The following is a 115,343-nucleotide window of genomic DNA, read 5'->3' as shown; positions in this document are numbered from 1 at the left end:
CAATTGAATTAAGCAATTTACTAATTCAGGTAGTTTTAAAACTAAAGATAATCTTTCAGATTTAGAAAAACAATTAATTCAAGCAAATAAAGAATTAAAACAGTTACGAATGGAAATTGATATTTTAAAGCAAGCAGCACTAATAATAGGCAGAAAGTAGAGATTATTGCAAATAATAAATCTAAATATAAAATTCGCACAATGTGTCATTTTTTAAAACTCTCTAAATCAACATATTATTTTAATTTAAAGAAAAAAAATAAAATTCAAAATAATATTTATGAACAAGCTGTTATTAGTGCTTTTAAAGAAAATAAAGAAGTTTATGGTACTAGAAGATTAAAAGTCATACTAGCAAACCAAGAAATTTATTTATCACGCAGAAAAATTAAAGAAATTATGAATAAGCATAATTTAATATCAAAATACACTAAATTATCATTCAAAAATTATCATAATAAAGTCAATGATAGTCAAATAACCAATCTTGTTAATAGAAACTTTAATAATAGAATTAAAAATGAAGTTATTGTTAGTGATTTAACTTATGTTCAAGTTAATGGTAAATGAAACTATATTTGCCTATTAATCGACCTATTTAACCGCGAAATTATTGGACATAGGTTGGAGTTAAAAAAGATGCATCATTAGTATATCAAGCATTTATGCAATCAAATCACTGTTTAAAAGATATTGAAATATTTCATACTGATCGCTGTAATGAATTCAATAATAAAACTATTGATAAACTTTTATTAGCTTTCAACATAACTCGATCTTTAAGCAAAAAAGGATGTCCTTATGACAATGCTGTTGCTGAAGCAACTTTTAAAACTTTCAAAATTGAATTTATTAATGATAAAAATTTTACATCATTAATCCAATTAAAATTAGAATTATTTGATTACATCAATTGATATAACAACATAAGAATTCACAGTACTCTAAACTACCTAACTCCAATTAGTTATCAATGGATGGGTTACACTTTATTGGACACTAATTACATAGACAAGTGAACAAATTAGTTAAAAGAAAGGAATTATAATTATGGTCACTATTAACTCATATTCAGATGAATTTAAAAAACAAATAGTAGCTTTATATCAAAGTGGCAAATCAGTATCTTGCCTTGTTAAAGAATACAATGTTACAAGAGCAGCTACTTACAATTGAATTAAGCAATTTACTAATTCAGGTAGTTTTAAAACTAAAGATAATCTTTCAGATTTAGAAAAACAATTAATTCAAGCAAATAAAGAATTAAAACAGTTACGAATGGAAATTGATATTTTAAAGCAAGCAGCACTAATAATAGGCAGAAAGTAGAGATTATTGCAAATAATAAATCTAAATATAAAATTCGCACAATGTGTCATTTTTTAAAACTCTCTAAATCAACATATTATTTTAATTTAAAGAAAAAAAATAAAATTCAAAATAATATTTATGAACAAGCTGTTATTAGTGCTTTTAAAGAAAATAAAGAAGTTTATGGTACTAGAAGATTAAAAGTCATACTAGCAAACCAAGAAATTTATTTATCACGCAGAAAAATTAAAGAAATTATGAATAAGCATAATTTAATATCAAAATACACTAAATTATCATTCAAAAATTATCATAATAAAGTCAATGATAGTCAAATAACCAATCTTGTTAATAGAAACTTTAATAATAGAATTAAAAATGAAGTTATTGTTAGTGATTTAACTTATGTTCAAGTTAATGGTAAATGAAACTATATTTGCCTATTAATCGACCTATTTAACCGCGAAATTATTGGACATAGTGTTGGAGTTAAAAAAGATGCATCATTAGTATATCAAGCATTTATGCAATCAAATCACTGTTTAAAAGATATTGAAATATTTCATACTGATCGCGGTAATGAATTCAATAATAAAACTATTGATAAACTTTTATTAGCTTTCAACATAACTCGATCTTTAAGCAAAAAAGGATGTCCTTATGACAATGCTGTTGCTGAAGCAACTTTTAAAACTTTCAAAATTGAATTTATTAATGATAAAAATTTTACATCATTAATCCAATTAAAATTAGAATTATTTGATTACATCAATTGATATAACAACATAAGAATTCACAGTACTCTAAAATACCTAACTCCAGTTAGTTATCAAAAACAAATGTCTACCAAAAAATAGTCCTAAAAAGGGTTGCCATTCCATCAAAAACAAATGTCTACCAAAAAATAGTCCTAAAAAGGGTTGCCATTCCAATTTATCTAATAGATACTGATGGTCATATTTATAAATGCTTAGCTAATGAAATGGAATTTAAACGTATATTAGGATGACCAGGCATGCCATGTACTTTATTATTTGATAAAAATAATAATACTTATGCTTGATTTAAAAACGGAATTTATAAGTGTTTAACTAATGAAATGGAATTTAAACAAATGACAGGATTAGCAAGATCTATTACAAATGTAAAATTTGATGATAAAGATAATATTTATGTATTAGCTAAAAAAAATTATCCTTATAAATGCTTAGCTAATGAAATGAATTTTAAAGAAATTTGTAATAAACAAACATTCAATGATGAAAATCAATTTCAAGTAACGTATCGTTTTGCTGCTCACGATTGAATAATTATAAAAATTAGTTATGATATTTTTTTGAATATGGAACAAATATATAATGATGAAAATCAAAGTAATTTTCAAAAATTATTTTATAACATTATTATTGATTTTACTAAAAAAGATGAGACTGGGTTTGCTGGTGGTATTTTAGAATCAGATTATACTACAGCAATTTCAATAATAATTGAACATTTTGAAGAAATTAATCAATTTTTTAAAACTTTATCACAAGGTCAAGGTATAAAAATTATTACAAATAGAATTGGATCATGAGATAAAAATGATAATATGGGAATATTTAATCAGTAAAACCTAATTATAATTAAGTAATATTTAGTTTTTATTTTGATATTTTTTTCTAAAATTAAATTGTAAAAAAATATTAATTTAAAATTCGTGGTTTAGATTGAAAAGTATTACTAATACCATTATTACTACTATTACTATCAATAGTATTATTTATAATTGGCTTAATACGCATATCAAATATAGTAATAGCAACATTTTTAATACTAATAAAAAATTGCTTTAAAAAATCTAATTGTTCAAATGTAAAATTTAGTTCTTGATTACTAATCAAATCATTAATTTTTTTAATATCATAATTATTTTCATAATACACAGCAAAATTATCACATTGATTTTGTTTGATCAACATAAAAAAAGAATCAATAGTATTATTATCCAACTCTTCAATTGGTAATGCTTTTAAAATTTTAGGTTCAGTATCATTATAAGTTGTTGTTACTTTATATAAAATTTTTAAATCATTATCAATTTTATATTTTTCTAATTTATAATTTTTTAATTGATTGTTATCATTAACATAATATGATTTGTTTGCCATTTGATTACCACCTTTAAATAAAATAAATCCTTTTTCAATTTAAATAAATGAAAAGAGATTTAAGAAATCAAGTATTAGTTCTTATTTAATTTTACAACTAAATTATTTAGAAATAAAGTAAATCTATAATAAAATAATATATTTTATTATAGATTTAAATTTAATTTATATTAATTAGAAAATTTATTATTTGCCTGGAGTTCCAACAGCCATTTTTTGTGCAAGAATAACACTATCAAAATGTAACTGTAAAAATGCGGGTTCACCATCATTAAAAGTTTTTATTTCTTCTGTGCCGGTAGGTGAACTAAAAAAATGAGTTGTAAAAGATGTATTTAATACTTTAAGTAAAGACTCAAACTTTGTTTTGTTTAATTCATCAGTAAACTCTAATTTAAAACCAGAAGTTGGCTGATCGACCTTGAATCCTTGATCAGCAGTTAGTTTTAAATCATTTAAAGGTTCTTTTATAATATTACTTGTTATTACCTTTGAAACATTTAAATTTGCTGCCTTTATATTAATATTATAAGATTTAACAAGCTTAGCAGCAGTTTTGCTACTCATAATATCAATTTGACAAATACCATCCGCTACTTTAAAGTCAGTTGTGTCAGCAACTGATATTTCACCTGGAGCAGCAGTTTTAATTGTTACAATTAAATTGGTAATAGCATCAACATCGGGTTCTGAATAATCATTATCTTGATTACCAGATGTAAATCCCAATTCCCTTAAAAAGGTTGCAGAATCAGTATTTTTTGCTTTCCATTTACCATCAGTAGAACCTTCAACTAATAACTTTTCTTTAAACAACTTATCTTTAATAAGATTAGTAGAGTCAGCAGTGATAATACAAGTTCCAAGATTATCAAAATTTATTACTTCATCAATTATACTTGTATTTTCATCACTATATCATCCTAATAATTCTGCATATTTGCCATTTAATTGCGGATTATTAGGAATATTTGAACCATTATTACCGCATGCAACAACTGAAGGAGTTGCTTCTGCTGTTAATGCAAGGGCACCCATTAATCTTAATATATTTTTCATATTCACATATACCTCCAATAATATTATTTAAACTTATTATAATAACTATAAATTAACAACTTAGTTACTTTTTTCCAAATATAATATCATATAATAAGTTATCCAATATTTATATGTTTATAATGTTTAAAAATATGAAAAAAATAAACATTTTGTAAAATAAAATACTCCTTTTAAATTAAAAGGAGTATTAATATTATTTTTATTTTATAAAATTATGCAAGTGTTAATTCAGTTTTTGCTTCAAAAGTAACATCACCAGTTTTATAAGTTATTTCTAATTTATCACCAGCAGCTCAAGCATCAAAATAAGCAGTAATTGTTCCTAAATTTGCCCCAATTTTTAAAGCAGTTAGAGTATTTAAAGCAGTAAACTGTTTTACTTGATCTGATTCTCCTTTAATTTGTATTGGTTCTCCTGGTTTTTTTGCAGTTTCTGGAATTGTAGTATCATCTACAAACATAATTTTTTGATTTGTAGTAACATCAGTATCTACTATTTTAATTTCAGCAGCTATTGTAGTAAGAGCAGCAGCAATAACACCTTTTGTTTTATCAGCTTTTAACTTAATACCATAAACATCACCAAGTGCCTCTTCACCTTTTTTAAATTGGAAATTAAAAGTACCACCAGTAATAGCATAATCTTTACCATCATCCATTTTAGCTAATTCTGGTTTAAAATCAGTAACTGCACCAGTAATTTTATCTAATTCTTCTTTATTAAATTTTCCATCTGTAGCTGTTTGTTTTAATTTACCAGTAAGAAAATCAGCACATGCTTGATTAGCAGCTTTATTATCTTCTCCTAATAATGCACTAGCTTTAATTGGTGTTTTTAAAGCATCAACAGTTCAAGTAACATTATCCTTGACAGTTGTATCAAATGAAGCTGCTTGTACACCTTCTCCTTTATCATCTGTTAACCCTAATTGTTTTGATACTTCTACGTTCATGGCTACACCAGCTTTATCACCACAAGCAACAACTGAAGTAGTAGCTGCTGTTGTTAATGTTAATGCACCCATTAATCTTAATATATTTTTCATATTCATATATAGTACCTCCAATAATATGACTTTTGAACTACAAATACAATAACCACAATTTAGAATTACTTCTAAACATAATATTGAAATGAATCCAATTAACATTATACATCATATTTTACTTTCTACCATCAATATACTTTATAATAATATAAAAAAATATTCATTATTAACACCTTTAATATTACTATAAAAATTTGTCAAAAATAATAAATACTAAAAATGTATTAGTTATAATAACTAATACATTTTTAAACTTTTTTTATTCTTCATCTTCACGCCATTCGCCTTCTGACATCAATAATTCTTTACGTACATTTTTAGCAATTATATAATTAGGGTTTTTATCATCACCATTAATTAAAACATTACGTACTAAATAATTTTCAATTTCATTTTGTAGATTTTTTGCAACAAAAGGTCAATCATCTTTCACTCTAAATTCGCTATCCAATTCTTCTTGTAATTTAGGATTTGTAAGTGCTCTTTTTCTTTGCATTGGTTTATAATAAGCAAAGTATCAAATTAGAGCAAATGCAATGCTAGCAATTAAATAAACTAATTGTAAAACATTATAAGTTATATCAGATATTCCTTTTGTAGTATCAGTTCCACCTTTACCAATAAGATTTGCTCCTGAAATTAAACCATTGATTAAAGATCTTAATCATTCTTCAAATTGTCAAACTAAGAAAAGTGTTGCTGCAAGTCAAATAATAATTTCAAAAATATTTTTTTTCAATTTCTTTTCTATAGACAGTTTAATTGCAATGGAAAGTACAAAAACATAAATAATAACCATAATAATACCGGCTTCAGCAGTTAATGTTCCATAATTAACAATCGAACTTAAAACTAATTGTCCATCCTTATAAACAGGATGTAACGTATCAACTATTACTCCAATAATATCAGGTAAAATTAATCATACAAAAGCTGAAGAAAAAGTAATAATTAAATTTAATCTAGAAGCTTTAAACGGAATGTTATCTTTTGATAATTCTTTATATTTAGGTGAAATATACCCTTCAACAGATAATGGTTCTAAAATAGCACCACTATATAAAGCATTTTGCATTCCAGCATTAGACTTTAATGAAATAGTACAAATTAACATTACAAGGATACCAATTATTCCTAATCATTGTGCATGAGCTTTATCACCTAAAATTTTAAAAATACTTAAGTTGGGATTATCTGAAAAATTGCCAGCAACAGCACCAATCATAAGAATTGTTACTGCCATATAAAAAATAGTAGATAAAATCATAACAATAACTAATGAACGACTAATATTTTTTTTAGGATTTCTAACATTTTTACCAATTGTTGAATAGGTTTCAAATCCTAAAAAGAAAAAGAAACACATGGCAAAAGCTTGTGAAAAGTTATTGGCAGTTAATTGTTGATGAGAAGTAGTCATATCTCAATTTGAAGTTCCTGCCATCACAAATAATATAATAGTTGCTATGATTAATAAAAAAGTTGTTCCTCATTTTAAATAACTAGAAATATTCACAAATTTTTTAAATGCAGCCATTCCTAAAAATAATACACAAGAAGCTAAACCATAAATTAGAATTCCAATCAAATCTAATCCTAAATGTTGTCATACTCCTCAATTAGCATATAAAAAAGAAGATGGATCAGTAAAGTTAATTCTAATCATTGATACAATTTGTGAACTAACTATAACAGGTAAAGTAGCATACTGTAAAAAAGAAATTAATCAACCTCAGAAGCGACCATAACTACTTCTAACATAAATATAAGCAGCACCATTATTACCCGGATGTACTCTTGAAAGTCTTGAAAAAGCTCAAGCACAAGTTCCTGCAATTAATCCTTCTACTAAAAAAATTCAAATCATATGAGAACCTAAATTTAAACTATCTTTATTAATTAAAATTGCAAAGTTAGCAGTAAAAGTAATTCCAACAGTATAATTAAAACCAAACCAGACTAATTCTGATAAAGTTAATTTATGATTTGTCCTTTCTTTTTTCTTAAAAAGTTTTAACATAATATTCTCCTTTCAATTATAATAATTATATACCTTTAAAGTGATTTCATTAATTAATAAAATAGTCAATAAAATCAAAAAAATAAAAAAATATATGTAATTTATAATAACTAATTTTATTTTAAAATACTACTAATATTTAATTAAATTTTCAAATAATACTAATAAAAAAATAACATTTTTTTAAAAACTATTATTATAATAGTGTTACTTAAATAAAAATACTACTTTTTTAATAAGTTATTTTAAAAAATAAGCTTAAACATCTTTTATTCTACATGATAAATAGTGTATTATATAATAATACTTTTAAAAAAATAAAGAAGGAGGTATTAATCATATATGGGAATTACCAAAAAGAAAAAATTTCGTTTATTTCCATTTAAAATGCCAACAGCAATTACAGTCTTATTCTTTATTATTGCTCTAATTATCATTATTTCTTGGATTCCAGGAACAACAGGTAAATGATTAGAAGATGAATCAAAGCCTGTAAGCACCGATAACCCTTGACAAGACGGTGGGCCATTAGGTATCATGGACTTATTTTTGGCTCCAATTAAAGGTTTCATTGGTAGCAGTGATATTATTGTTTTTGTTTTAGTAATTGGTGGATATATTGGCATAGTTATGAAATCAGGTGTACTAGATGCAGGAATTGGTCGTTTAGTTAAACGTCTAAACGGAAAAGAAATTTGAATTATTCCTTCAATTATGACTATCCTATCGATTGGTGGAACAGTTGAAGGAATGTGTGAAGAAACTATTCCTTACTATTTAATTATTATTCCAGCAATGTTAGCTGCTGGTTTTGATGTTGTTACAGCTGTATTAATGATTTTATTGGGTGCTGGTGTTGGTGTTATGTTTTCAACACTTAATCCCTTTGCTATTGCTACAGCTTCACAAGCTAGTGGTTTAAATCCTGGTGATGGAATCATCTGACGTTTAATTTGTTGATTTTTAGCAACTATCGGTACTATTGCTTTTGTTATGTGATATGCAATCCGTGTTAAACGTAATCCTGAAAAATCAGTTGTTTTTCACTTACATAGCGAGCATCATGAAGAATTTATTAATAAAGAAGAAATACCTGAATTTACTAAACGTCGTAAAATTATTTTAGCACTATTTGGATTAACATTTTTAATTATGGTGCTTTGTATTATTCCATGAGGTAAAATTACAGGAACAACTATTTTTGATGATTTTCACAATACATTAATTAAATATTTTCCATATTTCACAAGTCAAATTAATGCATTTGGTGACTGAAACATTGAAATGTTAGCTTTCTTATTTTTCTTTGTTTCAATTATCATTGCAGCAATTGATTGAAAAGGCGAAGAACAATATGTTCGTAATTTTATTAGTGGTTCTTCAGAATTATTAGGTGTTGCTTTAATAATTGCTGTTGCTGGTGGAATTGGCTGATCATTACAACATTCAGGAATGCAACATGTTGTTGTTGGACAATTGCAAAGTATTGATAAATTACCAAGATTTGCTATTGTTATTATTGGTTTTTTTGCTTTTCTTTTGATTGCCTTTGTTATTCCTTCAACATCAGGATTTGCAAAAGCCGTTTTCCCTATTGTTTCAAAAATAGTAATTCCTTTAGGATTAGGTTCAGGAATGATTACTACTTTTGTTATGGCTAGTGGTTGAATTAATTTATTTGCACCAAGTGCAGGTGTAATGATGGCAGGACTTGCCATTGCTAAAGTTCCCCTAACAAGTTTTTATCGAGCAATTTGACCATATACTATTGGTATTACTGTCTTTGCCTTAATAATGTTAAGTATTGGAACTTTATTACCTCAATCAATATTTTAGTAGAATTTAAAGCACTATGTCAATTAAAACTTTTCTCTAATTAGAGAAAAGTTTTTTTATTTTTTATTTCATTTTTATAAAATTAAACAGTATTTGGGAAAACATTCACTTTCACGATTTGTTTGCGTTTGTTCATTATTTAGTAGACTTAATTGATCATCTGCTAATTCTGAAATTTCTACAACTTCATCTTCTGGTAAAAAAATTTGTTCTAATATTTTATTAATATTATTTCAATCATTTACAAAATTTTCACTCATTTTACTGTCTTTAATTATTTTTCCAGTAGCAGGATCATATTCTGTTGATTGACAAGAATTTAACAACATTTCTTCAACAAAAGCAGAAACTTTATAAATAATTAATAATTTTTGGTTAATATTATCATCACTTTTTTCTTTCTGTAATTGCTGTTTATACTTACTTAATTCATCTCATAATGATTTAATATTTTCCTTTTTTGCTGCTATTTTTCTAAAAATTTCTATAATTTCTTTATAATCAAATTTTATCTCAGATAGTAAAGATTTTAAATTCATATTTTTCCCCTTTCAAAATAAAAAACCTACTTGCTTAAAACTTAAACAATAGGTCAAAAACTTATATTTTTTTATTTATAGAAATATTATACTTTATTATTTTTATTTTTTTCAGATATTACTTTATAACAATAAATACTAATATAATTTTAATTTTTAATATAATAAAAATATATTAAAAATTAAAATTATAAGTGTTTTTTTATTTAATTTTACTATTAATAATTTACAAATAAACTCTTAAAGGTTTAAAAAAACAATAAAATTTTTTTTATGTATTATAATAGTGTTAGTGAGTTATTTAAAATAATATGTTTTACATAAGATTATTGAAGATAATTTCTCACATCTATTCTAGATTTAACTGAGGAGGTTAAGAGAAAAATGAGGAATATGAGAACATTATTAAAGTTATTAGGTGCTAGTGTCATAACAACAGTACCAGTAACTACTGTTATAGCTTGTGGTAACAACAAAGAAGATCAGGTAAAAATATTACTAGATCAAGTATCAATAAATTTAGGTTTAACAAATGATGAAGGAAACGGTTTAAAAACTATTAGACTTAATTGAGAAAAAGATACATCCTTTTTCTGAATTGATAATTCCGATATTTTGGTTACTAAATTATTAGAAAAAGAGGCAACTACTGGTCAAGCCAAAGCTAAAGATAAAGACAGTTTCTATTTTTTAAAATCTGTTTTACAACAGAAATTAACATCAGGAACAACACCTGAAGATGGTACTTTTGATGCAGCGGAAGTTGCTAAAATTAAAAATAAAATATCTAATATAAAAGTTTCTACTAGTAAATTTGTAGAACCAAATGATGATGAAAAACTTGTAGTTGGTGATGGGACATATAATTTACAATTCTTTAAAGAAGATGGTAAAACAAATTTAGGGGATAAATATACAGTAAAAGTAATGACTGGAACTGATGCTTTATTTAATATTTTTGCAAGTGATAGTCCTGCTAAGTTAAGTTATAATGAATTTGTTTATGAAGGAAGTTCTATTGAGTATTTCCAAGCGGGTTATAAATTAGAAGAAACTGTTAATAAATGATTAAAAGATAAAACAGAAGTACCATTAATAAGCAAAAGCAGAACTGAAAAAGCTATTAAATTTAATAACTTTGAACAATTGGTTGGTTGAAAAGCAAAATTTAATGTTATAAATTTTGAAAGAACAGGAATACCTCGTCCAAATAATTTAACAGACGGAGATGAACTAACACTTTCTATTGCTTTAGTAAAAAACCAAGAAACTATTTCTTTAAAGTCAACAATAATAATAAGAATAAACAATTAATAGTAAAATAATAATGATATGATTAGCATAAAATTATTATTCAACTTTTCTAAAATATATTAATTAAGGTAATACTAGTCTAGTATTACCTTATTTTTTACTTCAAAATAATATATATTATTTTAATTCTTCGCTATTAATTTTCATTGCTGAGATTTGTTTTAATTGAAATTGTTCATGCACTACTGCTTCAAATTCTAAAACAACACCTACTTTAAACTTAAGAAAAGCATCATTAACATATTTTTTATTATTAAAAATTAAAACTGCCAATTGTTCAAAAGCATAATTTAAAATTTTATCAGAATTTGGTTCTAAAGAAAGATAACAAAATATTTGTTCATTCCTTAAATATTGCGATATCTCAAAACTATTATTTAATTTATCTAATTGTTTTCATAAACATGGTGTTAAAATAATTTTAGCAATACCATTATCACTATACTTAATACCATCTCTTTCGTAAGAAAAACCATTATTAAAAATAATGGTATTCATTCCTAATTCTTTATAATTAATAGTATATTCGGTTATTAACTCTGCAAAAATATTCTCATTACCTACTCAATCAGCGCTAAATTCTAGATTTTTATTAACAGTAATAATAAGAGCATTTGTTATTTTTTTACTTCATTGTAAAAATAGTTCTCATTGTTCAAGAATAACAAAAACTATTTCATCAATCAAAGTATATGGCATTGAAGATTCTTCTGCTAAAGCTGAAATTTTAGAAACAATATTACTACTTAAAAAATTAGATAATAATCTTACCTTATCACTTATTTGTAAATTTTTATTTTTCTTGTAAATTTTAATAATATGTTTACATGTACTTTTTTTCAAAACTAATTTAGCAGTACCGCGACGTTGATTTGAAAAATATACAAATGTTAGTAAATTATAACCGAATTTCTTTGTCATTATAATTCCCCTGACTATCTTAAATTATAAATTAAAAACTATTTTACTTTAAATTAATATAGTTTAATTATAACAGAACTAGAAAATTTAATAAACATATAAGTTTATTTCAAAAAAATTAAATTAAAAATCTCAATAAGATTTGTCCATAATTATGAAGAAAAGCAATAATAAAAAATAAATAGTATTATTTCATATTTTTAGATATAATTATTTTAATTTAATAAATGTATATATCTAATATAGCTATTTTTCTATATTAGGATTTTTATTAAATTAAATATCCAAATAAAAAAGGAAAAATAAAATGTTAAAAAAAATATATAAAGAAATATTTTCAACTATGTTAGTAATTGATAATAAAGATAATAAATTTTGTTTTAAAATAAATATAATTAAAACTTCTAATAAAATTAGACAAAAATACAATATTAAAAAAGAAATAATCAATGACTTATTATTACCATATAAAAATGTTACTAGTTATTCTACTGAATTATTTCCACTACACTATTTATTAGAAAATATTAGCAAAGACATTATTAACAATAATGCCTTTCAAAAAATATTAAATAAAAATATAATAAATAAAATAGAAAAAATCTATAAAAAATATCAAGATTTTGACCATGACTTTCAAAAAAAGATTCTTTTATTTAGAAGTTGCCTATAATATTAAAACACCTACAAGCCAATTAGAAAAGAATTTACAAAAACATGGCCTTCAATCATTTAAAAATATTTTAATAAATCAAGGAACTAAACCAATTAAAGAAATTTTTAATATTCAAAATAATAAATTATTAGCAACAGATATAAATAAATTAGATAATAACTTATTACCAATAAATAATTGTAATAATAAAAGTTTCTCTATTATATAATCCCACTATATTTTTTAACGGGCGCACAACTAATACGATGAATATCACAAATACCATAATTTTGTAATGCTATCTGATGATTTTTTGTATAATACCCTTTATGATTTTTAAACCCATAATTAGGATATTTAGTATCATAATTAATCATAATTTTATCTCTTACTACTTTAGCAATAATCGAAGCGCTAGCAATATTAAGTGATTTTTGATCACCTTTAACTATTGCTTCAACTTTTCCTAGAAAATTAGGAAATTGTGGTTTTTCAAAATCAACTAAACACACATCAGGTACTATTTTTAATTTATTAAATGCTTCTATCATTGCTAAAATACTAGTCTGCTTAGGATTATGAATATTAACAAATTGATGACTTTTAATACTAACAGCAACTGTTAGTGCATTATCAATTATAATTTGATACATTGCTATTCGTTGTTTTGTTGATAATTGTTTTGAATCTTTAATTAAAGGATGATTAAAGTTTGGTTTAAGAATAACGCTTGCAACAACAATTGGTCCTGCAATAGCTCCCCTTCCCACTTCATCAAAACCAGCAATTAATGTTCCTGATGAATAATTATCAATTTCGTATCGTAAACTACTTTTCATGTTTTAAAATCTTAGGTGGTATTTCAAATGAAATTAATCCTAATTTCCCTACTTGTAAATCATTAATAAATAAATTCATGGCACGATGAGTATTATCTTCATCATTAGCCAATTTTAAATGATATTTTTGTGCTAATTTCTTAAAATAAAGAAATAATGTTTCATCATTAATATTTTTAATTTCAAAATTAATATTATAATATTTTACTAATCTTTCATAATAATTCTCAAGTAAAAAGGTTAAAGCAAAATTAGCCATTTCTTCTAAAAATAAATGTTTAACAGGAATTGCTTTAATTAAAGCTAAAATCATTACTACTTTTTGATCATTCATTTTTGGTGGTAAAATACCAGGACTATCTAACAAATCAATCGTTGGATTTAATTTAATTCATTGTTGACCTCTAGTAACACCAGGTATATTAGCAGTTTGTGTTACTTTACGTTGTAATAAATTATTGATAAATGTTGATTTCCCCGTATTTGGTAATCCCATAATTAATACCTTAATTTTTGGATTAACAATACCTTTTGCCAATTGTTTTTTCATTTGTGGCTCCATTAATTTAGTAATTAAATTTAATAACTGCGGTTTCATTTTTGTAATTAATGATTTTGCCAATAAAACAGAAAAACCTTGACTTTCAAAAAAATTAACTCATTCTTTAGTAAAATTATCATCTGCTAAATCAACTTTGTTAAGAACAATAATTCTTATTTTTTTCTCTAATAAACGATCTAATAAAGTACTTTTTGTTGCTAATGGTGCTCGTGCATCTAAAACTTCAATTGCAACATCAATAATTGGTAACTTAGTTTCAATTGCTTTAATGGCTTTCATCATATGACCAGGGAATCAATGAATTTGATTATGGGTACTTTCATTAGGCATTTTTTTTAACTCCTTTAATACATTTTATTATTATTTTATATCAATTTAGAAAACCACCATTGATTTTAATAACGGTGGTTTAATTATTATTTAACAGGTTTTACTGTTTTAATTTCTTTAATTCTAGCAGCTTTACCGCTTAATTTACGTAAGTAGAAAATACGTGCTCTTCTTACTTTACCCTTACGAATAACATTAATTTTATCAATTAATGGTGAATGTAAAGCAAATGTTTTTTCGACACCTTTACCACCAACAGTTTTACGAACAATAACATTTTGCGTAATTCCTGAACCTTTGCGAGCAATAACTACCCCTTCAAACATTTGAATACGTTCTTTTTTTTCTTCTTTAATTTTAGAAAATACTTGGATTGTATCTCCAGATTTAAAATTAGGAAGATTATGATTTAGTTGACTTTCACTAACTAATTTAATAATTGCATTTTGCATGTTTTATTTCTCCTTTCGTTTATTTTTTTTAAGTGAAGATTTATATTCTTCAATTATTATTTTATCTTTTGCAGATAATTGATATTTTTCAAATAAATCAATTCTTTTTTTATAAGTATTAATTAATGCTTGTTGATGACGATATTCTGCTATCTTTTCATGGTGACCACCAATTATAACCTCTGGAACTTTCATACCTAATACTTCTTCTGGTCTTGTATATGTTGGATAATCCAATAATGAATTATTAAAAGAATCATTAAGATGAGATTGATGTTGAATAACATTAGGAATTAACCTAGTAATACAATCAATAATAACCATTGCTGGTAATTCACCACCAGTTAATACATAATCACCAATTGAAATCTCTTCATCAATATAAGACATAATGCGTTCATCAATACCTTCGTAATGACCACAAACTAAAATATAATTAATATTTTTTTGACTATATTTATAAGCTAATTGTTGATTTCATTGTTGACCTTGTGGACTAAGTAAAATTGTTTTAGCCTCAGGATATTTAAGTTTTACGCTATTAATAGCATTAATTACTGGCATTGCTTGTAAAACCATACCATTGCCACCACCATAAGGAGCATCATCAACTTGTTGGTGTTTATTATTAGCAAAATTTCTAATATCAATAATATCAATGCTAATTTGTTTTTTAGTAATAGCTCGTTTGATAATTGATGTTTGCATAAAATCATTAAAAGCATTGGGAAATAAAGTTATAATTGTGAATTGGTTTTTAGTCATTATTAATTAATCCTTCAATAATATTAAAATAAACTTTTTGTTCTTCTTTATTAATTTTATTAATAAATACTTTATTATTAGGAATAAAAAAGGTTTTTTTATTAGTCATTTTTATTTCTCATAAACCTTGATGATTATTATCTAAGAAAGCAATAACTTTTCCTAAAAAAGCATTATTATTAGCATCAAATGCTTCATAATTTAGAATATCTTCATAAAATCAAGGTAAGTTGTCATTAATTATTTCTTCAGTATTAATAACTAAATTTTTATTTTTCATACCTTCTACTAACTCAATAGTATTATAATTTTCAAATGTTAATAATAAAAACTGCTTATGATTTCTTACTCTTGAAATAATTAAAGGTGTTAGTTGTTTAGTTTCTTCTAAATAAACTGTTGTTTTTTCTTTTCATGAAAATTTATTACCATAATAATTACATAAAACCTTAACTTCACCAATAAGACCATGAGTATTAACAATAGTACCTAATTCTAAATATTTCATCTTAAAACTCATTAATTACTAATTTAATAGTATTATTTTCTAAATATGCTTTACTTTCAATAATTGTTGATAATGCACGAATAGTATTTCCTTTTTTACCAATCAATACTGATATTAATGATTTTGGTACCATTAATATTAAATCATAGTGATTTTTTTCTACTAATTCGCGAATCTCAACTTCACAAATTTTATCAAGTAAAATTGGTTCAATTAAATGTTCTAACAATGTTACATACATATTAATTAATCACTTGTAGCATATTTTAATATTAAGTAGCAGGTGCTTCTTCTTTTTTAATAGAATTAGTAGTAGCAGTTTTTTTATTTTTTACAGTAACTTTTTTTGTTATTTTTTTAGGTTTGCTACTTTTTCTCTCTTGTCTTAAATTATGAAATTTAGTCATAATTCCTTCTGTTGATAATAAACTACGAACAGTTTCTGTTGGTTGAGCACCATTTGATAAAAATTTTAATGCTTTTACTTCATCGATAGTTACTTGTTTTTCTTTGCTTGTTGGATTATAAGTACCTAATTTATCAATATATCTACCATTAAGTTTTGTTCTTGCATCAATCGCAACAATTCTGTAACTAGGTTGCACTGATTTACTTTTTCCTGTTGGTATTAAGCGTAATTTAACCATAAATTACCTCCTTCTATTAATTTGTGGCAAATAAACCTTTTTAATAATATCTTATTCACATAATGATGTCAAGTTAAAATACTTAACAGATAAAAAGATTTAGGAGATTGTCAAAAATCAGGAATAAATTAAATTTATATAGTCTTATTATATTTTAGACAAGAAATAATTTGGATTTTTATGAAATTGTATTTAAATAATATAATTTTTTTAAATAAATTGCAACAAAAATATGGAATGGCAACCCTTTTTAGGACTATTTTTTGGTAGACATTTGTTTTTGATAACTAATTGGAGTTAGGTAGTTTAGAGTACTGTGAATTCTTATGTTGTTATATCAATTGATGTAATCAAATAATTCTAATTTTAATTGGATTAATGATGTAAAATTTTTATCATTAATAAATTCAATTTTGAAAGTTTTAAAAGTTGCTTCAGCAACAGCATTGTCATAAGGACATCCTTTTTTGCTTAAAGATCGAGTTATGTTGAAAGCTAATAAAAGTTTATCAATAGTTTTATTATTGAATTCATTACCGCGATCAGTATGAAATATTTCAATATCTTTTAAACAGTGATTTGATTGCATAAATGCTTGATATACTAATGATGCATCTTTTTTAACTCCAACACTATGTCCAATAATTTCGCGGTTAAATAGGTCGATTAATAGGCAAATATAGTTTCATTTACCATTAACTTGAACATAAGTTAAATCACTAACAATAACTTCATTTTTAATTCTATTATTAAAGTTTCTATTAACAAGATTGGTTATTTGACTATCATTGACTTTATTATGATAATTTTTGAATGATAATTTAGTGTATTTTGATATTAAATTATGCTTATTCATAATTTCTTTAATTTTTCTGCGTGATAAATAAATTTCTTGGTTTGCTAGTATGACTTTTAATCTTCTAGTACCATAAACTTCTTTATTTTCTTTAAAAGCACTAATAACAGCTTGTTCATAAATATTATTTTGAATTTTATTTTTTTTCTTTAAATTAAAATAATATGTTGATTTAGAGAGTTTTAAAAAATGACACATTGTGCGAATTTTATATTTAGATTTATTATTTGCAATAATCTCTACTTTCTGCCTATTATTAGTGCTGCTTGCTTTAAAATATCAATTTCCATTCGTAACTGTTTTAATTCTTTATTTGCTTGAATTAATTGTTTTTCTAAATCTGAAAGATTATCTTTAGTTTTAAAACTACCTGAATTAGTAAATTGCTTAATTCAATTGTAAGTAGCTGCTCTTGTAACATTGTATTCTTTAACAAGGCAAGATACTGATTTGCCACTTTGATATAAAGCTACTATTTGTTTTTTAAATTCATCTGAATATGAGTTAATAGTGACCATAATTATAATTCCTTTCTTTTAACTAATTTGTTCACTTGTCTATGTAATTAGTGTCCAATAAAGTGTAACCCATCCATTAATTACATACTCAAATTCTATTATAAAAAATAAGCAATATATATTTAAAATTAAAATATCATATTGCTTATTTTTTATAATAAAGTTCACTGTATAAATAAAATTTTTTTAAAATAATCTATTGTTAGAAAAAAATATTAAAGCAATAAATTCTATTTTTATTATATTAATAATTTAAAATATTTTTACTTATAATATCAACTATCTGTTTAGCAACTTCCACTTTTGAACCAATCAAATTATAATTATTATTTTTAAAATAAAAATTAATTTCTGTTTCATTTTTACCCATAACACTAATATTATTAATACAAATACCATCGCAATTTTTAATTTTCATTTTTTCGATACCAAGATTTTTATCATTAACTTCTTGAGCAGCAAAACCAATTAAAACTTGTTGTGCTTTCTGCTTACCTAAAAATGCCAATACATCAATATTAGCAATCAGTGATAAAGACAAATTTTCATTCTTATTTTTAATTATTTTATTAGGAATATATTTACTTACTTTATAATCATTTAAAGCAGCAGCACATATTACAATATCAGCATTATCAAAGTTTTCTTTCATTGCTAAGAACATTTTTTCATTAGTATTCGCTTTAATAATAGTTAGGTTTTTTTGCGATTTAATTTCAAAATCACAATCACCTGCAACTAATACTACTTTAGCGTTAGTTTTAAGAAAAGCATCTACTAATGCTTTACCCATTTTTCCTGAAGAATTATTAGTAATATAACGAATTGGATCAATATAAGTTCTAGTGCGACCAATATTAATTAAAATTTTTTTATCAGATAAATCAATATTTTTTTTAAAAAAATCTTTAATTATTGCTAATGCATTATCTGGACTTTTAACCCGTCCATCACCAATCATCTTACAGGCTAACATTCCTGAATCTGGAGGAATAATAGTAATATTTTCAAAATTAGATAATTCTAATAAATTTTTTTGAAAACTTTGATTGTGATACATATTATGATTCATTGCTGGAAATAATATCTTTTCTGCTTTGGAAGCTAAAAATACTGATAATGCTAAACTATCAGCAATTGCTAAATTTGCTTTACTAATAAAACTCATAGTAGCAGGATAAACAACAATTAAATTTGTTTTAATCGCTAAATTAGTATGAGTAATTAAATCTACTTTAACATATGATTCTTGTTCAAACATTTCAGAATAATAAGAAAATGTTTTATCTTCTAGAAAATGTAAAGAACTTTTAGTACAAATAATATCAACTAAAAATTCTTTTTTTAATTGTTTTAATAAAATTAAGGCTTTGTTTGCTGCAATACTACCAGTAATTATTAAAGTAATATGTTTCATTATTTTCTCCTATCATATCATTAAACATAAAATAAACAAACAAAACCTATCTTCAAAATATGATAGCATTGAAAATAGGTTTTTATTATTAAAAATTTATTTTTACTTTTTATCAAGTATAACTGAAACTCGTGTTTTATTTTTTTTAAAAATAGTATACTTAACAATTCCTGATTTTAAAGCAAATAAGGTATCATCATCACCACGTCCTACATTTTCACCAGGGTGAATTTTAGTTCCACGTTGACGATAAATAATTGTTCCCTCTTTTAAACTTTGTCCATCACCAATTTTAGCACCTAAACGTTTAGAATGTGAATCACGACCATTACGAGTTGAACCCACTCCTTTTTTTGAAGCAAATAATTGTAAATTTAATTTATAAAACATAATTACACCTCCTTTATGTTAATATATTTTGGATATTGTTCTTTAATAGTTTTTAATTGTCAAAGCATTGTTTTTAAAATGATTTGACTATTATTAGTGAAACTAGCAACTTTAAGTTTAACTAATCCAGCAGTATTATTAATTACTTGAACTTGATTATTATCAAGTTCATGAAGTGCATTTAATGTACCAATAACAATGGCTGAAATCCCTGCACAAACAATATCATTTCCAATTTTTGAAAAATTAGCATGACCAGTAATTATAACTTCTACAATGTTACTATTTTGGTAATTATAAGTAACTTTAACCATAATTTAATATTACCTTAAATTATTTTTTATTATTTTCATCATCTCCTTTAACAACTTTAACAGTCATATTTTTATGATCAAAAATAGTTTTTAAATTACCTTCACTAACAACAGTTTTAGTGTTATCTGGTTCTGTAATATTATCCTTAACAACTGATTTAGTTTTAACAACTTTTTCTTTTGTAAGTTCTTTTTTTACTTTACTAACTACTGATTTTGGCTCTTTAATAATAGGAGTTACTACTTCAGAAATTACTTCTTTTTTTACTTCATCTTTAATTACTGGTTTTGATTGTTCAGTCTTCTTATCAACAAGACTTTTACCACCAAGTAAGATATCAGTAATTAATACCTTTGTATATGGCTGACGGTGTCCATACATTGTTTTTGAATTTTTCTTAGGTTTATATTTAAACACTCGAATCTTTTTTGATTTATCTTGTTTAATAATCTCACCATGAACTTCAGCACCTTTTAGGAAAGGTTTACCGAATTGTTGATCAATCATCAATATTTTGTCAAAAATAATCTTATCTTTAGCTTTGCCAACAATTTTTTCAACAAAAATCTCTTGACCATAGGAAACGTTAATTTGTTTTCCTCCTGTTTGAATAACTACAAACATTTTTCTTATTACCTCCAGTTTAGACTCGCCTTATAGGTGGAATAAATCACTTGTTAACCTAAAGTAGAGCGGTTGAAACTGCATAAACAGTCTTAAATATTATAAAGTATTTTTTATTAAAAGCAATACAAAATTTAGTAATTATACACATAATTTAAATATAAAAATTACTAAAAAAGAAAAATAAAAAAATATATCTTTAATATTTAATATTTAATGTAACTATAATTATATCTACACTAAATTATGTAATTAATATTTTTTTATAATTATTATTAAAATTATGATATTATTTTTCTAAACTTAATATAAGTTTTTAACTCATTACTTGTTAAAAAGTAAATGAGTTTTTTTATTTTTAGAAAGGAAGATTAAAAGAGATGGCTAAAGATAAAAATATCATTAATGAAACAATTGATTATTTACCGTTGTTTGGTGCTGGATTAGGAGCAATTGACGGTCTTTCATGAACAAATCCAGTGCCTGTTACCAACATTGCGATTGGTGCTGCAGCCGGAGGAATAGCAGGTTATCAAATTAAAAAAGCTGTAAAAAATAAAGATAAAAATAAAACTAAAGTTGGAACATCATTAATTTGTGGTGCTGGTGCTGGTGTATTAAATGCAGTATTAAATCCAGAAGCATCATTAATGAATACATTAAAGGCAACTGCTGGTGGTATTGTAATTGCTAAAGGTGGTAAATATATTGTTGATAAAGGCAGTAGTTATGTAAAATCTAGACCAGAATATCAAATATTGAAACAAGGATATAAAATTAATAAAAAAGTAAATAAGATTCAAGATTTTTCTTCAATAAAAAAAGAAGCAAATTCACTAAATTCACAAAAAAAATCTTCAACAAATCAATATAAATTAAAACTAATGTAAACTGATCAATAGTAAATTAAAACATTAAAAAATTATTTAGGAATGAAAATAAAATTGATATTCAATTTAACTCATTCCTTTTTAAGTATTGAAATTCAAACAAAAAAAACAATATAATAACACTTTGGAGTGGTGAAAGATGAAAAGAAAATTAAGTTATAAAAAAATGCTAGCAACAGTTGGTGTATTAACTGTTGTATTACCAATGTCTTTAAGTATTGCATCATGTGCAATAAAAGAAAAACAAAAAAATAATGATCAAAAAATAGTAAATGCAATTAATCAAACTAATTATTCACTTGATAATATTATAATTAATTGGAATGGCAACCCTTTTTAGGACTATTTTTTGGTAGACATTTGTTTTTGATAACTAACTGGAGTTAGGTAGTTTAGAGTACTGTGAATTCTTATGTTGTTATATCAATTGATGTAATCAAATAATTCTAATTTTAATTGGATTAATGATGTAAAATTTTTATCATTAATAAATTCAATTTTGAAAGTTTTAAAAGTTGCTTCAGCAACAGCATTGTCATAAGGACATCCTTTTTTGCTTAAAGATCGAGTTATGTTGAAAGCTAATAAAAGTTTATCAATAGTTTTATTATTGAATTCATTACCGCGATCAGTATGAAATATTTCAATATCTTTTAAACAGTGATTTGATTGCATAAATGCTTGATATACTAATGATGCATCTTTTTTAACTCCAACACTATGTCCAATAATTTCGCGGTTAAATAGGTCGATTAATAGGCAAATATAGTTTCATTTACCATTAACTTGAACATAAGTTAAATCACTAACAATAACTTCATTTTTAATTCTATTATTAAAGTTTCTATTAACAAGATTGGTTATTTGACTATCATTGACTTTATTATGATAATTTTTGAATGATAATTTAGTGTATTTTGATATTAAATTATGCTTATTCATAATTTCTTTAATTTTTCTGCGTGATAAATAAATTTCTTGGTTTGCTAGTATGACTTTTAATCTTCTAGTACCATAAACTTCTTTATTTTCTTTAAAAGCACTAATAACAGCTTGTTCATAAATATTATTTTGAATTTTATTTTTTTTCTTTAAATTAAAATAATATGTTGATTTAGAGAGTTTTAAAAAATGACACATTGTGCGAATTTTATATTTAGATTTATTATTTGCAATAATCTCTACTTTCTGCCTATTATTAGTGCTGCTTGCTTTAAAATATCAATTTCCATTCGTAACTGTTTTAATTCTTTATTTGCTTGAATTAATTGTTTTTCTAAATCTGAAAGATTATCTTTAGTTTTAAAACTACCTGAATTAGTAAATTGCTTAATTCAATTGTAAGTAGCTGCTCTTGTAACATTGTATTCTTTAACAAGGCAAGATACTGATTTGCCACTTTGATATAAAGCTACTATTTGTTTTTTAAATTCATCTGAATATGAGTTAATAGTGACCATAATTATAATTCCTTTCTTTTAACTAATTTGTTCACTTGTCTATGTAATTAGTGTCCAATAAAGTGTAACCCATCCATATTTTAAATATTGGAACTATTTACTATGACAATAGAAATAAAAAATTTAGTGGTGGAGGTAATTCCTATCCTGAACGTGGAAAAATTAATTTAATTGGTGATATACAAGAAATATATCAATATCAAGGAATAGATACACCAACTGAATTTATAACAGAAGAAAGTACTGAACATGATTATTACACAAAACTAGAAACTAATAATTTATTAGATAAAAAGCAAAATATCAATGATGATGCTTTACAAAAAGTTTCTAAACAAATAGTTCCTGCAATTAATGAAATCAATAATAAAATTCCTAATTTATCTGATTATTATAAAAAAGAAGAAGTAGATAAAAAATTAGAAGATGTAAAATCACAATTTCCTATTGCATTTCAAATAAATGCTATTAGTGCAGAAATTCCTAATTTAGAAACTACTGATAAAACTATTGCCGGTGCTATTAATGAATTAAAAGAAAAAATAAAAGATAAAAAATTTTCAAATGATTATTTTAAATATAATACTGAAACAAATGAAATTGCATTAAATGATGAAGAAAATTCATTACTTTGTAAAGATTTATTAGAAAATAATGAATATAAATTATTAAAAACTCAAAATAAAAAATTATTACAAGCAATTAATGAAATATTAGAAAAACAACCACAACCCAGTCCAAGTGGTTCAAATTGAAAAGAAGTAGGTAAAGTCGTAGTAGATAAAAATAATATTACACATATAGAATATATATTTAAAGATAAAACACATTATAGAATATATTATAGTTTTGGTGATTATACTAGTAAAGAAAATAATAAAAATTATAGTTGACAAATAATTAATTTTTATTATCAATTAGATACAAATGTTTTAAAAAGTAGTTTATGAATATCAAATAATAATGTTAATGCGGATACTGAAATTAATATTTATAATAATAGAATAATGCGGGGTATGGGTAGAGATTATATTTTTAAAAAATTAGAAGAATTACAGGAATAATATTATGTTTTTTAAAATTATAAAAATTATTTTAGGTTTAATAGGAGTAATTTTATCATCAGCAACAGCAGGTTTAATTATATTTATTATTATAAAAATTGTATTAAAAATTAATCAAATATTTTAAAAAAAGGTGGTGAATATTATGTTAAGTCTATTTAAAAGAAAAGAAAAAAGTAATATTAGTGATAATCAAAATGAAAAAGTAAAATTTTTAACTAATAAAAATAAAAGTACTCATGCTTCAATTTTAAATTATTTTGGTTTTAATGATTTTAACCATGAAACTTATTTCACTGATTTTGTAGCAGAAAATAATGCTAATTTATATAATGCTCCATTAGATATTAATAATGAAACTATTAAACAATATTTAATTCAACAAGAATTTTACAGAAAAAATTGAAATTCAATTTTTAAATTAAGTAAATTAGGAATTAGTGCTTATTTAATTTATATTGCTAATGATGACTTATATTTTCAAGTAGTAGATATACAACAAAGAGTTTATGATATTACTGGTAAATTAATTGAATGTACTATTTTTTATGATAGTTATGAACAAAATGCACAAATGGTAAGATTATTTGAAGTTTATACATTAAATAATGAACAAATAACTATTAATCGTGCAATTTATAGTATTAGTGATAATAAAAAACAATTTCCATTAGATTTTAAATCATTCATTAATAACCCTAATTTAGCACAAGAACAAACACTAAATATTAACTATATACCAATAGCAATTATGAGAAATAAAGCAAATGAGCTAGCAGATTGTAATAAAGTAATGGATAAAATTAAAGCATTAGATGTTATTTATGAACAAATTGTTTTAGATACTATTTTAAACTCACCTAAATTTATATTTAGTCAAACTTATGGCAATGTTCAATCTTTAATAGAAGACGCAGTAAGAACATTAGTTACTAAAAATTACATATTTAAAAGCGGTGGAGATAATAATGAACAAAACGAAAATATCAATATGACAAATAGTAATTTTAAAGGTAAAAATTTAACTGATATATATGATTGAAATGTTAATGAAATATTTAAACGTTGTGGTATTCATATACCAAGTCAAAAGAAATCAGCACAACAATCAGTTCCCGAAAGTACAGCAGTAAATATTTCAACTATTAATTATATTGAACAAAAATTATGACAATTTAATATTGATATTCTTAAATTTATTCAAATATTAGTAAGTGTAGATAAAGATTTATTAAATAGTAAAACATTTAATATTAATGATGATCAAGAAATTAATAATTTAACAGTTAAATTAAAATTATTTAATCCCGAAAATAACCAATTAATAGGAGAGAACAATGGAAAACAACAACAAACCACAAACGAAATTTCCACAGAAACAAACTAAACTTAATCAAGCAGAAGTAGAAAATGATTATTTAATTGATAACATTCCTTATGACTTTACTAATATGATGCGTGGTGCTACTAGTGACCCAGATATTAATAGAGCATATGATGAATTTAAAAAAAGAACGATATATATTTATGAAATTGAACGTTTATTTAAAAATAATGAAAATAATAGTTTAAAATTTTCAGCAAATACTATTAAAATAGGTTTTATTGATATTGATAAAGTATTAAAAACTACTGCTGTTGAAACATCTGATTTTACTATGCAATTAAATCAAAGAGCAAGTACTAATATTAATGATAATACAATTGAATATAGTATGACTGATATTAAAAATTTAATATTTCAAGAAATAAATTTATTAAATCAATTTAAGTTATGTGCAGTTAGTATAAATGAACCTTTAACTGAAAATAATATTGATAATTTATATATAATTAATAATTATTCACAACCTTATCAAAATCCAAAAACTAGAAGTACTAAAAGTATAACTATTATTAAAATTAAAGATTTTAAAACAAGAGATGGTTATCCAATCATTATTAAATTACAAAAACCATTAGATAAAGATACAAAAGTTACTGGTTTAAAAATTAAAGCCCCTAGAAGCATGATTTTTGGCAATATAAAGGTACTTGGTGAAGTTGACAATATGGAAGTATACCCAAAGTTATTTGTTAAAAATAAGATAGCATTTCCGCTGTTATCAATGCCTATTGAAACTCAACCAAAAGTTAGAATTTTACAACAATGATTTAGTGAGCAAATATTACCTTGAAATTTAGCAAAACAATTTATCGGACAAGAAAAATCAGTTTTAGATTTAATTAAAATTAGTAGTGGTTCTGTAACAAGAAGAGAAGTTATTAATAATGCAAGAATAACTCATGCTTGATTAGGATATGAGTTTAGTAATGTTTTAGGTGGTAAATGACCATTAAAAAGTCAAAAAGAATTAAAGGATAAAGAAGTTTGAGATTTTGTAGGTGAAAGTCAATTTTATAGTTATATTGCAACTAATAATAAATTTAATGATATTGAAATTGAAATTAAAGATGCACCAACTATTGATAGCTTACAACAATTATTATTAGATATGCTAAGTTATACCTATAATTATAATCGTAATTTTGATGGCGCAGATTATGATGATAAAAATGAAATAGCAAAATTACGTGATAAATTCTCAGGTCAAAAACCTGATGAAGTTATTACTAATTTATTTAGAAAATGAGAACTTGATTATCCAAATTACATAAATTTGCAACAAGTTAAAATATTTAAACAAGTATTTATTATGTTATCAAAGTATATTTATTCAACATTATCAATAAATAAAGGTCTAAATGATGATAATAAAATTTTATTACCTTATTATTTTGAATTAAAATCAAATCCTATACATTCTAATAAGGATAATAGTTGAAAATATAAAGATGTAAAAGTAATACTAAAATCTGAATATTTTGATTTTACAGATATGAATAATATTAAATTAAAAAATAATGATATTAGTCAAAATGAATTATTTAAACTTGATGATAATCAATTTAATTGATTATCTATTACAAATGAATTAGAAAGCAATAATATTCCGTCATTAATTCCAGCAGATTGAACATTAGGAAATGGCGAATATGGAAAATACTTTACAAGAGTAATTATTAGTAACAATAAAATTGAGAATGCTTTAAATTTATATGGTTCAAATAAATCTCAATTATTTTCTAAATTAGAATTTTATGAAGAGATATTACAAATTGATAATAAAAATGAATTTGAATTGCAAATTAAAAATCCAATTAATAATTTAAATCGGATTGAAATTAGTGGAATATTTGGTGCTGGTAATTATTATTTAATTTTAATAACTGACAAACAAGAAATAAACTTAACTAATATTAATTTATTTGACAAATATAATGAAAATATTTCTTATATTAATTTAGAAATTTAAATGTTATTTATTAAAATAACCATATGGATAATTGCCATCTCATGGTATATCTATTCTTTCAATAGTATCTCCACCATTATAAAATTTTGTTTTTTTAGGATTATCAGCAAAGTATATTTTAAATTCACTTTTTATAGAAACTGAAATACCATGAATGTCAGACATTCATATTTTCTGAACACCCATTATAGGTTTTTTATATGAATTTAAATAATATTTAAGTCCACTAAGATTATGGGTAAGCACCTCCCATGATTAATCCTATTGTTCCAGTTGTAGCACCAGTTAGTGCTAATGCTAATGTTATTTTACTTAAATTTGCTTTTATTCATGTTTTCATATTAAATTACTCCTTTTTTCCTTGATTTTACTTATAAACTGTACTATTTTTGATTATTTTTACAAGTACGTTTTTAAACGCAAAATAACGCCTAAATAAAAGGCGTTTATTTTGTGATACCTATACTATTAATGATATTGTAGTTGTTTATTATATGGCAAATGTGAAGATGCTTTTTTTCACAGTAGCATTATTTTTACCCCTAATTACATTTTTATATGGATACAATGCATAAAATAATCCATCATACGGGTCTTGATACATATTTTTATCAGGAATGTTAGTTTTGGTTTGGTCATAACGTAATTCTTCTAAACATTGAGTAGTCTTTGGTAAATCATCTTTATTTGCATAAAAGTTTCCATAACTCATAATGTTTCTCATTCAAACTACTCTATTAGTTAATCCTGCTTCTTGATTTAAATTTGAAGCATGTTTAATAGCAGTTTGTGTGATTAAAATAGTATTATGTTCATCTATTAATTTTTGATTTAATCAATCAATGGCAGTTCGTGCTTTATCATCATAAAAATAAATTGCTTGTTCAAAATTTTCAAAATTATCAATTAATCCTAAAATTTCATTAACATAAGCATTAATTTTTTCATTTTCATTTATAAAATCATTTGGAGTAACTACTAATTCACAAATAATATAAGCATCATAATAACCAGTATTATTATATTCTTTAAAACCCACTACTATAAATACAGTATGGTCTTTATGACCAGTTGCTCAATCCACACCAACTGAATAAAAATCAAATTTATACATATCTTTTTTTGAATTATAAAATTCTTTTAAATCATATGGTTGTCAGCACTTTACAGTTTTTTGAAATGGGAAAATTGTTGCATCACTATCTAAAAATTCAAAACCATAAAAAACAGTATTAAATTCATCAGGATTACTTTTTTTCATTTCTAATAATGTTCTTTTTTGAATATCTGGTAATTTATTTCAAAATGGTTGAATAGTAAATCTTAAAACAAATAAACCTAAACCACTAAACATATCTTGATTTTCATAATAAATTTTGCCATTTTTTTTAAGATTTTCCATCACTTTATCATTTAATGGTAAAAATGGCGTACAGTATTTTAAATAAAATGGATGATATTTATCATAAGGATTACATGTAAAAGTAATAAAGAAACTTTTATAAAAATAGCGAGTAATTTTTTTTCCAAAATTAGGACTATATATATTTTTATCAATAAACGTTCAACTTCATTCTTTAATAGGTTCTTTTGATACTTTAATACGATTACTTCTAAACATAGAGTTTTGTAAACGTTCATATCGATATGTTAATTGCTTTTCTGTTAGTGTTTCTTTTTCTTCTGCCATAATAATTTCATCTGTTCTTGAACCTAAAAAACTTGAACCACCGGCTTCTTTTCCAAAAATCTTATTACCATTAGCATAACCAATAAAGTCAATTTGTTGATTATTAGGAAAAATAATACATCCACCATCCTTAGTTATTTTTCATTTAATACCATGTGGATTATTAGGTAATAAATTAATATTATATGTATCTAATAAAACTTGACAAACATTCATTAAAGCACCAATTGTAGTTTCACTATGAGTATTTTCATATCTTCTTACTTCTTGAACACTACTATCACTAAAATTACAACATATAAATAAATCAAATGCTAAACAATTTCAAGTTTTTCTTGTTCCACGTGCTGTTGGTACAAAACGATAAAAACAATTGGTAGTAAAATATTCTGCTCATTCATCACCAACAAATTCTTTAAAAATATCCCAACTAAAACCATAATTATTATCACTAAAATTAAGATTATATTTTTTATTTAATTGTACATAACTAGTGATAAAAGCCATATTTACTCCTTATTTTTAAAAAAAATTAAACTTAAATTATTAACAAATAAAATTTTGAAAGGAACATTAAAAATGTTTATATTACCATTTGTAAATCATTTTGATTGAGACAAACACAATTTTAATCAAGATGAATTAAATTTACAACAAACAGAAGAATTATTTAAAAAAATAGATGATTATTTATGAAATGCATGTGATAAATCTGTATATAAGTCATATAGATTTAGAAAAAGAAAATTAAAAACAAAAAAAGGTTTATTAACTTATAAACGACGTATTTGTACATATTATAACCCAAAAACACAAAAAATGGAATTTCTTTCATTGTTAGATAATTATCTTGGTGTTAAAAAATATAGTAAACTTGCACCTAATGTTATTAAACAAATTTTGAAATATTTTGCAGATGGTAAAAAGTATCATGATGTTTGTGATACTTTTATTGAAGGTTTAATAAGTAATAGTACAGTTTGTAGAACATATAAAAAGTTTCAATTACCAAAAGCCAATATCCTCAAAATACCATTACAACCATATCAAAATTTATATGTAAATATTGATGATGGACATAGAAAATTTAAGTTTAATGAAAAACATAATACTAAAAATTGTAAAAAATGTTCAATGAGATTATTAGTATTTTGTACTGGTAAAAAGAAGAATGGAAAATTAATTAATAAAAGAGCTGTATGTAAAATTAGAGTATCAAAAACAGAAATTGGTGCTGAAAAAACTGCCAAATTAATTGAAAAATATGGTAATTTATTTTTTGAAAATTTTGACCAAGCAAATTTAATAGTTTGTGGAGATAGTGCAAAATGAATTAGAAAAACTGCTACAATTTTAAATGCTAAATTTATTTTAGATAAATTCCATGCTTTTCATGTTTTATTTCTTGGCATAATGGCTGGAAGAAGAAAAAATAAAATTGCTAAATTACACTATCAAAATGCAATAAATTTATTTTCCAAAGGTCAATATTATGAATTAATTGATTTTTTACAATCATTGACTTTACAATATAAAAAATTAAAAGTTGGTTATTTTGTTAATGCAAAAGATGGCGTATTAAATCAAGCATTAGTTGAAAATATTGGTTGCTTTACTGAAACTAATATTAAACAAATTTTAAAGCATATGATTGGTGATAGAACTTATAACATTGATATGTATACCAAAATGGTTAATTTTAAATGTTATCAAATAAATACAGCAATACAATTATTATAAATTAACCATTTCAATTTAAAGATAACTAAAAATAAAATAAAACTTATTAAAGTAAAATTTAATAAGAATTTTTGAGTTATAAAAGTAAGTATTATTGTTGACTAATATTTTACAAGTGTTAAGATTAACATACAATTGCATATTGATTCTCGTCTAATCTTATAATTTAAAGACAAGTTTGAATATTATTGACAACATCGGTACGCTCCCAAAAATTTTAATAATAATTTATTTTCATTAAATAAAATTATAAATGAAAAAAATGAAGAAATTAATAATAATGACTTTAAAAAAATAGGACTTATTAATGCAAAAATTAATTATAATTATGGAAAAATTAAAAATTAATTTGTTGATTTAAAAATCAGTGTAAAATATTCAGATAAACAAATTGTTGATGCTATTAGTGAAACTACATATACAGTTAATATAACAATGAAAGATAGTTTAGAATCTATCAATAAAAAAATTAATAAATCTGAATTTATTAAAAATGAAATAAAAAATAATGATATTAAAAATGTTTTTAAATTCGAAGATTTTAAATTTAATAAAATTACTAATAATGAAGAAGATTTAAAACAAGAAGATTTAGATAAATGAGGTATAATTAATGCTAAAATCATTTTTAATTATGGAGAAATTAAAAATAAAGAAACTTTATTAATAATTAATATTAATGCTTCTTCTGAAAAAATTGTTGATGCTATTAATGAAACAAAATATACAAAAAAAGTTAATTTTCAAAGTTCATTAATGGAATTAAAGGATTCAATTAATGCTGAATTTATTAAAAATTCATTAATTTCTGAAATTAAAAATTCTTTTAAAAATAATTTATTTTCATTAAACAAAATTACTAATAATAAAGAAATTGATTTAAAAGATGAAGACTTCACAGTTAGTGGTTCTATTAATGCAAAAATTAATTATAATTATGATTCATTTAAAAATTTAACTACTAATCTAACAATTATCATAGGTGAAGGTCAAATTTCTAATAAATATGAATTAAATGATGGAAAAATAAATAAATTTCTTCAAATCTCAGATAGTATAATATTTGCTGCAACAGAGAACGGAAATATTTGAGAGATTGATTTTACTAATAATACAAAAATCAATAAATATCAATTAAATGAAGAACGTATAAATAGTTTAATTAAAGCATCAAATGGTAAAGTATATGTTGGTACAATAACAAATACAATTTGAGAAATTGATTTAGAAACTGAAACTGCAGAAAAGAAATTCATTGGATTTGGTGATAAGTATGATTCTAAAACTTTAATTGAAGGTTCAAAAGATAAGTTATATGTTGGTACTGGTATTGGTAATGTTTATGAATTAGATATTAATACTGGTAATACTAAAAAATATCGTTTTGACGATTGAGGTGATGTAAATGCCCTAGTTAAAATTGCAGAAAATAAAATATACGCTGGCACTAGTGAAGGGAAATTATGAGAAATTGATTTAGAAACTAAAACCCATAAATTAAAATATGATTTTAAAAATAAAAGTAATATTATTTTTGATATTAAAGCACTATCTGATACTGAATTAATATTAGCAACAGAAGACAAAATTTATCAGTATGATTTAATCAAAAATGAAATAACAGAAAAAATTAATTTGAAAGATGGTAAAATTTTTTCTTTATCAATAGAAGATTTAAATAACAAAATATATGCTACCACTGATAATAATAATGTTTATGAACTTGATTCAAGCTTTAGTCAAGTAAAAAACAAATATGAATTAAATGCTTCAGTATATTCATCATTAATAGTTGATAAAAAACTATTTGCTGGAACAATTACAAATGTATGAGAATTAGATATTGAATAATTTTTATACAGTAAATAAAAAACATATATTTAAAAAGGTGCGTAACATATATTACGCGCCTTTTTTTCGTTTTATTTTTTTAGATTTATATCACTTATTATAACTTAATATATGATTTTTTTTGTTTTTTTCTTAATAATAATAATAAAATAATACTCGTTAAAAAAATACCAATAACAGCACCAGCGATTGAAATAATAAAACGTATTAAAATTTGTTGAGGAGTTAAAAAGTATCCTGACAAATAAAATAATGATAAAACAAAAGCAAATGGAATACTATATGTAAATTGATCTAATTGATGTAATTTTAACTTATATGTAATAAAGGTTATAATAAAAGTGAATATAATTAAACTTAAACTAGAAAGTACCATTATTCAAAAAGGCAATTTAAAAGTAAAATCAGTACTAGTAGTAAAAAAAAGAATAATTCCTGGAATTAATACTTGTATTATTAAATAACCAACACTTAGAAAAAACTTAGTTCTTGGAAATGTATTTTCACTATTATTTTCAAAATTAACTTCTTGGTTTTTATTTTCCATACTTATCCTCTTCTATAATATAATTCTTTACAATTTTAACATGCTTTTATCAATAATTAAATAAGATTTATATTTATTAAATAACACTTATTTTAATACAAAAATTTAAAATAAAAATAAAAATGAGGCTTTTTAATAATCTGTGTATCTTTGTTTGAGGCTTTTTAATAATCTGTGTATCTTTGTTTTACAAAGTTACTAATTTAGATTAATTCTGTCTTCAAATTTTATCATAAAATGAGCAATTGCTGTATTTCAATTTTGAATAGGCAATGTTCATTTTTTTGTTATATTTTCAATTGCCAAGTAAAATATTTTGAAAACTGCCATATCATTAGGAAAAACTTTTTTATTTCTGATGATTTTTCGTAATTGACTATTAACAGATTCAATAGCATTTGTAGTATAAATCACTCTTTTGATTTCTACTGGATAACTAATAAAAACCATTAAATTATCTCAATTTTTATATCAAGATTTAGTAATTTGAGGATATTGTTTATTTCATTTACTTTCAAACGATTCTAAAGCTTGCATTGCTTGTTCTTCACTACATGCACTATAAATTGGTTTTAAATCTGCAACTAGACCTTTTCGATGTTTGTATGAAACATATTTTAAACTATTTCTAATTTGATGAACAATGCATAATTGATGTTCTGTTTTAGGATAAACTGATTGTATTGCTTCTGACATGCCTGTTAAATTATCACTACAAGCAATAAGAATATCATTTAAGCCACGATTTTTCATTTCTGTGAAATTAGATAATCAAAACTTAGAACCTTCATTTTCACTAATTCATAATCCTAAAACATCTTTTTTGCCTTCTAAATCAACTCCTAATGCTATATAAACTGATTTATTAATAATCATTTTATCTTGTCGTACTTTCACTACTATGCAATCAAAATAAACAATCGGATAGACACTTTCTAATGGTCGATTTTGTCATGCTTTAACATCATCAATAACATCATCAGTAATTTGACTAATAACACTTTCACTAATATCAGCACCATGATATAACTCTTGCAACTGCATTCTAATGTCAGATAATGTCATTCCTTTTGCATACAAGGAAAGAACTTGTTGATCAAAACCATCAAATCTTCTTTGCCTTTTAGGAACTATTACAGGAGTAAAATTACTATTGCGATCTCTTGGTACATCAATTTCAATTTTACCTTGTTGAGTTATTAATTTTTTTGAACTTGTACCATTACGAGCATTTTCAGTAGTACTATGTTGATTTTTTTCATATCCTAAATAATTTTGCATTTCAGAATTCAACATTTTTTCAACTAATCTTTTTGTTGATTCTTTATATAAACCGCTAGGTTTAAAAACTGTTGTTAAATCTTCAGTATTTTCTAGTAATAAATCTACTGCTTTTGATATTGGATCATTATTATTAAAGTTATCTTTTTTAGCCATCTGTAACTCACTCTTTCTAGTCATTTAATTATATTTACTAGAATTAATTAAACATAGTTATTTTTGTAAGTTACACAGATTACTAAACATTTCCATAAAAATAGTTTTCCACAATTTAATGAAATTAAAAATTACCTATCCTATAAATTAATTGATTTTTTTGATTTAGTTTTTGTTTTATTTTGTAAATCTGTATTAGAATTTATTGCGTGTTTTTGTGCTTCTTCTAAATCTTGTTTTTGTCCTTTTTTCTTTTCATCAAATTTTTTTGCTGCTACTTTTCCTTTTATAATAGCTACATGACTACCTTTAACAACTGCATAAGTAACACCACCAGCAACAGCAGCTCCTGCAACAATAATGCCGGCAGGTGGAGATACAAAAAAAGTTGTAACCAAAACACCACCAGCACCAATAATAGTACCTCTAACAGCACCTTCAGTAATACCTTCATAACCCCCCTTAACAAGTCCTTTAGTAGATGCAGAAATAATTTTTAATGTTTTTGCTGCTGTTGAATGTTTTGTTTTAAATTTTTTTCAGTATTTGTATTTTTTCTTAGTCATTTCTGGATGATAATTACTATCAACTAATATAAAATTAGTTTCATCTTTTTGTCTTTCATCTAAATCTGCAATTGCCTTTTCTACTTCTAATCAAGTCATTATTAACTTCTCCTTTTTTAAAAAAATAAAAAAAACTCATTTACTTTTGAATAAGTAATGAATTTAAAACTTATATTAAGTTTTAAAAAAATAATATCATATTTTCTATATTTAGTATCGAAAATTTAATTATTTTTATCAATATTACATAAATTTTTATACTATCTATATGATTAAAATTTAATAAACTATATCTATAATGACTAGGCTTACTTCAATTAACCACTTACTTTTTAATTTTTATTCTTCTTAATATTGCTATAACTACTGGAATAGCAATAATAACTAATAAAAAAGTACTACCAATAATTATAATATTTCAATTATTAATTAAAGTTGTTGTCTTTGGTTTTATTTCTGCTAAAGCAAAAGGGTTATTTTTATTTTTTTCATCATGTTTAACATTAGCATATAAATGAGTAATTAAATCGTGCTCATAAAATAATAATCAATAATGTAATTGACCTGGATTTAGTACATCAATTGCACAATCTATATTAGTAGTTTCTTGTAAATACTGATTAAATTCAATACCAGATTGACTATTAGCAAAATTAGTAAAACCAGAAAACTTAGTTGATAAAGGATTAATATTATAAATATTTAAATATTGTCTTGAAGAATTATCAACTTTATCATTTACTATTCTTTGTAATAAATAAATAGTATGATCTTCAGATTGATATGTTTTTAATGGTTGATTTGAAATAGGTGTTACCTTTTCTTCTTGCGGAACAAGATTATCATCAACACGCTGATATGTTCATTTATCTTCACTAACATTAGCAGTAATAACAGCTTCTGATTTAATTTGACTAAAAGCAATCATTTGTAAATTACTATTTTTTTCATCATTAATAAAATATTGATGAATTAATGAAGATTTATCTTCTTTTTCATTAATAACTTGAATGTCTGGCATAGAACTATTAATAGTAAGTGTTTCTTGTCTTAAAACAGTACTACCATCACTATCATTTCATTTAACATTATATATAGTAGGCTTATTTTTACTATAATCTTGGTTTAAAATAGCATAGTCAAAAGTTTTATTACTATTAGTTTTAACAATTTTTTTTATTTCTCTGTTTTCATTATTAATAGAAATTTCTAATCCTAATTTTTTAAAAGGAGGATGCACATAAAAAACAAACATTTCATTACTAAAACTATCCTTAGTATTTGCAAATGGTCCAATTGGAAATATTTTAGCACGCGTTTCAAAATTAGATTTTTGAAAATTAGTAGTTGGTTGTAAATTATATGGAACTTCCATTAAAGTATTAATGTCACTTGCTTCATATATTGTTGCAAAAAGTCCTGCATCAATACTTTCTTTAATTGTTTGATGATATTGTAAAATTAAATTATTACTTTTTTCATTGAAAGTATGACCAAAAACACCTGCAGTAAGAAAACCTTCTGCATTTTTAAAATAACTACTATTATCATTAATAATATTTTTTAATTGACTATAACCTTGATCATTAATAATATCATTGGTTTCAATATTACTATGTGTTCAATCATTATTAATAATTTGATCATAACTATCAAAATTAACATTTAATGGTGTATTTTTAACATTATTATATAAATATTGTGAATCATTATTTCAAGATTTAATACTATTAACTAAGTTACGATTTGATGACTTAACAGTAATATGAAAGCCGCTAACTTTACTATTACTAGTTTGATGATTTTTATTATTAAAACTAATACTTAATACTGAGGTTACTAATAAACTGCTAGCACTAAGTAATAAAATTAATTTTTGTTTAAATTGTTTCATAATATTTCCTTATAAATTTAATATTTAAAAGTTATTAAATTACTATTATTTATTTTTATCTAGCAATTATGTAATTAGTATATCAATTCTTTTAAAAATATGATATATATTATTTACACGAGAAATATATATTTAAGATCTAAAATACCTACAAGATCTATCACAAATATTAATATTATATTAAGTTTCTTTAATTGAAAATACTTATCCCTAAGTCAATTAAATATAAAATTAGCAGTTACTACTTGAAACTGCTAATTTTATTTGTTAGTATATTAATATGATTAGCAATCAAGTAATTATAGTGCTAAAAAGAGGAGTGACATTATGCAATTAAATGAAATCCCTAACTATAGTAATGATCCTAAAATTCTTGATAAATTCGCTCGTAATCTAATTGTACAAGCTAAAACAGGAAAAATGGATCCTATTATTGGACGTGATGAAGATATTCGTAAAGTAGAAGAAATACTCTCACGAAAAACTAAAAACAACCCCGTCTTAATCGGTTTACCTGGTATTGGTAAAACTGCTATTATTGAAGGTTTAGCCCAACGTATTGTTCGTGGTGATGTTCCTAGTAACTTAAAAGATAAAATTATTTATGAACTAGATATGGGAGCACTAATTGCTGGCGCTAAATTCCAAGGTGAGTTTGAAGAACGATTAAAAGCGGTTATTAACCAAATTAAAAATTCTAATGGAAAAATTATTTTATTTATTGATGAACTACATTTAATTGTTGGTGCTGGTAGAACACAAGGTTCAATGGATGCTTCTAATTTACTAAAACCAATGTTAGCGCGTGGTGAGCTACGTTGTATTGGTGCCACAACGCTTGACGAATATCGTCAATACATTGAAAAAGATGCAGCCCTTGAACGAAGATTTCGTAAGATGATTATTAAAGAACCAACAACAGAAGATACAACTGCTATCTTACGTGGTTTAAAAGAACGTTTTGAAGCTTATCATGGTGTAAAAATTCATGATAGTGCATTACGAGAAGCTGTTTATCTATCTAATAAATATATTAATGATCGTTACTTACCTGATAAAGCAATTGACTTAATTGATGAAGCTTGTGCTAGTATTAAAACTGAAATTGCTTCGGTTCCTAGTGATTTAGATGATATAAGAAGAAAAGTCTTACAATTAAAAATTGAACAAGCAGCCTTAAGCAAAGAAAAAGATGAAAACTCGCAAACAAGACTAATTGAAGTCGATAAACAATTAAAAACTAAAAAAAATACTTTACAACAATTAGAAGATAAATGAATCAAAGAAAAGTCAGCATTAGACCATATTACTAGTTTAAAAAATAAATTAGAAAATGCTAAATCAGAACTAGAATTGTATCAATTATCAGGTAATTTTACAAAAGCTGGTGAACTACAATATAGTATTATTCCCAACTTAGAAAAAGAACTTAAAGATAGTGAAAATATAAAAAAAGATAATCCTTTACTACGCGAAGATGTTACTAGTGAAGATATTGCAAAAGTTGTTGCAAAATGAACCGGCATTCCTGTTACTCGTTTATTAGCAACCGAAAAAGAAAAATTATTAAAATTACCCTTAACTTTAAATACAAGAATTAAAGGTCAAAGTAATGCCCTACAGTTGGTAAGCGATGCTTTAATTAGAGCTCGTGCTGGTATTAAAGATCCCAATCGTCCAATTGGTTCATTTATTTTCTTGGGTCCAACAGGTGTTGGAAAAACTGAAGTTGCCAGAACCTTAGCTGATATTTTATTTGATAGCGAAAAAAATATGGTTCGTATTGATATGTCAGAATTTATGGAAAAACACGCAGTTAGCAAATTACTAGGTTCACCTCCTGGCTATGTTGGTTATGAAAATGGTGGACAATTAACCGAAAAAGTAAGAAGAAATCCTTACAGTATCATTCTTTTTGATGAAATCGAAAAAGCCCATCCTGAAGTATTAAATATTTTATTACAAATTCTTGATGAAGGTAGAATTACAGACAGTCACGGTCTCTTAATTGACTTTAAAAACACAATAATTATTATGACTTCAAATCTTGGTTCACAAGAACTATTAAGTGGTAAAGATAACAGTAAAGAACAAGCATTAAATATCTTAAAAAAATCATTTCGACCAGAATTTATTAATCGAATTGATGAAATTATTATTTTCAATCCATTAAGTAAAAAAGTAATAACAGAAATTATTATTAAAGAATTAGATACTTTATTATTACGATTAAGACAAGAAAAAAATTTACAATTATCTTATGAATCAGAAGTAGTTAATAAAATACTAAAAGATGCTTATGATGAAGAATATGGCGCACGACCGATTAAACGCTATATTCAACACTATATTGAAACTATTATCGCACAAGCTATTATTAAAGAAGAACTAATACCCCACAAACGAATGGTAATTACTATCAATAAAGATAATATGTTTATTCTCAGTAAAAAAATAAAATTCAATTAAGTCTTGATATTATTACACTCTCAGTTATAATTATATAAGTATTGGCATTCAATGTTAATGAATGCTAAAAAAGGTGGTGAACAATGTTAAGTAACAGACAATCACAAATTTTAAAAATCATTGTTGAAAAATATATTAAAACAGGATTACCAATTGGTAGCAAAACTATTTTAGAAAATAATAACAATATTAATTTTTCTAGTGCTACTATTCGTAATGAATGTGTTGAATTAGAAACATTAGGATTATTAGAAAAAGCACATAGTTCTAGTGGTCGTATTCCTTCAACAAAAGGTTATCGCTATTATGTTGATAATTTAATGAATATGGGTGAACACCAAGAACTAGAAATCTTGAAGAAAAAAATAGCAGAAGTATTTAATAACCGTAACTTAGTAATTACCGAAGTATTAAATAAAACTAGTAGTATTTTAAGTGAAATGACTAATTTGATTAGTATTGTTACTGGTCCTAATCTTAATGAAGATACTTTAAAGAAAATTGAATTAATACCGATTAGTAATGATAATGCTTTAACAATTTGTATTACTAGTAATGGTCATGTTCAAAACAAAATGTTTAATATTCAAGAAACATCATTAGCCGATTTATCAATTGCTATTGATATTTTTAACACCAGATTAATTGGTACTAAAATTAGTGAAATTAGTGAGAAAGTAAATTTATTAAAACCAATTCTTGAACAACAAGTACAAAAATCAGAATATATTATTCAAGGATTTGTTAACACTTTAATTAATTTCTCACGACCACTATCAACAACACATGGTGTTCAATATATGTTAGAAAATCCTGAATTTAATGATATTAATAAGGTTAAAACAATTATTAAATTCATTGAATCACAATCACCATGAATGTATTTTGATGAATTAAATAATAATCAACTACAAATTAAAATTGGTGAAGAACTGGGCAATGAAAATAACGATATGGCAATGATTACTACTACTTTTAAAATTCATGATGGTGAACAAGGACAAATTGCAATTGTTGGACCAAAACGTTTAGAATATGAAAAACTAACCGAAATTCTAAATTGGATTAATCAAACATTGATTAAAAACTTTAAATAGAAATGAGATGATAAAATGACAAAAGCTAAAAAAGATAACATTGATAACGTATCAGCAACAGAAACTAAAGATACAACTATTTCAACTCCTGTTACTGAAACACCAGTAAGTGTCGAAGAAGAAAAAATATCATTAAATAAAGAAATCGAATTAGAAACAAAAATTAAAGAATTAACAACAGAACTTAATAAAATTAATTCACAGCAAAAGCAATTAATGCTAGCTACTAGATTAAATACCATTAAAGAATTAGAAATTCAAAATAAAGAACACATTAAATATGCTAACCAAAAAATTATTAAAGATTTAGTTCATACTTTATTAAATTTCCAACGAGCACTAAACTTTAAAAATGATAATGCAGCAGTTCAAAATTTCCTAGTTGGTTTTAAATTTATCTATGAAGAATTAATTAAAGCACTTGGTAAAGAAGGTTTAAAAGAAATTACTGCTAAAGTTGGAGATCAATTTAATTCTCACCAACATGAGGCAGTAGAAATTATTAATGATAATAAAAACAATGCTTATCAAAATGTAAAAAATAATACTATTGTTGAAGTTATAGCTAATGGTTATGAATTGCATAATCGTGTCATTAGCACTACTAAAGTTAAAGTTTTTCAAACTAAAGAAGAAAAAACAGAAACAAAGAAAAATTAAGGAGTGAAAATATTATGTCTACAAATAAAACAACAAATAAAGAAATCATTTTAGGAATCGATCTAGGAACAACTAATTCATGTGTTGCCGTAATGGAAGGTGATAAGCCAAAAGTTATTGAAAATGCCGAAGGTGGAAGAACAACACCATCAGTTGTTGCTTACAAAGATGGTCAAATTATGGTTGGTGAAGTTGCTAAACGTCAAGCTATTACTGATCCAGATAATACTGTTAGTTCAATTAAAAGAATTATGGGAACTAAAGAAACAGTTAAAGCCGCTACTAAAAAACGTAAACCAGAAGAAGTGTCTGCAGAAATTTTACGCACTATTAAAACCTTTGCTGAATCAAAACTAGGTAAAAAAATATCAAAAGCAGTTATTACTGTTCCTGCTTACTTTAACAATGAACAACGTGAAGCTACTAAAAATGCAGGAATTATTGCGGGATTAAAAGTAGAAAGAATTATTAACGAACCAACTGCTGCTGCCATTGCTTATGGTTTAGATAAACAAGATAAAGATCACAAAATTTTAGTATTTGACTTAGGTGGTGGAACATTTGACGTTTCAGTTCTAGAATTAGCGGGTGGAACATTTGAAGTATTATCAACTAGTGGTGATAACAAACTTGGTGGTGATGACTTTGATGACTTAATTGTTCAACATTTAGTTAGTGAATTCAAAAAAAGTAATGGTGTTGACTTATCAAAAGATAAAATGGCAATGCAACGTTTAAAAGATGCTGCTGAAAAAGCGAAAAAAGACTTATCAGGAGTAGTACAAGCTGATATTTCATTACCGTTTATTTCAATGAATGCCTCAGGTCCATTACATTTAAATGAAAAATTAACACGTGCCAAATTTAATGAACTAACAAAATCACTAGTTGAAAGAACTATTGCTCCTGTTCGTGATGCCTTAAAAGAAGCTAAATTAAGCAAAAATGAAATTGATGAAGTTATTTTAGTTGGTGGTTCAACAAGAATCCCAGCTGTGCAAGAAGTTATTAAAAACGAAATTGGTAAAGAACCACATCGTGGTGTTAACCCTGATGAAGTAGTAGCTTTAGGTGCTGCTATTCAAGGAGGAGTATTATCGGGTGATGTTACTGACGTTTTACTATTAGATGTAACTCCTTTATCATTAGGTATTGAAACTTTAGGAGGAGTAATGACACCATTAATTTCTCGTAATACTACTGTTCCTACTAAAAAGTCACAAGTATTTTCAACTGCTGAAGACAATCAACCCGCTGTTGATATTAGTGTTTTACAAGGAGAACGTCCACTAGCTAAAGATAATCATTCACTAGGTCGTTTCCAATTAAGTGGCATCGAACCAGCACCAAGAGGTGTTCCACAAATTGAAGTTACTTTTGATATAGATGTTAATGGTATTGTATCTGTTAGTGCTAAAGATCTAAAAACTAATAAAGAACAAAAAATTACTATCAGCAATAGTGGTACTTTAAGTAAAGACGAAATTGAAAAAATGGTACAAGATGCTGAAAAGAATCGTGAAAACGATGAAAAACATAAAGAAGAAATTGAATTATCTAATCAAGCACAAGCCTATATTTATGATATTGATAAAATGACTGCTGAAGTTACTAAATCAGCAAAAGAAGGTGAAGCAGAAAATCCACAAATTGCTGAAATGAAAAAACTACGTGATGACTTACAAAAATCACTAGATGAAAAAAAATATGATGATTTAAAAGAAAAACTAGAACAATTAAAACAAGCGTTTGCTGCTGCACAACAATTTATGAACCAACAAAAACAAGAACCAACAGATCATATTAAAAAAGATGATAATAAAAGTGATGATGTTATTGATGTTGACGCAACAACTAAATAAAATAATTAGAGGTGGACAAAATGGCAAGTAAAAAACGTGATTATTATGAAATTCTAGGAGTTTCACGTAATGCTACTCCAGATGAAATTAAGAAAGCGTTTCGTACGCTTGCAAAAAAATATCATCCTGATTCACCAAGTGGTGGTGATGAAGCTCGATTTAAAGAAATAAGTGAAGCTTATCAAGTTTTATCTGATACTAATGAAAGAGCAAAATATGATCAATTTGGTCATGATATGCCTGGAGTTGGCAGTTCTTCTGGTTTCGGTGGTTTCGGTGACTTTAGTTCAGCATTTGGTGACTTATTTGGTGACTTATTTGGTGGTAATAGAAGACAACAACAACGCTATAATGGTAAAACACCAGGTGATAATATCCTAACAAAAGTTGAAATTAGTTATCGTGATGTATTCTTTGGCAAAAAAATGACCATTAGTATTAACATTGATGTTGCTTGTAAGGATTGTAAAGAAACTGGTGCTAGAACTCCTAATGATATTAGTACATGTGATAAATGTAAAGGTAAAGGAATTCTTGAATATGTTCAACAATCACCATTAGGTATGTTTAGACATCAAGGTGTTTGCAACCAATGTCAAGGACTTGGTAAAATTATTCGTCAAAAATGTTTAAAATGCAAAGGACATCGCTATTATATTGAAAATCAAAAATTAGAATTTGATATTCCTCGCAGTATTTTTGATGGTCAACAAATTAGAATTAAAGGTAAAGGTAAAATTGGTCATAATGGTGGCACTCAAGGCGATTTATTTGTTGGTATTAATATTAAGCGACACGCTTTCTTAGATCGTCAAGGTAGTGATATGTATATTAAATTACCAGTATCTTACTTAGATATTATTTTGGGAAATATTATTATGATTCCTACCTTTGAAGGAATAATTAAACATAAATTAACATTAGGACTACAATACGGTGACAAAATTACTTTAAAAAATCAAGGATTCTATTACCCTAATAGTAGTAAACGTGGTGATTTACATGTTATTCTTGATATACAAATGCCTAATAAAGTTACTAAAACAGAGCAAGAAAAATTATGAAATATTAATAACGAAACTAAATTTGATCCAAATGAAGATTTTGTTAATAGTGCAATAAAAAGAATTTAATAAATTAATATATAAAAAATAAGAACATATGTTCTTATTTTTTATATATTAATTTTTTCACTTTATTAATTGGACCTTTTTTACCAATATAACACATTACACAACTAGTTTCATTTAAATATTTGTAATAATCTTCATTAGAGTGGAACCTTTGTCATTGTTTTACTTCTCATATTGGTATGTCGGTAATATTAATTACTACAACATTAAAATACAACGGACTTAATAATCATAATAAATGATATAAATAATTTATATCACTATTAATATTTTTAAATAATAAATCACAAATAAACAATGCTGTCATCATATATCAAAACCCAATTTCTGCTAAATAATTAGGGTGACGACAATCTTTTCATAAACCATAATTAATAAAAAATAAATCATGTTTTTTCTTTAAGGAAAATCTAAACTTTTGTCAATCTGCAATTGTCTCAATAACTAAAAATAAAATAGCAAGCATAATAAAAATAAGTAAGTAATTATTAAATGTACTATTAAAATAAACAATATCAAGACTTAATGCAAAAACCGTAGGAATACTAATCATAAAAACTGAAATTCCTTGTAAAATTGAAAAAATACTAAATTTTCAAAAATTAATAATAATTTTATCAAACCGATATTCAACCTTATGTTTAATAATTTTTAATAATAAAAAACTACTTAATCTTAGAACTCAAATATTATAAAGAACAAACAACGAAATTTGGACAGGACTAAAATTTTGCTTTCAAGCAACAATGATCACACTTAAACAAATAAAACTTAAACAATAAATAATTTCAGTTAAAATAGCAGTTTTAAAAATAAAAGCTATCATAAAGAAAATAAAATTAATAGTTAATGATATTAAAAATATTCAAAGTATAATATAAAAATCCATAATAAATACCCCTTAAATTATATTAAATATATTTCAATTATAACAACTAATGAAATAAGTTTAATAACTTAGATTTAAATTTTAATTTTGTACAAAAATATATTTAAATTATATATTTAAAATATATAATTTAAATATAAACTTACATAATATAAGTTTATAATTAACTTTAGTTTTAAAGTAATTGAATTTTTAATTTTAAAATAAAGGGGAATTAAAATTATGCCATCAATAACTGAAATAGTTAATATATATTACACACAAGATTTGTTAAAAGAAAGAGAAAAAAATAAAAATATTAAAAAAGAAAAAGTACCTGACAAATTAGATGTTAATAAAATAAATTCTAATGATACACAAAATAAACAAACATTAACAAACAAAGATAATAATTATTGCAGTATTTCATAATTTGTTATTAATACAAATATACAAAAATAGTTAATTGCATTTATTTTTAAAAACACTAAAATGTAGTTAACTTCTTAAATTTAAGAAGTTATTGGAAAAACAAAAAGGGGGTTTTCATAATGAAAACATTAATAAAAACATTAAGTATTTTAACACTTGCAACAACCACAGGAAATTTAACGGGTTTCTTAAACTCAACTATACAAAAAAATAATATTACAACTAACTATATTCAAAGTAAAACTCAACAAGATACAATTTATATTGACAAAGATGGCAAACAAATAACAACTAGTGAAAGAGACTTATCAAAGATAAATAGTAAAGAAATTATTCAAATTGGATTTTTTAAAAATATATTAGGAGAAATTCAAGCTGTTAGAATGCCAAGAACAATTGAAAAAGTACCTGACAAATTGCCACCAGAAATAACATCTTTAAAAAATATGTTTACAGGTACAACCTTATTCAATCAAGACCTTTCAACATGAGATACTTCCAATATAACAAATATGAATTTTACATTTAATGGAGCCACTTCATTTAATAGCAATATTACTAATTGAAATGTTTCTAATGTAAAAAGTACTTTTGTTATGTTTGCAAATGCAACTTCATTCAATCAAGACCTTTCAACATGAAATGTATCTAATATAAACCGTTTTAGTCTTATGTTTTATGGTGCAACCTCATTCAATCAAAACCTTTCAAACTGAAATACTTCTAATGCAGTATATATGAATTTTATGTTTTATGGTGCTAAATTATTCGATCAAGACCTTTCAACATGAAATGTAAAAAAAGTAAGAGAACATAGTAACTTTGCAAATTATTCAAAAATTACTAATCCTAATAAATTACCAAAATTTAAAAATAATATTATAACAATATATTAATTAATATATTACTAATTTTGCTTGCCTTGTATATTAATACTTAAAGTGTTAAAATTAAGATGGATAGAAAATATTTCCTAGTTTTGGATTAATATTATCATTCCTAAAATTTATAGAAACTATTATTAATCCAAAATATCCTTTTAATTTATCACATATATAAAGAAGGTGTTTAAAATGAAAAATTTAATTACTGCCCTAAGTGTTTTAACACTTGGTACAACTGTAGGAAATTTAAGTAGTAACTTAAAGACTAATCAAAAAACAGAAGCTGTTAATACTATTTTAAACCAAGATATAAAAAAAGTAAGTAATGTTGATTTATCTAATATTACTGCTGAAAATAACGTTTGAAAATATCTAACAAAAAATAACGTAGCAACATATGTGGGTGGCGGAAACTATTATCAATATTATTTTTATTACCATGTTATTGGATTAAATCATGATACATTACATAAATTAAATAATGCGATTGGTTCGGGAATAGGAGCAGTTTCTGCTGTCCTAGGTGTTGCCTTACCAGCATTAGCTCCAATAATTGGTGCAGTTGCAGCAATATTAATTGCACAATGATACATATGACAAATTACTGACTATGATAATGGTAATGGAGTTGTTATTGATATGATTGGTTTAACACCAACATGAATCGTTAATGTTTCATCACAATAAAAAATAATAATACTTAAATTTATTAAAAACAGACCCGTGAAATAGGTCTGTTTTTAAAATTTCTTTAAATCTTTTCTATAACGTGTTATTAAATTACCAATAGCCGATTTATCTGATGCAATTAGGGTTATATCTTGACTATCTACTTTTAAATTATCATTGTATTGTCTTAAATGCCACTGTATTACTCAATATAATCTTTTATAATATATTCTACTTTCACCAATTTTTAAATAATAATCGACAGCATCTTTATTTTTCATTATTTTAATTTCTTCATCAGAAAAAAATATTGTTGGTTTTAATGAAGAATTTGTTATTTTATTAACTTTGATTTCATTTTGAATATATTTTAAAAAATTAGTAATTCTTTTTTTACTTTTATCTTCAAAGTTTATCCAATGATACAAATCAAATAAATTATATAAAATATTTACTAATATATTTTTTTCAAATACAATACTATCTATTTTGCTTTTTATTAACTCAAAAAGATTATTTTCATTTTGTGAATTAACTATATAATGAATTAATAAATTAAAAGTGCAAGTAATTTTAGTATTAAATCGATACATATATGTAACTCCTGTACCAATTGACGGACTTTCAATATTTAACGATTTTATAACTAAATCATTAAAATAATTATCAATATTATCTATTTTTATTTTTGAAAAAAATATCTCTTCAAAATATGGATGGGTTACACTTTATTGGACACTAATTACATAGACAAGTGAACAAATTAGTTAAAAGAAAGGAATTATAATTATGGTCACTATTAACTCATATTCAGATGAATTTAAAAAACAAATAGTAGCTTTATATCAAAGTGGCAAATCAGTATCTTGCCTTGTTAAAGAATACAATGTTACAAGAGCAGCTACTTACAATTGAATTAAGCAATTTACTAATTCAGGTAGTTTTAAAACTAAAGATAATCTTTCAGATTTAGAAAAACAATTAATTCAAGCAAATAAAGAATTAAAACAGTTACGAATGGAAATTGATATTTTAAAGCAAGCAGCACTAATAATAGGCAGAAAGTAGAGATTATTGCAAATAATAAATCTAAATATAAAATTCGCACAATGTGTCATTTTTTAAAACTCTCTAAATCAACATATTATTTTAATTTAAAGAAAAAAAATAAAATTCAAAATAATATTTATGAACAAACTGTTATTATTGCTTTTAAAGAAAATAAAGAAGTTTATGGTACTAGAAGATTAAAAGTCATACTAGCAAACCAAGAAATTTATTTATCACGCAGAAAAATTAAAGAAATTATGAATAAGCATAATTTAATATCAAAATACACTAAATTATCATTCAAAAATTATCATAATAAAGTCAATGATAGTCAAATAACCAATCTTGTTAATAGAAACTTTAATAATAGAATGAGGCTTTTTAATAATCTGTGTATCTTTGTTTTACAAAGTTACTAATTTAGATTAATTCTGTCTTCAAATTTTATCATAAAATGAGCAATTGCTGTATTTCAATTTTGAATAGGCAATGTTCATTTTTTTGTTATATTTTCAATTGCCAAGTAAAATATTTTGAAAACTGCCATATCATTAGGAAAAACTTTTTTATTTCTGATGATTTTTCGTAATTGACTATTAACAGATTCAATAGCATTTGTAGTATAAATCACTCTTTTGATTTCTACTGGATAACTAATAAAAACCATTAAATTATCTCAATTTTTATATCAAGATTTAGTAATTTGAGGATATTGTTTATTTCATTTACTTTCAAACGATTCTAAAGCTTGCATTGCTTGTTCTTCACTACATGCACTATAAATTGGTTTTAAATCTGCAACTAGACCTTTTCGATGTTTGTATGAAACATATTTTAAACTATTTCTAATTTGATGAACAATGCATAATTGATGTTCTGTTTTAGGATAAACTGATTGTATTGCTTCTGACATGCCTGTTAAATTATCACTACAAGCAATAAGAATATCATTTAAGCCACGATTTTTCATTTCTGTGAAATTAGATAATCAAAACTTAGAACCTTCATTTTCACTAATTCATAATCCTAAAACATCTTTTTTGCCTTCTAAATCAACTCCTAATGCTATATAAACTGATTTGTTAATAATCCGTTTATCTTGTCGTACTTTAACTACTATACAATCAAAATAAACAATAGGATAAATACTTTCTAATGGTCGATTTTGTCATGCTTTAACATCATCAATAACATCATCAGTAATTTGACTAATAACACTTTCACTAATATCAGCACCATGATATAACTCTTGCAACTGCATTCTAATGTCAGATAATGTCATTCCTTTTGCATACAAGGAAAGAACTTGTTGATCAAAACCATCAAATCTTCTTTGCCTTTTAGGAACTATTACAGGAGTAAAATTACTATTGCGATCTCTTGGTACATCAATTTCAATTTTACCTTGTTGAGTTATTAATTTTTTTGAACTTGTACCATTACTAGCATTTTCAGTAGTACTATGTTGATTTTTTTCATATCCTAAATAATTTTGCATTTCAGAATTCAACATTTTTTCAACTAATCTTTTTGTTAATTCTTTATATAAACCGCCAGATTTAAAAACTGTTGTTAAATCTTCAGTATTTTCTAGTAATAAATCTACTGCTTTTGATATTGGATCATTATTATTAAAGTTATCTTTTTTAGCCATCTGTAACTCACTCTTTCTAGTCATTTAATTATATTTACTAGAATTAATTAAACATAGTTATTTTTGTAAGTTACACAGATTACTAAACATTTCCGATATAAAAATTGAGATAATTTAATGGTTTTTATTAGTTATCCAGTAGAAATCAAAAGAGTGATTTATACTACAAATGCTATTGAATCTGTTAATAGTCAATTACGAAAAATCATCAGAAATAAAAAAGTTTTTCCTAATGATATGGCAGTTTTCAAAATATTTTACTTGGCAATTGAAAATATAACAAAAAAATGAACATTGCCTATTCAAAATTGAAATACAGCAATTGCTCATTTTATGATAAAATTTGAAGACAGAATTAATCTAAATTAGTAACTTTGTAAAACAAAGATACACAGATTATTAAAAAGCCTCCCTAAAAATAATATTGTTTTCTTTTCAATTATTTTTGAACTAATAAACTTAATGTTTTCTTCTACATTTTTGTCTAAACAATCTTTTGAATCTGCCATTTAATTTTGCATCTTTCTATTATAAATTAATTTAAATTTAACATAAAAAAGTAGTTATTACTACCTTTTTAATTAAACAACATAATTAACATTTTTCACTGATTTATCGCTTTCAATAATTTTTTTAGCATCTGCTAATTTAATGGCTACCATTTTCGTAATTCCTTGATTTTGCATAGTTGTCCCATATAATACATCACAATTTTCCATTGTGCCTGGACGATGAGTAACAATAATAAATTGCGTATATTGTGAAAAACTACGAACATATCTAGCAAAACGTTCTAAATTAGCTGGATCCAATGGCGCTTCAACCTCATCTAATATTGTCAATGGCAATGGCTTGACTTTTAAAATAGCAAATAATACTGCTAATGCAACTAATGATTTTTCACCACCTGATAATAAGTTTAAATTACTAATTCTTTTACCAGGAGGATTAGCAAGCACTTCCACACCTGTATTTAAAATATCATCAGGTGATGTATATCGTAAACTACAAGTTCCTCCACCAAATAAAGTTTGAAATGTTTCGGGCAATACCATATTAATATCTTTTATTGTTTCATCAAATTGCGTTACCATAACATTATCCATTTCATCAATAGCTGTTAACAACGATTGTGATGCTAATTGCAATTCATCATGTTTAGTTTTTAAACGTAAATAACGTTCATTTTCATTTTCAAATTCTTCAATAGCATTAATATTTACAAATCCTAAATCTTCAATCTCACTACGTAATTGTTGTACCAAATTACGTGCTTGTTGTTCATCTGCTAATGGTTCACTATAATGTTCTCTAGCATATTCATAAGTTAAATTATAAGTTTCAACTAAACGTCTTAAATGTTGTTCTACTTTTGACTCCATTTTTACTTGCTCAAGTTTTTGATTATTTAATTTATCACTAGTCATAAAATGTTCTTGATTTAAACTATATAATTCATTTTCTAAAGTTTGCATTTGTTCTAATAATTGATGTTTCTGTTTACGAATTAATTGTAATTGACTTTTTATTGTCGCTTGATCATATTTAGAATTTTCATATTGAATAAAAATATCATTTAATTGATTTGTAGTATCAATATCTAATTTTTTACCAGTCAATGTTTGATATTGAGTAGTTAATAATTGTGATTGATTAGTGATATCACTAATTTCACTAATCAATTTATTTATTGTTAAAGTAATTGTCAACTTTTGACCTTGATAATCATTTAATTCGCTTTCAATACTTGTTCTTTGGACATTTATATTAACTAATTGTTGTTCTAATGATTTAATTTCTTCTTTTAATTCAGAAACTATTAACTTTTCTTTAAAAACATTAATACTATTTTGATGTTGATAACCTCCAACAATAGCACCTCCAGCTTTAATTAATTGACCATCTAAAGTTACACATTGATATTTAGCAGCAATTAATTGTGAAATAACTCTTGCGCTTTCTAAGTCTTCACAAATAATAGTACGACCTAAAAGAAAATTAATAATCGGCTGAATTCTATTATCAACTGCTATAACTAAATGATGAGCAAAACTTAAATAACCCGATTTGCTATTAACAATAATTTCATCTTCTTTAGTCGCTGTTCGAACTTGAATTGAATTTAAAGGTAAAAAAGTGGCAATTCCCGCTTTATTTTGTTTTAAAAATTCAACAGCCTTGGTTGCATCTTTGTTAGTCGCCGTAACAATGTTTTTTAAAGTATTACCCAATACTTTAACAATCGCTTCACTATAAAGATCGGGCACCGAAATTAAATCACTCACTACTCCAATGATGCCATATAGTTTATCTTTATTATTTAAAATTGTTTGAACACCCAAATATTTTTGATTTTGTCGTTGTTGATAATTAATTACCGATTCTAATTGTGCTTTTTTTTCGCCTAAACCACGATGAATATTATTTTGTCCTAAAATTAAATCTTGATGTTGAACATTTAGTTCTTCAAATAAATTATTAATTTTATCAAAATTTTCTTGTTCTTTTTTTTGTAAAAAAGTTTTTTGTTCAATAATAGTAAGCAAAGCTTCAATTTCATTTTTTAATTTTTCAACTTCTGTTTGATCTTTTATTTCACTTTGTTTTGTTTTCATTAATGATTTTTGTTGTTCTAAAACTTGCAATAAACTATTAACATTAGATAAATTCATTTCTAAACTATTAATGTTTTTATCTAAATCATAACTTTTGTTTTTTAAAAATTTTAATTGTTGTTCATTCTTACTAATATTTAAATTAAGTTGTTGTTGTAAAATTTCATTATAATTTATACTGACTGTTGTAAGTTTTAATTGATTATGATATGTCTCCAAATCTTTAACAATAATAGTAATTTCATATTTTTTTAAATTATCACGTAATTCAACATAAGTTTTAGCTTTCTGTGCTTGTTTTGCTAATGGTTCAATTTTTCTACTTATTTCACTAATAATATCATTAACTCGAACTAAATTTTCATTAGTACGCTCTAATTTACGTAATGACTCTTCTTTCCTCTTTTTGTATTTTGAAACACCCGCAGCCTCTTCAAATAAAGTTCTTCTTTCTTCTGGTTTAGAATCAGCAAATTTTGAAACATTACCTTGACTAATAATTGCAAGTGAACCTTTAGCTAAACCTGTACCCATAATAATTTCTTGTACATCTTTTAAACGAACACGAGCTTTATTAATGTAATATTCATTTTCTGAACTATTACGAAAAGTTTTTCTAGTAATTTGTACTTCATTAAAATCAACTTTAAATATTTTATTAGTATTATCAAAAACTAAAGTAACTTGAGCACTATTTAATGGCTGTTTACCTTTAGCACCATTAAAAATTATATCTTCACTATTTTCACCACGTAATGATTTAACTGATTGTTCACCTAAAACTCAACGAATAGCATCATTAATATTAGACTTTCCAGAACCATTAGGACCAACAATACCTACAATATTAGTATCAAATTCTATTGTTAAAGGCTCTGCAAATGACTTAAAACCATATGCTTCAATTCTTTTTAAGAATGCCATCTTACCTCACCTATTTTAAAATATATATTTATATTTTACCATGAATCAGTTTAATATTTATTGCTAAGATTTAGCAGAAATATTACTTTATTTGCATTATTATTTGTTCTTTAATTGTTTTATAATAAAATTTATTAATTCACAAATAAAATAATGTAGTACTAATAATAGTACTAATAATTAACATTATAACTAAGATACTATTAATTCATAATGGAATTCCAATAATTGAATAATTAAAGTTGAGAATATTATAAGGATAAATAAAATTTTTAACATCATTTGTTTGTAAAATGCTGGCTCTAATATAAATATAAGTTAGATAAATAACTACTAATATAAATTGTTTTTTAATATTGATATTAAATTTATTTTTTTTAAAAGTTAAAATTAAAAAAGTAATCATCAATATTGGTGATACTAAATGATCTAAAAAGGAACAAAATAAAGATAAATTATTCAATTTTCAAAATCAATTAAGTTCTAAATCTAACTTTGAAACACTATCAATAAATATCCCCACTCAAAAAATAAGGGCAGTAATAGTTATGTATATTGTTAAATTAATTTGACTATAAATATTAGTGAATCTATTTGTCTGCTCTTTTTGATGATAAATTAAAGAAAATAAAAACCAAATATTAACAATAAATATTGTTTGAGAAGACCAAAATGATAACATTATATCAAAGTTTTGTAATACTATAGAATTATAAAAATTATCTTTATTAGTACTATTAACATATCAAAATTCAGTAAATACAGAAAAGATGATAGTCAATATTGATAAAATAAAAATGAATATACAGCTTAATAATTTGGAAATGTTTAGTAATCTGTGTAACTTACAAAAATAACTATGTTTAATTAATTCTAGTAAATATAATTAAATGACTAGAAAGAGTGAGTTACAGATGGCTAAAAAAGATAACTTTAATAATAATGATCCAATATCAAAAGCAGTAGATTTATTACTAGAAAATACTGAAGATTTAACAACAGTTTTTAAATCTGGCGGTTTATATAAAGAATTAACAAAAAGATTAGTTGAAAAAATGTTGAATTCTGAAATGCAAAATTATTTAGGATATGAAAAAAATCAACATAGTACTACTGAAAATGCTCGTAATGGTACAAGTTCAAAAAAATTAATAACTCAACAAGGTAAAATTGAAATTGATGTACCAAGAGATCGCAATAGTAATTTTACTCCTGTAATAGTTCCTAAAAGGCAAAGAAGATTTGATGGTTTTGATCAACAAGTTCTTTCCTTGTATGCAAAAGGAATGACATTATCTGACATTAGAATGCAGTTGCAAGAGTTATATCATGGTGCTGATATTAGTGAAAGTGTTATTAGTCAAATTACTGATGATGTTATTGATGATGTTAAAGCATGACAAAATCGACCATTAGAAAGTATTTATCCTATTGTTTATTTTGATTGTATAGTAGTTAAAGTACGACAAGATAAACGGATTATTAACAAATCAGTTTATATAGCATTAGGAGTTGATTTAGAAGGCAAAAAAGATGTTTTAGGATTATGAATTAGTGAAAATGAAGGTTCTAAGTTTTGATTATCTAATTTCACAGAAATGAAAAATCGTGGCTTAAATGATATTCTTATTGCTTGTAGTGATAATTTAACAGGCATGTCAGAAGCAATACAATCAGTTTATCCTAAAACAGAACATCAATTATGCATTGTTCATCAAATTAGAAATAGTTTAAAATATGTTTCATACAAACATCGAAAATGTCTAGTTGCAGATTTAAAACCAATTTATAGTGCATGTAGTGAAGAACAAGCAATGCAAGCTTTAGAATCGTTTGAAAGTAAATGAAATAAACAATATCCTCAAATTACTAAATCTTGATATAAAAATTGAGATAATTTAATGGTTTTTATTAGTTATCCAGTAGAAATCAAAAGAGTGATTTATACTACAAATGCTATTGAATCTGTTAATAGTCAATTACGAAAAATCATCAGAAATAAAAAAGTTTTTCCTAATGATATGGCAGTTTTCAAAATATTTTACTTGGCAATTGAAAATATAACAAAAAAATGAACATTGCCTATTCAAAATTGAAATACAGCAATTGCTCATTTTATGATAAAATTTGAAGACAGAATTAATCTAAATTAGTATCTTTGTTTTACAAAGATACACAGATTATTAAAAAGCCTCTGAAAAACATATTTTTTTAAATTTTTTATTTTAAATTTTCATTAAAATAAGCAAAGGAACAATTCTAAAATAAATTAGTTATAATTTATTTGAAAAAGTTAATTAACAATTTCTAAAATCTCTTGTTAATTACCTATAATAATGCATATAGTTTATCTCTAATATTTAAGATAACTATTCCTAAATAATAGCATGTATAAAACGTATTGCAAATAATATACAAAAATCATACTTTATATTACATTAATTTTACTAATTAAAATGATAAATAAAAACATCATTGATATTATATAAAAATAATAAACACTGTTATTATGAAATAAATTTTATTATTACATGAAAAAATAACAAATAAACAAATTAAAACAATAAATCCCTTCTAAATTAGAAAGGATTTTTATTCTAAAATTAATGTAAGAACAATTTAAAAAATAAATAATTGAGGCTTTTTAATAATCTGTGTATCTTTGTTTTACAAAGTTACTAATTTAGATTAATTCTGTCTTCAAATTTTATCATAAAATGAGCAATTGCTGTATTTCAATTTTGAATAGGCAATGTTCATTTTTTTGTTATATTTTCAATTGCCAAGTAAAATATTTTGAAAACTGCCATATCATTAGGAAAAACTTTTTTATTTCTGATGATTTTTCGTAATTGACTATTAACAGATTCAATAGCATTTGTAGTATAAATCACTCTTTTGATTTCTACTGGATAACTAATAAAAACCATTAAATTATCTCAATTTTTATATCAAGATTTAGTAATTTGAGGATATTGTTTATTTCATTTACTTTCAAACGATTCTAAAGCTTGCATTGCTTGTTCTTCACTACATGCACTATAAATTGGTTTTAAATCTGCAACTAGACATTTTCGATGTTTGTATGAAACATATTTTAAACTATTTCTAATTTGATGAACAATGCATAATTGATGTTCTGTTTTAGGATAAACTGATTGTATTGCTTCTGACATGCCTGTTAAATTATCACTACAAGCAATAAGAATATCATTTAAGCCACGATTTTTCATTTCTGTGAAATTAGATAATCAAAACTTAGAACCTTCATTTTCACTAATTCATAATCCTAAAACATCTTTTTTGCCTTCTAAATCAACTCCTAATGCTATATAAACTGATTTGTTAATAATCCGTTTATCTTGTCGTACTTTAACTACTATACAATCAAAATAAACAATAGGATAAATACTTTCTAATGGTCGATTTTGTCATGCTTTAACATCATCAATAACATCATCAGTAATTTGACTAATAACACTTTCACTAATATCAGCACCATGATATAACTCTTGCAACTGCATTCTAATGTCAGATAATGTCATTCCTTTTGCATACAAGGAAAGAACTTGTTGATCAAAACTATCAAATCTTCTTTGCCTTTTAGGAACTATTACAGGAGTAAAATTACTATTGCGATCTCTTGGTACATCAATTTCAATTTTACCTTGTTGAGTTATTAATTTTTTTGAACTTGTACCATTACGAGCATTTTCAGTAGTACTATGTTGATTTTTTTCATATCCTAAATAATTTTGCATTTCAGAATTCAACATTTTTTCAACTAATCTTTTTGTTAATTCTTTATATAAACCGCCAGGTTTAAAAACTGTTGTTAAATCTTCAGTATTTTCTAGTAATAAATCTACTGCTTTTGATATTGGATCATTATTATTAAAGTTATCTTTTTTAGCCATCTGTAACTCACTCTTTCTAGTCATTTAATTATATTTACTAGAATTAATTAAACATAGTTATTTTTGTAAGTTACACAGATTACTAAACATTTCCCATTTTGCTAATTTTGCTTGATGTTCTAAATTAAAAGTAAATTCACTATTCAATTCTACTTGTAAATTAGGATTTGTTTTTAAACGAATTTTATATTTTTTATAGTAATAAGCAAAGTATCAAGTTATTGCAAAAATCACATTACTTAAAATAAATACTAATTCAATAACCATAGCAACTATTGCACTTGAATCAGTTGCTGTAACTGCATCATAAATAATAGAATAATAATGTCAAACAAACATTAAACCTAAAGTTACTAAAATAAATGGAAAAGTATTTTTTTCATATCAATTTAGTTTTAATTTTTTATCTAATGCTAATTTTAATACTGTAATTAAAACCATGATATAAATAAACATTGTAATTACAGAAAAAGCTGATGATAAATTAGCAACATTAAAAGCTGATGAATATTGTTGATCAGGATGTGAAACTAACCAAATTCCTTTAATCAAATCAGGAATAACTAATCATAAAATTAACATAACAGATGTTACTATTAAATTAATAACTGCTGCTTTAACAGGAATTCCATCTTTATTTAAATTAAATAACTTATTAGAAATATATCCTTCTTTAGAAAGCGGCTGTAATGTGGTACCACCATATAAAGCGTTTTGCATTGCGATATTAATTTTTAAAGCTAATCCACTAATAATAATTATAATTGGACCACCATAGATAATTATTTTGCTTGTAAAAGGACTTCACGCACCCATATTCATATTTTGAACAAAGACTCTATATCCTAAAAAGAAAATTAATGAAATAACAACATAAAAAATTGTCATAATTATCATAATTAAAGTAATACCTTTACCAATATTTTTTTCAGGATTATTAACGTTTTTACCTGCTGTTGAAAAAATTTCAAAACCAGCAAAGAAAAAGAAACATGAAGTAAAAGTATTCATAAATCCAGCAAAAGAAAATGTACTCTCAGTAGTTCAGTAATTTCAATTTGATGAACCATTAGTTATTGCTAAACTAATTCCAGCAATAACTAAAAATCCGGCTGTTAATCACTTAATAATTGATGTTGTATGTGCCATTTTTTTATATATTTTAATCCCAGCAAAAATAACAGAAGCTGAAATCATATAAATAAAAATTCCAATGAAATCTAAATATAAATCAGAAAATGGTCCTCAATTAGCACTATACCATTGTGGTTGACCATTACTAATAAATTCTGGAGAAAAAGTTCCTCTAATTAACATCATTACTTGAATTGTCACAACAAATGGTAAACAAGCATATTGCATAAAACCTACTAATCAACCTCAGAATCTACCAAAAGTTGTCCTAACATAGATATATGCACCACCATTATTATCAGAATTATGAATTCTAGATAATTTTGCAAAAGCTCATGCACAATTACCCGCCACAAAACCAATTAATAAATACACTCATATTGCATTAATTCCAATTGAATTAGGTTTTCCAATATTAGATAATATTGCAAAATTACCAATAAAACCAATTCCTACTGCATAATTAAAACCTAATCAAACAAATTCTTTTAATGACAATCGTTTATGAGATTCATCACTCTTCATTATTTTTTCCTCCTTAATATTTTTAAAATTAATTGTAACATTTAAAAAGAAAAATAACAAAATATTTTTCATTAAATATTTTGTTATTAATTAAATTAATGACATATATTCTAATTTTAATGATAATAATTATTAAAACCATTTAAGTAAATAACAATCTACTATGTTCACTTATTGAATGTTGATTTTGCAAATCAACATTATTTATTGAAATTATTTCATCTTGTAATAAAGGAATTATTTCTCCTTTATGATGCTTTATTTCTTGTTCAATTTCTTTTTGATGTTGATCTAAATCTTCATTACTTACATTATTAATTAGAGATACTGTTTTCATATTTAGTTCTGTTTGATGAAATTGTCGATCAATAGTAACTAACTCTGTTAAATTCTCTAAATTATTTTCTGCTATTGTTTTATCGATTTGTGATTTTAAAGAAAATGGTTTATTATAAACAAAACCAAACCCAATTGAAACAAAAATAACACAGGCTAAAATAATAATCATTCATTTCCAACAAAATTATCTTTGGCATTTACTAATACTTTTTTTATACTTTGTAAATCAAATGAATTTATTTCATTTCAATCAATATTATCTATACGTTGTTGAATTTGACTTTTTATATTTTCGACTATTACTGGCAAACTTTTATATTTAAAAATATATTCAATTTCTTCTTTAGTAACTTTACTGAAAATACTACATATTTCGATTATTTTACTAAATGCTATTTTATTATCTTCTATTACTTTTATTGAATCCTTTTTTAATTGTTCAATTAAAATTTGAAAATCTAAATTTGAAATTTGCCTTCTTTTTATTACTAACATTTCATGCACTATTTTTATATTTGGCGATACTTCATGACCATTACGACGATAAGGGTACGGATATTTCATAACTATTTCAGCTGAAGCACCACCAAGTACAGATCTAAGTCAAGAATATATATATTGTATATTTTCAACATCTGTTATATTGCCAGTAATATTAAGTTTGGTTATTCCTGTAACGTGTTCTCTATTAAAAACTTCCATTGAAATAATAAAATCTTTAAAAAAAACAGAACTAAAATCATTCATAATATGTCCTGCTTCATGTATACAACTTTTAATTTTACCATCTCATGTTTTAATGTTAAAACTATTACCATTTATAATTGATGTAAAATATTGTTTTTTCAATGGTGATAGTTTCACTAATTGACTTGGTTTTAATTCTAAAATTTGTCATAAATAAAATGAACTTACTTGTTGTTTCGTCAATGATTTAACTTGTACTGGGGTCAATGATCTAATTTGTAGTGGTAAAAACTCTTGAATTTGTTTTTCCGTAAATTCTGAAATTTGTTCTTCTGTAAATTTTGAAATTTGTTTTGGTTTAAATCATGATATTTGTTCTGGTTTAAAAAATTTAATTTGTATTGGGGTCAATGCTTTAATTTGTTGTATTGTAAAAACTTCAATTTGTTCTCTTGTTAATGATTTAATTTGTTCTTCTGTAAATTCTGAAATTTGTCATGTTCATAATGATAAAATTTGTTCTGGTTTAAATCATGATATTTGTTTAGGCATCAATGATTTAATTTGTTCTTCTGTTAATGCTTTAATTTGTTGTATTGTAAAAATTTGTATTGGGGTCAATGCTTTAATTTGAGAAATTGTTAATAATAAAAAATGTTCTAGAGAAATTTTTGAAATTTGCTCTGGTGCTATTTCTGAAAATTGTGTCGGTGTTAATCAAAAAACTTCTCATAAAAATAATTTAGTTTTTTCTGGTGTAAACTTGTTAATTTGTTTTTCTGTAAAGGATTGAATCTGTTTTTGTGTAAAATACTGGACTTGTTCTGAAGTAAATCATGGGATTTGTTCTAGTTTAAATCATGGAATTTTAATTGGTGTAAATGCTTGAATTTGAGATGGTTCAAGCGATTTCATTTGTTTTTTGGTAAATGATTGTATTTGTTTTTCTGTAAATTCTGAAATTTGTCATGATTTGAATCATGAAATTTGTTCTGGTTTAAATCATGATATTTGTTTTTCTCTAATTATTGTAATATCTCATACTTGAATTTTTTGAATTTGTTCTTTTGTTAATGCTTGAATTTGTAATAAATTTAATTTATAAATTTTCATTATATTTATATTATCAATTGAATTAGTTTCCCTTTTAATTCTATTTAAATTAAAATCTAATATCGTTGTAATATTTTTATTATCAATTAACAATTGATTTCTTGTTATCATTTCATTATTTGTCATAGGTATTGCTATTGATAGATCATGTGTTTTTTTATTTTGTTGGTCAAAACTAAAAGCAGTTAACGTTCATACTTTAAATCAATAATTTGGATTAAAAATTTTCATAATTTATACTATCCTTTCTTTTTAGAAATAAAAAAACCACTTACTTTCAAAAATAAAGTAAAGGGTTAAAAACTTATATTCTTTTAATATTATCGTAATAATACACTATTTTAAAATAGTGTTATAAATAATGCTATTAATTGAAATTTTTATAAAAAAGATAACTTTTAAAAACATATTTAAAAAGTATTAACAATATTACTTAACTAAAAATAAAAAATGATTTACTCATATTTTAATTGTTAACAGCAGCAAGATGATATATAATGATTTATTAGAACCAAATTTAGATAGTGAAAATAGTAGTTTAAATTGAAAGGAGAGCAAATAAAAAATGTTAGAAAAAGAAACCAAAACAAATTTAACAGAAACAACACATGAAAAAAGAATTAAAAATAGTGACTTTCTAATTAATGCTACTGACATTGTTAAAGTATACGGTGATAAAACGGTTTTAAATAAATTAAATATTCAAATTAAAGCTGGTGAGCGAATTGGAATCATTGGTGCAAATGGTAGTGGTAAGTCAACACTGACAGAAATTATTGCTGGTATTAGACATGCAACTTCAGGAGTTATTGAAAAAAAAGAAGGTATTGTTATTGGTTTCCAATTTCAAGAATCAAAATATCCACCAGGGGAGGCTTTTTAATAATATGTGTATCTTTGTTTTACAAAGTTACTAATTTAGATTAATTCTGTCTTCAAATTTTATCATAAAATGAGCAATTGCTGTATTTCAATTTTGAAGGAAATGTTTAGTAATCTGTGTAACTTACAAAAATAACTATGTTTAATTAATTCTAGTAAATATAATTAAATGACTAGAAAGAGTGAGTTACAGATGGCTAAAAAAGATAACTTTAATAATAATGATCCAATATCAAAAGCAGTAGATTTATTACTAGAAAATACTGAAGATTTAACAACAGTTTTTAAACCTGGCGGTTTATATAAAGAATTAACAAAAAGATTAGTTGAAAAAATGTTGAATTCTGAAATGCAAAATTATTTAGGATATGAAAAAAATCAACATAGTACTACTGAAAATGCTCGTAATGGTACAAGTTCAAAAAAATTAATAACTCAACAAGGTAAAATTGAAATTGATGTACCAAGAGATCGCAATAGTAATTTTACTCCTGTAATAGTTCCTAAAAGGCAAAGAAGATTTGATGGTTTTGATCAACAAGTTCTTTCCTTGTATGCAAAAGGAATGACATTATCTGACATTAGAATGCAGTTGCAAGAGTTATATCATGGTGCTGATATTAGTGAAAGTGTTATTAGTCAAATTACTGATGATGTTATTGATGATGTTAAAGCATGACAAAATCGACCATTAGAAAGTATTTATCCTATTGTTTATTTTGATTGTATAGTAGTTAAAGTACGACAAGATAAACGGATTATTAACAAATCAGTTTATATAGCATTAGGAGTTGATTTAGAAGGCAAAAAAGATGTTTTAGGATTATGAATTAGTGAAAATGAAGGTTCTAAATTTTGATTAGCAAATTTAACATAAATGAAAAATCGTGGCTTAAATGATATTCTTATTGCTTGTAGTGATAATTTAACAGGCATGTCAGAAGCAATACAATCAGTTTATCCTAAAACAGAACATCAATTATGCATTGTTCATCAAATTAGAAATAGTTTAAAATATGTTTCATACAAACATCGAAAATGTCTAGTTGCAGATTTAAAACCAATTTATAGTGCATGTAGTGAAGAACAAGCAATGCAAGCTTTAGAATCGTTTGAAAGTAAATGAAATAAACAATATCCTCAAATTACTAAATCTTGATATAAAAATTGAGATAATTTAATGGTTTTTATTAGTTATCCAGTAGAAATCAAAAGAGTGATTTATACTACAAATGCTATTGAATCTGTTAATAGTCAATTACGAAAAATCATCAGAAATAAAAAAGTTTTTCCTAATGATATGGCAGTTTTCAAAATATTTTACTTGGCAATTGAAAATATAACAAAAAAATGAACATTGCCTATTCAAAATTGAAATACAGCAATTGCTCATTTTATGATAAAATTTGAAGACAGAATTAATCTAAATTAGTAACTTTGTAAAACAAAGATACACAGATTATTAAAAAGCCTCGAAGAACAAGCAATGCAAGCTTTAGAATCGTTTGAAAGTAAATGAAATAAACAATATCCTCAAATTACTAAATCTTGATATAAAAATTGAGATAATTTAATGGTTTTTATTAGTTATCCAGTAGAAATCAAAAGAGTGATTTATACTACAAATGCTATTGAATCTGTTAATAGTCAATTACGAAAAATCATCAGAAATAAAAAAGTTTTTCCTAATGATATGGCAGTTTTCAAAATATTTTACTTGGCAATTGAAAATATAACAAAAAAATGAACATTGCCTATTCAAAATTGAAATACAGCAATTGCTCATTTTATGATAAAATTTGAAGACAGAATTAATCTAAATTAGTAACTTTGTAAAACAAAGATACACAGATTATTAAAAAGCCTCAAACATGAAAAAACTTTAGTCGTGTTTGAGGTGATTCTATGCATAGAATTTGTTCTTATGTGGCTATGTTTTCACCAAGTTTAGCCGATTATTTTATTCAAAAGTTGGATGGGTTACACTTTATTGGACACTAATTACATAGACAAGTGAACAAATTAGTTAAAAGAAAGGAATTATAATTATGGTCACTATTAACTCATATTCAGATGAATTTAAAAAACAAATAGTAGCTTTATATCAAAGTGGCAAATCAGTATCTTGCCTTGTTAAAGAATACAATGTTACAAGAGCAGCTACTTACAATTGAATTAAGCAATTTACTAATTCAGGTAGTTTTAAAACTAAAGATAATCTTTCAGATTTAGAAAAACAATTAATTCAAGCAAATAAAGAATTAAAACAGTTACGAATGGAAATTGATATTTTAAAGCAAGCAGCACTAATAATAGGCAGAAAGTAGAGATTATTGCAAATAATAAATCTAAATATAAAATTCGCACAATGTGTCATTTTTTAAAACTCTCTAAATCAACATATTATTTTAATTTAAAGAAAAAAAATAAAATTCAAAATAATATTTATGAACAAGCTGTTATTAGTGCTTTTAAAGAAAATAAAGAAGTTTATGGTACTAGAAGATTAAAAGTCATACTAGCAAACCAAGAAATTTATTTATCACGCAGAAAAATTAAAGAAATTATGAATAAGCATAATTTAATATCAAAATACACTAAATTATCATTCAAAAATTATCATAATAAAGTCAATGATAGTCAAATAACCAATCTTGTTAATAGAAACTTTAATAATAGAATTAAAAATGAAGTTATTGTTAGTGATTTAACTTATGTTCAAGTTAATGGTAAATGAAACTATATTTGCCTATTAATCGACCTATTTAACCGCGAAATTATTGGACATAGTGTTGGAGTTAAAAAAGATGCATCATTAGTATATCAAGCATTTATGCAATCAAATCACTGTTTAAAAGATATTGAAATATTTCATACTGATCGCGGTAATGAATTCAATAATAAAACTATTGATAAACTTTTATTAGCTTTCAACATAACTCGATCTTTAAGCAAAAAAGGATGTCCTTATGACAATGCTGTTGCTGAAGCAACTTTTAAAACTTTCAAAATTGAATTTATTAATGATAAAAATTTTACATCATTAATCCAATTAAAATTATAATTATTTGATTACATCAATTGATATAAAAACATAAGAATTCACAGTACTCTAAACTACCTAACTCCAATTAGTTATCAAAAACAAATGTCTACCAAAAAATAGTCCTAAAAAGGGTTGCCATTCCAATATATAATTTAAATAACATAAATAATGACTTAAAAGTTTATTACAGTGAAATAAACTTAAAACAATTAGTTTTCATTAAGGAAAATTTAGGTAAAAATTATAATAAGATTTCAGCAATTGATAATTTTATTTTAGCTATAACATTAGGATTAATGCATGGTCCAATGAAGAAAAATGGTGAATCAATATATTTTTCCTTAGGTATGAGTAATCACACTTCAATGTCAGTTAACTATGTTAGAAAATATGCATTGAAACATAATCTTAAAAAACCAGAAGATAATATTTTTGAAAAAATAAGTAATCGTGTAAAACGTGTATTATCAAAAGCTCATTATTGTAATAAAATTGCTAATGTGAAGTTGGGTAATGCTTTAAAAATAAAAGATTATTTTGATATTAAACCTAAATTAATTTTTACATCACCACCATATTTAAATTTAATTAATTATACAAGACAAAATTGACTTAAGATGTGAATATTAGGATTTGATACTAATAAAGATAATAAAAACATTAAGTTAGATGATAGACATGATTTAGAAACGTATAAAATTTTTATGAAAGAGTATTTATTACAAATTTCAAAAATATGTAATAAAGATACTTCAGTTATTTTAGTAGTTGGTGATGCAAATAATAGAAAAGTATGTAATTATTTTGATATTATGTGGGATAGTATTAAAATTGAAATTCCATTAAGATTAGAAGAAACTTATGAAGATTCAATAATTCAAAAGAAAAAAGCTACTAATTCTCTTGGAAGCAAAGCTGGTAAAGCAACAAGAATTGATAAAATATATGTTTTTAAATTAAAATAAATAAAAATTAATTAACAGTAACTTTGTGTTACTTTTTTTTATAAAAGAAATTATTTTCGCACATTATTAATGATTATTAATTATTATTTTCAGCATTTAATAGTCATATATGTATGATTATGACATTCATAAAAAAATATGTTATATTGTTATTATTTTAATAAATGTTCATTACTAATATAGATTTTCTGATTTATTTATATTAGTTTTTTTATTAAATTATTTAGTTAAATAAACATATTTTATTTTATAGATTAGAAAGAGAGAAATAAAAATGCCTAATAACAAAAAAGAAAAAAAATCTAATTTACCTTTACCTGAGTTAGAAATTAATAATAATGAACTAGAAAATAATATGAAAGCAGAATTTCCCAAGAAAGATAAAGATGTTACAAAAAATGTTGGTAAAACAGTTAAAAAAAACTTAATTTTTATAGTTCCTCCCATTGTTGCAACAACAACAATATTAACAGGTGGTAGTGCAGCAGCAGCGCTTGCAGCAACAGGTTCTGCTGTTGTTGCAAGCGCTGCTATTGAAAACAAAATAAGAAATAATAAAACAAAAAAGGAAGTTAAAAAAAATCAAAAAAGAGAAGAACAAGAAAATCTAAATAATCGTTCTAATAGACAACCATTATCTGAATTAAATTCAAACATTAATAATTTTAATAATGATATGCTATCAGTTGCTAATAATTTAGAAACTAATGCAACACCCCTTTTACGTACTGAATCAGTAACAAGACTTTAAAAAAATATTTTATAGATTAGAAAGAGAGAAATAAAAAATGCCTGATTTTAAAAGATTGAATTCAAATGTGTCTTCATCATCTGAATTAGAAATTAATGATAATGAAAAAGTAAAGAAGTCTAGCGGAATACCATCACCAAAGAAAATTGCAAATAATGTTAAAAAACAATTTAAAAAAAATATGCCTATTATAGGACCTGTTGCAGTTGGTGGAGGATTACTATTAACAGGTGTTCCTGTAATAGGAGCACTAGCAGCAACAGCATCAACTGCTGTTGTCGCTTCTATTGCTGATAGAAAACTAGAAACTAATAAAGCAAAAAAAGAAAGTAAACAAAAAAATGAAATATTTAAAGAAGAACAAATGGAATGTTTCAAATCAAAATTAGCAAGTCAAAAAGCACAATATGATTATGAAAGAAAAACATTTGAAGTGGGACTGGTTGAAAAAGAAGTAGAAAACAAAAAATTAAAAATTGAATTAAAAATGTTAGATGATCATTTAGAAAAACTAAATAATAAATGTAATAGAGAACCATTGTCTGAATTAAATCCCAATATTAATCAGTTTAATAATAAAATAGTATTAGGTGCTAATAGTTTAGAAACAAATATAAATAATAGTGATAAAACAACATTAAGACCAAGTTTAGGTTAAAGGAAAGGTAGAAAAATTATGTTTGGATGATTAGATGATATTGCTAAAGGTATAGAAGATATTGGAAGAGGTATAGAAGATATTGGAAATGATATTGGTAAAGGATTGGAAGATGTTATATCAGATATTGGCTCAGGTATAGAAGATATTGGAAATGATATTGGTAAAGGATTAGAAGAAATTGGTAAAGGTGTAGATGATATTGGCTCAGATATTAGTGGCATTTGAGAAGATATTTCAAAAGGATTTGAGGATTTTACAAAAGACGTAGGAAATTTTTTTGAAAAAGGTTGACAAGGGATAGAATCATTTTTTAGTGATTTATTTGAAGGATTAGACTTTTTACTTTATGCTGTACCAATAGTTATTGGAGGAGCAATTGCTGCTGCAATAAGTGTCAAAATTTATAAGTTAATAACTAAACTGCAAAAAGATAAACTAGTACGAATGAATCTTAAAGATGCACAACGTCAAAGAAAAATTAATAAAAAAAATAGTCCTTTATTAGGAACACTTAGTGATAAAATTGTAAAAAGTAAAAATAAAATTAAAAAAAGAGAAGATAAACTGCAAGACGCAGAAAATAAATTAAAAAATTTAAAAGCAAAAAATCAAAAATTAGAAGAAAAAGAACTTAATAAACAAGTTAAAATAGCTAAAAAGTTAAAAAAAATTAATAATTTTCAAAATGAAGTAAATGATAGTGAACCATTAATTACTAGATATAATTCTTCACCTTCGTGTTCATTATAATATTTTTCTTATTTAAAAAAAGATTGCAACCGCAATCTTTTTTATTGTCAACAATATAATATTTTATTCATAATATTATTTTTATAAATTATATTAAGTTATTTGTTAAAGAATGATAATTAATTAATGAATTTTGCAAAAAATGAAGTTTTATAAGTAAAAATATAGTTACTCTAACTTATCAATGTTATAATTTATCAAAGGAATAACTAATATTAATTTATGAAAATTTAGATAGAAAGGTACTATTGCCATTAATATGTTTTTTAAAAGTGTAAAATTCAAGAAGACAAATGATGATTTTGAAACAGATGATAATTCTGAATCAAAAGGTAATATAGAAGGAAAACAAGAAATAATTACACCTTTTAAACAGTATAAAAGTAAAGATAGTAAAAATCTTTTTGCTAAAAAAATGTTATTAAAAAGAAAGAAATCAAAATTAAATAGTAAGAAAAAATTTAGTGTTCATGATTGAGGGATTGATAATACTAATTATGTTTTTATTGATTTTGAAATTGCAAATTCGAATAAAACAAGTGCTTGTCAATTAATTATGATAAAAGTAACACAAGGTAAAATTGTCAAAACTTATAGTTCATTAATTAAACCACATCCCGAAGAATTTACTTTTTCTCATGTTCATGGAATTACAAGTGAAAGCGTATCTTTAATGTCAAACTTTAAAGAATTATGAGTAGACATCGTTACTTTTTTTACTGAAAATACTGTTGTTATTGCTCATCACGCTAACTTTAACATTAATATCTTAAGATCATTAATTAATCATTATGATTTAAAATGTCCTAATTTTTTTTACATTTGTTCAGTTAAGTTATTTAGAAGAACATATGATTATCCTAATAACCGTTTAAGTGCTCTTGCTCATAGTAATCAAATTAAATTTGATCATCATGATCCATTGGAAGATGTTACCACTTTACATAAATTAATTAATATACATTTCAGTGAACATTACCATTTAAAAACTTTATGTAATAATCTTAATATTAAAATGGGGAAATTATTTGGTGATTCTTTATCTTAATTAATATAAGATGTATTTTTATATATAAAAATACTTTTTAAGTTTAAAGGTATAGTAAATAAAAATTTGCAAATTTAAAAATTAACATTATAATTATACTTATGTAGGGATATTAAGATAAATTATTTAAGTCAAATTGTATACAAAAGAGGTTACAGTTATGGAAAAAGAAATAGATGTTGCATATGTTTTATCACCATTGGATACAGTCACCAATGTTAATGACAAAAGTGTCTTTTCAATAAAAACACATCTTGTGCTAATAAATAAAATACTTAAAAGTAAGTAATTACTGGCTTTTAATTAGTATTAATGATTATTAATTAAAACAGTTGCTATTTTTAGGTGCAGCACTAATTCTTTAAATAATATTTATATCTTGTATAAAAGATAATGAATTATAATTGAGAAGATTATTAACTAAAATTCAATTTTATTTAATAAAAGTCTAAAAAGTACATGAATATTTTGCTTGTTTATGATAACATTACTAAAGAAATTAAAAATAAAATTTCTGATTTTTGATGTTATTAATTTTGATATGTAATATTTTATGAAATGGAGGTGAAATCAATGAAATATGACTATGAAATTATTGTAATTGGTGCTGGTCATGCTGGTGTTGAAGCGGCATTATCTTCTGCACGAGCAGGTCATAAAACCGCTATTATTACTCTTGATAAAACTAAAATTGCATTAATGCCATGTAATCCTTCTATTGGTGGACCCGCCAAAGGAGTTGTGGTTCGTGAAATTGATGCACTTGGTGGCGAAATGGCTAAAGCAGCAGATGCTACTGCTTTGCAAATGAAACTATTAAATCATTCACGTGGTCCAGCAGTTTGAGCTATTCGTGCTCAATCTGATAAAATTGCTTATTCACAATATATGCAAAATGCAATAAATAAACAAGAAAATTTAACAATTTTAGAAGTTATGGTACAATCATTAATAATTGAAGAAAACACTGCTAAGGGTGTTATTTTAGAGAATGGCGAAAAAATTACTAGTGAAATTGTGATTTTAACTACTGGCACTTATATGACAGCTTTAACTTTACAAGGTCATAATAAGAAATCAGAAGGACCAGATGGTCAAAGAACAAGTAATGGTATTTCTGAACAATTAAAAATTGTAGGCTTTAATATGATACGTTTAAAAACAGGAACACCACCTCGTATTAAAAAAAATAGTATTGATTTTGACAAAACTAATATTGAACTAGGTAGTGATTTACCTTTAGCATTTTCACATGAAACTAAAAATTTTTTACCATTAGCAAAACAGTTACCTTGTTATTTACTTTATACAAATGATAAAACTCATACCATTATTAATAATAATTTAGATAAATCACCAATGTATAATGGTGAAGCACAAGGTACTGGACCACGTTATTGTCCAAGTATTGAGGATAAAGTAGTACGTTTTGCTGATAAGCATCGTCATCAAATTTTCTTAGAGCCAGAATCACTTGCTTTGGATTCAATTTATGTCCAAGGTTTTTCAACATCGATGCCAATTGATGTGCAAGATAAAATGTTGAGAACATTACCTGGTTTAGAAAATTGTGAAGTATTAAAATGAGCATATGCTATTGAATATGATGCTTTTGAACCAACACAATTATGACCAACATTGGAAACTAAATTAATTAAAAACTTATTTAGTGCTGGTCAAATTAATGGTACTAGTGGTTATGAAGAAGCAGCGTGTCAAGGTTTAATGGCCGGAATTAACGCACATTTAAAAATAAAAAAAGAAAAACCATTAATTTTAAAGCGTGATGAAGCATATATCGGAGTTTTAATTGATGATTTAGTAACAAAAGGAACAGTTGAACCTTATCGTTTATTAACTTCTTTAGCTGAACATCGTTTATTATTACGAAATGATAATGCTCAAACAAGATTAATTAAATATGGTTATCAAGTTGGCTTAGTTAGTGAACAACGTTGATCACAATTTAAAATTCAACAAAAATTAATGTCTAATATTGTTGAAAAATTAAAAACTATTAAAGTTAGTCCCAATTCAGAAGTTGCTAAGTATATTAATAATAATAATTTAGGTCCAATTCCCGATAATCATATTATTGCTTATGAATTATTAAAACGTCCAGGTGTCAAATTATCAATGTTTACTTCACAGTTACCTTTAATAAATGATTTACAATATCATCAATTAATGGAATTAGAAATTACAATTAAATATTCAGGGTATATTAATCAACAACTAAAAATGGCGCAACAAACTAATAGTTTAGAAAAAAAACAAATTCCTGGTGATATTGATTATGATTTAGTAGAAAGTATTACTGGTGAAGCTAGAGAAAAATTAAAGCGTGTTAGACCATTAACAATTGGTCATGCTACAAGAATTTCTGGTGTTAGTCCTGCTGATATTCAAGTTTTATTATTTTTTTTAAAACGCAAATATCAAAATTTAAATATTTAATAAATTAGCGATTTTTTAATTAAGTTCGCTAATTTTATATATTAAATATTTTACTTGCATTTTAAAGTTTAAAGAAGATTTTGATTTGTGATGACCAAAAAAATTAAACAGTAATAAAAATTGTAAATCTGAAACAATGACACATATTTAAGGTGTGATAAATTTATGAATAATGAAAAACAAAAAGAGTATAAGAAAAAGTGATATCAAAAAAATAAAAAAAGAATACAAGAATATAAAAAAAGACCTGAAGTGAAAGCAAAAAAGAGAAAATATGATCAAGAAAAATATCAAAAAAATCAAGAAAAAATAAATCAATATAATCAAAGACCTGAAGTGAAAGCAAAAAATCAAGAATATGCTCAAAGACCCGAAGTGAAAGCAAGAAGGAAAAAATATTGGCAAAGACCCGAAGCGAAAGCAAAAAAGAAAGAATATGCTCAAAGACCTGAAGTGAAGGAAAGAAGGAGAAAATATGATCGAGAGTGATATCATAAAAATAAAGATAAAAAACGAAAATATAATCAAAGTTTCAAAACCAAAGTAAGAAAAAAAGAATATGCTCAAAACCCTGAAATGAAAGCAAAAAAGAAAGAATATGCTCAAAGACCTGAAGTGAAGGAAAGAAGGAGAAAATATGATCAAGCTTGATATCAAAAATAAAGAAAAAATGAAAGAATATGCTCAAAAGCCAGAAGTGAAGGCAAGAAAACAAAAATATGAGCAAAAATCCGAGGTAAAAGCAAAAAGGAAAATATATAATCAAAAATGATATCAAAAAAGGAAAAAAACAAAACAAGAATTACAATTTAATAATAATTATCAAAAAGAAGTAATGGTAAATGCAATCAACAAATTAGCTGATGAATATCCTCCTACTGCACATGTTTTAAGTGAAAATCAAAAAATTTGAAAATCTTATTTATAAAATAAAAATAAATTAAAAAAATGAATTGATAAAAAATAAATCTAATTCTTTTTCATGTAAATCATATATAACAATTTTCTTTTCACTCAAAATAAAATTAAGTTGTGATATATAATTTTTATCAATTAATTTAATTAAAATACTATCAGTATCTTTATTATATTTAAATTGAAAATTATATAAACTTAAAAGTGATGATGCTACAAGATTATTGCTTGTTTTTAAAACAAAAATTTTACCAACTCCAAATTTGGAAATGTTTAGTAATCTGTGTAACTTACAAAAATAACTATGTTTAATTAATTCTAGTAAATATAATTAAATGACTAGAAAGAGTGAGTTACAGATGGCTAAAAAAGATAACTTTAATAATAATGATCCAATATCAAAAGCAGTAGATTTATTACTAGAAAATACTGAAGATTTAACAACAGTTTTTAAACCTGGCGGTTTATATAAAGAATTAACAAAAAGATTAGTTGAAAAAATGTTGAATTCTGAAATGCAAAATTATTTAGGATATGAAAAAAATCAACATAGTACTACTGAAAATGCTCGTAATGGTACAAGTTCAAAAAAATTAATAACTCAACAAGGTAAAATTGAAATTGATGTACCAAGAGATCGCAATAGTAATTTTACTCCTGTAATAGTTCCTAAAAGGCAAAGAAGATTTGATGGTTTTGATCAACAAGTTCTTTCCTTGTATGCAAAAGGAATGACATTATCTGACATTAGAATGCAGTTGCAAGAGTTATATCATGGTGCTGATATTAGTGAAAGTGTTATTAGTCAAATTACTGATGATGTTATTGATGATGTTAAAGCATGACAAAATCGACCATTAGAAAGTATTTATCCTATTGTTTATTTTGATTGTATAGTAGTTAAAGTACGACAAGATAAACGGATTATTAACAAATCAGTTTATATAGCATTAGGAGTTGATTTAGAAGGCAAAAAAGATGTTTTAGGATTATGAATTAGTGAAAATGAAGGTTCTAAGTTTTGATTATCTAATTTCACAGAAATGAAAAATCGTGGCTTAAATGATATTCTTATTGCTTGTAGTGATAATTTAACAGGCATGTCAGAAGCAATACAATCAGTTTATCCTAAAACAGAACATCAATTATGCATTGTTCATCAAATTAGAAATAGTTTAAAATATGTTTCATACAAACATCGAAAAGGTCTAGTTGCAGATTTAAAACCAATTTATAGTGCATGTAGTGAAGAACAAGCAATGCAAGCTTTAGAATCGTTTGAAAGTAAATGAAATAAACAATATCCTCAAATTACTAAATCTTGATATAAAAATTGAGATAATTTAATGGTTTTTATTAGTTATCCAGTAGAAATCAAAAGAGTGATTTATACTACAAATGCTATTGAATCTGTTAATAGTCAATTACGAAAAATCATCAGAAATAAAAAAGTTTTTCCTAATGATATGGCAGTTTTCAAAATATTTTACTTGGCAATTGAAAATATAACAAAAAAATGAACATTGCCTATTCAAAATTGAAATACAGCAATTGCTCATTTTATGATAAAATTTGAAGACAGAATTAATCTAAATTAGTAACTTTGTAAAACAAAGATACACAGATTATTAAAAAGCCTCTTTCAAGCATCTAACATTGATTTTAAATATCCTAATGGTGTTTTATCAGTAATGTCTATTTTAGTTGCATATTTTGCAATTACATTTGTATCATTATTTGCTAAATAATCTGCTAAGTCATTAGCAACTTCATATTGCATTGTATTTAATAAATTTTGTCCATTTTCAGCATTTAAATCAACATTAGCAATTATTTCACCCGCAACCGCTTCTTCTTTAATTTCTTTTAAAATTTTAACAGTTTCAGCATAACTAACATCTAATCCTTTGCTTTTATCATTTCATTTTAATACTTTAATTTCTGAATTTTTTGGTTTTTTAACTATAAATTCAATTTTTGTTGAATTAACCATTTCGATAGGAAAAAAACTTGCTCATGGTGAATTTGATTGTTTATAAAATTCTATAAACTCTGGTGCTTCTACTAATTTTTCGGTATTATCTAAATTTTTATTGAATTGTATTGCCATTTTTTGATTTCCTTTCTGTTATAAATTATTATTTTTTTTATAATCCAATAATGTACTTTTTATTGAATTTTGTTGATTTGTTATTATTGTTTGTTGTTTACCACCTGTATTAATTATTTCTTTAAATACTGGTTGTTCTTTAATAATTTTTTTAATAGTTTCTTCAATTTTTGAATTTTCTAAATTATTAGTTTTAAATTTTAAAAAATCATAAAATTCAGTTTTAACTTGATATTTTTTAAATATATTAATTATTTCTTTTTCTTTAATTTCTTGATTAAGTTTATTTAACTTATTTTCTGCTTCATTAACTTTATTTTCTATTTCTTGTTGAGCATTATTTTCAGTTAAAGGTTCAGTTGTTTGTTGAACATTATCTTCATTTTCTAACATTTACATCACCCTTTATTATTTATTTTCTTTATTAATTTTTTCATTTAATTTTGCTAATTTTTTTTGATGTTTTATAATTTTGTTATTTGCTCTAACATGTTTTGGAGTTGTGATAAATCTTTTTAATAAAACAATAATTTCTCTGCAAATTAATGTTCCAACACTTGTTCCAATAATTATTAATTCATGTAAAAATTCTTTCATCTGAATATTTTCATTTCAATTGTTTATTTTTAATTATTCATCAAATTGACCACCATTAATTCTTTCAATCATTGATTGTGAATTACTTATAATTTCTACTAATACAGATATTTCTTTATTGAATTCTTCTATTCTTTCTTTATATGTTTTTATTTCCTGATTATAATATTCAATTATTTTTTCTTTATTCATAAATTATTCACCTCCTTTATAAACTCATGTGATTATAATCTCAATTTAATGAAGCATTATCATTATTTAATGGTACTTCGCTCATATTATCACTACCATATTGACTAGTTGTTTCACTATTAATAGTAAATCTATTATCATTAATTAATCTTGTAGTTTCATCATTAAATGATGTTTCTTGCATTTCTTGATTATGATGTGTTGTTTCCATAGGTAGTAAATTATTGATTATTTCACTTGCACGAGCAATAATAGTAGGTACTGCATAAGCATTATTAAAATCATTATTAATTCCCATTGCAACACCACTTGATATTAAACATCCACCAGTAGCCATATTACAAATCTTTCTTATCGCTTCAAATTTATTAGGTATTAACTCAGTTGATCCACTAATAAGATTTGAAATACCATAAGCATTTAATGAAATATAAGTATCTCAATCCATTAATGACTGATGTTCTTGTTTATTTAATAATAATCATGGAGGACCCTCAGTTGTAGTTGTAGTAGTTATTGGCATTGGTGTTGTTGGAATAATAGGATTAATATTATTTTCTGTTCATTTACTATAATTTGCTAAACCAATTGTTCCTAAACCTAATAAGATTTTTTTAGAACTATTAATTAATTTAGTTTTAGTATTTGGTCTTTGATTTAAATTTCATATATCTAAACCTAATTTTTTACCAAATAATAAACTATTAATTGAACCTAATACTGGATTACTTATTATTTGACCATAATAAGCACTTGTACCAATCATTGCACTTAAAGGACTTATTGAAGAGCGTATTATTTTTGTTAATGTATAATTATTTGTTTCCATTTCTATTCTCCTTTATTTGCTTTTAACATTTCTCTTACAATATCTAATAAAGTATTTACTTGATAATCATATAATTCAAATTCATGAATTCTAATTTTAATTTTTTTAATTTTCTAATTTTTTAATGGTTACTTTAATTCAACCTTGATAAACATCATTATCACCAACTATTAATGCAACATTACTTTCTGGGTCAGAAACAATTATGTGTTTTGATTTAACATTTGGGTATTGTCTTAAAATAATTGCTCTAATATCATTACTGGTATGAATTGATTTTGGAAATGGTGACAATATTTCAATTTCATCTTTATTTTCAAACAAAGTAGGTAATATTATCATTAATGTTCATCTCCTTGATTACAATATTTTTCACAACAGTTATCACAATATCCTTTATCACATTTTATTGCTTCATCTTCATAACAAAAACACATTAGTCAAATTCTCCTTGTTCAATTTTAATTAATAGATTTTTTAAACATATTTTTTCTCATATATAAAATTCTATTTGTTTAAAATATTTAACATTAGATATTTCATTTGTAAGTCATGTTATTCGTTCTTCTAAATCTTTAATTAATTTTTCTTTATTCATAATTTAACCTTTCTTTCCTAACTCTTTTATTTTGTTTTTGTTTACATAAGTTATTACATTTATGAGCAAAAACTCTACCATAACCACATTTATTATTCTTTTTAATTTTTATTATCATTATAAAATTCATTACTTTCTAAATATTCTAATATATTTGCATAAGTATCTGCTTTTGATTGAAATCATTTTTCTTCAACTTGATTAAAATTATTATAAAATTCAGATAAAAAAGATACTAATTTTTCTTTATTAATACAATTTTTATGTCTTGATTTATTAATTTCATCAACTTTAATTCTATGTTCTTTACAATATGCTCTACAATATTCATCAAATTGCTCTTCTGTCATATTTTCACATTGTCTTTGTCTTTGTTCATTTTTAATTTCATCATAATGTGGTTCATGAATAAATTTTTCAAATGTTATTGTTTCAGTTCATGTACATCTATTCATTATTTATTCTCCTTATTTTCAATTTGATTAGCAATTTCACTTAATATTTTTAATACTTTATATTCATTTTTTAATTCTTTACTAATAAATATTAAAAATATTATTAGTGTTATGCTTGTTATTAATATTGGTACTATTAATAAAATTTTTCATAATATCATTTTTTACTCTTTTCATTTTTTAAATCATTTAACATTTATTGAACAAAATGCACGATTTTTAGGAATATTTAAAGTGTTAAAAATTTGACCAGTTACAATAATTTCATCGTTTTTGTTTAATAAAATACAGCGTCTATAAAATTTTGGGTTGTTAAAAATTAAAGTAACATAGTTTAATCCATTTCATTGACCTCGAACACTATAATATAATTCTTTATTACCTTTTTCGTAATATTTTGTTTCAATAGTGTTACTCAGTTTTACTGTTAATTTGACATAATTGGCTTTCTCTTTCATTTTTATAATTCCTTAAATAATATTTAATATGCTTATATGCATCTTGTTCATGTTTTGTTAATTTTATATTTACTTTATAATTTTCTATTTTGTTTTTATTTTTTGGTTCACTTTCTAAATAATCTCAATTCATAACATCTTCTGCTAATACTATTAAAGCACCAATAATTTTAGGAGTTGCTAATGGATTTGTTAATAATTGTTTTGAATTTAAAAAGAAATTTTCTACAATAACTAATATTTTTTTATTATCAAAATGTTTTTTAATTAATAAAAAGTATTCTTTAAATAGATTTTTGCTTTTTAAAACTGTTTTAGTTTTAAATGTTTCATTAAAAACAATATTATTAGTTTCATTTGAGTATATAATAATTCCATTACTACCAATACCAACAGGGTCAATTCCAATAATTAAGTCATATTGCATTAATCAAATTAACCTCTAACAATTGTTTTAATAATTTCTAAATCACAATTACTTCAGCAATATTTACATTCTTCGATAAACTCTTTATGTCCACAAACTAAATTATTTTTTTGTAAACTATCAATTTGTTTGATTAATCCTACTTTATATTCAATAATCTTTTTTTCCATTATGTAAATCATCCCTTTTCAATTATTTTTGCTGTTTGTTTAAGGTATTTAGGTATTTTGTTATAACAACTGTCACATATTAAATAAGGTATTGGTCAATTTTTATATTTAATAGTTTTAGTAGAATTATTAATACATTCTTTTCAAACTTTATCCATACAAACTCTTAATTCACATTTTTTATTTTTATTATTCATAGTTTTTTTCTTTATAAATAAAATATCTTTTCATTATGAGTTGAAATATGTTTATAAGAAGTGACTATATAATTAATTGACAAATCATTATGGTTATATGGATTATTTAGTTTAAAACCTTTTCTGTTTTCTTCTCATGTAACATTATATTTAAAACAAGGATTAGTAATCTTTGTTTTACTATCAGTTATTTCACCAATAAATCAACTATTATGCTGTTCATAAAATGTTAATGGTTCAAGTTTTATATCATTAAGATAATATTCTTTGGGTGTTTCTGGTTTATTAACAGTTATTTTCTGTTCAGAAATATATGGTTCTAATAATTTTGTTAATTCATCACCATTTAATTATCTTTTAATATTTTCAGAATTAAAAACCCAATATGTGTAATTGTTATCAACAATAAAAGAATTATTTTTAATCATTCATTTTGGAAGTGATAATTTATATTCAACATAATCAATAAGAATAGATTGTGGTTTATCTTTAACAATTTGTTCTTTTTTAAATTCTATTTGCATAATAATCCTTTCCTAATATGTCCTGTTGCTTCTAGCATAAAGGACATATATTTTGATTTTTAAATTATTAATAATACTATTATTAGTTTTATTCATTCCAGAAATTCTGGGCTCAAAAATAAAAAATAAAATCAACACTTGCTCACTTGGTAGTGGCAATGTTGGTTAAATAAAGAATAATAGTATGTTCCCCCACGGGTCTATATATACTAGTTTCCAATTCGCTCCCACCCCAAGAATTACCATTAAATGGTTAGTATAATTTATTAGGTATCACTCCACTTTTTATTTATTCATGCAAGTCCACATGTTCTAGCTACTATTTTTAACAACTGTGTTGTAGTTCACTTTTTTAGTTCCCTAACACGTGTTGATAATAGCGTTAAAGACGGTTATTAAAAATTTTAAAATTTTACAATTACAAAAAAAGACAAGATTTTTATTCTCGTCTTTTGTCATTTATTTTTAATTTAATGGTTAAAAAAATTAGGAAGTTATTTTTGAAAATTACTAGTTACCGACATCTTCGACACGCTCCCAAAAAGTTTAATATTTCTGAGGAAGATGCAGTAATTTTAACTAAATTATTTAATCAAAAAATTAATAATTGATTAGAAAAAGAACAAATTTCTGAAGACAATGTATTGGATTTAACTGATTTGTTTAATGAAAAAATGAATATAAATGATGAAACTACTAAAGTTATTGAAATTGCTAAGTTACTTAAAAAGGCAGAAGATTTAAATAGGATACATGAAATATTAGATGAACTTCCTCCACGTTATTTTTCTGTTGATAACTGAGAAGATACTGATGAAGAAGATATTGAAAATGAAAGTAAAATAATGATTGCAGAAAATAGCAGTTTAAATAAAGAAGAAACTGTATCTATTTCTAATAGTCAAAAAGCATTTTCTAAACAAGATATTATCGATAGTGGTATATGCTTAGATGATAGTTTATCTACTTCTGAATTAGTGAGATCATTTACTGTTATTTAATTGTAATAGTATTAATATAAATAAATTAAAAAAAATAATTATACTAAAATTAGTAATTAAATTAAATATTAAAGATATTGAAATAGTTTTTAATTGTATTTTTTTTAAAAATATGTATAATCCTAAATATTAAAAGTTAATTTCTTTTAATATTATTTAATTTTAAAAAGTTATAACATACCACCTTGATTTTCAAATCAAGTTGGTATTTTTTGTTTTAAATATTTGAAATAACAATAATGAAATTATTATATTAATATTAAATTTAATAAAAAACAAAAAATAGGGAGGAAAATAATGCCAAACACATTTAATTTTAACAACATAACAAAAGGTCAACAATTAAAATTTTTTTTTAATAATAATAAAACATTAATTTTTAAGACAGAGAATGCTTCGCAAGGTACAAGATTTGTCGTATTTGGTGAAACATTGGAAGGAGAAAAAGTATTAATTCCTGCTTTTACTGCCGCAGAATTGGATACTAAATATAGTTATGTTGATGATAAATCACAACGGACTAACAATTTTATCGATTGAAAAAGTGAAACTAGATTTGGAAGAGTCATTTCTCGTTTTCTAGATGTAGAAGAAATTTATTTATTAAATGCTAAAGGTCAGTTAAGAAAATATAATGATACTTTTCATGATACTGTTTGTTTTCAAAGAAGTAATTTTTATGTGTCTAATGAAACCACTTACAATTTTGAAGATTTAAATTTGTTTTCTTTAAAAAAGAAAGTTTCCAATATTTTATTAGAACATAATAGAGGAACATTACCAATGACCGAAAATGTTTCTCTTATTAAACAAGCAGCAGAAAAAATTGGCGTTTCTTCAACAGCGAGTTCTGTTAAATTATTAACAATGGTAGGAAAATTAAAGTTATTTATACAAAAAATTAATCAATTGCATGAAGTAATAAACGTTTCTGCTTATTCGCAAGAGACAAATATTAATGTTGATGATATCACCTCATTAATTTCCCAAACAGAATTATTAAATAATTTAAATAATAAAACTGGCTCAATTTTTACTAAAGAAGAGTTAGCAAAATTTAAAATTAAATTAGAAGATGTTAAAATTGGTGACCAAACAAATATTTTTGACATAAAATTAAATTTTATGTATAAAATTGATGATAATAATTGAAGTAAATCTTTTACTTCTGCTACATTCCAAATTGAAACGAAATGAATAACAAAGTTAGAATTATTAGTAAACATTTATGATGGTGTATTTTCAATGCATTTTATTTTAAAACTGTTAAATTTAGAATCAGAAAAAACAACAAATGGTTTTAAGATGTTAGATCAAGAAATTGCAAAATTAGATCAAGAAATTGTAAGTTTTGTTAATTTAATTGCTGAAGATAACAAAGCGGTTGCTGATCTAGTCAATTTACAAAAAAAATGTAGAAAAAAAAATGCTTTTTTAAAAACAGAAAATAAATTAAAAAATGCAATTGCAGAAATGCAAAAAATTTTACATAAAAATGAAAAGATTAAACAAGAACGATTAAATTATTTGCTAACAAGGATAAAATTGGTTAATAATGTTCAAATGCTAAGTTATTTACAGAAAAGGTTATTGACAAAAAGTAAAGAATATTTAATAATAAGTAATGTTTTTAATGAGGTGCATAATTTATCTTTATATAATAGAGAAGCTGTTAAAGGATATATTATTAGAAGCACTAAAAATAATAATTTATTAGCTACTGATTTTGATTATAAAATTGATAATTTATTTAATGAAAATTTTCCTGGATTTGTTGAAATTCATAAAAATTTACCTCTTGAACTTCAACATAAACCAGAAGCTGTTATTGGAAGTTTATTACAATTTTTAGAAGAACTTAAAAAAATAGAAAAAAATAAACTTTTAGCAAAGACAAGTCCTATTTATACATCAAAAAGGATGGGAGAATCTTATTTTTCGTTATTATCATATGCAAATTATGAAGGAATTTTTTCTGAAACCATAAACAATATTAAAGATATCAAATTAAAAATATTAAACTCTAAAAACAATGAAGAAATTAGAAAATATCAACAACAGTTAGAAGAAATATCTATTAAATTTTGAGAATCACAAAAAGATTTTACTAAGTTAGTTAATGAGTTAATGAATGTTTATTTTCCTAATGAGAAGCAAGAAATTTGGCTTAAGTTTGCGTTAGAAGAACATTTTTTATCAGAAAATCAAATATTAAAAAATAATGTTATTAAAAATTATAAAGACAAAGCAGAAGAAAAATTTACTAAGATAAGTAGTGTATTAAAAATAAATCAGCAATTAGTACAAGGTTTTCAAGAAGAATTATCTGATACATTCAAAGTCTCAAGACAAAGAATTAAACAAAAATTAAATCAACAAAGATTGGCAACTGGTAATTGAAAAGTTGATGATATTATTTCAATTAATAGTATAATCGATATTACTGGTATTAATGAAAAACAAGCAGTTTCATTTAAAGTTTTAACAAAAAATAAAGATGATTTTACTGTTATTATTCAATATTTAAATTCAAAAAAACAATTAGAATATAAAATAAGAGACATTACGATTAATAATTGTGGGACATTCAATTTTACTTTAAATAAAGAAGAAGTTACATTTCCAAATTGACAAGAAATTTTGAAGTTACAATCGTTAATAAATGATTATATAATTTGAAAAGATAAAGAATTAGTAGAACATGTAGAATTGTTATCGAACAAACTTAAAAAAATTAGTAATTCAGTTTTAAGTTTTGTTAAAGTTAATAATCAAAATTTTTTCAATAATTGAGAATGAGAAATTAATTTGCAAAAAATTAAAGAAAAATTATTAGTAACTATTGAACAAGAAATAGAAGAATATAAACAATTAATTGAAAAAGGTCAAATGCAATATGAAAAAAATTTAAAAATTAGTCAAGAATTAAAAGAAAATCTTACTAATGGTAATTTAAATTTTGTCTTTAGTGAAAACAGTAAAGAAAATATTAAAAATTTAAATCAAAATAAAAACAACACCAATGTAACATTTGATATTTTTTATTATAATAAAAAATATTTTTTAGGTAGTTATAAAACTGAAACATCTGCCATTAATTTTAAAATTCTTAGAGATAGTTTAATTGCAAAAAACAGGCTACTAGAAATAAAAGAAAAAGTTGCCGCCATAAGAAAATCAGTTTTAATAGTTGATAGTAAAATAAGAACGGCAGTTAATGATTTAACTAAGTTACATGATAGCATTATTGAACTTTTACAAATTAAGAAACAGGAATGAGAAACGTTAACTAATCATACAATTGTAAATGTTCAACTACAAAATCAAAAGATATTAGCACAATTAAAGTTAGATATCGAACAACTTGTTAAAAAAATCAGTTTTATTAAAAATAAAATTTCTGAATTAAGTAACCAAAAAATAGCAAATTCATGATTTTATAATGACTATCTAACTTTTATCAGATATTATGAGAAAGCGAATGAAGTTGCACCTTGAAGTATTGAAAAATATTTATGTTGAGATAAAAACTATAATATTATTAAAAACAATTTAAAAATATATACTGGTTATGATGATTTTGATGATTATAAAACAATATTTTTAAGTAAACTTTACAATATTAAAACTATTGATATTGAACACTGTCAAAAATCTTTAGTAGAAATATCAAAAACAAAATTTAAAAAACTTAGTTGATGACAAAAAATAATAAATAAATTATCGTGAACATGAAAAAAAACAAAAAGAAATATCAAAGTGATTAAAGAAAATAATATAAAAAATTTTGGAACTTTAATTGCAAATTTAAATGAAAATAAAACATCAATAGATAAAATAAGCGTACCTTATCAAAGACAAAGTATACCAGAACTATTACCAACATCTGAGCCTTGAGATGAATGAATAATTGAAAAAAAACCTAAATTATCACGTTCAAATAGTACTGATAGTGCGATAAGTTCACTTTCTTCTGAATTTGAAGAAAATGATTATTCTATTATTGATATCGATAAAATATTAAGAGAACTTAATAGTTATAGTTTTCCACAGTATAGTGATTTAGAAAGCAGTACTGAATCATCTCGTCAAGAATTTAATCATTGTCTTACTAGAACAGCATCTAGTGATAGTGGCATTTGTTCTGGTCAGATTACTCCTAAACCAGTTAGTACAAATCCTTTTGATGATGAAAGCGATGATGAAGAACTTGCTGGTAATACTATTAATGAATCTAATAATTTAGTAAATACTCTACCATTACCATCCAAATCAACTCCAAAATTAAATTTTTCTTAATTGATAATTAATTTTATATTTTTCTTTATAATTTATATGATACGATGTAATCATATAAGTAAAAGAAACAGGTGTATATTATATGTTAACTGTTGGTATCGTTGGTTTACCTAATGTAGGTAAATCAACATTATTTAAAGCCATAACCAATTCACAAGTATTAATTGAAAATTATCCTTTCGCTACTATAAAACCAAATATTGGTAGCGTTCCAGTCAATGATTCAAGAATTTTAAATTTAATAAAAATTTTTAATCCACAAAAAGTTGTACCAACAATTTTAGAATTACATGATATTGCTGGACTTGTCAAAGGCGCTAGTAAAGGTGAAGGATTAGGTAATCAATTTCTTGCCAATATTAGAACGGTTGATGCAATATGCGAAGTTATTCGTTGTTTTGATGATATTAATGTTACTCATGTTGAAAATAAAATTGATCCAATTAATGATTTTGAAATTATTGAATTGGAATTAATGTTAGCTGATCAAGAAGTAATAAGTAAACGAAAAGAAAAAGTTCGTAAAAAATCGCAAATAACTAGAGATAAACAAGGTATTGCTGAGGTAGCTTTATTAGAAAAAATTAATAATGAATTAAACAATGGTATTGCTATTCGCAATCAAAAGTTAAGTTCAGAAGAATTACTAATGATTAAACCTTATAATTTTTTAACTGCTAAACCAATAATTGTTATTGCTAATATTAATGAAAAAGATTTAATAACTAAAACTAATAAATATGTTGAACAATTACAACAATATATGAGCAAAAAAAATATTACTGTAATTGTTGTTTGTGCTAAGACAGAATGTGAACTTTCTGAATTAGAAGCAGAAGAAAAAAAAGAAATGTTTAAAGAGTTAAATATTTTTGAATCAGGAATTGATCAAATTGTATTAGCAACTTATAAACTATTAAATTTAGGTACTTATTTTACTGTTGGACCCAAAGAAGTTCATGCTTGAACTTTTATTAAAGGAATGAAAGCACCAGAGTGTGCTGGTATCATTCATACAGATTTCATGAAAGGTTTTATTAGACTTAAAGTTTATAATTATCAAGATATAGAATTATTGGGTAGTGAAAAAAATGTTCAGGAAAAGGGAAAAATGAGAGTTGAAGGTAAAAATTATATAGTTGAAGATGGTGATATTTGTCATTTCCTTTTTAATGTTTAGTTTTAAGATAATATTAATTATAAAAAGGTTATAGTTTTGCTATAATTAATTTGAAAATATACTAGCAAGAAAGGAAAAAATTATTATGTTAAAAAGTAATTTACAAAATCCTGATTCTGACATTCAAGAAAACAATTATGTTCCAAATAAAAAAACTAAAAAGTTTGATGTTCTTAATAAAATAAAAGTTTCAAGAGCTTTACTTTTTTGATCACCAATTGTGCAAATTATTGGTAGTATTGCTTTTTTAATACTATTAATAGTTAATGCATTTGTTGGGCAAAAAATGGGGTTTGAATTTAGTAAACTACAATTAGCTTTATCATTATCATATGTTGGAATTGCAATTTTAGTCAGTATTATTTGTTTTATGATACCAGCAAAGAAACTTAAAAAGAAATCTTCATTTAGAATTACTGCTATTTCAACATTAATATTATCAACATTAATGTTAAGCGGTAGTCTAGTTTTTTGATCAATACCAGTATTATTATTTTTTTCATTAATCTCATTAATTGTATGAATATGTGAAGTAATAGCAGCGATTATTTTAATTTTAGTAGTTGAAGAATTACCTAATGAAAAATAAAGTAGGTGAAAATAATGAAAATTAAAGATTTAGATAATCTTAAAAACAAAGAAACATGTTTTATTCCATATGAACAAAAAACTAAAAATGCATATTTTGTTTATTTGACAATATCAATAGTTCTTTTTTTATCAGTTTTTATTTTTTCATTATTTGCTGCTATTAATGTATCAAAATATAAATTATATAATGTACTTACTGATTTTAATTATCCTATTTTGAATTTATTTTATGCACCAATTGTTTGTTTAATTGCAATTACTGTAAGTATGATTTTATTAATATTTGCTCCTAGAGTAAGTATTGTCTCTTCAAAGTATAGCAGTAGAATGTTTTATACTGCTTTTTGATTATTAATTCTTAGTGTAATGTTAAGTTCAGAAGTACAATTAACTTATATTTCACAATCTGGAATATTATATAATGAAAATTATCATTGAATTAATCCAATTATTGCAAGAATATTTATTATTTTTAGTCTTTTTTTAATTTTGATTACACAACTATTTTTTTGAATTATGCGTAGAAAGTTTACATTTATGAACTCAGATTATGAAATTTATACTACTAGAAGTATGGAAAAAAAACAAAGACGAATTAGAAAACAAGAATTAAAAAAAATTAAAAAACAAGAAAAGGGATTTAGTAAAAAAAATTTGAATATTAAATAAGGGGGACAGATTTATGAGAATTCGTAATTGGTGGTTTATTAGTTTTTATTTATTATTAAGCACATTTATTATTTATGAATTATTTTTTTTAATTGCTTTGTCAAAAAATACAGTTTTAAAAGATTTATATTATTATGGTTTTCAAATTGCAGAACCTTCACCAAGTTTTAATCCTTCAAGTTATACTGCAGTTTATTATTTACCAGTAATAGGTTTGATTGTAAGTAGTTTTGGGTTGATAAGTTGTATTTTTACGGCAAGAGTTTTTCTCGAAAAATCTCCTCGTTTTAAATTTGTATTTTTAGTTGTAAACTTTATAATTTTTGTTGTTGGATTTTTAATAAGTTTTTCTGGTCAATTGCTTTATTGTGAATGAAGTAATGATAGTGCACAAATAATACCTAATAGGGGTGGAACAATTGAAACACCAAGTTTTTATTATCGAAATTGAGTTTCTTCAACAATTGTTTGATCAATTTTTGGTTTTTATTTTGCATTACTTGTTGCAGCAGTTATTTTATTACTTAAATTAAATTTAATTAATGTTCAAACATATCACTTTTATCGTCAACGTATTGAACAAGCAATTGAATTTGAACCAGAATTAAAACAACCATTACCAAGTTCTAATGAATTTGATCCAAATGATACACAAACTATTACAATTTTTCTTGATGAAGAAGTAAATGAAAAATTACAATCTAAAACTAATCGTAAAAAAATAATGAAATCCTCTAAAAATAATAAAAAAAAATTAAATTCTAAAAAAAAGACTAATAAAGTAGAAAAAAAAGTTAGTAAGATTAAAAAATCTTAAATTTAATAAAGATGGTGAAAATATGAAAATTCGTGTACGATATGCACCTAGTCCTACTGGGTATTTACATATTGGTGGTGCTAGAACAGCATTATTTAATTATTTATTTGCAAAAAATAACAAAGGAGATTTTATAGTTAGAATTGAAGATACTGATTTAGAACGCAATATTGAAGATGGAATTAGTTCACAATTAGATAATTTACGTTGAATGGGAATAATTCCTGATGAAACTATTGATTTACCAGGTAAATATGGTCCTTATAAACAAACTGAACGTTTAAATATATATATTCAACATGCATTAATACTAATAAAAGAAAAAAAAGCATATTATTGTTTTTGTACACCTCAATATCTAGAAGAAATGCGTAAGAAACAAGCAGATAAAAATATTTTAGCTTTCCAGTATGATGGAACATGTTCAAAATTAGAGCAGTCTGTAATTGAAGAAAATTTACAAAATAAAATTTCATATGCTATTAGAGTTAAAATTCCCACTAATAAAAGTTATAAAATTAAAGATTTAGTTCGTGGTAATGTTGAATTTAATTCAGTAGATTTAGGAGATTACATTATTATTAAATCAAATGGAGTGGCCACTTATAATTTTGCTGTTGTTATTGATGATCATTTAATGGAAATAAGTCATGTTTTTCGTGGTGAAGAACATTTGTCAAATATACCAAAACAATTAGTTATTTATGAGTATTTTAATTGGAAAATGCCAATTTTTGCCCACTTAACATTAATTGTTAATAATAAACGTAAAAAATTATCAAAACGTGATGGTAGCATTATCCAATTTATTCATCAATATCGTAAAGAAGGATATTTACCAGAAGCAATTTTTAATTTTATTGCTTTATTAGGATGAAGTTCGCATGAAGAAAAAGAAATTTATACTAAAGAACAATTAATTAAATTATTTACCCCAAAATATTTAAGTAAAGCACCAAGCATGTTTGATCCAGAAAAATTAGTGTGAATGAATAATTATTATATTAAAAGATTAAATGTTGAACAATACTTAGCTTTAGTAACACCTTTTATTAAAGAAAAATATAATTGAAATAGCAAAACTATTGAATGATGAAAAGAAGTATTATTAATTTATCAATCACAGTTAGAATATGGTAGTCAAATTAATGAATTGGTAAGTTTATTTTTTAAAAATAATTTTAAGGTAGATATAGAAGCAAAGACTTTTTTGAATGATAATGAATGTAACTTAGTTTGTACAACATTTATTAAAAAGATTATTGATTGTAAAAATTGAACTAGTGATAATATTAAAAACATTATTAATGAAGTTAAAAAAGAAACTAATGTTAACGGCAAATTATTATTTATGCCAATTAGAATTATTACGACAGGACAAATGCATGGACCTGATTTAGTTAGCACCATTAAACTATTAGGTTATGATACCATTATTAATAATGTGAAATTAAATTTTAAATATTAAAGAAAAATAATTATTATTACTTATATAGAAAATATAATATTTACTTTTGTTATAAATAAAAATTATAAAATTGTTCTTTTTACTCAAAATAATTATTAAAATAGAAGAAAAATTTTATATTATGTTACTATTAAAATAAAAAATTAATAATACCTAAAATTTATAAGATATTAATGAGAGGTTAAAATTTATGTCAAGCAATAATTATAAAGTAACTTTTATTCGTGACGCTATACACAAAAATATTAATATCAGCGAACCCGTTATTCAGGCGTTAATATCTTGTAAAGAATTTCAAAGATTAAGATGAATTAATCAACTTGGTGGTGTCCAAATTGCTTTTCCTAATGCAACTCATACTAGATATGTTCATAGTATCGGTGTTTATAATATATTAAATCGTGTTCTTAGTGAAGTTGAAGGTTCTTCTTTATTAACTAAAGAGGAAAAAATAAACATTAAAATTGCTGGTTTATTACATGATTTAGGACACGGTCCTTTTTCACACACTTTTGAAAAAATCATAAACCTTAATGTTAATAAAAAAGAAAATTTTACTCATGAAGATTATACTTGTGCTATTATTAATGATAATAATACTGAAATTAACATGATTTTAAAACAATTTAATATTAATATTAATGCTATTATTGGTATCCTTAAGAAGGATTATAAAAATTATCCTAAATATCAAATTCAATTGGTATCATCGCAATTAGATTGTGATCGTATTGATTATTTAATGCGTGATGGATATTTTACAGGAGTTGGTTATGGAAGTATTGATATTGATTGAATTATTACAAATATGATAATTGATATTAAAGAGGGTTTAGTTTTTTCATACAAGGCAATTTCTGCTATTGAAAATTATTTAATCACAAGGTTCCATATGTATTCTCAAGTTTATTATCATAAAAGTGGAATTCTTTTTGATCTTAATTTACAAAAATTATTTTCAAGAATAACTGAATTATATTTTGATAAAACTTATTCATTTAAAGTCAATATTCATGATTTTATTGCTATTTTTGAGGGAAAAAGCGTTGAAATACAAACATATTTAAATTGAACAGATGCTACTTTAATTAAGTTAATGCAAGATATTATTAATTTTGAAAACGATAATGAGTTAGTAAAAATATCAAAAGTAATTTTATTTTGTTTTAACTGAGAAAATGAATTGTTGTTATTAACAAGTCAAAATAACACTAATGTTATTGGGGTTAAACAAGATTTAAAAAATGTACTTTATTATTTTAAAAAAGATCCAATTATTATTAAAACAAAAAACGAAGAGTATATTACTTTAGAAAAAATCTCACAAATTTTGCAAGATCCAATTAAAGCACCAAATACAATTTATTTTTTAAAAAAGAAATAGAAATTTAAAACTGTTATAAAATGAGGTAATTATGAAAATTTTAAAATCAATTAATAAAGTTTTTGAGTATCCAAATATTTTAGATTTAACGCCAGGAGATTTTTACTTAAATTCACATGAGTATCACTTAGCAACGCAAGAAGTAATAGTGATATTGGGCGTATTAATTAATAAAGAAAAAATTGAAAATGCTATTAAAACTTTAAATTTTACTTGAATAAATTTTAAAGAAAAAGTAATAGTTTATTTTTCTATTTTTGCCTACCTTATAATAGGTAATGAATATAATGATTTAAAATCAGTTAAAATAAATCAAATTAAATTTAAAGATAATACGTTAAAAATTAAATTTAAAGAAACATTACTTACAATGATTAATAAGTTTCCAAGAACTTTGCATTTAACTAATGTTTTGGGTAATGATAATGATCGCGCTAATATGTATGCAGTTAACGCTATTTTAAATATTAAAAAAGGGATTGGATATGATAATTTTCATATTACTCTTTTTTCAGTATATCAATCGTTAGAATTAAAACTAAAGCATTGTTTAAGAAAATATATTCAAGTTGAACCTTCAGCTAGTAAGAAAAAATTTAATTTTCATAATTTAATACGATTGATTAAATTAATTAGTACTACAAGAGTTGAAAGTGAGGAAATGAGTAAAATATTATTAAATTTAAGAGAACGTTTGCGTTATTTTGAACAAATTAATCCTGGTGGTCAAGCAGCAAGATATGAAGCTGAGATAAATCATAATTATTTTCATAATTTAAATTCGTATATAATTAATGAACAAGAATTACTAAGTAATTTTGTCAAGGCTTTAAGTTTATTACAAGAATTATATTTAAAATTAATAGAATTATATAAAGATGATAATACTAAAGTTAAAATGCAAAAAAAAATTGATTTAGAATTAGTTAAAGTTTTAGGAATTAAGATCGAAGATGATCCAAAAAAAATTAATGATAAATTAAGAAATGTACTGGATAATCAAATTTTTGGTAACTATCAAGAATTAATTGATTTAAATTACAATGATGTTGCTATTTTGGAATTTTTAATCAGAATTGGATTTATACAGTATGTTAATGATACAATTGAGCAACTTTTATAAAAAAGTATTTATTTTTATTTTTTTATATGATATAAATTAAATTTATGAGTATAATATTTTAGATATTGAAAGGGGTCTGAACTGTGGACAGTTATGTTATTAATGAACTCACTACTATTATTCTTGATGCAGTAGCATTTGCAAATTATGAAATAGAATTGAATCAAGTTATTATTGAAATTAATAAAAATAATGACTTAGGTGATTATTCTACATCAATAGCAATGATATTAGCAAAAAAATATAAACAAAAACCATTAGACATTGCTGAAATTATAGTTAAAAATATTCATCAGAAACACCCATTAATTAAAAAAATTGATTATATTACCCCTGGTTTTATTAATATTAATATTAATGTTGAAGTATTTAGTTTGTTATTAATGAAAATTATTAATGAGAAATCATTATATGGTCAATCTAATAAAAAAAATATTACTTATAATATTGAATTTATTAGTGCCAATCCAACCGGACTTTTACATTTAGGACATGCAAGAAATGCGGCTATTGGTGATAGTTTAGCTAATATATTAGAACATAGAGGATATAATATAGTTAGAGAATACTATATTAATGATGCTGGTAATCAAATTAATGTTTTGGCCAATTCAATTTTCATAAATTATCAAAATCTTTGTGGCAATGCTGTTGAATTACCAAAAGAAAGTTATCGTGGTTCTGAAATTTTAACTGCTGCACAATCATTTTTGAAATTAAATGGTAATAAATTTGCAAATAAACCTTTTGATGAAACCTCTTCTTTAATTTTTAAAGAATTTGGTATTAATTATATGCTTTCAGAAATTAAAAAAGATTTAAAAAAATTTAAAGTTAAAATTAATATTTGATTTTCTGAATCATTTTTATATAAAGAAAATATTATTTCTAATTTAATCAAACAATTTGAAATGCAAGGCAATACTTATCAACTTGATGGTGCTATTTTTTTAAAAACTACTTTATTTGAAGATGATAAAGATCGTGTAATTGTTAAGAAAGACAAAACTTATACATATATGCTTCCTGACTTAGCTTATCATCATATTAAATTTCAACGTAGTGATGTGTTAATTAATATTTGAGGAGCAGATCATTATGGCTATATTCCACGAATTAAAGCAGGATTATATATGCTTAATAATGATGCCACTAAACTTGATATTTTATGTATGCAAATGGTAAAGGTTATTGATAATGGCAAAGAACAAAAAATGTCAAAAAGAGCAGGAACATCAATAACTTTAAGACATATGATAGATTTAATTGGAAAGGATGCTTTACGTTATTTTTTAGTATCAAGATCAGTTGAATCACATCTTGATATTGATTTAGCACTTGCTAAACAACAATCTAACGAAAATCCTGTTTATTATGCACAATATGTTCATGCACGTATAAATCAAATTATAGAGAATTATCCAAAATTTGAAATTGCAAATAGTATTAATTTATTAACAGAACAAAAGGAAAAAGAATTATTGATTACATTAGATGAATATATAATTATTTTGCAAAAAATTGAAAAACAGCATCAACCGCATTTACTTACAAATTATATTCAGAAATTAGCTAAGTTATTTCATTCTTATTATAATAAACATAAAGTTATTAGTGAAGATCAACAATTAACAATTCAACGATTAACATTAGTTTTAGCAATAAAACAAATAATGGCCAATGCTTTAAATTTAATTGGTGTGGATGCGCCTAAAAAGATGTAAAAAATATATTTTTTATTATTTATAATATACAATTTAGAAGGTGATTAAGAAATGCAAAACAAACAAACATTAGTAGAAGTAGCATATAGTTTTTTATGCAAAAAGAAAAAAAGCAGTTTTAATGAAATTTGAACACATGTTAAAAAACAATGTAATATTTCTAAAGAAGATGAAGAAAAAATTGCTGGTGAACTTTATACTGGAATTATTTTAAATACCAATTTTTTCTTAAAAAATGATAAACTTTGATATCCACGTAATGAAGTCTCATTAGAGGAAATTAAAGAACATATGACAAGAGTAGAAATTCCAAGTAATACAAAAGACGAAATTGATAGTACTGAAACAGTTACAGATAATGATGAAACTATAGATTTAAGTGAAGACGTAGAAGATGAAGATGATGATTTAGATACCATTAGTATTAAACCATTAGAAGATAGTTATGATGATGAATAATAATGATATTATTAATTAATATTTAGGAGAAAACTAATGAATTCAAAGTATATATTTATTACTGGTGGTGTTGTATCATCTTTAGGTAAAGGAATTACAGCAGCATCGCTTGGGCGTATATTAAAGCAAAAAAATATTAAGATTTTTATGCAAAAATTTGACCCTTATATTAATGTTGACCCAGGTACTATGAGTCCTTATCAACACGGTGAAGTATATGTAACTAGTGATGGTGCTGAAACTGATTTAGATTTAGGTCATTATGAACGTTTTATTGATGAAAATCTGACTAGAGATTCCAATATTACTGCCGGAAAAGTATACCAAACTGTTTTAAAAAAGGAACGTGATGGTTTTTATGAAGGGAAAACTGTACAAGTTGTACCTCATGTTACTGATGAAATTAAAAAACATATTTTTAATTCCGCAATTAATAGTAAGGCTGATGTTATTATTACCGAAATTGGTGGAACAGTTGGTGATATTGAATCATTAGCTTTTATTGAAGCCATTAGACAAGTTAAAAACGAAAAAGGTCATGAAAATGTTATTGTTATTCACATTACATTAATTCCTTATTTACATTCGGTTGGTGAATTTAAAACGAAACCCAGTCAACATTCAGTAAAAGAAATATTATCATTAGGTATTCAACCTGATATTTTGGTTTGTCGTAGTGAAACTATGCCACCTGATCATATTTTTGATAAATTATCTTTATTTTGTAATATTAAACGCAGTCATGTTTTAGCAATTCCTGATTGTGATAATATTTATAAAGTGCCATTATCTTTAGAACAACAAAAAATTGATGAAGTAGTTTCAGAATTATTAAAGTTAAATAAAATTAAACCAGATATGTCAGAATGACATGCAATTGTTAAAAAGTTAGATAATATTAATCAAGAAGTTACTGTTGGTATTGTGGCAAAGTATTCGAATTTAAGTGATGCTTACTTATCAGTAATTGAATCATTGAAAATTGCAGGTTATAGTCTTAATACTAAAGTTAATTATAAAATTATTAACGCCGAAAGTTTAGATAGTAAAAACATTAATTCTATGCTTTCCCCTTTCCAAGCAATAATTGTTCCTGGTGGCTTTGGTAATCGTGGTGTTGAAGGCAAAATCAATGCAATTAATTATACTCGAGTTAATAAAGTTCCTTTCTTGGGATTATGTTTAGGTATGCAGTTAGCTTGTATTGAATATGCTCGTAATGTATGTAATTTACAAGATGCTAATTCTACTGAATTTAATGAAAAAACTAAAAATCCTATTTTTGATTTATTACGTGGTAAAAATAAAAATGATCAAATTGGGGGAACTTTAAGATTGGGTAATTATCCAACCACTTTAATTAATGATTCATTAGCAAAATCTCTTTATAAACAAACTATTATTATTGAACGTCATCGTCATCGTTATGAATTTAATAATAGTTATAAAACATTACTTGCAAAAAATGGATTAATTTTTAGTGGTATATATAATAAAGAAGATTTGGTAGAAGTGATTGAGTTGCCAAAAGAAGTACATCCATTCTTTATTGCAAGTCAGTTTCATCCTGAATTCACATCAAGAATTAATAAACCAAATCCTTTATTTTTAGGATTAATTAAAAGTATTATTAAAAAATAATGATTAAGTAAGAAAATTTAATTTTAAAATTGTTATAATTTTTATGAATTGTATATTCTCAAAATATATATGCAACTAGATTTTTTATGAAAATATATAATATAAGGTTATAATATTTTAAGAAAGAAGGAAAAGAAATGAATAAATTTGTTAGTGCAAAAAATATGATTGATAAAGCAAAAGCAGGTAAATATGCCGTTGCTCACTTTAATATTAATAATTTAGAATGAACAAGATCTATTCTTGAAGTTGCACAAGAAACTAAATCATCTGTTATTTTAGGTGTTTCAGAAGGTGCTATTAAATACATGGGTGGATTTAACACAGTTGTTAGTATGACTTTAGCGTTATTGAATGATTTAAATATTACTATTCCAGTGGCATTACATTTAGATCATGGTCAATCAATAGATTCTTGTAAGAAAGCATTAGATGCTGGTTTTAGTTCAGTTATGTTTGATGGTTCTCATTTAGATTTTAATGAAAATATAAAAGGTACCAAAGAAGTAGTTACTTATGCTAAGAAAAAAAATGCATCTGTTGAAGCAGAAGCAGGTACTATTGGTGGTGAAGAAGATGGAGTTATTGGTAGTGGTGAGATTGCTAGTGAGGAAGATTGTAAATCATTAGCAGCTTTAGGAATGGACTTTTTAGCAGCCGGAATAAATAATATTCATGGAAAGTATCCTAAAAATTGAGATGGTTTAAATTTTGATGTGTTAAAAAATTTATCAGTAGCTTCAAATAAGCCAATGGTATTACATGGTGGTTCTGGAATTCCAAAAGATCAGGTTAAAAAAGCTATTAATTTAGGAATTAGTAAAATTAATGTTAATACTGAATTACAAGAAGTATTCGCCGCAGCTATTGAAAAATATGTTACGGAAGGAAAACTTAATGAAGATAAAGGGTTTGATCCTAGAAAAATTTTTAAGCCAGGAATGGAAGCAATTAAACTTAAAGCTAAAGAATTATTAACAGAATTTGGTTCATTAGGAAAATCTTAAAAAAATGGTCATATTAGTAATAATATGACCATTTTTAAATAATTTTCCTTAAATTAAGATAAATTTCAAATATGAAAATTACTTTTATTATCAATAACTTTTGATATTTTTTCATTACTTAAAATATCAATTATTACTTCGGCCTTAATAGCAACTTTCGCGTCTAACATATGACCACCAATTACGTTAAAATTATCATCACCAAAAGTAGTATGACAATGAATAATTGGTTTATTTCTATCTTTTTCATCTCAAATGATTGTTCCAATTGTTGATAACAATTCATATTGTTCAAGAAAAGTTTTTTTTACATAATCAGTACTTTTTTTAGGAATGTAGCCTAAAGTGACATTAGTAATAGCACCAATCATTTGGAATTGTGCCATTCCTATGTTTTCTTTAATAGCAAATTGCTCTAAAGTTTTAATAATCATTTCATCTTTTTCAATAATTAATGCATACTTATTTCCGATCATTTTTTTAATTTTCATAATAAGAATCTCACCTTTCTTTTAGCAGTATTTTAACATATTTATTAATAGCAATAATGATTAAAATTGATTATTATAGGAAAAAAATATTTTTCTTTTTGTAATAAAAATTATTTTAAAAAGAAAATATATTAATTTTAAAATTAATAGGTATAATAAAACTAATATTTAAACTAAGGAAGTGATAAAGTTGAAAACTAATGGTTTAGTAATTGCTATTGGTAATGATCATACCGCTTATGAATTTAAACAACCAATTATTAAATTTTTACATACAGAAGGCTATCAAATTTTAGATTTAGGAACAAATAGCAGTGAACCTGTTGATTATCCTAATTTTGGTTTTAATGTTGCAAATGCTATTGTTAGTAAAAAAGCAGATTTTGGTATTGTAATTTGTGGTACTGGTATTGGTATTAGCATTGCTACCAATCGTATTAATGGTGTTCGTTGTGCTCTTTGCTATGAGGAAGAAACAGTAAGATTGGCAAGACTTCATAATGACGCTAATGTTTTAGCACTAGGTGCTAGAATTATTTCTGATTATAAAGCAGTAGAACTTGTGAAATTATTTTTAAATACTAAAACAAGTGATGAAAAAAGACATCAATTAAGAGTTGCAAAACTAAAATAATTTTACTATTAAATTATTAAAGAGAGGATGTTTAAAAATGGATAAATCTTTTAATAAAGGTCTTGACCCAGAATTAAAAAAAATTGTGAAAGATGAATGACAACGTCAACAAAATCATATTGAATTAATAGCTTCAGAAAACTATGTATCACCAGCTGTACTTACACTCGCTGGAACAATATTAACTAATAAGTATGCAGAAGGTTATCCGGGCAGAAGATATTATAATGGTTGCGAAAATGTTGATAAAATTGAAAATTTGGCAATAGAGCGTTTTAAACAATTATTTAATTGTAGTCATAAACCAGGTCAATGTAAAAAAGGTAATTTTCATGCTAATGTACAACCTCATTCTGGTAGTCAAGCTAATGCTGAAGCATATGCTGCTATATTACGTCCAGGTGATACTATTCTTGGTATGGAACTTGATGCCGGTGGTCATTTAACTCATGGTTATAAAATTAATTTTTCTGGTAAAATTTATCACGGTGTTAATTATGGTGTAAGTAAAAAGGATGAATATTTAGATTATGATGAAATTTTAAAAATTGCTAAAGAATGTAAACCAAAAATTATTGTAGCAGGAGCTAGTGCTTATTCAATACTTATTGATTGATCAAAGTTTCGTAAAATTGCTGATACTGTTGGAGCATATTTAATGGTTGATATGGCGCATATTGCTGGATTAATTGCTGCTGGATTACATCAAAATCCTATTTGTTATGCTGATATTACAACAACAACAACTCATAAAACATTAAGAGGACCACGTGGTGGTGCTATTCTTTGCACTGAAGAATTAAAAAAGAAAATTGATAGTGCGGTATTTCCTGGTAATCAAGGTGGACCATTGGAACATATTATTGCAGCAAAAGCACAAGCTTTTTATGAAGCATTAACACCAGAATTTAAAACTTATCAAATGCAAGTAATTAAAAATGCGCAAGCATTAGCAAAAACTTTTCTTGATGAAAAATTTCATGTAGTGGCGGGTGGAACTGATAATCATTTATTAACTGTTAATGTTACTAATATTAACGGTTTAAATGGTAAAGAAGCTGTTGATATTTTAGAAAAGATTAATATTGTTGCTAATAAGAATGGTGTTCCCTTTGATCCTTTACCAGCTGTTATTACTAGTGGTGTTCGTTTTGGTAGTCCAGCAATGACAACGAGAGGTTTTAAAGAAGAGCAGTTTATTGAATTAGGAAAGATTATTATTAGTGCTTGAAAATTACCTAAGGGTATTAATGATGATGGTTTACATGAATTAAGAAAAAAAGTTGATATACTTTTAAATAAATTTCCCATTTATGAAGATATAAAATTACCTCAATAATAAAATAATTATTTTACATTTGGAATATGAAAATAAGTTTTCTGTTAATTAACAGAAAACTTATTTTATTTTTTTGAATCTTTAATTTCTTTTATTTTTTCAATAAAATTATTATCATATTTAACCGAAGATTGTTCTTTAATAAACTTTATTAATTCCGAAACATCTTCATCACTAATTCATGGTGCTTGTAAGCGATTGATATTATTTTGTCCTAGAGCTAAAAATAACATATCGCCTTTACCTAATAATTTTTCTGTTCCAGCAGTATCAAGGATTGTTTTTGAATCAATTCAAGATGCAACTTTAAAAGCAATTCTTGCTGGAATATTATTTTTAATTACGCCAGTAATTACATCTACTGATGGTCTTTGTGTTGCTATTACTAAATGAATTCCTGCCGCTCGACCCATTTGTGTAATTCGCATGATTCCTTCTTCAACTTGCTTGCTTGCTTGTACCATTAAATCTGCTAATTCATCAATAACAATAATATAATAAGGTAATTTATCAATTTCTTGACTTATTTTTTTATTATAACTTTCAATATCACGATTTCCATTTTTTGCAAATAGTTGGTATCGACGCATCATTTCTAAAATTACTACTTGTAATGCTGCTGGTGTTTTGTTTGCTTCATTAATTACTGGAATAATTAAATGTGGGATATCATTATAAATTGCTAATTCTACTCATTTAGGATCGATTAATATTAGTTTTATTTCATGAGGTTTGTATTGTAAGAGCAAAGAAATTAGTAAATCATTAATAAAAACGGATTTTCCTGAACCAGTATTACCAGCAATTAATAAGTGGGGCATTTCTTTTAATGAATGAAAGATGTAATCACCAGTAGTATTTCTACCAATACTAATTAATAATTTTTTATTTTTATATTTTTCGCTTATATTTTCAAATTGTTCTTGCATATTAATTGGAACAATATTTTTATTACTAACTTCAATTCCAATCATTGATTTACCAGCTATTGGTGCTTCGATTCTAATATTATTATTTGCTAAAACTAGTTTTAGTTCTTCTTCTAAGTTAGTAATTTTGTTAATTTTCATTCCTGAAGTGATTGAAACCTCGTATTTTGTTACTGTTGTACCAATAGTAAAATCATTTACTTTTCCTTGAACAGAAAATTCTTTAAATAACTGATTAATTTTTTCTTTATTTTCTAAAGCATATTTTTCATTTTCTTCTTGCTTTTTTATTAGATTATCTGATTTTTTAGTTAATTTTAATGTTGGTAAAATATATTTTTGATTAATTATAGTTTGTTCAGGAAGAAAAAATTTTGTTTTTTCTTGATTGTTATTTTGTTTTTCATTTTGATTAATAATTTTGTTTTGCTCTTTAATTTTTGTTTCATTATTTTCTAATTTTTGATTATTAATTTTGTTATTTTCTTGTAATAATTCCTTATTGGTTTCTATATCAAAGTTTATTTTTTCGTTTTTTACTTTATTGTTTGCTAAATTTTCTTTTGTAAATTGTTTAGTTTCTAATTTAGATTGCTTATTATTGTTTTTTGCTTGTTGTTTATTTATTTTTAGTTCTTTTTTTAGATTATTGATTTTGATAGTATTATTTTGTGCCAAAGTAAGTTTTTTTTGTTTTTCTTTTGCTTTTTCTAATTTATTAATTTTTTGCTCTTTTCGCTTAACTTTAAAATCTAAAATTGTTTCTTTGATATGATTTGAAATAGTGATAAATAAAATTAAGGGACGGTTAAAAAATAATCAACTAAAACAAATAATAATCATTAATATATTTAATATAAAATTAACAAAAAAAGTTGTGTAACATAAAAATTCTAGTATAGTATTACCAATTAATCCACCAACAAGATAAGAAGGAAAGAAACTATCAATAGTTCAATTATTAAAGGAAATAGGTGATTTGAAAAATCCGTGATAGTTATTAAAAATAGTTGAATTTCATCAAGATTGATAATAATCATTAATTAAATTAATATGAAATTTATTATTAAATCAAATATTATTATAACGACTAATAATAGTAATAGTTTCAATTGTTCAAACGCAGCATATAATAGTAGTAATTATTGCTCAAACAAATGAAGCTTTAAATTTAAAATAATAATTAAAACAAAGTGGAATTAAAGATATATATAATAATATATAAATTAAATATTTGCTTCATCCAAATAAAAAAGAAAATATAAAGTCGTCTAAAAATTTACCAATTGGTAGTAGTCGTAATAAACTAAAAGTTATTAATAACAATAAAATTAGAGTACCTAATAAGATACCAATTTTATTATTATTACTATTTTTAATTTGTTTAATTTTAATATTTTTAAAATCTTTCATAATTTTAAACTCCTAACTTTTCTATTTTAAATTTATTGGTTGAGTGATTGTATAAAAATAATATCATACTATAGGGGTGTTTGTTACTACTTACTAACCATTTTAATAAATATTATTATGATGTGAACTATTAGTAATTTTTAATTATTTTTTTAAAAAATATACAATATATATAAATTAAAATATTATTAATATAAGGAGTAAAAAATGATATTTGAGTAATTTTATTTTGTATGTGTTTAGTAGTGATAATTATATTGACAATTTTTTAAATATTATTAGTACTTTAATTGATTATATGGTTATATATAATAAACAATATCCATAGTTTAAATCTTGAAAAAGAATAAAAAATAAATTAAAAGAGAAAAGTAAAAATTAAAGATTGAAAGTGAATTAAAAAATGTATAATACTGAAATGAATAATAATGATTTAATGTTTATGATTATAGGTTTGCCTATAATAGTTATTATTATAGGAGTTATTATAGTTTGTGTAGTTACTTCAATTGATAGTAGTTCTAGAGTAGATGCAGTTAATAATGCAATTGAAAAAGAAATAAAATATTTTTTATTGAATAAAAATGATATAAATTATGTTTTTAAAAATGGTAATTTATATCAACAAATGAAAAATGAGGTAAAGACTGCAATAATAGATTTGAGATATAATAAATATACGTTTAATAAATCATATATTAATAGATCTGAAAATAAGATTAAACAAATACAACGTATTATTAATAAATATTATAAATTAGATAAAAAAAATATTATTGAAATTGATAATGAAGAAGTTACTAATAATATTATTTTAATAGAAAACAAAGAAATTGATAATGAATAAAATAAAGTTACCTAAATAACTTTATTAATAATATTATTGGATTAAATAATGACTTTGTTGTATTCTTATCTTATAACTGAGTAAATAATAAAATATTTTATTATTGAATTCATTTTAATTATTATTGTGCTTGGATTTTATATAGCATATTTTATTATATAAGACATTTTAATATGACTATTTAATGAAAAATTATCTATTTAAATTAGCAGTTATATTAATTTTTATTCAGTGTCGACTTTAATAATTTCAGTTTTTGTTTTTTGTTTAAATAGTGTATTATTAATTTTTATAAAATAGATTTTAATATTATTTCAGAAAGTAAAAATTAAAGTAAATAATAAAACAGTAATAGCTCCTAGCATCAAGCCAATAGTTAGAAATATAAAAGGATTACTAATTATATTATTAATTAATTGATATAAAGCAAAGACCAAGTTAATTAAAATAATTGTTGGAATAAGGATTAAACATAAATATTTGAAACCTTTATTTCATTTAACTCATGAATATTGATTATTAAATTCTTTTAAACTATCATAACATTTTCAAATAAGGATAACACCAATTAATTCACAAATACCAATAATCATTTGTCAAATACCAGTAACTCATATTGCGAGCCCATCAATTAAAGGACTACTATTATTAAAGCAGAATATTAAACCAAGCATAAAACTACTAATAATCATTATTAATAATGCTTGATAACGTTTAATACCATAACAACTAATTAGAGGATTAACAACGGCTTCAGCTATTGCTATTAATGAAGATATACCAGCAAAAAATACTGATAAAAAGAAAAGGAAAGCTAAAGTGTGACTTAAAAATGGAAGATGTGTTTGCTCAGTAATGATTGCAAAAACTTGTGGAAAAACTTGAAAAATTAAAGTTGGACCCGAAATAAATACTTCATCAATAGTTTTATGCTGATTATATGCAATTGCACCAATTCCTCCAAAAACAGTACATGTTGTTAATAAAGCAACAATAACAGTACCAACCATAATAATTAAACCTTTATTAGTATTACTAGTACCAATTGGCGCATGACTTGAAAAAATAATAATAACACCTGTACAAGTTGAAAGCATAAAGAAGGCTTGTCCAAAAGCATCAGTTCAAATGCTACTAGTTAATATTTTTTCACTATTAAAACTAAACATTGTTTTTAAACCATCTAGAGCACCAGGCAAAGTTAAAACGTAAATCATCATCATTAAAATCATGATAAATAGACTAGGAATAAAAATTTTATTTGCTAAATCAATCCCTTTAACAACGCCACCCAACAAAATAACACCAGTAATAATTCAAACCATAATTAAACTAATTAAAACTCAAATACTAATATTACCCAATTGACTAAAACTTTGTGGTACATCGTTGGAAGTTTGACCAATTAATTTATTTAAGAAAAATCCTTGTTGATTTAAACTAGGAAGAAAAGACATAACTATTGCCAATAATGATCAAGCGACAAGAACACTATAAAATACACCCATTATTCAAACAACTGCAGTTTGTAAAAATCCAAAGAAAGTCCCGGGAGTTTTTGCTAAATCTTTAAAAATTTCAACATGATTTTTACGATATTTATTACCTAAATTGATTTCAATTAATAAAATTGGTAAAGCACAGACAATTAGTGCAATAAAGAATGGAATTAAAAAGATACCACCATGTTTATTCATTTGATTTGGAAATCCCCAAATACTTCCTAATCCTACAGCAGCACCTAGTACTGACATAATAAATCCTCATGTAGTTATGTTTTTTTTCTTTTTGCCTTTCATATAATCAGTCCCTTTATTTTTAGATAGTATTATGAATTTTACACAATAGTTATCAAAGTTACAATATATATTAGTAATATATTTTTAATCTTTAGTTAAAAGTTATATTTTTTTAAAACCATTAAAATTCAAATTTAAAAATATCAATGTATAATATTCTTAGTTATGTATATTTGATTTTTGTTTATTAGGAGGAAAATAGATGATAAAGATATTACTTACGTGTTCAGCTGGTATGAGCACTTTAAGACTAGAAGCAAATATGAAAGAGTATATTAAAGAGTTAAATTTAGATTATGAAGTGAAAGCATTAGGTGCTACTGAAGCAAAAGCATCTTTTGCTAAAGGTGAAAAATGGGATGTTGTTTTATTAGGACCACAAGTAAGTTATATGAAAAATGATTTTACTAATATTATTGGAAATGCTGCTCTTAATGTTATTCCAGCAGCAGTTTATGCGATGGTTCAAGGTAAAGAAACGTTAGAATTAGCAATGAGTTTATTAGAAATTAAAAAATAATACTATGAGCATTAAAGAAAAAGAGAAAAGTAGTAATATTGATTTTGAAAAAATTTCACTTGAAATAATTTCTTCTGCTGGAAAAGCAAAATCTTTAGCAATAGAAGCAATTACTCTCGCTAAGGAAGCACAATTTGAAACAGCATTAAAAATGATTGATGAAGCAAATGATAATATTACTAAAGCTTTGCAATCACATATGAGCGTCATTGTTGAAGAAGGTAAAGGTTATCAATTACCTTTTTCAGTATTGTTTATGCATTCTGAAGATCATTTGTTAACAACACAAATGATGATTGAAATTAGTAAAGAATTTATTAATTTATATCAATTTATAAACAGAAAAAAATAAAAATAGGCATTTGCCTATTTTTATTTAAAGTATAAAATTAATCTTTTGGTTTTTTTTCAAAATCTTCTCCATCTTTTTCTAATCCTTTGATTGGACAAAGTAGAGGATAATTTTCTTTACAATAATCACAATGTCATTTTTTCTTTTTGAAAATTTCTTTAAATTTTTTAAACATTATATTTTTTCTCTCTTTCTTTTCATTATTTTTTTGTAAGTATATTTTATTATTGTTCAAGTTCTGTTCATGAGCCAGTAGTGTTAGTGACTACTTTTCATCCTGTATTACTATTTTCGAATTTAGTTTTTAATTGATTAAAATTCTCAATAATTTTTTCAGATAAAGTATATAAATCTTCGTTTGAAATATAACCTTTTCAACCACTTGCATCTCATTCGGGAAATCTAGAAATAATATTAAAAATTTCAGTTTTATTTTTATTAGTATTTAAAATTTTTTGTCATTCATATCGACTTATTGCAATTTTTAAAGTATCATGTTATAAAAATTTATAATATTTTTCTATTATATTTTTATCGTGAGTATTTGGTGAAAATTGTGGTGCTAAAAAAAATAATTCCTTAGGTGCTTCATGATAAGTTACTATAATTCCATACGTATTATATCCACGTATATTAATTAAAGACGAAAAATTATTTATTAACTTTTCAGTTAATTCATATATGCTAATCTTTTCTCATCCATTACCTTGATAAGGAAAAGATGAAGTATCATAGTATATTTTTTCTCTTAATTTTTCAAGGTCATTTAAAGAAAAAAGTTTAAATCAACTATCTAAAGTACTACTATTAATGTATATATACAATATAGCAAGTTCATATTGAAATTCATAGTTAGTAATAATTTTATCTTCACCATCATATTTTATTGGTTCATTATTTAAAATATGGATGGGTTACACTTTATTGGACACTAATTACATAGACAAGTGAACAAATTAGTTAAAAGAAAGGAATTATAATTATGGTCACTATTAACTCATATTCAGATGAATTTAAAAAACAAATAGTAGCTTTATATCAAAGTGGCAAATCAGTATCTTGCCTTGTTAAAGAATACAATGTTACAAGAGCAGCTACTTACAATTGAATTAAGCAATTTACTAATTCAGGTAGTTTTAAAACTAAAGATAATCTTTCAGATTTAGAAAAACAATTAATTCAAGCAAATAAAGAATTAAAACAGTTACGAATGGAAATTGATATTTTAAAGCAAGCAGCACTAATAATAGGCAGAAAGTAGAGATTATTGCAAATAATAAATCTAAATATAAAATTCGCACAATGTGTCATTTTTTAAAACTCTCTAAATCAACATATTATTTTAATTTAAAGAAAAAAAATAAAATTCAAAATAATATTTATGAACAAGCTGTTATTAGTGCTTTTAAAGAAAATAAAGAAGTTTATGGTACTAGAAGATTAAAAGTCATACTAGCAAACCAAGAAATTTATTTATCACGCAGAAAAATTAAAGAAATTATGAATAAGCATAATTTAATATCAAAATACACTAAATTATCATTCAAAAATTATCATAATAAAGTCAATGATAGTCAAATAACCAATCTTGTTAATAGAAACTTTAATAATAGAATTAAAAATGAAGTTATTGTTAGTGATTTAACTTATGTTCAAGTTAATGGTAAATGAAACTATATTTGCCTATTAATCGACCTATTTAACCGCGAAATTATTGGACATAGTGTTGGAGTTAAAAAAGATGCATCATTAGTATATCAAGCATTTATGCAATCAAATCACTGTTTAAAAGATATTGAAATATTTCATACTGATCGCGGTAATGAATTCAATAATAAAACTATTGATAAACTTTTATTAGCTTTCAACATAACTCGATCTTTAAGCAAAAAAGGATGTCCTTATGACAATGCTGTTGCTGAAGCAACTTTTAAAACTTTCAAAATTGAATTTATTAATGATAAAAATTTTACATCATTAATCCAATTAAAATTAGAATTATTTGATTACATCAATTGATATAACAACATAAGAATTCACAGTACTCTAAACTACCTAACTCCAGTTAGTTATCAAAAACAAATGTCTACCAAAAAATAGTCCTAAAAAGGGTTGCCATTCCAATATTTGTAGTTTTAATTTCGGTGCTTAAAATAGAATTTAAGTTTCCTATGGTTGTTGCAAATGTTAAAAGACTTACTGTTGTTAATAGTTTTTTCATAATCATCCCCCCTTATTTAGTTTCTTTACTTTATATAAAAATTATTTTAATTATCTGGCTAAAATTTTACTATATTTTAAGTAAAATAAAATATAAAAGATAATAACTCAATTTTAAACATTGGATTTATTTGATACTAAACTTTAAATTTTTTAAGAAATTTATTATAATTTTTTATACTTATAAAAATCAAAAAATAAGTATAGTATTTATATTGTTTTATAATAATTTTAATTATATAAAAGTTTTATTATTATTTTATTTAAAATAATATGGTATTGTATATAGAAGTTTTAAAGGAATATAAAGTTATGTTTAAATTAAAAGCACCTTATAAACCAACAGGTGATCAACCCGAAGCAATTAGTAAATTAGTAGTAGCTATTAAAAATAATATTAAATACCAAGTATTATTGGGAGCCACTGGCACGGGTAAAACTTTTACAATGGCCAATGTTATTGCGCAAGTGCAAAAACCAACTTTAATTTTAGTACATAATAAAACATTAGCTATGCAATTATATGGAGAATTGAAAACTTTTTTTTCTGAAAATCGCGTTGAATATTTTGTCTCATATTTTGATTTTTATCAACCTGAGGCATATTTACCAAAAACCGATACTTATATTGATAAAAATTCTAAACAAAATCAAGAAATTGAAATGTTAAGATTAAGTGCTTTAAATGGTTTATCTATTAGTAAAGATGTTATTGTTGTGGCATCGGTAGCAGCAATTTATGGTGAACAAGAACCAACAGCATATAAAGATAACTTTTTTGAATTGAGAAAAGGACAAAAAATTAATAGAAAAGATTTATTATTAAGACTAATTAAAAATGGATATGTACGTAATGATATTACATTAGAACCGGGTAGTTTTAGTGCAAAAGGTGATTTAATAAAGTTAGCTCCATCTTGAAATGATCAATTTTATTTAAGAATTAGTTTATTTGGTGATGAAATTGAAGAAATAGTACGTATTGATACATTAGGTGCTAATGTTTTAGAGCGTTTTCCCTTTATTACAATTTTTCCTGCGCAAAATTATATTACTAGTAAAAATCGTGTTGATCAGGCAATTATTAAAATTACTGAAGAGTTAAAAATAACATTAGCACAACTAAGAAAAAATAATATGTTAGTAGAAGCGCAAAGATTAGAACAAAGAACAGAACATGATCTAGAATCCTTAAAAGAATTTGGTATTTGTAGTGGTATTGAAAATTATTCTCGTCATTTAGAAAATAGAGAAGTGGGTTCAGCACCATATACTTTAATTGATTTTTTTCCAGATGATTTTTTAACAATTATTGATGAATCTCATATGACATTACCGCAAATTAGAGGAATGTATAATACTGATCGTAGCAGAAAAGAAACATTAGTAAAATATGGCTTTCGTTTACCTAGTGCTTTGGATAATCGTCCTTTAAATTTTAATGAATTTTCTAATAAGTTAAAGCAAGTTATTTATACTTCAGCAACTCCTGCTGATTATGAATTAGCATTAATTAAAAATGAAGTTGAGCCTTTTAATGTACCAGTTCAACAAATTATTCGTCCCACAGGTTTATTAGATCCAACAATTGAAATTAAACCAACTAAAAATCAAATGGAAGATATTATTAATCAAATAAAATTACGAACAAAAAATAATGAAAGAGTATTTATTACTACTTTAACAATTAGAATAGCAGAAGAATTATCAAATTTTTTACAAGAACAAAAAATTAAAGTTGCTTATATTCATAATGAATTAAAAACATTAGAACGTACTAAAGTTTTGTTAGATTTAAGAAAAGGTGTTTTTGATGTTATTGTTGGTATTAATTTATTACGTGAAGGATTAGACGTACCAGAAGTGTCATTAATCTGTATTTTGGATGCTGATAAATCTGGTTTTTTACGTAATACTAAATCATTAATCCAAACTATTGGTCGCGCAGCACGAAATGTTAATGGTCATGTTATACTATATGGAGATATTAAGACAGAGGCAATGACACAAGCAATTGAAGAAACGCAAAGAAGAAGAGAAATTCAACTTGCTTATAATAAAAAACATAATATAGTACCAGTTACTGTTAAAAAACCGTTGAGTGAAATCGTAAGTACTAGAGAATTAGATGTTGATTTAAAAATTTTAAATTCAAGTAAAGGTAAAACAAAAATAGCTGCTAAAACAAAGATAATTGCTGATTTAAGAGTTGAAATGTTACAAGCAGCTAAAGATTTAAATTTTGAAAAGGCAGCTTCACTTCGTGATTTAATTTTGAGTATTGAAAGTGAAAAATAAAGGAGTAAAATAAGTTGACCGATAAAGCACAAAAAGGTATTTTGATAAGTCCAAATACTAAAATTAATCCTCATATACCAATAATATTTTTAATAAAAAATTATATTACTAAACCTAAAATTTTTATTGGTGATTATACTTATTATCATGATTTTAATGGTGAGCAAGCAGCTATTGATTTTTAAAATAAAAATATAATTTATCATTTTCCAAATATGATAAATGATGAATTAATTATTGGTAAATTTTGTTCAATTGCACAAGGTGTTTTATTTATAATGAATGGTGGCAATCATAATTATTGTGTAGTTTCAACATTTCCTTTACCATTATTTTATAAATCATTAAATTTATCAGAAGTTACAGAAAAAGATAAATTAGATAAATTTCCGATTAAATCACCAACAGCGATAGAAAATGATGTTTGAATTGGTCATGATGTGGCAATCTTAAGAGGGCTAACTATTGGTAATGGGGCAGTAATTGCAGCTAAAAGTGTAGTTACAAAAAATGTGCCTCCTTATGCTATTGTTGGTGGTAATCCTGCTAAAATTATAAAATATCGTTTTTCTAAAAAAATAGTTCAAAAATTACAAAATATAAAGTGATGAGATTGATCTATTGAAAAGATTATTGAAAATTCAGATTTGTTAAAACAAAATTTTGATAATAAAATATTACAAAAACTTGTAAAAGAAAGTAATAGTTTAAATAAAATAAAGGGGTAATAAAAAATATGAAAAAATATGGTTATTTAACTACTAAAATAGGTTTAATTGAAATCATAGTAGTTGCAGAACAAGTAGTAAAAGTTAGTTTCGTTAATACTCGTCAAGTTGCTAAGGATAGTAGTAATATAGTGGTAGTTAATTGTTTAAAACAACTAGCAATGTATTTTGATAAAAAATTAAGTGATTTTAACTTACCAATAGCTTTAAAAGGAACTCCTTTTCAAGAATTAGTATGGAGTAAAACTTGTACTATTCAATTTGGGACAACTTTAACTTATCAAGAATTAGCGCAAAAAATAGGTTATCCAAAAGCAAGTAGGGCAGTGGGTTCGGCTTTAAGTAAAAATCCATTAGCAATTATTGTTCCTTGTCATCGAGTTGTTAATAAAAATAAGAATATTGTTAATTATCTTTATGGTGCCCATATTAAAAATTTTTTATTAGCACAAGAAAGTAAATAAGGTATAAGATTATTTTTTTATGATTGATTATCTTTTTTTTGATTTTTAAAATTGTTAACAATTTTAACTACATAATTTTTAATATAGTAAACAGGATATCCTGCTAACATAACAGCAATTAAAATTAGTGAATTTCATAATGCTCAAATATTATTATTTTGTGTACCATAATAATACATTGCTAAAAATGATCCAACAATAGCAATTATTGCTCCTAAATAACCAATAATAATGAAAAAATAAAATCAAAAATTATTAAAAATCTTTTGATAGTCTGGATGTTTGCGCCTTAAAAAGATAATGACTGAATTAACAATTAATTTTAAAAAACTAATAGCAATAATAAAGTAATTAGTTACTTCATACAATTGATTTCATAAAATATAAATTAAAGCAGCAAATATTAATAGTAGCATAGCAGCTCATGGCATATTAGTTCTTTTAGTTGTTTTTTGAAAAAATTTAAACAAATCTTTTTCTTCACTCATTTTAAAAATTAAACGTGATTGATAAAGCAGAAATGCATTTAGTGAACCAACAAATAATAAAATTGCTAGTCCTGAAAAAATATAAGCTAAAACGCGAGGAATATTAGGATTATTGATAATAGCATAATATCAAACGTTACTAAATCCTTTATTTTCATCTAATCATAAAAGTGGTTCATTAATAGTTAACAAAGCAATTAATAGTATTAAATATAAAAAAATAATTAGTCCTGTTGCAATAATTAAAGCTCAAAGTACATTTTTTCTTGGATTTTCTACTTCTTCAGTAACATAAGTTATTGCTTCAATTCCTGAATAGGCAAATAGTGTCATTGTTGTAGCTGGTAATAAAACATAAGTTGCAAGAAAAATTTTTGATAAATCTTTTTGAACTATTTCACTATTAAAACTATCTGTATTTCCATAAATCATAGCAATAAATAAAACAAAAGTAATTGGTAATCCTTTTAAAATTGTAAAAATAATTTGTGTTTTTCCAGAACTATTTTTAATAAATATTTGGACTATAGCTAATGCAAATAAAATTAAAATTCCAAATGATTTTATCAACCATTGGTTAGTAATATGAGCTAAAGTACCGATAATATTACCTAATGCTAAAGTAGCAGAAGCAACGGCAGTAGCACTAACCATTAAAACTAAAATCCATCCCAATCAAAACGAACAAGCCATTCAATTTGCTTTTTTTAATCAATAATAAGCACTTCCATTTCCCGGAAAAGAAATAGCAGTTTCTGCTAGTAATAACATTTCTGGCAAAATTAAAATACCGCCTAAAATTCAGGCACATATCATTAAAATCGGATTAAATCCACTTTGAAATGCTACTTGTCCAAATGAAATTAGTACTGATGATCCAACTGTGGCAGAAATTGCCATCATTAATATTACTCAAAACGAATACTTCTTTTTTAATTTCATGTCTTTTTCCTATCTCTATTTATTGGGAGCGTACCGATGTTGTCGATAATATTCAAATTTGTCTTTAAATTATAAGATTAGACGAGAATCAATATGCAATTGTATGTTAATCTTAACACTTGTAAAATATTAGTCAACAATAATACTTACTTTTATAACTCAAAAATTCTTATTAAATTTTACTTTAATAAGTTTTATTTTATTTTTAGTTATCTTTAAATTGAAATGGTTAATTTATAATAATTGTATTGCTGTATTTATTTGATAACATTTAAAATTAACCATTTTGGTATACATATCAATGTTATAAGTTCTATCACCAATCATATGCTTTAAAATTTGTTTAATATTAGTTTCAGTAAAGCAACCAATATTTTCAACTAATGCTTGATTTAATACGCCATCTTTTGCATTAACAAAATAACCAACTTTTAATTTTTTATATTGTAAAGTCAATGATTGTAAAAAATCAATTAATTCATAATATTGACCTTTGGAAAATAAATTTATTGCATTTTGATAGTGTAATTTAGCAATTTTATTTTTTCTTCTTCCAGCCATTATGCCAAGAAATAAAACATGAAAAGCATGGAATTTATCTAAAATAAATTTAGCATTTAAAATTGTAGCAGTTTTTCTAATTCATTTTGCACTATCTCCACAAACTATTAAATTTGCTTGGTCAAAATTTTCAAAAAATAAATTACCATATTTTTCAATTAATTTGGCAGTTTTTTCAGCACCAATTTCTGTTTTTGATACTCTAATTTTACATACAGCTCTTTTATTAATTAATTTTCCATTCTTCTTTTTACCAGTACAAAATACTAATAATCTCATTGAACATTTTGGATGGGTTACTGGATGGGTTACACTTTATTGGACACTAATTACATAGACAAGTGAACAAATTAGTTAAAAGAAAGGAATTATAATTATGGTCACTATTAACTCATATTCAGATGAATTTAAAAAACAAATAGTAGCTTTATATCAAAGTGGCAAATCAGTATCTTGCCTTGTTAAAGAATACAATGTTACAAGAGCAGCTACTTACAATTGAATTAAGCAATTTACTAATTCAGGTAGTTTTAAAACTAAAGATAATCTTTCAGATTTAGAAAAACAATTAATTCAAGCAAATAAAGAATTAAAACAGTTACGAATGGAAATTGATATTTTAAAGCAAGCAGCACTAATAATAGGCAGAAAGTAGAGATTATTGCAAATAATAAATCTAAATATAAAATTCGCACAGAGGCTTTTTAATAATCTGTGTATCTTTGTTTTACAAAGTTACTAATTTAGATTAATTCTGTCTTCAAATTTTATCATAAAATGAGCAATTGCTGTATTTCAATTTTGAATAGGCAATGTTCATTTTTTTGTTATATTTTCAATTGCCAAGTAAAATATTTTGAAAACTGCCATATCATTAGGAAAAACTTTTTTATTTCTGATGATTTTTCGTAATTGACTATTAACAGATTCAATAGCATTTGTAGTATAAATCACTCTTTTGATTTCTACTGGATAACTAATAAAAACCATTAAATTATCTCAATTTTTATATCAAGATTTAGTAATTTGAGGATATTGTTTATTTCATTTACTTTCAAACGATTCTAAAGCTTGCATTGCTTGTTCTTCACTACATGCACTATAAATTGGTTTTAAATCTGCAACTAGACATTTTCGATGTTTGTATGAAACATATTTTAAACTATTTCTAATTTGATGAACAATGCATAATTGATGTTCTGTTTTAGGATAAACTGATTGTATTGCTTCTGACATGCCTGTTAAATTATCACTACAAGCAATAAGAATATCATTTAAGCCACGATTTTTCATTTCTGTGAAATTAGATAATCAAAACTTAGAACCTTCATTTTCACTAATTCATAATCCTAAAACATCTTTTTTGCCTTCTAAATCAACTCCTAATGCTATATAAACTGATTTGTTAATAATCCGTTTATCTTGTCGTACTTTAACTACTATACAATCAAAATAAACAATAGGATAAATACTTTCTAATGGTCGATTTTGTCATGCTTTAACATCATCAATAACATCATCAGTAATTTGACTAATAACACTTTCACTAATATCAGCACCATGATATAACTCTTGCAACTGCATTCTAATGTCAGATAATGTCATTCCTTTTGCATACAAGGAAAGAACTTGTTGATCAAAACCATCAAATCTTCTTTGCCTTTTAGGAACTATTACAGGAGTAAAATTACTATTGCGATCTCTTGGTACATCAATTTCAATTTTACCTTGTTGAGTTATTAATTTTTTTGAACTTGTACCATTACGAGCATTTTCAGTAGTACTATGTTGATTTTTTTCATATCCTAAATAATTTTGCATTTCAGAATTCAACATTTTTTCAACTAATCTTTTTGTTAATTCTTTATATAAACCGCTAGGTTTAAAAACTGTTGTTAAATCTTCAGTATTTTCTAGTAATAAATCTACTGCTTTTGATATTGGATCATTATTATTAAAGTTATCTTTTTTAGCCATCTGTAACTCACTCTTTCTAGTCATTTAATTATATTTACTAGAATTAATTAAACATAGTTATTTTTGTAAGTTACACAGATTACTAAACATTTCCATTAAAATATTTGTTTTTATTCTTTTAAGTAACTTTCTTAATTTTAATTAAAATTATTTGTTGGTCTTAAAAATTGTAATGACATTGTTAAATTATTAACTAATGTTTTATTTGTCAATTCTGGTTTATTTAATTGGATGGTTATTGTTTGATCATTAATATTTCTTTGATTCAAATTTGATTCATTATTTTTTTGTTGTAATTGTTGTATCTTTTCATGTAATTCATTACTTTTTTGTTGTAAT

General features: G+C 24.1%; 112 protein-coding genes, 7 pseudogenes and 1 other annotated feature (2 of these 120 running past the window's edge). Of the genes and pseudogenes, 61 read left to right on the top strand and 58 right to left on the bottom strand.

Annotation, left to right across the window (positions count from 1 at the left end; genetic code table 4):
• From AACK94_RS02965 to AACK94_RS02955, 3 genes and pseudogenes are all read left to right on the top strand, one after another.
• Positions 1 to 1,028: pseudogene (locus AACK94_RS02965) on the top strand (IS3 family transposase) (it extends 119 nt beyond the left edge of the window).
• 22 nt (positions 1,029 to 1,050) lie between these two features.
• A protein-coding gene (locus tag AACK94_RS02960) for an IS3 family transposase (protein WP_338975527.1) occupies positions 1,051 to 2,168 on the top strand; the annotation gives its coding sequence in 2 pieces (ribosomal slippage) (positions 1,051 to 1,321 and positions 1,321 to 2,168; 1,119 coding nt in all).
• 125 nt (positions 2,169 to 2,293) lie between these two features.
• Positions 2,294 to 2,923 carry a hypothetical protein gene (locus AACK94_RS02955; protein WP_338976154.1) on the top strand — a complete coding sequence of 210 codons (630 nt, stop codon included), beginning with the start codon at positions 2,294 to 2,296 and terminating at the stop codon, positions 2,921 to 2,923.
• Between the two features lie 73 nt (positions 2,924 to 2,996).
• Here AACK94_RS02955 and AACK94_RS02950 read toward each other — a convergent pair whose 3' ends face one another.
• The 4 genes from AACK94_RS02950 to AACK94_RS02935 form a co-directional block, all read right to left on the bottom strand.
• Entirely contained in the window at positions 2,997 to 3,461 is a 465-nt protein-coding gene (locus AACK94_RS02950; RefSeq protein ID WP_338976152.1) for a hypothetical protein, read from the bottom strand.
• A gap of 186 nt (positions 3,462 to 3,647) precedes the next feature.
• Complete coding sequence (locus tag AACK94_RS02945; RefSeq protein WP_338976151.1) at positions 3,648 to 4,520, bottom strand: hypothetical protein; 873 nt, start codon at positions 4,518 to 4,520, stop codon at positions 3,648 to 3,650.
• A 215-nt stretch (positions 4,521 to 4,735) separates the two neighbouring features.
• Positions 4,736 to 5,575, bottom strand: coding sequence for a hypothetical protein (locus AACK94_RS02940; RefSeq protein WP_338976150.1), 840 nt, complete (start codon positions 5,573 to 5,575; stop codon positions 4,736 to 4,738).
• Between the two features lie 256 nt (positions 5,576 to 5,831).
• On the bottom strand, positions 5,832 to 7,592 hold the full coding sequence (locus AACK94_RS02935) for an APC family permease (protein WP_338976149.1): 1,761 nt from the start codon (positions 7,590 to 7,592) through the stop codon (positions 5,832 to 5,834).
• A 342-nt stretch (positions 7,593 to 7,934) separates the two neighbouring features.
• Between AACK94_RS02935 and AACK94_RS02930 the strand changes: the two genes are divergently transcribed.
• Positions 7,935 to 9,428 (top strand): YfcC family protein, encoded by a 1,494-nt coding sequence (locus AACK94_RS02930; RefSeq protein WP_338976148.1) that lies wholly within the window; start codon positions 7,935 to 7,937, stop codon positions 9,426 to 9,428.
• A gap of 74 nt (positions 9,429 to 9,502) precedes the next feature.
• Here AACK94_RS02930 and AACK94_RS02925 read toward each other — a convergent pair whose 3' ends face one another.
• The gene (locus AACK94_RS02925; RefSeq protein WP_281747948.1) at positions 9,503 to 9,967 is read right to left on the bottom strand and encodes a hypothetical protein; all 465 of its coding nucleotides are present in this window, start codon (positions 9,965 to 9,967) and stop codon (positions 9,503 to 9,505) included.
• Between the two features lie 384 nt (positions 9,968 to 10,351).
• Between AACK94_RS02925 and AACK94_RS02920 the strand changes: the two genes are divergently transcribed.
• Positions 10,352 to 11,281, top strand: coding sequence for a hypothetical protein (locus AACK94_RS02920; protein WP_338976147.1), 930 nt, complete (start codon positions 10,352 to 10,354; stop codon positions 11,279 to 11,281).
• Positions 11,282 to 11,398: 117 nt separating this feature from the next.
• On the opposite strand, the gene AACK94_RS02915 is transcribed toward AACK94_RS02920, so the two are convergent.
• Positions 11,399 to 12,202, bottom strand: a complete 804-nt coding sequence (locus tag AACK94_RS02915) for a hypothetical protein (protein ID WP_338976145.1) — start codon at positions 12,200 to 12,202, stop codon at positions 11,399 to 11,401.
• A 307-nt stretch (positions 12,203 to 12,509) separates the two neighbouring features.
• Here AACK94_RS02915 and AACK94_RS02910 point away from each other — a divergent pair, with 307 nt between their 5' ends.
• Positions 12,510 to 12,875: a hypothetical protein gene (locus tag AACK94_RS02910; protein ID WP_338976143.1), complete on the top strand. Its 366-nt coding sequence runs from the start codon at positions 12,510 to 12,512 to the stop codon at positions 12,873 to 12,875.
• Positions 12,876 to 13,078: 203 nt separating this feature from the next.
• On the opposite strand, the gene AACK94_RS02905 is transcribed toward AACK94_RS02910, so the two are convergent.
• From AACK94_RS02905 to rplU, 12 genes and pseudogenes are all read right to left on the bottom strand, one after another.
• Positions 13,079 to 13,696, bottom strand: a complete 618-nt coding sequence (locus AACK94_RS02905; protein ID WP_338976137.1) for a ribonuclease HII — start codon at positions 13,694 to 13,696, stop codon at positions 13,079 to 13,081.
• Positions 13,686 to 14,588, bottom strand: coding sequence for a ribosome biogenesis GTPase YlqF (ylqF, locus tag AACK94_RS02900; protein WP_338976136.1), 903 nt, complete (start codon positions 14,586 to 14,588; stop codon positions 13,686 to 13,688). The genes AACK94_RS02905 and ylqF overlap by 11 nt, the downstream gene beginning before the upstream one ends.
• Before the next feature lie 86 nt (positions 14,589 to 14,674).
• Positions 14,675 to 15,040, bottom strand: coding sequence for a 50S ribosomal protein L19 (gene rplS, locus AACK94_RS02895; RefSeq protein ID WP_252319419.1), 366 nt, complete (start codon positions 15,038 to 15,040; stop codon positions 14,675 to 14,677).
• A gap of 3 nt (positions 15,041 to 15,043) precedes the next feature.
• Positions 15,044 to 15,805, bottom strand: coding sequence for a tRNA (guanosine(37)-N1)-methyltransferase TrmD (trmD, locus tag AACK94_RS02890; RefSeq protein WP_338976135.1), 762 nt, complete (start codon positions 15,803 to 15,805; stop codon positions 15,044 to 15,046).
• Positions 15,798 to 16,313: a ribosome maturation factor RimM gene (gene rimM, locus AACK94_RS02885; RefSeq protein ID WP_252319423.1), complete on the bottom strand. Its 516-nt coding sequence runs from the start codon at positions 16,311 to 16,313 to the stop codon at positions 15,798 to 15,800. The genes trmD and rimM overlap by 8 nt, the downstream gene beginning before the upstream one ends.
• 1 nt (position 16,314) lies before the next feature.
• On the bottom strand, positions 16,315 to 16,554 hold the full coding sequence (locus AACK94_RS02880; RefSeq protein ID WP_338962636.1) for a KH domain-containing protein: 240 nt from the start codon (positions 16,552 to 16,554) through the stop codon (positions 16,315 to 16,317).
• Between the two features lie 31 nt (positions 16,555 to 16,585).
• Entirely contained in the window at positions 16,586 to 16,960 is a 375-nt protein-coding gene (gene rpsP / locus AACK94_RS02875; RefSeq protein WP_338976133.1) for a 30S ribosomal protein S16, read from the bottom strand.
• Between the two features lie 256 nt (positions 16,961 to 17,216).
• A protein-coding gene (locus tag AACK94_RS02870) for an IS3 family transposase (protein ID WP_338975281.1) occupies positions 17,217 to 18,334 on the bottom strand; the annotation gives its coding sequence in 2 pieces (ribosomal slippage) (positions 17,217 to 18,064 and positions 18,064 to 18,334; 1,119 coding nt in all).
• A 244-nt stretch (positions 18,335 to 18,578) separates the two neighbouring features.
• Positions 18,579 to 19,751: a bifunctional phosphopantothenoylcysteine decarboxylase/phosphopantothenate--cysteine ligase CoaBC gene (coaBC, locus tag AACK94_RS02865; protein ID WP_338976132.1), complete on the bottom strand. Its 1,173-nt coding sequence runs from the start codon at positions 19,749 to 19,751 to the stop codon at positions 18,579 to 18,581.
• A 102-nt stretch (positions 19,752 to 19,853) separates the two neighbouring features.
• On the bottom strand, positions 19,854 to 20,141 hold the full coding sequence (rpmA, locus tag AACK94_RS02860; protein WP_338976131.1) for a 50S ribosomal protein L27: 288 nt from the start codon (positions 20,139 to 20,141) through the stop codon (positions 19,854 to 19,856).
• Positions 20,142 to 20,143: 2 nt separating this feature from the next.
• A complete protein-coding gene (locus AACK94_RS02855) occupies positions 20,144 to 20,455 on the bottom strand; it encodes a ribosomal-processing cysteine protease Prp (RefSeq protein ID WP_281748879.1) in 312 nt (103 codons plus the stop codon).
• 334 nt (positions 20,456 to 20,789) lie between these two features.
• Positions 20,790 to 21,080 (bottom strand): annotated as a pseudogene (gene rplU, locus AACK94_RS07445) (50S ribosomal protein L21); the annotation flags it as partial.
• An 11-nt stretch (positions 21,081 to 21,091) separates the two neighbouring features.
• Positions 21,092 to 21,164 (bottom strand) — a sequence feature (ribosomal protein L21 leader region).
• Between the two features lie 296 nt (positions 21,165 to 21,460).
• On the opposite strand from rplU, the gene AACK94_RS02845 reads away from it, so the two are divergent.
• Together AACK94_RS02845 and AACK94_RS02840 are read left to right on the top strand one after the other, a co-directional pair.
• Complete coding sequence (locus tag AACK94_RS02845) at positions 21,461 to 21,970, top strand: hypothetical protein (RefSeq protein ID WP_338976128.1); 510 nt, start codon at positions 21,461 to 21,463, stop codon at positions 21,968 to 21,970.
• Positions 21,971 to 22,109: 139 nt separating this feature from the next.
• Complete coding sequence (locus AACK94_RS02840) at positions 22,110 to 22,310, top strand: hypothetical protein (protein WP_338976126.1); 201 nt, start codon at positions 22,110 to 22,112, stop codon at positions 22,308 to 22,310.
• A gap of 2 nt (positions 22,311 to 22,312) precedes the next feature.
• Here the strand turns inward: AACK94_RS02840 and AACK94_RS02835 are convergent.
• Positions 22,313 to 23,430, bottom strand: a protein-coding gene (locus AACK94_RS02835) for an IS3 family transposase (RefSeq protein ID WP_338975221.1) whose coding sequence is annotated in 2 segments (ribosomal slippage) — positions 22,313 to 23,160 and positions 23,160 to 23,430 — 1,119 coding nt in all. Because the reading frame shifts where the segments join, the coding sequence is not laid out codon by codon here.
• A gap of 1,209 nt (positions 23,431 to 24,639) precedes the next feature.
• Between AACK94_RS02835 and AACK94_RS02830 the strand changes: the two genes are divergently transcribed.
• The gene (locus AACK94_RS02830; RefSeq protein WP_338975553.1) at positions 24,640 to 25,881 is read left to right on the top strand and encodes a hypothetical protein; all 1,242 of its coding nucleotides are present in this window, start codon (positions 24,640 to 24,642) and stop codon (positions 25,879 to 25,881) included.
• On the top strand, positions 25,832 to 27,850 hold the full coding sequence (locus tag AACK94_RS02825; RefSeq protein ID WP_338976124.1) for a hypothetical protein: 2,019 nt from the start codon (positions 25,832 to 25,834) through the stop codon (positions 27,848 to 27,850). The genes AACK94_RS02830 and AACK94_RS02825 overlap by 50 nt, the downstream gene beginning before the upstream one ends.
• A 3-nt stretch (positions 27,851 to 27,853) precedes the next feature.
• Here the strand turns inward: AACK94_RS02825 and AACK94_RS02820 are convergent, their stop codons facing one another.
• Both AACK94_RS02820 and AACK94_RS02815 read right to left on the bottom strand, forming a co-directional pair.
• On the bottom strand, positions 27,854 to 28,096 hold the full coding sequence (locus AACK94_RS02820) for a hypothetical protein (protein ID WP_281749131.1): 243 nt from the start codon (positions 28,094 to 28,096) through the stop codon (positions 27,854 to 27,856).
• A 244-nt stretch (positions 28,097 to 28,340) separates the two neighbouring features.
• Complete coding sequence (locus tag AACK94_RS02815; RefSeq protein WP_338975593.1) at positions 28,341 to 30,047, bottom strand: hypothetical protein; 1,707 nt, start codon at positions 30,045 to 30,047, stop codon at positions 28,341 to 28,343.
• Between the two features lie 72 nt (positions 30,048 to 30,119).
• Between AACK94_RS02815 and AACK94_RS02810 the strand changes: the two genes are divergently transcribed.
• Both AACK94_RS02810 and AACK94_RS02805 read left to right on the top strand, forming a co-directional pair.
• Complete coding sequence (locus AACK94_RS02810) at positions 30,120 to 31,280, top strand: Mbov_0401 family ICE element transposase-like protein (protein WP_338975594.1); 1,161 nt, start codon at positions 30,120 to 30,122, stop codon at positions 31,278 to 31,280.
• A 435-nt stretch (positions 31,281 to 31,715) separates the two neighbouring features.
• Complete coding sequence (locus AACK94_RS02805) at positions 31,716 to 33,131, top strand: PQQ-binding-like beta-propeller repeat protein (protein ID WP_338976123.1); 1,416 nt, start codon at positions 31,716 to 31,718, stop codon at positions 33,129 to 33,131.
• A gap of 97 nt (positions 33,132 to 33,228) precedes the next feature.
• Here AACK94_RS02805 and AACK94_RS02800 read toward each other — a convergent pair whose 3' ends face one another.
• The 4 genes from AACK94_RS02800 to AACK94_RS02785 form a co-directional block, all read right to left on the bottom strand.
• The gene (locus AACK94_RS02800; protein WP_338976122.1) at positions 33,229 to 33,678 is read right to left on the bottom strand and encodes a DxFTY motif-containing membrane protein; all 450 of its coding nucleotides are present in this window, start codon (positions 33,676 to 33,678) and stop codon (positions 33,229 to 33,231) included.
• A gap of 198 nt (positions 33,679 to 33,876) precedes the next feature.
• Positions 33,877 to 35,115 carry an IS256 family transposase gene (locus AACK94_RS02795; protein WP_338976321.1) on the bottom strand — a complete coding sequence of 413 codons (1,239 nt, stop codon included), beginning with the start codon at positions 35,113 to 35,115 and terminating at the stop codon, positions 33,877 to 33,879.
• 140 nt (positions 35,116 to 35,255) lie between these two features.
• Complete coding sequence (locus AACK94_RS02790) at positions 35,256 to 35,780, bottom strand: hypothetical protein (RefSeq protein ID WP_338976121.1); 525 nt, start codon at positions 35,778 to 35,780, stop codon at positions 35,256 to 35,258.
• A gap of 226 nt (positions 35,781 to 36,006) precedes the next feature.
• On the bottom strand, positions 36,007 to 37,575 hold the full coding sequence (locus AACK94_RS02785) for a hypothetical protein (RefSeq protein WP_338976120.1): 1,569 nt from the start codon (positions 37,573 to 37,575) through the stop codon (positions 36,007 to 36,009).
• Positions 37,576 to 37,902: 327 nt separating this feature from the next.
• Here AACK94_RS02785 and AACK94_RS02780 point away from each other — a divergent pair, with 327 nt between their 5' ends.
• The 5 genes from AACK94_RS02780 (at position 37,903) to AACK94_RS02760 (ending at position 44,796) form a co-directional block, all read left to right on the top strand.
• Positions 37,903 to 40,044 carry an ATP-dependent Clp protease ATP-binding subunit gene (locus AACK94_RS02780; protein WP_281748895.1) on the top strand — a complete coding sequence of 714 codons (2,142 nt, stop codon included), beginning with the start codon at positions 37,903 to 37,905 and terminating at the stop codon, positions 40,042 to 40,044.
• An 83-nt stretch (positions 40,045 to 40,127) separates the two neighbouring features.
• A complete protein-coding gene (hrcA, locus tag AACK94_RS02775; RefSeq protein ID WP_338976119.1) occupies positions 40,128 to 41,141 on the top strand; it encodes a heat-inducible transcriptional repressor HrcA in 1,014 nt (337 codons plus the stop codon).
• A 15-nt stretch (positions 41,142 to 41,156) separates the two neighbouring features.
• Positions 41,157 to 41,801 (top strand): nucleotide exchange factor GrpE, encoded by a 645-nt coding sequence (locus tag AACK94_RS02770; RefSeq protein ID WP_338976118.1) that lies wholly within the window; start codon positions 41,157 to 41,159, stop codon positions 41,799 to 41,801.
• A 14-nt stretch (positions 41,802 to 41,815) separates the two neighbouring features.
• Positions 41,816 to 43,663, top strand: coding sequence for a molecular chaperone DnaK (dnaK, locus tag AACK94_RS02765; protein ID WP_338976117.1), 1,848 nt, complete (start codon positions 41,816 to 41,818; stop codon positions 43,661 to 43,663).
• 20 nt (positions 43,664 to 43,683) lie between these two features.
• Positions 43,684 to 44,796, top strand: a complete 1,113-nt coding sequence (locus tag AACK94_RS02760; protein WP_338976116.1) for a DnaJ C-terminal domain-containing protein — start codon at positions 43,684 to 43,686, stop codon at positions 44,794 to 44,796.
• Between the two features lie 34 nt (positions 44,797 to 44,830).
• Here the strand turns inward: AACK94_RS02760 and AACK94_RS02755 are convergent, their stop codons facing one another.
• Positions 44,831 to 45,685: a DUF1295 domain-containing protein gene (locus AACK94_RS02755; protein ID WP_338976115.1), complete on the bottom strand. Its 855-nt coding sequence runs from the start codon at positions 45,683 to 45,685 to the stop codon at positions 44,831 to 44,833.
• 222 nt (positions 45,686 to 45,907) lie between these two features.
• Between AACK94_RS02755 and AACK94_RS02750 the strand changes: the two genes are divergently transcribed.
• The 3 genes from AACK94_RS02750 to AACK94_RS02740 all read left to right on the top strand — a co-directional run bounded on the left by AACK94_RS02750 (position 45,908) and on the right by AACK94_RS02740 (position 47,667).
• Positions 45,908 to 46,096 (top strand): hypothetical protein, encoded by a 189-nt coding sequence (locus AACK94_RS02750; RefSeq protein WP_338962322.1) that lies wholly within the window; start codon positions 45,908 to 45,910, stop codon positions 46,094 to 46,096.
• A gap of 119 nt (positions 46,097 to 46,215) precedes the next feature.
• Positions 46,216 to 46,992: a BspA family leucine-rich repeat surface protein gene (locus AACK94_RS02745; protein WP_338976114.1), complete on the top strand. Its 777-nt coding sequence runs from the start codon at positions 46,216 to 46,218 to the stop codon at positions 46,990 to 46,992.
• 177 nt (positions 46,993 to 47,169) lie between these two features.
• Positions 47,170 to 47,667: a hypothetical protein gene (locus tag AACK94_RS02740; protein ID WP_338976113.1), complete on the top strand. Its 498-nt coding sequence runs from the start codon at positions 47,170 to 47,172 to the stop codon at positions 47,665 to 47,667.
• Positions 47,668 to 47,720: 53 nt separating this feature from the next.
• Here the strand turns inward: AACK94_RS02740 and AACK94_RS02735 are convergent, their stop codons facing one another.
• The gene (locus AACK94_RS02735; protein ID WP_338976112.1) at positions 47,721 to 48,242 is read right to left on the bottom strand and encodes a hypothetical protein; all 522 of its coding nucleotides are present in this window, start codon (positions 48,240 to 48,242) and stop codon (positions 47,721 to 47,723) included.
• Between the two features lie 196 nt (positions 48,243 to 48,438).
• Between AACK94_RS02735 and AACK94_RS02730 the strand changes: the two genes are divergently transcribed.
• On the top strand, positions 48,439 to 48,717 hold the full coding sequence (locus AACK94_RS02730; protein WP_338975565.1) for a transposase: 279 nt from the start codon (positions 48,439 to 48,441) through the stop codon (positions 48,715 to 48,717).
• 41 nt (positions 48,718 to 48,758) lie between these two features.
• Positions 48,759 to 49,118 carry an IS3 family transposase gene (locus tag AACK94_RS02725; protein WP_338976111.1) on the top strand — a complete coding sequence of 120 codons (360 nt, stop codon included), beginning with the start codon at positions 48,759 to 48,761 and terminating at the stop codon, positions 49,116 to 49,118.
• Here AACK94_RS02725 and AACK94_RS02720 read toward each other — a convergent pair.
• Positions 49,115 to 50,353 (bottom strand): IS256 family transposase, encoded by a 1,239-nt coding sequence (locus AACK94_RS02720; RefSeq protein ID WP_338976320.1) that lies wholly within the window; start codon positions 50,351 to 50,353, stop codon positions 49,115 to 49,117. The two genes, AACK94_RS02725 and AACK94_RS02720, sit on opposite strands and share 4 nt — an antisense overlap.
• A gap of 75 nt (positions 50,354 to 50,428) precedes the next feature.
• On the opposite strand from AACK94_RS02720, the pseudogene AACK94_RS02715 reads away from it, so the two are divergent.
• Positions 50,429 to 50,722, top strand: a pseudogene (locus tag AACK94_RS02715) (transposase); the annotation flags it as partial.
• Here the strand turns inward: AACK94_RS02715 and AACK94_RS02710 are convergent.
• From AACK94_RS02710 to AACK94_RS02700, 3 genes are all read right to left on the bottom strand, one after another.
• On the bottom strand, positions 50,719 to 50,862 hold the full coding sequence (locus AACK94_RS02710; RefSeq protein WP_338976110.1) for a hypothetical protein: 144 nt from the start codon (positions 50,860 to 50,862) through the stop codon (positions 50,719 to 50,721). The pseudogene AACK94_RS02715 and the gene AACK94_RS02710 overlap by 4 nt on opposite strands.
• A 72-nt stretch (positions 50,863 to 50,934) precedes the next feature.
• Positions 50,935 to 53,892, bottom strand: a complete 2,958-nt coding sequence (locus AACK94_RS02705; protein ID WP_338976109.1) for an AAA family ATPase — start codon at positions 53,890 to 53,892, stop codon at positions 50,935 to 50,937.
• 82 nt (positions 53,893 to 53,974) lie between these two features.
• Positions 53,975 to 54,574: a hypothetical protein gene (locus tag AACK94_RS02700; protein ID WP_338976107.1), complete on the bottom strand. Its 600-nt coding sequence runs from the start codon at positions 54,572 to 54,574 to the stop codon at positions 53,975 to 53,977.
• 232 nt (positions 54,575 to 54,806) lie between these two features.
• On the opposite strand from AACK94_RS02700, the gene AACK94_RS02695 reads away from it, so the two are divergent.
• On the top strand, positions 54,807 to 56,045 hold the full coding sequence (locus tag AACK94_RS02695) for an IS256 family transposase (protein ID WP_338976319.1): 1,239 nt from the start codon (positions 54,807 to 54,809) through the stop codon (positions 56,043 to 56,045).
• A 525-nt stretch (positions 56,046 to 56,570) separates the two neighbouring features.
• Here the strand turns inward: AACK94_RS02695 and AACK94_RS02690 are convergent.
• From AACK94_RS02690 to AACK94_RS02675, 4 genes are all read right to left on the bottom strand, one after another.
• Entirely contained in the window at positions 56,571 to 57,809 is a 1,239-nt protein-coding gene (locus tag AACK94_RS02690; RefSeq protein WP_338976317.1) for an IS256 family transposase, read from the bottom strand.
• A 57-nt stretch (positions 57,810 to 57,866) separates the two neighbouring features.
• Entirely contained in the window at positions 57,867 to 59,468 is a 1,602-nt protein-coding gene (locus AACK94_RS02685) for an APC family permease (protein WP_338976106.1), read from the bottom strand.
• Between the two features lie 142 nt (positions 59,469 to 59,610).
• Positions 59,611 to 59,976: a hypothetical protein gene (locus AACK94_RS02680; RefSeq protein WP_338976105.1), complete on the bottom strand. Its 366-nt coding sequence runs from the start codon at positions 59,974 to 59,976 to the stop codon at positions 59,611 to 59,613.
• A complete protein-coding gene (locus tag AACK94_RS02675) occupies positions 59,961 to 61,838 on the bottom strand; it encodes a hypothetical protein (protein ID WP_338976103.1) in 1,878 nt (625 codons plus the stop codon). Before AACK94_RS02675 ends, AACK94_RS02680 begins: the two co-directional genes overlap by 16 nt.
• A gap of 334 nt (positions 61,839 to 62,172) precedes the next feature.
• Here AACK94_RS02675 and AACK94_RS02670 point away from each other — a divergent pair, with 334 nt between their 5' ends.
• The 14 genes and pseudogenes from AACK94_RS02670 (at position 62,173) to AACK94_RS02605 (ending at position 74,680) form a co-directional block, all read left to right on the top strand.
• Positions 62,173 to 62,490: an ATP-binding cassette domain-containing protein gene (locus AACK94_RS02670; protein WP_338976102.1), complete on the top strand. Its 318-nt coding sequence runs from the start codon at positions 62,173 to 62,175 to the stop codon at positions 62,488 to 62,490.
• Between the two features lie 192 nt (positions 62,491 to 62,682).
• A pseudogene (locus AACK94_RS02665) lies at positions 62,683 to 63,921 on the top strand (IS256 family transposase).
• A gap of 42 nt (positions 63,922 to 63,963) precedes the next feature.
• A pseudogene (locus tag AACK94_RS02660) lies at positions 63,964 to 64,314 on the top strand (transposase); the annotation flags it as partial.
• Between the two features lie 223 nt (positions 64,315 to 64,537).
• Positions 64,538 to 65,655, top strand: a pseudogene (locus AACK94_RS02655) (IS3 family transposase).
• Between the two features lie 188 nt (positions 65,656 to 65,843).
• The gene (locus tag AACK94_RS02650) at positions 65,844 to 66,500 is read left to right on the top strand and encodes a hypothetical protein (RefSeq protein WP_338976099.1); all 657 of its coding nucleotides are present in this window, start codon (positions 65,844 to 65,846) and stop codon (positions 66,498 to 66,500) included.
• 274 nt (positions 66,501 to 66,774) lie between these two features.
• Entirely contained in the window at positions 66,775 to 67,251 is a 477-nt protein-coding gene (locus tag AACK94_RS02645; protein ID WP_338976098.1) for a hypothetical protein, read from the top strand.
• Between the two features lie 37 nt (positions 67,252 to 67,288).
• On the top strand, positions 67,289 to 67,909 hold the full coding sequence (locus tag AACK94_RS02640) for a hypothetical protein (protein ID WP_338976097.1): 621 nt from the start codon (positions 67,289 to 67,291) through the stop codon (positions 67,907 to 67,909).
• Between the two features lie 18 nt (positions 67,910 to 67,927).
• A complete protein-coding gene (locus AACK94_RS02635; RefSeq protein WP_338976096.1) occupies positions 67,928 to 68,662 on the top strand; it encodes a hypothetical protein in 735 nt (244 codons plus the stop codon).
• Between the two features lie 259 nt (positions 68,663 to 68,921).
• Positions 68,922 to 69,710, top strand: coding sequence for an exonuclease domain-containing protein (locus tag AACK94_RS02630; protein WP_338976095.1), 789 nt, complete (start codon positions 68,922 to 68,924; stop codon positions 69,708 to 69,710).
• Between the two features lie 160 nt (positions 69,711 to 69,870).
• Entirely contained in the window at positions 69,871 to 69,999 is a 129-nt protein-coding gene (locus tag AACK94_RS02625; RefSeq protein ID WP_255495891.1) for a hypothetical protein, read from the top strand.
• Between the two features lie 284 nt (positions 70,000 to 70,283).
• Positions 70,284 to 72,167 (top strand): tRNA uridine-5-carboxymethylaminomethyl(34) synthesis enzyme MnmG, encoded by a 1,884-nt coding sequence (mnmG, locus tag AACK94_RS02620; protein WP_338976094.1) that lies wholly within the window; start codon positions 70,284 to 70,286, stop codon positions 72,165 to 72,167.
• A gap of 165 nt (positions 72,168 to 72,332) precedes the next feature.
• Positions 72,333 to 72,830 (top strand): hypothetical protein, encoded by a 498-nt coding sequence (locus tag AACK94_RS02615; RefSeq protein WP_338976093.1) that lies wholly within the window; start codon positions 72,333 to 72,335, stop codon positions 72,828 to 72,830.
• Positions 72,805 to 73,095, top strand: a complete 291-nt coding sequence (locus AACK94_RS02610) for a hypothetical protein (RefSeq protein WP_338976092.1) — start codon at positions 72,805 to 72,807, stop codon at positions 73,093 to 73,095. Before AACK94_RS02615 ends, AACK94_RS02610 begins: the two co-directional genes overlap by 26 nt.
• Before the next feature lie 346 nt (positions 73,096 to 73,441).
• The gene (locus AACK94_RS02605; RefSeq protein WP_281749630.1) at positions 73,442 to 74,680 is read left to right on the top strand and encodes an IS256 family transposase; all 1,239 of its coding nucleotides are present in this window, start codon (positions 73,442 to 73,444) and stop codon (positions 74,678 to 74,680) included.
• On the opposite strand, the gene AACK94_RS02600 is transcribed toward AACK94_RS02605, so the two are convergent.
• The 13 genes from AACK94_RS02600 to AACK94_RS02540 all read right to left on the bottom strand — a co-directional run bounded on the left by AACK94_RS02600 (position 74,677) and on the right by AACK94_RS02540 (position 79,639).
• The gene (locus tag AACK94_RS02600; RefSeq protein ID WP_338976091.1) at positions 74,677 to 75,192 is read right to left on the bottom strand and encodes a hypothetical protein; all 516 of its coding nucleotides are present in this window, start codon (positions 75,190 to 75,192) and stop codon (positions 74,677 to 74,679) included. The genes AACK94_RS02605 and AACK94_RS02600 overlap by 4 nt on opposite strands.
• An 18-nt stretch (positions 75,193 to 75,210) precedes the next feature.
• Positions 75,211 to 75,585: a hypothetical protein gene (locus AACK94_RS02595; protein WP_338961095.1), complete on the bottom strand. Its 375-nt coding sequence runs from the start codon at positions 75,583 to 75,585 to the stop codon at positions 75,211 to 75,213.
• A gap of 15 nt (positions 75,586 to 75,600) precedes the next feature.
• The gene (locus tag AACK94_RS02590; protein ID WP_174480113.1) at positions 75,601 to 75,789 is read right to left on the bottom strand and encodes a hypothetical protein; all 189 of its coding nucleotides are present in this window, start codon (positions 75,787 to 75,789) and stop codon (positions 75,601 to 75,603) included.
• A 33-nt stretch (positions 75,790 to 75,822) separates the two neighbouring features.
• Positions 75,823 to 75,981 carry a hypothetical protein gene (locus AACK94_RS02585; protein WP_281749444.1) on the bottom strand — a complete coding sequence of 53 codons (159 nt, stop codon included), beginning with the start codon at positions 75,979 to 75,981 and terminating at the stop codon, positions 75,823 to 75,825.
• A gap of 16 nt (positions 75,982 to 75,997) precedes the next feature.
• Positions 75,998 to 76,810: a hypothetical protein gene (locus tag AACK94_RS02580; protein WP_338976089.1), complete on the bottom strand. Its 813-nt coding sequence runs from the start codon at positions 76,808 to 76,810 to the stop codon at positions 75,998 to 76,000.
• A gap of 105 nt (positions 76,811 to 76,915) precedes the next feature.
• Entirely contained in the window at positions 76,916 to 77,152 is a 237-nt protein-coding gene (locus AACK94_RS02575; RefSeq protein ID WP_338976087.1) for a hypothetical protein, read from the bottom strand.
• 94 nt (positions 77,153 to 77,246) lie between these two features.
• A complete protein-coding gene (locus AACK94_RS02570; RefSeq protein ID WP_338976085.1) occupies positions 77,247 to 77,408 on the bottom strand; it encodes a hypothetical protein in 162 nt (53 codons plus the stop codon).
• A gap of 101 nt (positions 77,409 to 77,509) precedes the next feature.
• Positions 77,510 to 77,863 (bottom strand): hypothetical protein, encoded by a 354-nt coding sequence (locus AACK94_RS02565; RefSeq protein WP_338976083.1) that lies wholly within the window; start codon positions 77,861 to 77,863, stop codon positions 77,510 to 77,512.
• A complete protein-coding gene (locus AACK94_RS02560; protein WP_338976082.1) occupies positions 77,863 to 78,024 on the bottom strand; it encodes a hypothetical protein in 162 nt (53 codons plus the stop codon). The genes AACK94_RS02565 and AACK94_RS02560 overlap by 1 nt, the downstream gene beginning before the upstream one ends.
• A gap of 3 nt (positions 78,025 to 78,027) precedes the next feature.
• Positions 78,028 to 78,321, bottom strand: coding sequence for a hypothetical protein (locus tag AACK94_RS02555; protein ID WP_338975222.1), 294 nt, complete (start codon positions 78,319 to 78,321; stop codon positions 78,028 to 78,030).
• On the bottom strand, positions 78,275 to 78,748 hold the full coding sequence (locus tag AACK94_RS02550; RefSeq protein ID WP_338976080.1) for a hypothetical protein: 474 nt from the start codon (positions 78,746 to 78,748) through the stop codon (positions 78,275 to 78,277). The genes AACK94_RS02555 and AACK94_RS02550 overlap by 47 nt, the downstream gene beginning before the upstream one ends.
• 8 nt (positions 78,749 to 78,756) lie before the next feature.
• Positions 78,757 to 78,918: a hypothetical protein gene (locus tag AACK94_RS02545; RefSeq protein WP_338975224.1), complete on the bottom strand. Its 162-nt coding sequence runs from the start codon at positions 78,916 to 78,918 to the stop codon at positions 78,757 to 78,759.
• 547 nt (positions 78,919 to 79,465) lie between these two features.
• Complete coding sequence (locus tag AACK94_RS02540) at positions 79,466 to 79,639, bottom strand: hypothetical protein (RefSeq protein WP_338976078.1); 174 nt, start codon at positions 79,637 to 79,639, stop codon at positions 79,466 to 79,468.
• 500 nt (positions 79,640 to 80,139) lie between these two features.
• On the opposite strand from AACK94_RS02540, the gene AACK94_RS02535 reads away from it, so the two are divergent.
• From AACK94_RS02535 to fba, 13 genes are all read left to right on the top strand, one after another.
• Positions 80,140 to 80,640, top strand: a complete 501-nt coding sequence (locus AACK94_RS02535; protein ID WP_338976077.1) for a hypothetical protein — start codon at positions 80,140 to 80,142, stop codon at positions 80,638 to 80,640.
• A gap of 297 nt (positions 80,641 to 80,937) precedes the next feature.
• Positions 80,938 to 84,939 (top strand): hypothetical protein, encoded by a 4,002-nt coding sequence (locus AACK94_RS02530; protein ID WP_338976076.1) that lies wholly within the window; start codon positions 80,938 to 80,940, stop codon positions 84,937 to 84,939.
• 82 nt (positions 84,940 to 85,021) lie between these two features.
• The gene (ychF, locus tag AACK94_RS02525) at positions 85,022 to 86,119 is read left to right on the top strand and encodes a redox-regulated ATPase YchF (RefSeq protein WP_338976075.1); all 1,098 of its coding nucleotides are present in this window, start codon (positions 85,022 to 85,024) and stop codon (positions 86,117 to 86,119) included.
• Positions 86,120 to 86,204: 85 nt separating this feature from the next.
• Positions 86,205 to 86,708 (top strand): hypothetical protein, encoded by a 504-nt coding sequence (locus tag AACK94_RS02520; RefSeq protein ID WP_252319777.1) that lies wholly within the window; start codon positions 86,205 to 86,207, stop codon positions 86,706 to 86,708.
• A gap of 14 nt (positions 86,709 to 86,722) precedes the next feature.
• On the top strand, positions 86,723 to 87,379 hold the full coding sequence (locus AACK94_RS02515; protein ID WP_338976074.1) for a hypothetical protein: 657 nt from the start codon (positions 86,723 to 86,725) through the stop codon (positions 87,377 to 87,379).
• 13 nt (positions 87,380 to 87,392) lie between these two features.
• On the top strand, positions 87,393 to 88,196 hold the full coding sequence (locus AACK94_RS02510) for a hypothetical protein (RefSeq protein ID WP_338976073.1): 804 nt from the start codon (positions 87,393 to 87,395) through the stop codon (positions 88,194 to 88,196).
• Between the two features lie 22 nt (positions 88,197 to 88,218).
• On the top strand, positions 88,219 to 89,664 hold the full coding sequence (gene gltX / locus AACK94_RS02505; protein WP_338976072.1) for a glutamate--tRNA ligase: 1,446 nt from the start codon (positions 88,219 to 88,221) through the stop codon (positions 89,662 to 89,664).
• Between the two features lie 190 nt (positions 89,665 to 89,854).
• Positions 89,855 to 91,048 (top strand): HD domain-containing protein, encoded by a 1,194-nt coding sequence (locus AACK94_RS02500; protein WP_338976071.1) that lies wholly within the window; start codon positions 89,855 to 89,857, stop codon positions 91,046 to 91,048.
• Positions 91,049 to 91,079: 31 nt separating this feature from the next.
• Positions 91,080 to 92,171, top strand: a complete 1,092-nt coding sequence (locus tag AACK94_RS02495) for a hypothetical protein (protein WP_338976070.1) — start codon at positions 91,080 to 91,082, stop codon at positions 92,169 to 92,171.
• Between the two features lie 83 nt (positions 92,172 to 92,254).
• Positions 92,255 to 93,895 (top strand): arginine--tRNA ligase, encoded by a 1,641-nt coding sequence (gene argS, locus AACK94_RS02490; protein ID WP_338976069.1) that lies wholly within the window; start codon positions 92,255 to 92,257, stop codon positions 93,893 to 93,895.
• Positions 93,896 to 93,946: 51 nt separating this feature from the next.
• The gene (rpoE, locus tag AACK94_RS02485) at positions 93,947 to 94,354 is read left to right on the top strand and encodes a DNA-directed RNA polymerase subunit delta (RefSeq protein ID WP_338961844.1); all 408 of its coding nucleotides are present in this window, start codon (positions 93,947 to 93,949) and stop codon (positions 94,352 to 94,354) included.
• Positions 94,355 to 94,390: 36 nt separating this feature from the next.
• Positions 94,391 to 95,995, top strand: coding sequence for a CTP synthase (locus tag AACK94_RS02480; protein ID WP_338976068.1), 1,605 nt, complete (start codon positions 94,391 to 94,393; stop codon positions 95,993 to 95,995).
• A 137-nt stretch (positions 95,996 to 96,132) separates the two neighbouring features.
• Positions 96,133 to 97,002, top strand: a complete 870-nt coding sequence (gene fba, locus AACK94_RS02475; protein ID WP_338976067.1) for a class II fructose-1,6-bisphosphate aldolase — start codon at positions 96,133 to 96,135, stop codon at positions 97,000 to 97,002.
• Positions 97,003 to 97,055: 53 nt separating this feature from the next.
• Here fba and AACK94_RS02470 read toward each other — a convergent pair whose 3' ends face one another.
• Positions 97,056 to 97,493 (bottom strand): PPC domain-containing DNA-binding protein, encoded by a 438-nt coding sequence (locus tag AACK94_RS02470; RefSeq protein WP_338976066.1) that lies wholly within the window; start codon positions 97,491 to 97,493, stop codon positions 97,056 to 97,058.
• Positions 97,494 to 97,698: 205 nt separating this feature from the next.
• On the opposite strand from AACK94_RS02470, the gene rpiB reads away from it, so the two are divergent.
• A complete protein-coding gene (gene rpiB / locus AACK94_RS02465; protein ID WP_174480264.1) occupies positions 97,699 to 98,127 on the top strand; it encodes a ribose 5-phosphate isomerase B in 429 nt (142 codons plus the stop codon).
• A 37-nt stretch (positions 98,128 to 98,164) separates the two neighbouring features.
• Positions 98,165 to 99,466 carry a serine hydroxymethyltransferase gene (glyA, locus tag AACK94_RS02460; RefSeq protein ID WP_338976064.1) on the top strand — a complete coding sequence of 434 codons (1,302 nt, stop codon included), beginning with the start codon at positions 98,165 to 98,167 and terminating at the stop codon, positions 99,464 to 99,466.
• Between the two features lie 65 nt (positions 99,467 to 99,531).
• Here the strand turns inward: glyA and AACK94_RS02455 are convergent, their stop codons facing one another.
• On the bottom strand, positions 99,532 to 101,808 hold the full coding sequence (locus tag AACK94_RS02455) for a DNA translocase FtsK (protein WP_338976063.1): 2,277 nt from the start codon (positions 101,806 to 101,808) through the stop codon (positions 99,532 to 99,534).
• Between the two features lie 403 nt (positions 101,809 to 102,211).
• On the opposite strand from AACK94_RS02455, the gene AACK94_RS02450 reads away from it, so the two are divergent.
• Positions 102,212 to 102,655, top strand: a complete 444-nt coding sequence (locus AACK94_RS02450) for a hypothetical protein (RefSeq protein WP_338976062.1) — start codon at positions 102,212 to 102,214, stop codon at positions 102,653 to 102,655.
• A 224-nt stretch (positions 102,656 to 102,879) separates the two neighbouring features.
• Here the strand turns inward: AACK94_RS02450 and AACK94_RS02445 are convergent, their stop codons facing one another.
• Positions 102,880 to 104,454 carry a sodium-dependent transporter gene (locus AACK94_RS02445; protein ID WP_338976061.1) on the bottom strand — a complete coding sequence of 525 codons (1,575 nt, stop codon included), beginning with the start codon at positions 104,452 to 104,454 and terminating at the stop codon, positions 102,880 to 102,882.
• Between the two features lie 202 nt (positions 104,455 to 104,656).
• Between AACK94_RS02445 and AACK94_RS02440 the strand changes: the two genes are divergently transcribed.
• Together AACK94_RS02440 and AACK94_RS02435 are read left to right on the top strand one after the other, a co-directional pair.
• Positions 104,657 to 104,974: a PTS sugar transporter subunit IIB gene (locus tag AACK94_RS02440; RefSeq protein WP_252320477.1), complete on the top strand. Its 318-nt coding sequence runs from the start codon at positions 104,657 to 104,659 to the stop codon at positions 104,972 to 104,974.
• Positions 104,975 to 104,978: 4 nt separating this feature from the next.
• Positions 104,979 to 105,326, top strand: a complete 348-nt coding sequence (locus AACK94_RS02435; RefSeq protein WP_281749073.1) for a PTS lactose/cellobiose transporter subunit IIA — start codon at positions 104,979 to 104,981, stop codon at positions 105,324 to 105,326.
• A gap of 37 nt (positions 105,327 to 105,363) precedes the next feature.
• On the opposite strand, the gene AACK94_RS02430 is transcribed toward AACK94_RS02435, so the two are convergent.
• Complete coding sequence (locus tag AACK94_RS02430; protein ID WP_252320481.1) at positions 105,364 to 105,501, bottom strand: hypothetical protein; 138 nt, start codon at positions 105,499 to 105,501, stop codon at positions 105,364 to 105,366.
• A gap of 322 nt (positions 105,502 to 105,823) precedes the next feature.
• Positions 105,824 to 106,150: a hypothetical protein gene (locus AACK94_RS02425; RefSeq protein ID WP_338976060.1), complete on the bottom strand. Its 327-nt coding sequence runs from the start codon at positions 106,148 to 106,150 to the stop codon at positions 105,824 to 105,826.
• Positions 106,151 to 106,308: 158 nt separating this feature from the next.
• Between AACK94_RS02425 and AACK94_RS02420 the strand changes: the two genes are divergently transcribed.
• Positions 106,309 to 107,426, top strand: a protein-coding gene (locus AACK94_RS02420) for an IS3 family transposase (protein WP_338975221.1) whose coding sequence is annotated in 2 segments (ribosomal slippage) — positions 106,309 to 106,579 and positions 106,579 to 107,426 — 1,119 coding nt in all. Because the reading frame shifts where the segments join, the coding sequence is not laid out codon by codon here.
• Here the strand turns inward: AACK94_RS02420 and AACK94_RS02415 are convergent.
• Positions 107,413 to 107,547 carry a hypothetical protein gene (locus AACK94_RS02415; RefSeq protein WP_338976059.1) on the bottom strand — a complete coding sequence of 45 codons (135 nt, stop codon included), beginning with the start codon at positions 107,545 to 107,547 and terminating at the stop codon, positions 107,413 to 107,415. The genes AACK94_RS02420 and AACK94_RS02415 overlap by 14 nt on opposite strands.
• A 311-nt stretch (positions 107,548 to 107,858) precedes the next feature.
• Between AACK94_RS02415 and uvrB the strand changes: the two genes are divergently transcribed.
• From uvrB to AACK94_RS02395, 3 genes and pseudogenes are all read left to right on the top strand, one after another.
• Entirely contained in the window at positions 107,859 to 109,844 is a 1,986-nt protein-coding gene (uvrB, locus tag AACK94_RS02410) for an excinuclease ABC subunit UvrB (RefSeq protein ID WP_338976058.1), read from the top strand.
• 14 nt (positions 109,845 to 109,858) lie between these two features.
• Positions 109,859 to 110,572, top strand: a pseudogene (locus AACK94_RS02400) (CatB-related O-acetyltransferase).
• Positions 110,573 to 110,580: 8 nt separating this feature from the next.
• On the top strand, positions 110,581 to 111,036 hold the full coding sequence (locus tag AACK94_RS02395) for a methylated-DNA--[protein]-cysteine S-methyltransferase (protein ID WP_174481403.1): 456 nt from the start codon (positions 110,581 to 110,583) through the stop codon (positions 111,034 to 111,036).
• A gap of 17 nt (positions 111,037 to 111,053) precedes the next feature.
• Here the strand turns inward: AACK94_RS02395 and AACK94_RS02390 are convergent, their stop codons facing one another.
• Both AACK94_RS02390 and AACK94_RS02385 read right to left on the bottom strand, forming a co-directional pair.
• The gene (locus AACK94_RS02390; RefSeq protein ID WP_338976053.1) at positions 111,054 to 112,466 is read right to left on the bottom strand and encodes an APC family permease; all 1,413 of its coding nucleotides are present in this window, start codon (positions 112,464 to 112,466) and stop codon (positions 111,054 to 111,056) included.
• Between the two features lie 234 nt (positions 112,467 to 112,700).
• Positions 112,701 to 113,306, bottom strand: a complete 606-nt coding sequence (locus AACK94_RS02385) for a hypothetical protein (RefSeq protein ID WP_338975901.1) — start codon at positions 113,304 to 113,306, stop codon at positions 112,701 to 112,703.
• Positions 113,307 to 113,403: 97 nt separating this feature from the next.
• Here AACK94_RS02385 and AACK94_RS02380 point away from each other — a divergent pair, with 97 nt between their 5' ends.
• On the top strand, positions 113,404 to 113,682 hold the full coding sequence (locus tag AACK94_RS02380) for a transposase (RefSeq protein WP_338975565.1): 279 nt from the start codon (positions 113,404 to 113,406) through the stop codon (positions 113,680 to 113,682).
• A gap of 83 nt (positions 113,683 to 113,765) precedes the next feature.
• Here AACK94_RS02380 and AACK94_RS02375 read toward each other — a convergent pair whose 3' ends face one another.
• Positions 113,766 to 115,004, bottom strand: coding sequence for an IS256 family transposase (locus AACK94_RS02375; RefSeq protein WP_338976315.1), 1,239 nt, complete (start codon positions 115,002 to 115,004; stop codon positions 113,766 to 113,768).
• A 137-nt stretch (positions 115,005 to 115,141) separates the two neighbouring features.
• Positions 115,142 to 115,343, bottom strand: the 3' portion of a protein-coding gene (locus tag AACK94_RS02370; protein WP_338976052.1) for a hypothetical protein. 8 nt of this gene lie beyond the right edge of the window; only the last 202 of its 210 coding nucleotides appear in the window; its start codon lies off the right edge, out of view — the gene reads right to left on this strand; it ends in the stop codon at positions 115,142 to 115,144.

Source organism: Spiroplasma endosymbiont of Monopis laevigella, from assembly GCF_964019975.1.
Classification (GTDB): Bacteria; Bacillota_I; Bacilli_A; order Mycoplasmatales; family VBWQ01; genus Spiroplasma_E; species Spiroplasma_E ixodetis_A.
The sequence above is the reverse complement of the archived record's forward strand: the minus strand, read 5'-3'. Positions and strand labels throughout refer to the sequence as shown.